Origin of the sequence: Micromonospora reichwaldensis (assembly GCF_031845925.1) — a bacterium.
GTDB lineage: Bacteria > Actinomycetota > Actinomycetes > Mycobacteriales > Micromonosporaceae > Micromonospora > Micromonospora reichwaldensis.
Map to the genome: position 1 here is coordinate 284375 of NZ_JAVRFL010000001.1, position 98059 is coordinate 382433.

Annotated in this window: 89 protein-coding genes, 2 tRNA genes, 1 pseudogene and 1 riboswitch (1 of these 93 only partly in view); of the genes and pseudogenes, 43 read left to right on the plus strand and 49 right to left on the minus strand. The window is 71.8% G+C overall.

Translation table 11 applies throughout. The features are described 5' to 3' along the window. Positions 1–392: the 3' portion of a hypothetical protein gene (locus RM555_RS01360; protein ID WP_311410018.1), read on the plus strand. It extends 16 nt beyond the left edge of the window; only the last 392 of its 408 coding nucleotides appear in the window; the start codon falls outside the window, past its left edge; its stop codon occupies positions 390–392. Here RM555_RS01360 and RM555_RS01365 read toward each other — a convergent pair. Next, positions 360–959, minus strand: coding sequence for a hypothetical protein (locus RM555_RS01365; protein WP_311410019.1), 600 nt, complete (start codon positions 957–959; stop codon positions 360–362). The genes RM555_RS01360 and RM555_RS01365 overlap by 33 nt on opposite strands. A 218-nt stretch (positions 960–1177) precedes the next feature. On the opposite strand from RM555_RS01365, the gene RM555_RS01370 reads away from it, so the two are divergent. Further along, positions 1178–3040: a S8 family peptidase gene (locus tag RM555_RS01370; protein WP_311410020.1), complete on the plus strand. Its 1863-nt coding sequence runs from the start codon at positions 1178–1180 to the stop codon at positions 3038–3040. Between the two features lie 73 nt (positions 3041–3113). Here RM555_RS01370 and RM555_RS01375 read toward each other — a convergent pair whose 3' ends face one another. The 3 genes from RM555_RS01375 to RM555_RS01385 all read right to left on the minus strand — a co-directional run bounded on the left by RM555_RS01375 (position 3114) and on the right by RM555_RS01385 (position 5185). Beyond that, complete coding sequence (locus RM555_RS01375) at positions 3114–3920, minus strand: WecB/TagA/CpsF family glycosyltransferase (RefSeq protein ID WP_311410021.1); 807 nt, start codon at positions 3918–3920, stop codon at positions 3114–3116. Next, positions 3917–5032 (minus strand): NAD-dependent epimerase/dehydratase family protein, encoded by a 1116-nt coding sequence (locus RM555_RS01380; protein WP_207914176.1) that lies wholly within the window; start codon positions 5030–5032, stop codon positions 3917–3919. The genes RM555_RS01375 and RM555_RS01380 overlap by 4 nt, the downstream gene beginning before the upstream one ends. Before the next feature lie 67 nt (positions 5033–5099). Then, positions 5100–5185: transfer RNA gene (locus tag RM555_RS01385), tRNA-Leu, on the minus strand. 226 nt (positions 5186–5411) lie between these two features. Between RM555_RS01385 and RM555_RS01390 the strand changes: the two genes are divergently transcribed. The 8 genes from RM555_RS01390 to RM555_RS01425 are packed head-to-tail and all read left to right on the plus strand — an operon-like array spanning position 5412 to position 15174. Next, complete coding sequence (locus RM555_RS01390; protein ID WP_088996759.1) at positions 5412–6200, plus strand: FhaA domain-containing protein; 789 nt, start codon at positions 5412–5414, stop codon at positions 6198–6200. A gap of 6 nt (positions 6201–6206) precedes the next feature. Further along, positions 6207–6692: an FHA domain-containing protein FhaB/FipA gene (locus RM555_RS01395; RefSeq protein WP_311410022.1), complete on the plus strand. Its 486-nt coding sequence runs from the start codon at positions 6207–6209 to the stop codon at positions 6690–6692. Beyond that, positions 6689–8131 carry a PP2C family protein-serine/threonine phosphatase gene (locus RM555_RS01400; RefSeq protein ID WP_311410023.1) on the plus strand — a complete coding sequence of 481 codons (1443 nt, stop codon included), beginning with the start codon at positions 6689–6691 and terminating at the stop codon, positions 8129–8131. The genes RM555_RS01395 and RM555_RS01400 overlap by 4 nt, the downstream gene beginning before the upstream one ends. 25 nt (positions 8132–8156) lie before the next feature. Continuing rightward, positions 8157–9650 (plus strand): FtsW/RodA/SpoVE family cell cycle protein, encoded by a 1494-nt coding sequence (locus tag RM555_RS01405; protein ID WP_151455329.1) that lies wholly within the window; start codon positions 8157–8159, stop codon positions 9648–9650. After that, a complete protein-coding gene (locus RM555_RS01410) occupies positions 9647–11152 on the plus strand; it encodes a peptidoglycan D,D-transpeptidase FtsI family protein (RefSeq protein WP_311410024.1) in 1506 nt (501 codons plus the stop codon). The genes RM555_RS01405 and RM555_RS01410 overlap by 4 nt, the downstream gene beginning before the upstream one ends. 1 nt (position 11153) lies before the next feature. Then, complete coding sequence (locus tag RM555_RS01415) at positions 11154–12572, plus strand: serine/threonine-protein kinase (RefSeq protein WP_311410025.1); 1419 nt, start codon at positions 11154–11156, stop codon at positions 12570–12572. Next, positions 12569–14374, plus strand: coding sequence for a Stk1 family PASTA domain-containing Ser/Thr kinase (gene pknB, locus RM555_RS01420; protein ID WP_311410026.1), 1806 nt, complete (start codon positions 12569–12571; stop codon positions 14372–14374). Before RM555_RS01415 ends, pknB begins: the two co-directional genes overlap by 4 nt. Positions 14375–14382: 8 nt before the next feature. After that, positions 14383–15174 carry a SanA/YdcF family protein gene (locus RM555_RS01425; RefSeq protein WP_311410027.1) on the plus strand — a complete coding sequence of 264 codons (792 nt, stop codon included), beginning with the start codon at positions 14383–14385 and terminating at the stop codon, positions 15172–15174. A 98-nt stretch (positions 15175–15272) separates the two neighbouring features. Here RM555_RS01425 and RM555_RS01430 read toward each other — a convergent pair whose 3' ends face one another. The 4 genes and pseudogenes from RM555_RS01430 to RM555_RS01445 form a co-directional block, all read right to left on the minus strand. Further along, positions 15273–15923 (minus strand): aminodeoxychorismate/anthranilate synthase component II, encoded by a 651-nt coding sequence (locus tag RM555_RS01430; RefSeq protein WP_311410028.1) that lies wholly within the window; start codon positions 15921–15923, stop codon positions 15273–15275. 7 nt (positions 15924–15930) lie between these two features. After that, a complete protein-coding gene (locus RM555_RS01435) occupies positions 15931–16218 on the minus strand; it encodes a hypothetical protein (protein ID WP_311410029.1) in 288 nt (95 codons plus the stop codon). Between the two features lie 2 nt (positions 16219–16220). After that, positions 16221–17533: pseudogene (locus RM555_RS01440) on the minus strand (class E sortase); the annotation flags it as partial. Positions 17534–18343: 810 nt separating this feature from the next. Beyond that, positions 18344–19150 (minus strand): DUF881 domain-containing protein, encoded by an 807-nt coding sequence (locus tag RM555_RS01445; protein ID WP_311410030.1) that lies wholly within the window; start codon positions 19148–19150, stop codon positions 18344–18346. A 227-nt stretch (positions 19151–19377) separates the two neighbouring features. Between RM555_RS01445 and RM555_RS01450 the strand changes: the two genes are divergently transcribed. Beyond that, positions 19378–19641 (plus strand): cell division protein CrgA, encoded by a 264-nt coding sequence (locus RM555_RS01450; protein ID WP_151454344.1) that lies wholly within the window; start codon positions 19378–19380, stop codon positions 19639–19641. Between the two features lie 382 nt (positions 19642–20023). Next, complete coding sequence (locus RM555_RS01455; RefSeq protein ID WP_311410031.1) at positions 20024–22243, plus strand: (Fe-S)-binding protein; 2220 nt, start codon at positions 20024–20026, stop codon at positions 22241–22243. Between the two features lie 61 nt (positions 22244–22304). Here the strand turns inward: RM555_RS01455 and RM555_RS01460 are convergent, their stop codons facing one another. After that, a complete protein-coding gene (locus RM555_RS01460) occupies positions 22305–22982 on the minus strand; it encodes a GOLPH3/VPS74 family protein (RefSeq protein ID WP_311410032.1) in 678 nt (225 codons plus the stop codon). Between the two features lie 123 nt (positions 22983–23105). Here RM555_RS01460 and RM555_RS01465 point away from each other — a divergent pair, with 123 nt between their 5' ends. The 3 genes from RM555_RS01465 (at position 23106) to RM555_RS01475 (ending at position 26598) form a co-directional block, all read left to right on the plus strand. Then, on the plus strand, positions 23106–24419 hold the full coding sequence (locus tag RM555_RS01465; protein ID WP_311410106.1) for a hemolysin family protein: 1314 nt from the start codon (positions 23106–23108) through the stop codon (positions 24417–24419). Next, positions 24412–25455, plus strand: coding sequence for a hemolysin family protein (locus RM555_RS01470; protein WP_311410033.1), 1044 nt, complete (start codon positions 24412–24414; stop codon positions 25453–25455). Before RM555_RS01465 ends, RM555_RS01470 begins: the two co-directional genes overlap by 8 nt. Before the next feature lie 144 nt (positions 25456–25599). Next, positions 25600–26598 carry a C40 family peptidase gene (locus RM555_RS01475; RefSeq protein ID WP_311410034.1) on the plus strand — a complete coding sequence of 333 codons (999 nt, stop codon included), beginning with the start codon at positions 25600–25602 and terminating at the stop codon, positions 26596–26598. 76 nt (positions 26599–26674) lie between these two features. On the opposite strand, the gene RM555_RS01480 is transcribed toward RM555_RS01475, so the two are convergent. Next, on the minus strand, positions 26675–28699 hold the full coding sequence (locus RM555_RS01480; RefSeq protein ID WP_311410035.1) for an N-acetylmuramoyl-L-alanine amidase: 2025 nt from the start codon (positions 28697–28699) through the stop codon (positions 26675–26677). A 239-nt stretch (positions 28700–28938) separates the two neighbouring features. Then, positions 28939–29072: riboswitch (cyclic di-AMP (ydaO/yuaA leader) on the plus strand. Positions 29073–29084: 12 nt separating this feature from the next. Here RM555_RS01480 and RM555_RS01485 point away from each other — a divergent pair. Further along, complete coding sequence (locus RM555_RS01485; RefSeq protein ID WP_311410036.1) at positions 29085–30125, plus strand: C40 family peptidase; 1041 nt, start codon at positions 29085–29087, stop codon at positions 30123–30125. Positions 30126–30196: 71 nt separating this feature from the next. Here the strand turns inward: RM555_RS01485 and dcd are convergent, their stop codons facing one another. Beyond that, positions 30197–30775 (minus strand): dCTP deaminase, encoded by a 579-nt coding sequence (gene dcd / locus RM555_RS01490; protein WP_121397319.1) that lies wholly within the window; start codon positions 30773–30775, stop codon positions 30197–30199. 78 nt (positions 30776–30853) lie between these two features. Here dcd and RM555_RS01495 point away from each other — a divergent pair, with 78 nt between their 5' ends. Beyond that, positions 30854–31405: a pyridoxamine 5'-phosphate oxidase family protein gene (locus tag RM555_RS01495; protein WP_132235313.1), complete on the plus strand. Its 552-nt coding sequence runs from the start codon at positions 30854–30856 to the stop codon at positions 31403–31405. A gap of 140 nt (positions 31406–31545) precedes the next feature. Here the strand turns inward: RM555_RS01495 and RM555_RS01500 are convergent, their stop codons facing one another. Further along, entirely contained in the window at positions 31546–32532 is a 987-nt protein-coding gene (locus RM555_RS01500; protein ID WP_311410037.1) for a zinc metalloprotease, read from the minus strand. Between the two features lie 453 nt (positions 32533–32985). On the opposite strand from RM555_RS01500, the gene RM555_RS01505 reads away from it, so the two are divergent. Further along, a tRNA-Gly gene (locus RM555_RS01505) sits at positions 32986–33059 on the plus strand. Between the two features lie 91 nt (positions 33060–33150). On the opposite strand, the gene RM555_RS01510 is transcribed toward RM555_RS01505, so the two are convergent. The 8 genes from RM555_RS01510 to RM555_RS01545 all read right to left on the minus strand — a co-directional run bounded on the left by RM555_RS01510 (position 33151) and on the right by RM555_RS01545 (position 39672). Further along, complete coding sequence (locus tag RM555_RS01510) at positions 33151–34380, minus strand: tyrosine-type recombinase/integrase (protein ID WP_311410038.1); 1230 nt, start codon at positions 34378–34380, stop codon at positions 33151–33153. Continuing rightward, entirely contained in the window at positions 34380–34550 is a 171-nt protein-coding gene (locus RM555_RS01515; protein WP_311410039.1) for a helix-turn-helix domain-containing protein, read from the minus strand. Before RM555_RS01515 ends, RM555_RS01510 begins: the two co-directional genes overlap by 1 nt. Then, complete coding sequence (locus RM555_RS01520; RefSeq protein ID WP_311410040.1) at positions 34543–36369, minus strand: replication initiator; 1827 nt, start codon at positions 36367–36369, stop codon at positions 34543–34545. Before RM555_RS01520 ends, RM555_RS01515 begins: the two co-directional genes overlap by 8 nt. Beyond that, the gene (locus RM555_RS01525) at positions 36366–36938 is read right to left on the minus strand and encodes a DUF2637 domain-containing protein (protein ID WP_311410041.1); all 573 of its coding nucleotides are present in this window, start codon (positions 36936–36938) and stop codon (positions 36366–36368) included. The genes RM555_RS01520 and RM555_RS01525 overlap by 4 nt, the downstream gene beginning before the upstream one ends. Then, positions 36935–37126, minus strand: coding sequence for a hypothetical protein (locus RM555_RS01530; protein WP_311410042.1), 192 nt, complete (start codon positions 37124–37126; stop codon positions 36935–36937). The genes RM555_RS01525 and RM555_RS01530 overlap by 4 nt, the downstream gene beginning before the upstream one ends. Before the next feature lie 5 nt (positions 37127–37131). Continuing rightward, positions 37132–37386 carry a hypothetical protein gene (locus RM555_RS01535; protein WP_151453819.1) on the minus strand — a complete coding sequence of 85 codons (255 nt, stop codon included), beginning with the start codon at positions 37384–37386 and terminating at the stop codon, positions 37132–37134. Then, positions 37383–38975: an FtsK/SpoIIIE domain-containing protein gene (locus tag RM555_RS01540; protein ID WP_311410107.1), complete on the minus strand. Its 1593-nt coding sequence runs from the start codon at positions 38973–38975 to the stop codon at positions 37383–37385. The genes RM555_RS01535 and RM555_RS01540 overlap by 4 nt, the downstream gene beginning before the upstream one ends. A 301-nt stretch (positions 38976–39276) precedes the next feature. Then, positions 39277–39672 (minus strand): transcriptional regulator, encoded by a 396-nt coding sequence (locus tag RM555_RS01545; protein ID WP_151453817.1) that lies wholly within the window; start codon positions 39670–39672, stop codon positions 39277–39279. A 1041-nt stretch (positions 39673–40713) separates the two neighbouring features. Between RM555_RS01545 and RM555_RS01550 the strand changes: the two genes are divergently transcribed. Further along, positions 40714–41163, plus strand: coding sequence for a hypothetical protein (locus tag RM555_RS01550; protein ID WP_311410043.1), 450 nt, complete (start codon positions 40714–40716; stop codon positions 41161–41163). On the opposite strand, the gene RM555_RS01555 is transcribed toward RM555_RS01550, so the two are convergent. From RM555_RS01555 to RM555_RS01570, 4 genes are all read right to left on the minus strand, one after another. Continuing rightward, complete coding sequence (locus RM555_RS01555; protein WP_311410044.1) at positions 41147–41923, minus strand: glycosyltransferase family 2 protein; 777 nt, start codon at positions 41921–41923, stop codon at positions 41147–41149. The genes RM555_RS01550 and RM555_RS01555 overlap by 17 nt on opposite strands. Then, entirely contained in the window at positions 41911–42723 is an 813-nt protein-coding gene (locus tag RM555_RS01560; protein ID WP_311410045.1) for a GntR family transcriptional regulator, read from the minus strand. The genes RM555_RS01555 and RM555_RS01560 overlap by 13 nt, the downstream gene beginning before the upstream one ends. 158 nt (positions 42724–42881) lie before the next feature. Then, complete coding sequence (locus RM555_RS01565; protein ID WP_311410046.1) at positions 42882–43223, minus strand: precorrin-4 C11-methyltransferase; 342 nt, start codon at positions 43221–43223, stop codon at positions 42882–42884. Further along, the gene (locus RM555_RS01570; RefSeq protein WP_311410047.1) at positions 43216–43548 is read right to left on the minus strand and encodes a hypothetical protein; all 333 of its coding nucleotides are present in this window, start codon (positions 43546–43548) and stop codon (positions 43216–43218) included. Before RM555_RS01570 ends, RM555_RS01565 begins: the two co-directional genes overlap by 8 nt. Positions 43549–44098: 550 nt before the next feature. On the opposite strand from RM555_RS01570, the gene RM555_RS30930 reads away from it, so the two are divergent. The 3 genes from RM555_RS30930 to RM555_RS01580 all read left to right on the plus strand — a co-directional run bounded on the left by RM555_RS30930 (position 44099) and on the right by RM555_RS01580 (position 48405). Next, positions 44099–44524: a GntR family transcriptional regulator gene (locus RM555_RS30930; protein WP_396888653.1), complete on the plus strand. Its 426-nt coding sequence runs from the start codon at positions 44099–44101 to the stop codon at positions 44522–44524. A gap of 133 nt (positions 44525–44657) precedes the next feature. Then, on the plus strand, positions 44658–47720 hold the full coding sequence (locus RM555_RS01575; protein WP_311410048.1) for an NACHT domain-containing protein: 3063 nt from the start codon (positions 44658–44660) through the stop codon (positions 47718–47720). Between the two features lie 364 nt (positions 47721–48084). Next, a complete protein-coding gene (locus RM555_RS01580) occupies positions 48085–48405 on the plus strand; it encodes a hypothetical protein (protein ID WP_311410049.1) in 321 nt (106 codons plus the stop codon). Positions 48406–48729: 324 nt separating this feature from the next. Here RM555_RS01580 and RM555_RS01585 read toward each other — a convergent pair whose 3' ends face one another. After that, the gene (locus RM555_RS01585; RefSeq protein WP_311410050.1) at positions 48730–49155 is read right to left on the minus strand and encodes an integrase; all 426 of its coding nucleotides are present in this window, start codon (positions 49153–49155) and stop codon (positions 48730–48732) included. Positions 49156–50154: 999 nt separating this feature from the next. Next, entirely contained in the window at positions 50155–50883 is a 729-nt protein-coding gene (locus RM555_RS01590) for an LPXTG cell wall anchor domain-containing protein (RefSeq protein WP_311410051.1), read from the minus strand. Positions 50884–51234: 351 nt separating this feature from the next. Between RM555_RS01590 and RM555_RS01595 the strand changes: the two genes are divergently transcribed. Both RM555_RS01595 and RM555_RS01600 read left to right on the plus strand, forming a co-directional pair. After that, on the plus strand, positions 51235–51531 hold the full coding sequence (locus RM555_RS01595; protein WP_311410052.1) for a hypothetical protein: 297 nt from the start codon (positions 51235–51237) through the stop codon (positions 51529–51531). A gap of 467 nt (positions 51532–51998) precedes the next feature. Next, on the plus strand, positions 51999–52709 hold the full coding sequence (locus tag RM555_RS01600; RefSeq protein ID WP_311410053.1) for an SAM-dependent methyltransferase: 711 nt from the start codon (positions 51999–52001) through the stop codon (positions 52707–52709). Here RM555_RS01600 and RM555_RS01605 read toward each other — a convergent pair. Beyond that, complete coding sequence (locus tag RM555_RS01605) at positions 52654–53199, minus strand: nucleotidyltransferase domain-containing protein (protein ID WP_311410054.1); 546 nt, start codon at positions 53197–53199, stop codon at positions 52654–52656. The two genes, RM555_RS01600 and RM555_RS01605, sit on opposite strands and share 56 nt — an antisense overlap. A 208-nt stretch (positions 53200–53407) precedes the next feature. On the opposite strand from RM555_RS01605, the gene RM555_RS01610 reads away from it, so the two are divergent. Then, on the plus strand, positions 53408–54187 hold the full coding sequence (locus tag RM555_RS01610) for a DUF4253 domain-containing protein (protein ID WP_311410055.1): 780 nt from the start codon (positions 53408–53410) through the stop codon (positions 54185–54187). Positions 54188–54292: 105 nt separating this feature from the next. On the opposite strand, the gene RM555_RS01615 is transcribed toward RM555_RS01610, so the two are convergent. Further along, a complete protein-coding gene (locus tag RM555_RS01615; protein ID WP_311410056.1) occupies positions 54293–55390 on the minus strand; it encodes a hypothetical protein in 1098 nt (365 codons plus the stop codon). A 45-nt stretch (positions 55391–55435) separates the two neighbouring features. Next, entirely contained in the window at positions 55436–55756 is a 321-nt protein-coding gene (locus RM555_RS01620; RefSeq protein ID WP_311410108.1) for a PadR family transcriptional regulator, read from the minus strand. A gap of 105 nt (positions 55757–55861) precedes the next feature. On the opposite strand from RM555_RS01620, the gene RM555_RS01625 reads away from it, so the two are divergent. Then, positions 55862–56743: an LLM class flavin-dependent oxidoreductase gene (locus tag RM555_RS01625; RefSeq protein WP_311410057.1), complete on the plus strand. Its 882-nt coding sequence runs from the start codon at positions 55862–55864 to the stop codon at positions 56741–56743. A 57-nt stretch (positions 56744–56800) separates the two neighbouring features. Here RM555_RS01625 and RM555_RS01630 read toward each other — a convergent pair whose 3' ends face one another. Next, positions 56801–57232 carry an ASCH domain-containing protein gene (locus RM555_RS01630; protein WP_311410058.1) on the minus strand — a complete coding sequence of 144 codons (432 nt, stop codon included), beginning with the start codon at positions 57230–57232 and terminating at the stop codon, positions 56801–56803. Positions 57233–57336: 104 nt separating this feature from the next. Here RM555_RS01630 and RM555_RS01635 point away from each other — a divergent pair, with 104 nt between their 5' ends. Next, positions 57337–57873, plus strand: coding sequence for an alpha/beta fold hydrolase (locus RM555_RS01635; protein ID WP_311410059.1), 537 nt, complete (start codon positions 57337–57339; stop codon positions 57871–57873). Here RM555_RS01635 and RM555_RS01640 read toward each other — a convergent pair. Both RM555_RS01640 and RM555_RS01645 read right to left on the minus strand, forming a co-directional pair. Continuing rightward, on the minus strand, positions 57861–59057 hold the full coding sequence (locus RM555_RS01640; protein ID WP_311410060.1) for a hypothetical protein: 1197 nt from the start codon (positions 59055–59057) through the stop codon (positions 57861–57863). The genes RM555_RS01635 and RM555_RS01640 overlap by 13 nt on opposite strands. A 33-nt stretch (positions 59058–59090) precedes the next feature. Further along, positions 59091–59642, minus strand: a complete 552-nt coding sequence (locus RM555_RS01645; protein ID WP_311410061.1) for a phosphoribosyltransferase family protein — start codon at positions 59640–59642, stop codon at positions 59091–59093. 230 nt (positions 59643–59872) lie between these two features. On the opposite strand from RM555_RS01645, the gene RM555_RS01650 reads away from it, so the two are divergent. The 4 genes from RM555_RS01650 (at position 59873) to RM555_RS01665 (ending at position 64928) form a co-directional block, all read left to right on the plus strand. Beyond that, on the plus strand, positions 59873–60514 hold the full coding sequence (locus RM555_RS01650; RefSeq protein WP_311410062.1) for a septal ring lytic transglycosylase RlpA family protein: 642 nt from the start codon (positions 59873–59875) through the stop codon (positions 60512–60514). Between the two features lie 100 nt (positions 60515–60614). After that, on the plus strand, positions 60615–61742 hold the full coding sequence (locus tag RM555_RS01655; protein ID WP_132235288.1) for a PP2C family protein-serine/threonine phosphatase: 1128 nt from the start codon (positions 60615–60617) through the stop codon (positions 61740–61742). A gap of 151 nt (positions 61743–61893) precedes the next feature. Further along, positions 61894–63750, plus strand: coding sequence for an acyl-CoA dehydrogenase (locus RM555_RS01660; RefSeq protein ID WP_311410063.1), 1857 nt, complete (start codon positions 61894–61896; stop codon positions 63748–63750). Between the two features lie 908 nt (positions 63751–64658). Continuing rightward, a complete protein-coding gene (locus tag RM555_RS01665; protein ID WP_013730795.1) occupies positions 64659–64928 on the plus strand; it encodes a DUF6458 family protein in 270 nt (89 codons plus the stop codon). 80 nt (positions 64929–65008) lie between these two features. Here RM555_RS01665 and RM555_RS01670 read toward each other — a convergent pair whose 3' ends face one another. After that, complete coding sequence (locus RM555_RS01670) at positions 65009–65548, minus strand: SixA phosphatase family protein (protein ID WP_311410064.1); 540 nt, start codon at positions 65546–65548, stop codon at positions 65009–65011. 115 nt (positions 65549–65663) lie between these two features. Between RM555_RS01670 and RM555_RS01675 the strand changes: the two genes are divergently transcribed. Beyond that, entirely contained in the window at positions 65664–65948 is a 285-nt protein-coding gene (locus RM555_RS01675; RefSeq protein WP_132235282.1) for a DUF6458 family protein, read from the plus strand. Between the two features lie 69 nt (positions 65949–66017). Here RM555_RS01675 and trhA read toward each other — a convergent pair whose 3' ends face one another. Continuing rightward, positions 66018–66695: a PAQR family membrane homeostasis protein TrhA gene (gene trhA, locus RM555_RS01680; RefSeq protein ID WP_311410065.1), complete on the minus strand. Its 678-nt coding sequence runs from the start codon at positions 66693–66695 to the stop codon at positions 66018–66020. A gap of 107 nt (positions 66696–66802) precedes the next feature. On the opposite strand from trhA, the gene RM555_RS01685 reads away from it, so the two are divergent. The 3 genes from RM555_RS01685 to RM555_RS01695 are packed head-to-tail and all read left to right on the plus strand — an operon-like array spanning position 66803 to position 69118. Next, complete coding sequence (locus tag RM555_RS01685; protein ID WP_311410066.1) at positions 66803–67531, plus strand: 5-oxoprolinase subunit B family protein; 729 nt, start codon at positions 66803–66805, stop codon at positions 67529–67531. Beyond that, positions 67528–68385, plus strand: a complete 858-nt coding sequence (locus RM555_RS01690) for a 5-oxoprolinase subunit C family protein (protein ID WP_311410067.1) — start codon at positions 67528–67530, stop codon at positions 68383–68385. Before RM555_RS01685 ends, RM555_RS01690 begins: the two co-directional genes overlap by 4 nt. After that, on the plus strand, positions 68369–69118 hold the full coding sequence (locus RM555_RS01695; protein ID WP_311410068.1) for a LamB/YcsF family protein: 750 nt from the start codon (positions 68369–68371) through the stop codon (positions 69116–69118). The genes RM555_RS01690 and RM555_RS01695 overlap by 17 nt, the downstream gene beginning before the upstream one ends. A gap of 120 nt (positions 69119–69238) precedes the next feature. Here the strand turns inward: RM555_RS01695 and RM555_RS01700 are convergent, their stop codons facing one another. The 3 genes from RM555_RS01700 to RM555_RS01710 all read right to left on the minus strand — a co-directional run bounded on the left by RM555_RS01700 (position 69239) and on the right by RM555_RS01710 (position 71740). After that, positions 69239–71080: an NHL domain-containing thioredoxin family protein gene (locus tag RM555_RS01700; RefSeq protein WP_311410069.1), complete on the minus strand. Its 1842-nt coding sequence runs from the start codon at positions 71078–71080 to the stop codon at positions 69239–69241. Between the two features lie 70 nt (positions 71081–71150). Beyond that, complete coding sequence (locus RM555_RS01705; RefSeq protein WP_311410070.1) at positions 71151–71396, minus strand: flavin reductase; 246 nt, start codon at positions 71394–71396, stop codon at positions 71151–71153. Continuing rightward, the gene (locus RM555_RS01710) at positions 71396–71740 is read right to left on the minus strand and encodes a hypothetical protein (RefSeq protein WP_311410071.1); all 345 of its coding nucleotides are present in this window, start codon (positions 71738–71740) and stop codon (positions 71396–71398) included. The genes RM555_RS01705 and RM555_RS01710 overlap by 1 nt, the downstream gene beginning before the upstream one ends. Before the next feature lie 191 nt (positions 71741–71931). Here RM555_RS01710 and RM555_RS01715 point away from each other — a divergent pair, with 191 nt between their 5' ends. Then, on the plus strand, positions 71932–72672 hold the full coding sequence (locus RM555_RS01715; RefSeq protein WP_311410072.1) for a helix-turn-helix domain-containing protein: 741 nt from the start codon (positions 71932–71934) through the stop codon (positions 72670–72672). A 164-nt stretch (positions 72673–72836) separates the two neighbouring features. On the opposite strand, the gene RM555_RS01720 is transcribed toward RM555_RS01715, so the two are convergent. From RM555_RS01720 to RM555_RS01745, 6 genes are all read right to left on the minus strand, one after another. Then, positions 72837–75698 carry an LppU/SCO3897 family protein gene (locus RM555_RS01720; protein WP_311410073.1) on the minus strand — a complete coding sequence of 954 codons (2862 nt, stop codon included), beginning with the start codon at positions 75696–75698 and terminating at the stop codon, positions 72837–72839. A 342-nt stretch (positions 75699–76040) separates the two neighbouring features. Continuing rightward, positions 76041–76178 (minus strand): hypothetical protein, encoded by a 138-nt coding sequence (locus RM555_RS01725; protein WP_165947779.1) that lies wholly within the window; start codon positions 76176–76178, stop codon positions 76041–76043. 258 nt (positions 76179–76436) lie between these two features. Then, positions 76437–77885, minus strand: a complete 1449-nt coding sequence (locus RM555_RS01730) for a dihydrolipoamide acetyltransferase family protein (RefSeq protein WP_311410109.1) — start codon at positions 77883–77885, stop codon at positions 76437–76439. Positions 77886–77890: 5 nt separating this feature from the next. Next, positions 77891–78880, minus strand: coding sequence for an alpha-ketoacid dehydrogenase subunit beta (locus tag RM555_RS01735; protein ID WP_311410074.1), 990 nt, complete (start codon positions 78878–78880; stop codon positions 77891–77893). Beyond that, complete coding sequence (gene pdhA, locus RM555_RS01740; RefSeq protein WP_132235260.1) at positions 78880–80055, minus strand: pyruvate dehydrogenase (acetyl-transferring) E1 component subunit alpha; 1176 nt, start codon at positions 80053–80055, stop codon at positions 78880–78882. Before pdhA ends, RM555_RS01735 begins: the two co-directional genes overlap by 1 nt. A 669-nt stretch (positions 80056–80724) precedes the next feature. Beyond that, the gene (locus tag RM555_RS01745) at positions 80725–81348 is read right to left on the minus strand and encodes a hypothetical protein (protein ID WP_311410075.1); all 624 of its coding nucleotides are present in this window, start codon (positions 81346–81348) and stop codon (positions 80725–80727) included. A 249-nt stretch (positions 81349–81597) separates the two neighbouring features. On the opposite strand from RM555_RS01745, the gene RM555_RS01750 reads away from it, so the two are divergent. After that, positions 81598–82149: a phosphatase PAP2 family protein gene (locus RM555_RS01750; RefSeq protein WP_311410076.1), complete on the plus strand. Its 552-nt coding sequence runs from the start codon at positions 81598–81600 to the stop codon at positions 82147–82149. Positions 82150–82360: 211 nt separating this feature from the next. Here the strand turns inward: RM555_RS01750 and RM555_RS01755 are convergent, their stop codons facing one another. From RM555_RS01755 to RM555_RS01765, 3 genes are all read right to left on the minus strand, one after another. Continuing rightward, positions 82361–83584, minus strand: coding sequence for a hypothetical protein (locus tag RM555_RS01755; protein WP_311410077.1), 1224 nt, complete (start codon positions 83582–83584; stop codon positions 82361–82363). Between the two features lie 114 nt (positions 83585–83698). Beyond that, positions 83699–85384 (minus strand): GTPase, encoded by a 1686-nt coding sequence (locus RM555_RS01760; protein ID WP_311410078.1) that lies wholly within the window; start codon positions 85382–85384, stop codon positions 83699–83701. Further along, positions 85381–87222, minus strand: a complete 1842-nt coding sequence (locus tag RM555_RS01765; protein WP_311410079.1) for an ABC transporter — start codon at positions 87220–87222, stop codon at positions 85381–85383. The genes RM555_RS01760 and RM555_RS01765 overlap by 4 nt, the downstream gene beginning before the upstream one ends. A gap of 223 nt (positions 87223–87445) precedes the next feature. On the opposite strand from RM555_RS01765, the gene dnaK reads away from it, so the two are divergent. The 5 genes from dnaK (at position 87446) to RM555_RS01790 (ending at position 92571) form a co-directional block, all read left to right on the plus strand. Next, on the plus strand, positions 87446–89326 hold the full coding sequence (gene dnaK / locus RM555_RS01770) for a molecular chaperone DnaK (RefSeq protein WP_311410080.1): 1881 nt from the start codon (positions 87446–87448) through the stop codon (positions 89324–89326). A 47-nt stretch (positions 89327–89373) separates the two neighbouring features. Further along, positions 89374–90102 carry a nucleotide exchange factor GrpE gene (gene grpE, locus RM555_RS01775; RefSeq protein WP_311410081.1) on the plus strand — a complete coding sequence of 243 codons (729 nt, stop codon included), beginning with the start codon at positions 89374–89376 and terminating at the stop codon, positions 90100–90102. Positions 90103–90186: 84 nt separating this feature from the next. Further along, a complete protein-coding gene (gene dnaJ / locus RM555_RS01780) occupies positions 90187–91383 on the plus strand; it encodes a molecular chaperone DnaJ (protein ID WP_311410082.1) in 1197 nt (398 codons plus the stop codon). A gap of 46 nt (positions 91384–91429) precedes the next feature. Next, positions 91430–91870 carry a heat shock protein transcriptional repressor HspR gene (locus RM555_RS01785; RefSeq protein ID WP_121399143.1) on the plus strand — a complete coding sequence of 147 codons (441 nt, stop codon included), beginning with the start codon at positions 91430–91432 and terminating at the stop codon, positions 91868–91870. Positions 91871–92361: 491 nt separating this feature from the next. Beyond that, on the plus strand, positions 92362–92571 hold the full coding sequence (locus RM555_RS01790) for a hypothetical protein (protein WP_311410083.1): 210 nt from the start codon (positions 92362–92364) through the stop codon (positions 92569–92571). Positions 92572–92881: 310 nt separating this feature from the next. Here the strand turns inward: RM555_RS01790 and RM555_RS01795 are convergent, their stop codons facing one another. From RM555_RS01795 to RM555_RS01805, 3 genes are all read right to left on the minus strand, one after another. Further along, positions 92882–93313 (minus strand): hypothetical protein, encoded by a 432-nt coding sequence (locus RM555_RS01795; protein ID WP_311410084.1) that lies wholly within the window; start codon positions 93311–93313, stop codon positions 92882–92884. A 178-nt stretch (positions 93314–93491) separates the two neighbouring features. After that, complete coding sequence (locus RM555_RS01800) at positions 93492–94697, minus strand: cation:proton antiporter (protein WP_311410085.1); 1206 nt, start codon at positions 94695–94697, stop codon at positions 93492–93494. 7 nt (positions 94698–94704) lie between these two features. Continuing rightward, positions 94705–95205: a cation:proton antiporter regulatory subunit gene (locus RM555_RS01805; protein WP_311410086.1), complete on the minus strand. Its 501-nt coding sequence runs from the start codon at positions 95203–95205 to the stop codon at positions 94705–94707. A 246-nt stretch (positions 95206–95451) separates the two neighbouring features. On the opposite strand from RM555_RS01805, the gene clpB reads away from it, so the two are divergent. Further along, positions 95452–98043, plus strand: coding sequence for an ATP-dependent chaperone ClpB (gene clpB, locus RM555_RS01810; RefSeq protein WP_311410087.1), 2592 nt, complete (start codon positions 95452–95454; stop codon positions 98041–98043). The last annotated feature ends 16 nt before the right edge of the window (positions 98044–98059 follow it).

A 98059-nucleotide genomic window follows, 5' to 3' on the forward strand; every position in this document is an offset into this window, starting at 1 on the left:
CGGACAACCTCACCAACGGGCCGGGCAAGCCGGAACGGTTCGGGGGCAAGTACCGGGGAGCACGGCGGGACACCGTCCTCACCGAGGTGGTGTCGACCGACACCGAGATGGGTGGCCGGGAGAGCCCGGCCGCGCCGCCGGAGCAGCCCGGTCCGCCGCTCTCCCTGCCCTCGCTGGACCCCAACCCGCTGACCGAGCCGTCGTTCCCGCCCGGCAACTGGTCGGTGGAGCCGCCCGAGTCGCTGGTCGACCATCCGCTGCTGCGCGGGCTGCTGATGGAGCTGCCGCCGAAGGGCAGCGTCCCGCCGCCCGGCTGGCTCGACCGCTGGTTCGAGGCGACCCGGGCGATCCTGGAACTGCTATACGTGCAGGGCCCCGGCCGCTCGCGGTGACGCGGGCCGCACCGGCACGGCCCGCTCCACGAGCCGGCTGTGCCGCAGGGCGTGGCGTACGCCGATGGCGGCGACGCCCAGCACGCCCAGGGTGACCGCCGGCCCGGCCACGCCGGGTCCGGACAGCAGGTCCGGGGCGCTCGCCGCAGCCACCGCGGGCAGGATCGCCAGCCCGGTGACCTGCACCGGGAGCCCGATCAGCGGGTGCGCGGCGGAGGCCCGCAGGCCGTGCGGCGCCGGGGTGCCCGGGGCCGACGAGAGCGCGCCCGCGCCCGCGCGCAGCCGGCGTACCCGGCGCACCGTGCAGGCCGCGACCACGAGCGCGGGGGCGGCGGCGAGGGTGAGGCCGGCGGCCGCCCGGTCCGCGGGGGTCGCGCCGGCGCTGGAGAGCCCCGCGCCCAGCACGGCGGCCGTCAGGCCCAGGCCGGTCAGCGTCAGGGCGAGCACCCATCCGGTACGCCGGCGCAGGGCCCGGGCGTGGTCCAGCCGGGGCAGCCCGTCCGCGAGCCAGCCGGCGAGGAGCCAGACGGCGGCCAGCGACAGCAGCACGGTCAGGTGAATCTCCATGACCGACAGCCTTGCCCGTTTTCGACGATCGTGAATCCGGGCAGGTCCCCGGTTCGTCCCGCAGCCGCCGCCCCTAGGGGGTCATCCCTCCGGTGGTATGGGGAAGTCGACATGTTTGAATTCCCGTTTGCGCCCCCCTACCCTCAGCTTGATCGGCATTCATCGATTCACTCGTCTCGAACAGTTGGACGGTCGGTGCCGGTCGGAGGGAGTAGAAGATGGGTCTTCCACGCAGGTCCGTACTCGTCGGGGTGGCCGCGCTGGCCATGGTGGCCACCGCCACGCCCGCCATGGCCGCCGAACCGGTGGGCACGATCCGCGCCGCCGGCGGCGCCACCGCCGTGGCCGACAGCTACATCGTCGTCTTCAAGGACAGCTCGGTCGCCCGCAGCAGCGTCGGTGACACCGCGCAGCGGCTGGTCGGCCGGCACGGCGGCGCGGTCGCCCGCACCTACGGCGCCGCCCTGCGCGGCTTCGAGGTCCGGGTCGACGCCAGGGCCGCCGCCCGCATTGCCGCGGACCCCGCCGTGGCGTACGTCGAGCAGAACCACACGGTCTCCATCGCCGGCACCCAGACCAACCCGCCCTCCTGGGGCCTGGACCGGATCGACCAGCGAGCCCTGCCGCTGAACAGCTCCTACACGTACCCGAACACGGCGAGCAACGTGCACGCCTACATCATCGACACCGGCATCCGGTTCAGCCACAGCGACTTCGGCGGCCGGGCGGTCTCCGGCTACGACGCCGTAGACGGTGGCTCGGCCGACGACTGCAACGGACACGGCACGCACGTCGCCGGCACCGTCGGCGGTTCGGCGTACGGCGTGGCCAAGGGCGTCCAGCTGGTCGGCGTACGCGTGCTGAACTGCCAGGGCAGCGGCACGAACGCCGGCGTCATCGGCGGCGTCGACTGGGTGACCGCCAACGCGGTCAAGCCGGCCGTGGCCAACATGAGCCTCGGCGGCGGCGCGAACGCCTCGCTCGACACCGCCGTGCGCAACTCCATCAACTCCGGCGTGAGCTACGGCCTGGCGGCCGGCAACGACTCCGGCGGCAACGCCTGCAACACCTCGCCCGCCCGGACCGCCGAGGGCATCACCGTCGGCTCCACGACCAACACCGACGCCCGGTCGTCGTTCTCCAACATCGGCACCTGCCTGGACATCTTCGCGCCCGGCTCGTCGATCACCTCGGCGTGGCACACCAACGACACCGCCACCAACACGATCAGCGGCACCTCGATGGCGACCCCGCACGTGGTCGGCGTCGCGGCCCTGGTGGCCAGCGCCAACCCGGCCTGGACGCCGCAGCAGGTCCGCGACTACCTGGTGAACAACGCCACCAGCAACGTGGTGACCAACCCGGGCACCGGCTCGCCGAACAAGCTGCTCTACGTCGTCAACGGCGACACCCCGCCGCCGACCAACGACTTCTCCGTCTCGGTCTCGCCGACGTCCGGCTCGACCGCGCCGGGCGGCTCGGTGACCGCCACGGTCGCCACCGCCACGACCAACGGCTCCGCCCAGTCGGTGAGCCTCTCGGCGAGCGGGCTGCCGTCCGGGGCGACCGCCTCGTTCAGCCCGGCCACCGTCACCTCGGGTGGATCCTCGGCGCTGACCATCAGCACCTCGGCGAGCACGCCGGCCGGCACCTACTCCGTGACCGTGACGGGCACCGCGGCCTCGGGCAGCAGGACCGCCACCTACTCGCTGACGGTCACCGGCACCGGCGGCGGCTGCTCCGGCACCAACGGCACCGACCTCGCGATCCCGGACACGAACGTCGCGGTGAGCAGCTCGATCGTGATCGCCGGCTGCGCCCGCAACGCCTCGTCGGCCTCCACCGTCGCGGTGAACATCGTGCACACCTACCGCGGTGACGTGGTCATCGACCTGGTCGCGCCGGACGGCTCGACCTACCGGCTGAAGAACAGCAGCTTCTTCGACGGCGCGGACAACATCAACGCCACCTACACGGCGAACCTGTCGAGCGAGGCGGCGAACGGCACCTGGCAGCTGCGGGTGCGCGACGTCTACTCGGGCGACACCGGCTACCTGAACACCTGGACCCTCACCCTCTGACCTGAGTGCAAGGAAGGGCCCCTTCCTATCGCGTACGCGATAGGAAGGGGCCCTTCCTAACGTCTGGGCGGCGTCAGACCGAGAAGCTGGCGGGGCGTTCCGTTGCCGGGGCGGGCGGCTTCGCCTTCCACAGCCCCGTCTTCTGTCCGGCGAGCCGGGTCAGGTAGGCCGGGTTGAGGATCACGTAGCGCTTCCAGAGCCGCTTGGGCTCCAGGCCGAGGCGCCAGAACCACTCCAGGCCCGCCCGCTGCATCCACGGCGGGGGCTGGCGCAGCAGGCCGGCGTGGTAGTCGAAGGCCGCCCCGACCGCCATCAGCGGCATGTCCAGCAGCGGCCGCATGGCGTACGTGAAGACCTCCTGGCGCGGGCAGCCCAGTCCGACCAGCACGAGCCGGGCCCCACTGGACCGGATCCGGTCTGCGATCTCCACGTCCTCGCCCGGCTGCACCGCCCGGAACTTGGACGGCTCCACCCCGGCGATCTTCAGCGCCGGGAACATCCGCTCCAGCGCCGGGATCAGCCTGGCCAGGGTCTCCTCGGTCGACCCGTAGAGGTAGACCGGCAGCCCTTCGTCGGCGAACCGGGCGAGCACGTGCAGGGTCAGGTTCGGGCCGTAGACCCGGTCGGTCAGCCCCGCGCCGTGCAGCAGGTTGAGCGCCCAGCGCACCGGCTGGCCGTCGGGCGTGACCACGTCGAAGGAGTTCAGCCGGGCGTTGTGCGCCGGGTCGAGCACCCCGGTCATCACGCCGTGCACGGCCAGTGCCGTCAGCGCCAGCGGTCGACGCTCCTGCGCCGCCGCCACCACCTGCTCGGTCGCCTCGGCGTAGTCGGTGGCGTCGACCAGGACCCCGAGGACGTTCCGCTTGCCCCTGCCGGTCATGCGCCCGGCACCCACTTGTCCACGTTGGCCTCGTAGATCTCGCGCATGATCATGGGCACGTCGTAGACCTGCTTCCACTCGGGGTAGTCGGCCTGGAAGGCCTCGTTCGAGCCGATCCACCACTTGTGGTCGCCGATCCGGTTGGCCTCGACGTACTCGGTGACCATCTCTTGGCCGGTGATCTGCTCGGCGAGCGCGAACGCCTCGCGGTTGGAGGTGTTCGAGTGCCGGCCGCCGCCGAGGTTGTAGACCGCCGCCGAGCGCGGGTTGCGGAAGAACGCCTCGAAGGCGCTGACCACGTCCGAGCTGTGGATGGCGTCGCGGACCTGCTTGCCCTGGTAGCCGAAGATCTTGTAGGTGCGGCGCTCCATGTTGGCGCGCATCACGTAGCCGAGGAAGCCGTGCAGCTCCGTCGCGGAGTGCGCCGGGCCGGTCAGCGTCCCGCCCCGGAAGCAGGCCGTCCGCATGTCGAAGTAGCGGCCGTACTCCTGCACCATGACGTCGGCCGCCACCTTGGAGGCGCCGAAGATCGAGTGCAGGCAGGCGTCGATGGACATGTCCTCGCGGATGCCCTGCTCGTACGGGTGCCCCGGCTCGATCTCCCAGCGGGTCTCCAGCTCGACCAGCGGCAGGCTGTTCGGCCGGTCGCCGTAGACCTTGTTGGTGGAGCAGTGGATGAGCGGCGCCTCGACGCAGTGCTCCCGCACGTTCTGCAGGACGTTGAGCGTGCCGGCGGCGTTCACGTCGAAGTCGGTGAACGGGTCGCGCACCGCCCAGTCGTGCGACGGCTGGGCGGCGGTGTGGATCACCACGGCGACGTCGGTGCCGTACCGCTTGAACAGCTTCGCCAGCGCGGCCCGGTCGCGGATGTCGATGCTGTGGTGCGAGTACGCGGACCCCAGCTCGTCGGTCAGTCGGCGGACGTTCCACGCGGTGGACGCCTCCGCGCCGAAGAACTCCTGCCGCATGTCGTTGTCGATGCCGACGACCTCGAGACCGAGGCCGGCGAAGTGCCGGACCGCCTCGGAGCCGATCAGACCGCCCGACCCGGTCACGAACGCGACACTCACACGCCACTCCTGGTCCATCGGAGGCAGAAACCATCGGAGCATAGCGTGACGTACGGCACGCCCCGATACGGCGCGAGGGCCCCGCATCGCTGCGGAGCCCTCGCGTAATTGGTGGGGAAGGGGGGAGTTGAACCCCCACGCCCTTTCGGGCACACGGACCTGAACCGTGCGCGTCTGCCATTCCGCCACTTCCCCGTGGCTTGACCTCGAACACTGTAGTCTGTGCCGGACCTGCTGTCTCCAGCGGGCCTCGGACATCCTAGCCGGTCCGTGGTCGTTGTGACGATCGGTTACCGTCCGAGGAGCGGTTACCGTTCGTGGCGGACGAAAGAGTAGCACGGCAGTATCGGCCCGTCCGAACGGGCCGCCGTCAGACGGCCGAGCGGCGTGTGAGCTGCGCGCGCGCCGGCCGGATACCATCATGTCCTCGGGACCCGAGGAGGAGCCGGTGAGCGTGCTGCAACGCTTCGAGAAGCGTCTGGAAGGCCTGGTCGAGGGGGCCTTCGCCAAGGTCTTCAAAGGGGTGGTCCACCCCGTGGAGATCCTCAACGCCATGCAGCGGGAGGCCGAGGCGCACAAGGCGATCCTGGCCGGTGGGCGCACGTTGGTGCCCAACCGCTACGTGATCGATCTCTCGCCCTACGACCACAGTCGTCTGGCGCCGTACGCCGCCGCGCTGGCCCAGGAGCTGGCCCAGTCGCAGGCGGAGTTCATCGGCGAGCAGGCCTGGACGGTCTACGGCGACGTGATCGTCGAGATCGAACGCGGCGAGGGGCTGGACACCGGGATGTTCCGGGTCACCGCCGAGGTCTACACCGGCGGTGAGGTCGCCCCGGTCTCGGCGCCCGGCTACGACGCGGGCCCGCCCGCCTACCCGGCCTACGACCAGGGCGGCGGCTACGGTCCTCCGCCCGGCCACGGCGGCGGCCGCAACGTGCGGCTGGTCTCCGGCGACGGGCGCACCTACCCCCTCCAGATGGGCTCGACCGTGATCGGCCGCGGCGACCAGGCAAACCTGCGCCTGCCCGACGTCGGGATCTCGCGGCGACACGCCCGGCTGGACTTCGACGGTGGTCAGGTCGTGCTGACCGACCTGGGGTCGACCAACGGCACCATGGTCAACGGCCAGCGGGTCTCCGCCGTGGCGCTCAATCCCGGCGACATGATCCAGCTCGGCACCACGACGCTGACCTTCCGCGTGGACGGCTGACCCGCCTTGCCGGAGCTCGTCATCACCGTCGCCCGGTTCGGGTTCCTCATCCTGCTGTGGATCTTCGTGTTCACGGTGGTCGGCGTGATCCGCCGGGACCTGTTCGCGGGCGCCCGGTCGGGCCGGCTGGTGGCCGCCCCCCGGGCCGTCGGCGCCTCGCTCGGGCAGGCGGCGAAACCGACGAAGTCGAAGCGGGGCAGGGCGGCCCACCAGCTCGTGGTAACCGCCGGTCAACTGGCCGGGACCCGGATCACCCTCGGCGAAGCGCAGATCACCATCGGCCGGGCGGAGGATTCCACCCTCGTCATCACCGACGACTACGCCTCGGCGCGGCACGCCCGTCTGGTGCCACGCGACGGCCAGTGGTTCGTCGAGGACCTCGGCTCGACTAACGGCACGTACCTGGATCGCGCTAAGGTCACCGGACCAACCCCCGTCCCCCTCGGCGTGCCGATCCGGATCGGCCGCACTTCTCTCGAATTACGGCCATGACTCTGACCCTGCGCTATGCGGCCCACAGCGACCGCGGTCTGATCCGAGACGGTAATCAGGATTCCGTCTACGCCGGGCCGCGGCTTCTCGCCGTCGCCGACGGCATGGGCGGCATGGCCGCCGGTGACGTCGCCAGCAACATCGTCATCGGTGCCATGGCGCCGCTCGACGAGGACGTCCCCGGTGACGCCCTCGTCGACGCGCTGCGTTCGGCCGTGGGCACCGCCAACCAGCAGCTCCGCGACACCGTGGATGCCAACCCCCAGTTGGAGGGGATGGGCACCACGCTCACCGCGACCCTCTTCTCCGGCAGCAAGCTGGGCATGGTCCACATCGGTGACTCGCGGGCCTATCTCCTGCGCAACGGTGAGTTCGCGCAGATCACCAAGGACGACACGTACGTCCAGATGCTCGTCGACGAGGGCCGGATCAGCGCCGAGGAGGCGAGCAGCCACCCCCAGCGTTCGCTGCTCACCCGGGCGCTCGACGGCCGTGACATCGACCCGGAATACAGCGTCCGTCAGGTGCTTCCCGGCGACCGCTACCTGATCTGCAGCGACGGCCTCTCGGGTGTGGTCAGCGCCGAGACCATCGGCGAGACGATGCGCGAGTACACCGACCCGCAGCAGTGCGTGGAGCGGCTGGTGCAGCTCGCCCTGCGCGGCGGCGGCCCGGACAACATCACGGTGATCATCGCCGACGCCACCGACCAGGACATCGTCGAGGCGAGCCCGATCGTCGGCGGCGCCGCCGCCCGGGACCGGGGCATGGCGACCTCCGCCGACGTGTCCACCCCGGCCGCCCGCGCGTCCGCCCTCTCCGCGCCGCGTCCGCCCGTTCCCGAGGAACCGACGGCCGGCGTCGACGACGAGTCGGAGCGCCCGAGGCGCCGGCCGGTGCGGGCCGCCGCGATCTCGGTGGCGCTGCTGGTCCTCGTCGGCGGCGCGGTCTTCGGCGGCTGGAGCTACACCCAGCGGCAGTACTACGTCGGCGCGACCGAGAACGGCCAGGTCGCGGTGTTCCGGGGCATCCAGGGCGAGATCGCCGGGATGAACCTGTCGACCGTGCACTCCAAGAGCCCGGCGGACCTGGAGGACCTGACGCTGGCCGCCCAGGAGCAGGTCAAGCAGGGCATCCCGGCCAAGAGCGAGCCCGACGCCGAGCGTCGACTGGCCGAGCTGACCAGCGACGACCCGATGAACCCGAACCTGAAGCCCGTCTGCCCGCCGAGCCCGAGTCCGAGCGCCGCGGCCGTCACCACCGTCCCGACGCCGACCTCCGTACCGGTGTCGCCCGCTCCGACCGTCAGCGCGAGTGCGAGCGCCCCGGTCAGCGGCCGGCCGAGCACGCCGGCCGCGCCGACCACCACGCCCGACGCCCCGCCCTCCGACACCGACTCGCCGGCGCTCGACCCCGCCGCGTGCCGGTCGCCGGAGTAGGCGCGGCTCGATCCGAGGACGTTCCGTGACCGCAGCGGCCATTCCGGCATCCTCGCCCGCCACCACGGGCGAGCAGCCCGGCGTACGCCTGGCCCGGTCCCGGCGCAACGCCGAGCTGTCGTTGCTGCTGGTCGCCATGGTGCTGGTGGCCGCGTACGGGGCGATGGTCGAGGCGAAGGTGCTCGACACCGTCACGGCCGACTTCTGGATGCCGGCCGCCGCGCTCACCGCCGTGTTCCTCGGCCTGCACCTGGTGATCCGGTTCCTGGCGCCCTTCGCCGACCCGGCCCTGCTGCCGGCGGTCGCCCTGCTCAACGGGATCGGGGTGGGCTTCCTGCGCCGGATCGACCTCGGCAAGGCGGCACCGACCGAGCGGGAGGACCTGGCCATCTTCGCCGGCACGGGCGGCCGGCAGCTCGCCTGGACGCTCGTCTCGGTCATCCTCGCCGCCGGGCTGCTCACCATCATGCGGGACCACCGCTCGGTGTCGCGCTACGCGTACACGCTGGGGCTGGCCGGCATCGTGCTGGTGATGATCCCGGCGGTGCTGCCCAGCCGGTTCTCCGAGATCAACGGCGCGAAGCTGTGGATCAAGTTCGGCGACAGCTTCTCCATCCAGCCGGGCGAGTTCGCGAAGCTGGCCCTGCTGGTCTTCTTCGCCTACTACCTGGTGCGCAAGCGCGAGGTGCTGTCGCTGGCGAGCCGCCGGTTCCTCGGCATCGACTTCCCGCGCGGGCGGGACCTCGGCCCGGTGGTCGCGGTCTGGCTGGTCAGCGTCCTGGTCCTCGTCTTCGAGAAGGACCTGGGCACCTCGCTGCTCTACTTCGGCATGTTCGTGGTGACGCTCTACATCGCCACGGAGCGGGTCAGTTGGCTGCTCATCGGTCTGGTGCTGTTCTTCGGCGGCGTCTACCTGGCGTACGTGCTCGGCGACGTGGTCGGCGGGCCGTTCGCCAACTTCTACCTGCGCGCCCAGATCTGGCTGGACCCGTTCGCCGACCCGTACAACGACGGCTACCAGCTCGTGCAGGGCCTGCTCGCGCTCGGCACGGGCGGCCTGTTCGGCGCGGGTCCCGGTGGTGGCCAGCCCGGCCTGCTGCCCGAGGTACAGAACGACTTCATCTTCGCGGGCATCGGCGAGGAGATCGGCCTCTTCGGGCTCTCCGCCCTGCTCGTGGTCTACCTGCTGATCGTCGAGCGGGGGCTGCGCGCGGCGCTGGCGGTCCGGGACTCGTTCGGCAAGCTGCTGGCCGGCGGCCTGGCCTTCACCCTCGGGCTCCAGGTCTTCGTGATCGTCGGCGGGATCAGCAAGCTCATCCCGTTGACCGGGCAGACCACCCCGTTCCTCTCCGCCGGCGGTTCCTCGCTGATGGCGAACTGGCTGCTCATCGCGGCCCTGCTCCGGATCTCCGACGGTGCCCGCCGCCCCGTCGCCGGCGGTGGCGGCAAGGCGGCCCGACCGTCCGGCGGCCCGCCGGAGCAGCTGCACGGTGCCCCCACGGAGGTGATCAGGCCGTGAACGCACCCCTGCGCCGCGTCGGCGTCGTCGTCATGGTTCTCTTCGGCCTGCTCTTCGCGAACCTGAACTGGATCCAGGCCTACAAGGCCGACGAGTACCGCACCAGCGACTACAACGGTCGGGTCCAGGTCGCCGAGTACGAGCGCAAGCGCGGCAACATCGAGGCCGGCGGCACCGCCTTCGCGCTCAGCAAGGAGACCGACGGCGAGCTGAAGTTCCAGCGCAGCTACCCCGGCGGGGCGAGGTACGCCCACATTCTCGGCTACAAGCCGGTCAACCTCGCCGAGACCGGCATCGAGAAGTTCGAGAACGACTTCCTGGCCGGCACCAGCGACGCGCTGATCGCCAACCGGGTCAAGGACATGTTCACCGGTGACCAGTCCGGCGGCGGCAACGTGCTGCTCACGGTCTCCAAGGGCGCCCAGAACACCGCGTTCGAGCAGTTGCGGAACAACCGGGTCGAAGCCGCCAAGGGCGCGGCGATCGCCATCGACCCGCGTACGGGGGCGGTGCAGGCGCTGGTCTCGATGCCCAGCTTCGACCCCAACCCGCTGGTCAGTCACAGCACCAACGAGGCCACGGCCGCGTACAACAAGCTGGAGCAGGACCCGGCGGGTCCGCTGAAGAACCGGGCCCTCGGCGAGGTGCTGCCCCCGGGCTCCACCTTCAAGATCGTGGTGGCCGCCGCGGCGCTGGAGAACGGCGTGGGCCAGCAGACGAGGATCCCGGCCGGGGCCAGTTGGACCCCGCCGACCTCGGGCACGCCGATCCGCAACGCGGCCCCGTCGATCTGCCCCGAGGACGAGGTCACCCTGATCAACGCGGTGACCGAGTCGTGCAACACGGGCTTCGCGCAGATGGGCGTCCGGCTCGGCGCCGACAAGATCAAGGAAAAGGCCCGGCAGTTCGGCTTCGAGCAGGAGGACCTCACCGTCGGTCACCTCAACGAGGCCGGGCACCCGGTGGCGGCGAGCCGGACCGGCAGCATGGAGAACGCCGACGGCGGGGCCGACCCGGCCGCGCTGGCCCAGTCCTCCATCGGGCAGCGCGACGTGCGGATGACCCCGCTCCAGGGCGCCCTGATCGCCGCGTCCGTCGCCAACGACGGCAGCCAGATGCGGCCGTACCTGGTCCGTCAGCTGCTCGCCCCGGACCGCACCACCAGCTACTACACCGCGAAGCCCAGGGAGTTGCGGCAGCCGGTCAGCGGTCAGGTCGCCAAAGACCTGCGGGACATGATGGTCAGCGTGGTCGAGAACGGCTCCGGCACGAACGCGCAGCTCAGGGGCTACACGGTCGGCGGCAAGACCGGCACCGCCCAGTCGGCGCCCGATCGGCCCGACCACGGCTGGTTCATCGGCTTCGCCCTGGACAAGAACGGCACGCCGGTCTCGGCGGTCTGCGTGATGCTGGAGCAGGCCGGCCCGGGCGGCAGCGCCGAGGCGGCCCGGATCGCCGGGCAGATCATGCGCGCCGCCATCGCCGACCCGGGGGGCCGCTGACATGCTGAGCCCGGGGGTGCAGCTCGGCAACCGTTACCGCCTGGACGAGCGGATCGCCAGCGGAGGCATGGGCGACGTCTGGCGCGGCACCGACCAGGTGCTCGGCCGTACGGTCGCCGTCAAGAGCCTGCTCCCCGCGCTGCTCGACGACCCCGACTTCGCCGAGCGCTTCCGGGGCGAGGCCCGCACCATGGCCACGATCAACCACCCCGGCGTGGTCGACGTCTACGACTTCGGCAACGACCAGCAGATCGCGTTCCTGGTCATGGAGTACGTCGAGGGCGACGCGCTGTCCGCCACCCTGGCCCGGGTCGGCCGGCTCACCCCGGCCCGCACGATGGCGCTCGTCGCCCAGGCCGCCGACGCGCTGCACGCGGCGCACGTGAAGGGCATCGTGCACCGGGACGTCAAGCCCGGAAACCTCCTGGTCCGGCCCAACGGCACCCTGGTGCTCACCGACTTCGGCATCGCCCGGTCGGAGCTGGTCGCCCAGCTCACGGCGGCCGGCTCGGTGCTCGGCACCGCCTCGTACATCTCCCCGGAGCAGGCCACCGGCGGGGTCGCCACGCCCGCGTCCGACGTCTACGCGCTCGGCGTGGTGGCCTACCAGTGCCTCGCCGGTCGACGCCCGTTCGAGGGCGACAATCCCCTCGACATCGCCATGCGGCACGTGCGGGAGACGCCCCGCCCGCTGCCGGCGGACATTCCGCCGCAGGTCCGGGCGGTGGTCGAGCGGGCCCTGGCGAAGGACCCGGCGGCACGCTGGCCGAGCGCCGCCACGCTGGCCGGGGTCGCCCGTCAGCTCAAGGCCCAGCTCTCCCAGCAGGCCCGGGCGGCAGGTCAGCCCATCTCCGCCGCCCCGGCGTCGCCGGCGGGCCCGCCCGGCCGCGCCCAGGTGCCGCCGCCGCGTCCGCCGGTGTCGCCGCCGCATCGGCAGCCGAACGTCGCCGCGCAGCCGCCGCGTCCGCCCATGGCGGCGCACCGGCCGCCCGTGGCGAACACCCGGCCGGCCGCCGCGCCGCACCGTCCCACCTCGGTCGCGCCCGCCGCGCCGGTCCAGCATCCGCAGATGGCGCCGACGGGCTACCCGCGCGGCGCGGCGCCAGTGCCGCAGGCCCGGCCGATGCCGTACGCGGGACACGCCGTCCCGCCGGCGCACCAGCCGGGTGGGCAGCGGTCCCGGCCCGGGATGGTGTTCCTCGCCATCCTCGTGGCCGTGCTGGTCCTCGTCTGCTCCGGCGTGATTTCCTACCAGGTGCGGGAAGGCACGAAGTCGAGCGCGGTCACCCCGCCGGCGGTGACGTCCGGCGCGCTGTGGCCCGACGGACGCGACGATCCGACCGGAACGTCGTACCGTCGACAGGAACTGCCCCGGTCGGGCAGCGACGAGACGACGAGCGAAGGACGACAGACGCGATGACAGCGCAGGCCCGCCTGCTCGGTGGCAGGTACCAGGTCGGCGAGCTGCTCGGCTACGGCGGTATGGCCGAGGTGCACCGCGGTCGCGATCTCCGGCTCGGTCGGGACGTCGCGATCAAGATGCTCCGGACCGACCTCGCCCGGGACGCCACCTTCCAGATGCGATTCCGCCGGGAGGCGCAGAACGCGGCGTCCCTCAACCACCCGGCGATCGTCGCCGTCTACGACACCGGCGAGGAGACCGCGCCCACCGGCGAGACGCTGCCGTTCATCGTGATGGAGTTCGTCAACGGACGGACCCTCAAGGAGGTGCTCGGCGTCGAGGGGCGGCTCCAGCCGCGCCGGGCGCTGGAGATCTGCGCCGACATGTGCGCGGCCCTGGAGTTCAGCCACCGGCACGGCATCATCCACCGCGACATCAAGCCCGGCAACGTGATGCTCACCCAGACCGGCCAGGTCAAGGTGATGGACTTCGGCATCGCGCGGGCGCTGGCCAGCGGCGCCACCACCATGACCCAGACGAGCGCGGTCATCGGTACGGCGCAGTACCTCTCGCCGGAGCAGGCGCGCGGCGAGGCGGTTGACGCCCGCTCCGACGTCTACGCCGGCGGCTGCGTCCTCTTCGAGCTGGTCTGCGGGCATCCCCCGTTCGTCGGCGACAGCCCGGTCAGCGTGGCGTACCAGCACGTGCGGGAGGCGCCCCCGACCCCGAGCGACATCAACCCGGACGTGAACCCCGCGGTCGACGCGATCGTGCTCAAGGCGCTGTCGAAGAACCCCCTCAACCGCTACCAGAGCGCCGGCGAGATGCGGGCCGACCTGCTCCGCGCGGCCGCCGGCCGCCCGGTGATGGCGACCCCGGTGCTGCCGCAGGAGGAGACGACGCAGCTCGCTCCGGCCGCCGCCGGCTACGCGGGCGCCCCCGGCGCCCCGCAGACCCGGCAGATGCCGGCCCGGGTCGGCGACCCGCGCCGACGCAAGGCGTCCTCCTGGCTGATCGCGACGTTCGCGGCGGTGGGCGTCCTCGCGGTGATCGCCCTCGCCGCCGCCCTGCTGAGCCAGCGCGACGGCGACGACCTGGCCACGGTCCCCACGGTGACCGGTCTGACCCAGCAGGAGGCGTTCGCCCGGATCCAGCAGGCCAACCTGGTCCCCAAGGAGGGCGACCAGGTCTTCGGCACCTGCCAGAAGGGCCAGGTCGTCAACCAGGACCCGCCCGCCAACTCATCCCTGGAGCCCAACCGCGATGTCGTCGTCCGGGTCTGCGGCGGCGTGGCCACCAAGGCCATCCCGACCGGCCTCGTGGGCTCGACCTTCGACAACGTGGAGGAGCGGCTCAAGAGCGAGGGCTTCAAGGTCAAGAAGGAACTGGATGACAGCCCACAGCAGGAGGGCATCGTCCTGAAGGTGTCTCCGGCCTCGGGCACGAGGGTGCCCGAGAACAGCCAGGTCGTCGTCACCGTCTCCAACGGCAAAGTCGGCAAGGTGCCCAACGTCGTCGGCTCCAGCAAGGACGACGCCGAGGAGGAGCTGGACGAGGCGGGCTACCGGGTCGACGTCAAGCGGGGCCGCGAGGTGCCGCCGGAGGAGGCCGGCCAGGTCACCTCGCAGACCCCGCCGGCCGGGAGCAACCTCGCCAGGGGCAAGACCGTGACGATCGTGGTCACCGTGCCGCAGGCCGAGCCGACGCCCACCGACTCGGCGAGCCCGACGCCCAGCGTCACGCCGACCACCCCCGGTGACGGCGGCGGCGGGGGCTTCCCGCTGCCGACCACCCCGCCGATCCGCCTGCCCGAGCGCTGACCCCACTCGTGAGCGCGGGGGACCCTGCTGGTCAGCGCCCTGCGGACGCCGCCGGTCAGCGGCCTTCCGATGCCGTCGGACGGCGCCCTCCGGTTGCCGGCGACGGGCGGCCGGCGAACGGTGCGGCGGCCCGGGCGAGCCGGTGGCGGCGACGCCTGACCCGCGCGGCGGTCCTGGGCCTGGCGGGGCTGCTCCTGGCCAGTCTCCCCTGGCTCTGGACCACGACCGCCGCCCGCGGCCACCTGTACGGCGAGGCCGACGCGCCCGCCGCCGACGTCGTGATCGTCCTGGGTACGGCGGTGGCGGCGGACCGCCGTCAGCCGGGTGACCGCCTTGCCGGCCGCCTGGAGACCGCCGCCGCGCTCGTGCAGAGCGGGCGGGCCCGGGTGGTCCTCGTGTCGGGCGACGGGGGCGGCACGTCCGGCGACGAGCCGGCGGCGATGACCTCCCACCTGACCGAGCGGCTCGGCGTCGATCCTCGTCGGGTCGTGGCCGACCCGTTCGGCCTGGACACCTACGACACCTGCGCCCGGGCGCGCGACGTGTACGGCGTCGAGCGGGCCCTGATCGTGACCCAGTCCTACCACCTGTCCCGCGCGGTGACGCTGTGCCGGCACCTCGGCCTCGACGTCGACGGGGTGACCGCCCGCTGTGCCGGCTGCGGACCCGTCCTGCTCGTCGGCAAGGCCGTCCGCGACTACTTCGCCAGCGGCAAGGCGGCCTGGGACGCGGTCCGGGGCAGGCCGCCCGCAGTCAGCTCACCCGCAGACCCGGCCGTCGAGGACGCGCTCAAGAGCTGACCGTGAGGTGAGCGGGCGCAAGGATCCGGCCAGTCGGCCCGGGCGCTTTGTGTGGGTGGCATCAGGGCGAGTGGATCGCCGCAGCGGCGACGGGGTGCTCAGGCGGTGGCGAAGGCCGCGCGGCGGCGTGCGTCCACCTCTGCGGCGAGCGCCGGGGCCCGCTCCAGCGCCTCCGGGTGACCGCAGGCGGCGAGCCAGTTCGCCAGCATCAGGTGACCGCCCTCGGTCAGCACCGACTCCGGGTGGAACTGGACGCCCTCGATCGGCAGCGTACGGTGCCGCATCGCCATCACCACCCCGGAACCCGTCCAGCCGGTGACCTCCAGCTCCTCGGGCAGCGTCTCGGGCAGCACGGCGAGCGAGTGGTAGCGGGTGGCGGTGAACGGGTCCGGCAGGCCGGCGAGCACCCCGACGCCGTGGTGGCGCACCTCGGAGGTCTTGCCGTGCAGCAGCTCGGGGGCGCGGGTCACCGTGGCGCCGAAGGCCTCACCGATCGCCTGGTGACCCAGGCAGACGCCGAAGATCGGCAGCTCGCCCGCGTACGCGCGGATGACGTCGAGGCAGATGCCGGCGCGGTCGGGGCTGCCGGGGCCAGGCGAGAGCAGGACGCCGGCCGCGCCGACCCTGCCCACCTCGGCGACCTCGATCTCGTCGTTGCGTCGGACGTCGCAGTCCACGCCGAGCTGACCCAGGTACTGCACGAGGTTGAAGACGAACGAGTCGTAGTTGTCGATCACCAGGACACGCATCAGGGGCTCACTCGTCCGGGGAGGCAGGCGGGGTGTTGTTCTGGTCGGTGTCGTACGGCAACTCGTGCTCGTCGCCGGGCGGGGCGTCGTCGCTCTCCCCGCCGCCCGGCACCGAGTCGCCACCGGGATCGCCGGAATCCTGGGTGACCTGCACGTCGTCGAAGGGCAGCAGGGGCTCGGCCCACGGGAACACCACGTACCAGAGCAGGGCCACCATCGCGCTGGTGATCAGCACGCTGCCGACGAGCTTGCCGGGCAGCCCGAAGGGGAGCTTGCGCCAGATCCAGCCGTACACCGTCAGGCCCCCAGTTCCGCCGGGCGCCCCGCCGACTTCGGCTGGCTGCGCGTCAGCTCGGCGTGGATGATCAGGCGTTGGTAGTTGTCGAACTTCGGGTTGCAGGTGGTCAGGGTGAGCATCGACCTGGTCGGCTTCTGCCCGGGCTTGCCGGGCACGGGCGCCACGACCTCGACCTGGGTGGGCTTGACGATCCGGCTCTGGGTCACCTTGTAGACGTGCCAGTCGGTCTTGCCCTCCACCACGATGGCGTCCCCGTCGTTCAGCTCGTCGAGCCGCCAGAAGGTGGCCCGGTTGCGGTGCCCGGCGACGGAGAAGTTGCCGACCTGGCCCGGCAGGGCGCTGGAGGGGTAGTGGCCCGGCGCGTACCGGATGTCCTTCTGGGTGACGCCCTCGACGACGACCCAGTTCTTGTCGAGCTTGGGGATGTGGAGACCGGCGATGGGCTTGCCCTGCACGGGTGGCTTCGGCTTGGCGGACGCGCTGGCCGACGGCGCCACCGTCGGGTCGCCCTCGGGGCCCCACGCCTGCGCCAGTTGCTGACTGAGGTCGTTCTGGTGGGCGTCGACGATCGCCGACTTCCCCCACACCTCGTAGCCGGCGAAGAGCAGCACCACCAGGCCGAAGGTGATCAGCAGTTCTCCGCTGACCCGGATGCCGGTGCGCAGCCGGGAGCCCAGCGACGGCCGGGTGAGTTCCGAGTAGACGCTCTTGTAGCCCTCACCGGTCTGCTCCGGGCGGAGCTGGACCACCCGCTCGCCCCGGCGTGGCCGGGGCTGCTCGGCGGGAGTGTCGGAGCCCTCCGGCTCGTCCGTCTTCGGAGGACGCGGCACCGCGCCCATCAGGGCGGTCGACTCGACGAGCGCGGCCGGGACGGCCGGCGTACGCCCGGAGACGGCCGGGATCAGGGCGGTGGCCCCGGGATCGACGTCGCGGCCCGGGTCGGCCGGGGAGACCGGGGTCGACGGGCCGTTGGCCGACGCGCCCACCTTCGGGATGAAGGCGGTCGGCGCGTCGGCGGCCGGCCGGCCTTCCCTGGCGGCGGCCCGGTCGACCGGCGGGCGGACGGAGCGCTCGCCGCCGGGACCGGCGGCCCCGGCGGCGCCCGGCAGCCGGAGATCGTCGGACGGCGACGCGGGGTGCGGTGGGGCGGCCGGCCGGACCGCACCGGCACCGGGCCACGGCGACGACTCGCCGGCACCGGGCCGGGCGGACGGGCCGGAATCGGTCGGGCTGGCATGGCGGAGGTCGGCGGGCTCCGGCCGACCGAAGCCCGCAGGGCCGGGCCGGTCGGAGTCGCCGCCACCGCGCCGGCCAAAGTCAGCGGGCCGAGAGCGGTCGAGGTCAGCGGGCCGAGAGCGATCGGCTTCGGCGGGCCCCGGCCGACCGAAGCCGGCAGGACCGGGTCGGTCGAAGTCGCCGCCTCCACGCCGGTCGGAGTCGGCGGGCCGGGAGCGGTCGAAGTCAGCGGGCCGGTCGTAGCCCGAAGGCACTGGGCGGTCGAGGTCGCCGGACCCGCGCCGGTCGAAGCCGGACCCATGCCGGTCGAAGCCGGACCCGCGCCGGTCGGAGTCGGCAGGCTGCGGGCGGCCGAAGTCCGTGGTCTCCTGGCGGCCGAAGTCGGCAGGACCAGAGCGACCGGGCTCGACAGGGCCGACGCGGCTGGGGTCGGCAGGGCCGCGCCGGTCGGAGTCGGCGGAGCCGGTCCGCCCGAAGTTGGCGGGCCAGGGGCGGCCGTGGTCCGCCGGACCGGGACGGCCGGGCTCGGTGGGCTGGGCGGGGCTGCCGGCGGAGCGGCTCTGGTCGGCGCTCGGCGGGAAATGGCCGAGGTTCGCGGGACGGCCGGGCCCCGGTGCCGGGCGGGTCGGGTCGGGCGCGGCGCGCGACCATCCGGCGGAGGGGCCGGCAGGCGCACGAGCGTCGCCGGCGGCCGGGTCGGGCCCGTGGGGCGGACGGGGAGTCGGGGAGCGGGGCGGGAGCGTGGGCTCCGGCCAGGCGCCGGCCGGGGCCGGGCGGGCCGGGGCGGGCCCGGGCCGGTCGACCTTGGGTAAAAAGGCGGTCGGCCCGTCGTCCTGGTCGCGGTGACGGCCGTCGCGGTCCTCGGGCCGGTCGTCCGGTACGCGGTTCACCTGGGCACCGTCGCCGAGCGCAGCGTGGTCGAGTCCTCGAACGCCGGCACGGTCACCGAGGAGACGGTCTCCTTGTAACCGAGCTTGTAGTCGTCGACCAGGTCCCTGAACAACCGGACTCCCTGTGAGTCGGCGAGGGCCCGCTGCAGGGCAGCCGGATCGCCGATTGCTACGATCTTGAATGGTGGGGAGTACACCCGGCCGTGCAGCAGCAGGGTGTTACCCACGCAGCGTACCGCGCTGGTCGACAGCACGCGGACGTTCATGATGGACATGGCCTCGGCGCCTCCCGCCCAGAGGGCGTTCACCACCGCCTGCACGTCCCCCTGGTGGACGACCAGGTCGTCGTTGGTGGCCCCGGCGGGCAGCGTGCCGTCGTTGCGCCGGGGCGCGTCGTCGAGTTCCACCGTCACCCCGGAGCCGGCGAGCGCGGTGAAGCCGGCGTCCGCCCGGCTGGCGGCGGCCCGGTCCTGCTGTTCCTTGATCGGGCCGTCGGAGCTCGCCAGGGCGCTGGTACGGCCCTCGACCTCGTCGCGCAGGTCGGACGCCCGCCGTTCGCTGGCCGCCACTTCCGCGCGCCGGTCCTCGATCAACTGGTTGAGCTGGGGTCGGCGGTCCTCGCGCAGGGCGGTGCCGCCTGCGGTGGTCGCCGTGGTGGTGAAGAGCAGCCCGGCCGCGGCGGCGATCAGCGGCACCCCGATCGACCAGCCCGGTCGTCGCTGCCGTGGGCGTCGAGGCAGCAGCCCGGCGACCGCCCGCCGGAGCACCTTCTGCCAGGAGGCCGCGCCGGATGTGTACTCCACCGAGCGTTCCTTCCCCGTCGTCTGGTTCAGCCCGCGGAGGCGCGAGCCGCCGCGGCGACCCGAACAGTCCCGCCTATTTCGGTCACTCCGTGCACTGGCCTCGCCCCATTCGTGGATTGGACGGGCCTTCGGGACTACGCTAGCTGTCGAACATTATTGGCCATGGACCGTCGCCCCCGCGCCCGGTTGTCAGGCCGGACGAGGTCGTAACCCCTCTGGAGAGCGTCGTGCCCAAGTCTCAGGTTCGCAAGAAGAAGGTGTACACCCCGCCGACGGATGTCCGTCCGACGGCGACGGCGGCGACGCGCAAGCCTAGCCCGGTGTGGCTCCCGGTCTCGGCGGTCGCCCTCATCGTCTTCGGCATCGGCTGGCTGGTGATCTACTACCTCTCCGAGCAGGAGTACCCGGTCATGTCGTGGGGTTACTGGAACCTCGCGGTGGGCTTCGGCGCGATGGTCGCCTCGCTGATCCTGCTATCCCGCTGGCGCTGAGCGTCCCGCTCTCCCGCCGGCGCTGAGCGCCGCACCCCGCCGCCGGACCGGCGGCGGGGTCGTCGGGGCGCGGTCAGCCCCGCCGTCGGCGCCGGCCGGCTCCGGGCCGGTGGCGTGGCAATCCACGTCACTCGGTGGAGCCCCTACCCGGCGGTTGGGGTGTCTTCGCCCTAAGGTGTGCGCAGGGCGGCGCGGCCCGGTGCGAGATGACTCACGTTACTCCTGGGTAACCTTGCGCGTAGGCTGCACTGCATGACCGAGCGGAGCGAGGTCATCGACCGGTCCGGTCGAGGGTGCGGCAGCTGTTGCTCGCCGGTCGTGCCCGGACCCGGGCACCGGTCGCCGAGCCGCTCGACAGGCAGCAGACCGGGAGGCCAACTCGATGGGCAGCGTCCAGATCGTCACCACGATCCTCGCGTTCGCCATCACCGCCGTGGCGGTGTGGCTTGCGGTACGCGCGGTCATGAAGATGGTGGCCGTCATCCGGCTGGGTCAGCCGGACCCGACCCGCTTCGGTGACACGGGCACCCGCACGAAGACGATGCTGGCCGAGACCGCCGGCCACACCCGCATGCTCCGCTGGAGCGTGGTGGGTGCGGCGCACTGGTTCGTGATGGTCGGCTTCATCGTGCTGTCGCTGCTGGTGCTGGAGGCGTACTTCGAGGTCGTCTCCCCGACCGGCGGGCTGCCGCTGGTCGGCAACTGGGCGATCTACGGGCTGGTCACCGAGTGGCTCGCGATCCTGGGCATCGTCAGCATCCTGGTGCTGATCGCGATCCGGCTCCGCAACCGTCCCACCCGGCCGGGCGGCAAGTCCCGGTTCACCGGCTCGACCATGTGGCAGGGCTACTTCGTCGAGGGCATCATCCTCGCCGTACTGATCATGGGCTTCGTCATCCGGGGCTTCAAGGTCGCCACCGACCACTTCGAGTACCCGGTCTGGGCCGCCCCGCTCAGCCACGCCGTCGGCGGCCTGCTGCCGAACTGGGCGGCCGGCGTCAGCGTCGCCGCGCTCGTCAAGATCGTCATCTCGATGACCTGGCTCATCGTGATCTCGCTGAACGTCACCATGGGCGTCGCCTGGCACCGCTTCCTGGCCTTCTTCAACATCTTCTTCAAGCGCGACCCGGGCGCCAACGTCTCCGGCCTCGGCGCGCTGCGCCCCATGACGAGCCAGGGCAAGCCGCTGGACTTCGAGGAGGCGGACCCGGAGAAGGACCAGTTCGGGGTCGCCCAGGTCGAGCAGTTCACCTGGAAGGGCCTGCTGGACTTCAGCACCTGCACCGAGTGCGGCCGCTGCCAGTCGCAGTGCCCGGCCTGGAACACCGGCAAGCCGCTGTCGCCGAAGCTGCTGGTGCTCAGCCTGCGCGACCACGCGTACGCGAAGGCGCCGTACCTGCTGGCCGGCGGCGGCAAGGACCTGACCGGCGAGGAGAAGGCCACCGCTGCCCAGCTCGCCCACATGGACGTCCTCGCGCTCGCCGAGGCCGAGAAGCCGCTGATCGGCACCGCCGAGGAAGGCGGCATCATCGACCCGGACGTGCTCTGGTCCTGCACCACCTGCGGTGCCTGCGTCGAGCAGTGCCCGGTCGACATCGAGCACGTCGACCACATCGTCGACATGCGCCGCTACCAGGTGCTCATCGAGTCGAGCTTCCCGTCGGAGGCCGGCGTGATGCTGCGCAACCTGGAGAACAAGGGCAACCCGTGGGGCGCCCCGCAGAACACCCGCGAGGACTGGACCAAGGGCCTGGACTTCGAGGTGCCGCGGGTCGGCGAGGTCGACGACTTCGAGTACCTCTTCTGGGTCGGCTGCGCCGGCGCGTTCGAGGACCGGGCCAAGAAGACCACCCGGGCGGTCGCCACGCTGCTCAACGAGGCGGGCGTGAAGTTCGCGATCCTCGGTGAGGGCGAGACCTGCTCCGGCGACCCCGCCCGCCGCATCGGCAACGAGTTCGTCTTCCAGATGCTCGCCCAGCAGAACGTCGAGACCCTCAACGAGGCGTTCGAGGGCCGGGAGAAGAGCAAGCGGAAGATCGTCGCGACCTGCCCGCACTGCTTCAACACCCTCGGCAACGAGTACGGCCAGCTCGGCGGCGAGTTCGAGGTGGTCCACCACACCCAGCTCCTGGCGCACCTGGTCGCCACCGGCAAGCTCACCCCGGTGCAGCCGGTCGACGGCGGCGTGACCTACCACGACCCCTGCTACCTGGGCCGGCACAACCGGGTCTTCGCCCCGCCGCGTGAGGTGCTCGGCAGTGCCATCGCCGGCGGGGACGGCGCGAGCGGCGACGGCGGCCTCATCGAGATGCCGCGCAACAGCGAGCGCTCCTTCTGCTGCGGCGCCGGCGGTGCCCGGATGTGGATGGAGGAGAAGATCGGCAAGCGGATCAACGTGGACCGGGTCGAGGAGGCCATGTCCACCGGGGCGAAGACGGTCGCCGTCGGCTGCCCGTTCTGCTCGACGATGCTCAACGACGGGGTGAACGGCAAGGGCGCCGGCGAGCAGGTCGAGGTCGTCGACGTGGCCAGCGTGCTGCTCCGCTCCGTCAAGCCCGAGCAGGCGCCGGGCGACACCGAGCGGGCGCCGGTGGCCGGCTGACGCGTACCCCCTGCGACGCCCGACGGCGGCGACACCTCCCCGGTGTCGCCGCCGTCGTCGTTCAGGAGGTCGTGGTGATGATCGTGGTGGTGACGGCCGTGGTGGTCGTGATCAGGATGACCGCCTGGATCTCCTCGATCGCCTTCCTCGTGGCGGCGGACGCCCAGTCCCCGGCGGCGATCTCGGTCAGCCGGCGCTTGACGTGCTCCTTCGGCAGCTCCGCGAAGAGCTTGCGGTCCAGGCCGACGGCCCGGGCGAGGCCGATGAGCGCGGCCGTCCGCCCGTCCACCGGGCCGTCCGCGGCCACGGCGGCGACCATCCGCTGCCGGGCCTGCGTCTCCACCGCCGGCTCCGCGCCGGTGGTGGACGGATAGCGGGTACGCGGGAAGACCCACAGCACCTTGTCCGAGTCGCGGCGCAGCACGCCGGCGGTGACCAGCCCGTCCAGCACCTGTTCGGGCAGGTCCTTGGCGAGCCGGCTGATCCAGTCCTTCGGCTTGTGCCGCTTCGGCTCGGTGGCGATCCGGGTCAGCGCGTCGTCGAGCTGCCGCTGCCCGACGGGGGTCGGGTCGGTCACCACGAGCCGGTCGTCGGCGACCTCGACCCGACCGGCGAGCGTCAGCTCCAGCAGCAGGGCGCCGGCCAGGCCGTAGTCGAGCGTGGGACGGCCGAGCTGGTTGACGCCCGCGTCGTCGTAGCCGAGCAGGGCGAGTTCGTGGGCGAGCGTGAGCGGGGCCATGCACCTGACGGTAGCCGGGGCCGGCGAGCCCGGCAGATCTTCCGCCCGTGACCGGGGCCGCCGCCCGTGCGAGAATCTCGCCGAGGTGAGACGACCATCGATGGCCTGCTGCTGACCACGCTGCTGCCCCTGGTCGGCTTCGTGCTGCTGACCGGCGGCAACGCGTTCTTCGTCGCGGCCGAGTTCGCCCTGGTCACGGTGGACCGCCCCGAGATCGAGCAGCGGGCGACCGCGGGCGACGGCCGGGCCGCGACCGTACGCCGGGCGCTGCGGGAGCTCTCCTTCCAGCTCTCCGGGGCGCAGCTCGGCATCACCCTCACCGCGCTGCTCACGGGCTACCTGGCCGAGCCCGCCCTGGCCCGCCTCTTCACCCCGCTGCTGCGGCCGGTCGCCGGGGACGCCGCCGGCCGGTTCACCCCGTTCCTCGCCCTGGCCCTGGCCACCCTGCTCTCCATGCTCTTCGGCGAACTGGTGCCGAAGAACCTCGCGCTGGCCCGGCCGATGCCCACCGCCCTCGCGACCGCCGGCCCGATGCGTGCCTTCTCCCGCGCCTTCGGCTGGCTGATCCGGGCGCTGAACGACTCGGCGAACCGCCTGGTCCGGCTGCTGGGCGTGGAGCCGCAGGAGGAGCTGGCCAGCGCCCGCTCGCCGGAGGAGCTGGGGCTGCTGGCGGCCATCTCGGCGCGGGCCGGGGCGCTGCCGCCGGACACCGCCATGCTGCTGCGCCGGACCATCCGGTTCGGCGACAAGCGGGCCGCCGAGGCGATGACCCCGCGGGTCGACGTGGTCGCGCTGCGGGCCACCGCCACCGTGGCGGAGCTGCTGGCGCTGTCCCGCCGGACCGGGCGGACCCGGTTCCCGGTGTACGAGGAGACCCTCGACCTGGTGACCGGCGTCGCCGGGGTGCCGGACGCGCTGGGCGTGCCGCTGGCCCTGCGCGGCTCGACCACGGTCGGGTCGGTGGCCCGCGAACCGGTGTACGTGCCGGAGAGCCTGGACCTCGACGGCGTACTGGCCGCGCTCGGCAGCGCGGGTGCCGACCTCGCCATCGTCGTCGACGAGTACGGCGGCACCGACGGCGTGGTCACCACGGAGGACCTCGTGGAGGAGCTGGTCGGGGAGATCGCCGACGAGTTCGACCCGGCCGCGGTGGACGACGTCGGCGCGGTCGGGCTGAGGGTGCCGGGCGGGGAGCGGACGGTCCTCGTCGACGGGGTGCTGCGCTCGGACGAGCTGGCGGAGCAGACCGGCTTCCGGCTGCCCGAGGGGCCGTACGAGACGCTCGCCGGGTTCCTGATGGCCCGGCTGGGCCACATCCCGCTCGCGGGCGAGACGGTCGACGAGTCGGGCTTCGAGTTCACCGTCGTGGAGGTCGAGCGGCACCGGATCGAGCAGGTCCGGGTGCTCCGTCCCGAGGAGCCGGACGGCGATGCCTGAGCTGCTGGTCACCGTCGCGCTGCTGCTCGGCAACGCGTTCTTCGTGGGCAGCGAGTTCGCGCTGATCGCGTCCCGGCGCACGGTGGTCGAGCCGTTGGCGGCCGGCTCGAAGCGGGCCCGCTGGGCGTTGTCGGCGATGAACCAGATCCCGTTGATGATCGCCGGGGCGCAGCTCGGCATCACCGTCTGCTCGCTGGGGCTGGGCGCGATCGCCGAGCCCGCCCTCGCGCACCTGCTGGAGCCGGCGTTCCGCGCGGCGCGGCTGCCGGAGGGAGTGGTCCACCCGGTGGCCTTCGTGCTCGCCCTCGGGGTGGTGGTCTTCCTGCACACCGTGGTCGGCGAGATGGTGCCGAAGAACATCACCCTGGCCGGGCCGGAGCCGTCGGCGCTCTGGCTGGGGCCGGCGATGCTGGCGTTCTGCCTGGCCACCAAGCCGCTGCTGGTGGCGATGAAGTGGGCGTCGCGCCGGGTGCTGGGACTGTGGCGGGTCGAGGCGACCGAGGCCGTGAAGACGGTCTTCACCGCCGAGGAGCTGGCCGGGCTGGTGTCGCAGGCGCGTACGGAGGGGCTGCTCGACGCGGAGGAGCACGCCCGGATCACCGGTGCGCTCGCGTTGCACAGCCGGACGGCCGCCGACGCCCTGCAACCGTGGTCCACGGTGAACACCGTGGCCGAGGACGTCTCGCCCGCCTCGCTGGAGGTGCTGGCCACCCTGACGGGCCGGTCCCGCTTCCCGGTGGTGCAGCGGCACACCCGCCGGGTGCTCGGCTTCGTGCACGTCAAGGACGTGCTCGGGTACGCGGGCGCGAGCCGGCGGGCCCCCGTGCCGGCGGACGTCTACCGGCCGTTGGCGGTGGTGCCGCCGGACCGTACGCTCGCCGACCTGTTGCTGTCGATGCGCCGGGAGCGGCGGCACATGGTGCTGGTCAGCGACGGTCGCCGCCCCCTCGGTGTGGTCACGCTCGACGACGTGTTGACCGCTATCGTTGGCAGGCGGGCCGACACCCTTGGTACGCAAGCGGTTGCGCAGGCGTGAAGTGGCCCTCGATCGCCTTGATTCCGCTGCCGGCCTTCCCTAATGTTGGGCACCGGCCGCTGTGGGTCGTCTGTCTCGCCCCTCTTCCCTCGCGCGAGGCGCCAAGCGGCCGGGTTGCAAAAGGAGTCGGTGCCGGTGGCAACCATGCCCCCTCATCGTCACGCACCGGGACGGTCTGCTCGTCCGGGTGGCCTGCGCAGGGTCGCCCACCGTCTGCTCACCCTGGTCGCCGCGGCGGCGGTCGGCGCCGGCATGCTGGCCGCGCCCGCCCACGCCGAGCCCTCGGTCGACGAGATCGAGGCCGCGATCGACCAGAAGTGGGAGCAGCTCGAGCCCACCATCGAGCAGTACAACAAGGTGCGGGCGCAGCTGAAGGTCAACCGCAAGAAGTCGGAGGACCTGCAGAAGAAGATCCAGCCGTTGGCGCTGGAGAGCGAGCTGGCGATGGACCGGGTCGGCGATCTCGCCTCCCGTTACTACATCTCCGGCCCGTCCCACGACATCGGCGCGCTGCTGGTCAGCGCCAAGCCCGACACGCTGACCGAGCAGCTGACGCTGCTGGACCGGCTGGCCGCCCAGGAGCGCAAGCAGCTCGAAGGCGTTACCCGGGTCCGCCAGAAGTACGACGCGGAGAAGCAGAAGCTCGACACGCTGATCGTGTCGCAGACGAAGCAGCAGAACGACCTGGCTGCCAAGAAGAAGCAGATCGACGCCGACATCAAGAAGCTCGAGGCGTCGCTGCCGGTCACGACCGTCAAGACGGAGAAGTGCCCGACCATCAACGGCGTGGTCAGCGACGCGGCCCGCACCGCGATCCGGACCGCCTGCGCGCAGGTCGGCGACCCGTACGTCTGGGGTGCCACCGGCCCGAACTCGTTCGACTGCTCCGGTCTCACCCAGTACGCCTACAAGGCGGCGGGGATCCACCTGACGCACTTCACGGGTGCGCAGTGGAACGAGGGCAAGGCCATCCCGCGTTCCGAGGCGCGCCCGGGTGACCTGGTCTTCTTCTTCAGCGACCTGCACCACGTCGGCCTCTACCTCGGCAACGACAAGATGGTGCACGCGCCCCGGGCCGGCAAACCGGTCAACGTCTCCAGCATCAACACGATGCCGGTGGCCGGGTTCCGCAGGCCCGGCTGAGCCCCGGTACCGCCCAGCAAGGCAACGACGAGAGCCCCCGGTCGATCCGACCGGGGGCTCTCGTCATACGGGTGGATCAGCGGGGCGCGCCCAGCGGGGAGGGCACCAGGTTCACGTCGTCCAGGTTGACGTACATGATCCGGTGACCGAACTGGACCTGCACGTACCTGTTGTCGCCCCGGACGACCGTCTGGTCGTGGGGGGCGGAGCCGTCGAACGTGGTGGCCCGGTAGTACTCGCCGGGGAGCAGGTTGCCGACGGCGTACCGCTGGCCGGCCGAGAGCGTGTACTGCAACGGCGAGATCGCCTGGTACGGCACGCCCTCGGGGTAGGCGGCCTGCTCCGGGTAGGCCCGGCCGTACACCGGGATGGTGGCCTTACCGGCCTTCGGGGTCACCACGAACCCGACGGTCCACTTCGCCGTCGGCTTGGCGGCCGGGTTGTGGAACCACCCCTTCTGGCCGAGGTACCAGATCGCGGTCCAGTCGCCCTGCACCTCGGCCAGCGCGTACGTCTGGCCGGCCGAGACCCGGGCCCCGTGGTCGGAGACGTACGTGGTGTTCGGGGTGCCGTCGGGCCGCAGCGCGATGTCGTTGACCAGCGGCGCGTCGTGGCTCGGCGCGTTGTGCAGGAACAGCGCGGAGGAGCCGCGCAGCGGGCAGGGGGCCGTCGCCGGGGGCGGGTTCGGCACGCCCGGAGGCTGCCGGTTGCAGCCGGTGAACGGCGGCTGGTTGGTGGCGAAGTCCGGGTCGATGGTGACCAGCCCGGTGCGGTGCGTGCCGGTCGACTTGAACGGCGCCTTGAGCAGGTCGAAGTAGTGCGACCAGTTCCAGTACGGCCCCGGGTCCCAGTGCATGCCGCGCACGTTCGCGGCGACGGTGCCGGGGACGTTGTCGTGCCCGATGATGTGGTTGCGGTCCAGCGGGATGTTGTACGCCCGCGCCAGGTGGCGGACCAGCTTGGCGGAGGTGCGGTACATCGCCTCGGTGTACCAGGTGCCGTGCCCGGCGAAGCCCTCGTGTTCGAGGCCGATGGACTTGGCGTTCACGTACCAGTTGCCAGCGTGCCAGCCGACGTTCTTGGTCTTGATGTGCTGGGCGATGTGCCCGTCCACCGAGCGCAGGGTGTAGTGCCAACCAACCCGCTTCGGGTCCTTGACCAGGTTGACGCTGGGGCCGAAGTAGCCCTCGGTGTCGTGGATGACGATGTACTCGATCTTCTGCTGGGTGGGACGGTTCCCCAGGTCGTGGTTGCCGTAGTCGCCCAGGGTGGGGCCGTAGTTCTCGTACGGCGCCGGGATCCACTCGCAGGAGATGTCGTCCGGGCACTCCAGCCCGTCCGGCCGGGCGAGCTTGCGCAGGCGCAGCCGGTCCAGCCAGGAGCGGTCCGGCTGGACCGCCTGGCCGGCCAGCGTGACCCGCTGCCCGTCGTCGGTCACCCGGCTGTCGCCCGTGGCGATGGTGGCGTACACCTCGTTGGCGAAGGCCGCCGCGGCGTCGGCGCTGTCCGCGCCGGAGTACCGGGCCACCGCGCCGTACCAGGCCGCCGGGTCGGTGCCGGCGCCGACCGGGGCACCGATCTCCTTCTGGTACGCGGCCAGCAGCGCCGCGCCGCCCCGGATGTTCGCCGTGACGTCCGTCCGCAGCGACTCCTCGCTGGCGCCGGTCAGCCCGGCGGCGGCGTCGACGGTCCGCAGCGCGGCCTCGGCGGGAGGTGACGCGGCAGGCGGCTCGTGGGCCTCGGCCAGGGACGGGCGGGAGTCGTCGCCGCGCGGGTCCTCGGTGCCCTCGTCGTGGTGCGTGCCGCCGGCGAGGGCGGCGACGTGCTCGGCGTCGGTGAGGTGCATCGGTCCGTAGCCGCCGCTGGTGCTCGGCGTGCCGGCGTTGGTGTCCCAGCGGGACTGCAGGTAGGAGACCCCGAGCAGGACGCTCTCCGGTACGCCGTACTCGGCGGCCGCGGCGGCGTACTGCTGCTGCCGGTCGGTCACCGGCGCTGCCGCGGCGGCGGACCCGGCGGCGGTGAGCGGCGTCGCCGCCATGGCGGCGGCCACGGCGGCGGCCAGCAGGACGCGTCTGCTCCTCGATGTCGCTGACAGGTGCATCAGACCCCCAGTTCGGACGGGCAAAGGTGGGGTCACCTTCGCCCCACCCGCCGCCTCTGGTCAATACCTTTCCGTCAGACACTTCAGAAGGAAGGAAATCTTCGTCGCCCGGGTTGCGGATCCGGCCCGACCCGGGTGGGTACGGAGTGTCACTGCCCGTAGGGTTGCGGATCGATAACGGTCGTCTCTACTCTGGTCATTCGTCGGCCGGTGACATTCCGTCCAACCAGGGCGGTGACGGTCCGACACCGCCGAGTCGCTCCCGAGCGAGCCGGGGACCCAGGTTCCCCGGGGTGAATCCGCAGTCCTGCGGTAGGGCGCCCCTTCCCGCCCGAACCCGTCAGCTAACCCGGTAGGCGGTACGGAAGAAGGAGTACGAAGCCCGGTGGCACACCATGCCCCGCGGCCACCGTCGGCCCGGTCGGCCCTCGCCGACCCGGTGACGGCTGCGCCGCGTCCACGCTGGTACCGCTGCACCACCGCCCTCGCCGCCCTGGCCGCGTTCGCCGTCGTCCTGACCGGCGGCGCCACGGCGGCCCACGCCGAACCGACGGTCGCCGAGATCGAGCGGCAGATCGACGAGGACTGGAACAAGCTCGAACCGATCATCGAACGGCACAACGCCACCAGACAGGACCTGGCTGCCAGGCGGAAGCAGGCCGACGCGCTCGCCGCGCAGATCGGGCCGCTGGAGAAGCAGGTCGACCAGGCGATGGAGAAGGTCGGCGCGCTGGCGGCCCGCGCCTACAAGGGCGAGAACGTCTCCGCCGTCAACGCCCTGCTGGGCAGCCGCTCACCGAGCGAGATGATCGGGCAGCTCGAACTGCTCGACCAGTTCGCCCAGCACCAGCAGCAGGACGTACGGCAGGTCGCCGAGCTGCGCGACCGGCTGGCCGCCAAGAAGGCGCCGCTGGACGAGATGGTCGTCCAGCTCAGCCGCACCGAGGCCCAGCTCGCGGCGAAGAAGAAGCAGATCAACGCCGAGATCGACCGGTTGCAGAAGCTGCGGCTGCGGGTCTACGGCAACGGCGGCGGCGGGCCGCTGCGTCCCGCCCCCTGCCCGGCCGGCTATCCCGGCGGCCCGGCCGGCACCGCCGTGAAGTTCGCCTGCGCGCAGATCGGCAAGCCCTACGTCTGGGGCGCCGAGGGGCCGAACTCGTACGACTGCTCCGGGCTGATGCTCGCCGCGTGGGCGAAGGCGGGGGTGTCGCTGCCGCACAACGCCGCACAGCAACGGCGGGCCACCGCGACCGTCAGCCGGGGCGAGCTGCGCCCGGGTGACCTCGTCTTCTACTACAGCGACCTGCACCACGTCGGCATGTACGTCGGCGGGGGCTGGGTGGTGCACGCCTCCCGCGCCGGGGTGCCGATCAAGATGAAGAAGGTCGACGACGGCCCGATCCACAGCTACGGCCGCCCCGGCTGAGGTGTAAGGAAGGGCACCTTCCTAACGGATTCGGTAGAGGAAGGTGCCCTTCCTAACGCACCGCCGCCGGGTCAGCGGGTGGGCCAGGTGCGCCAGTGCTGCCAGGAGCGGCTCGGGGTCGGGCCGCGCTGCCCCTGGTAGCGCGAGCCGTAGACGGCCGAGCCGTACGGGTGCTGCGCCGGCGACGAGAGCCGGAAGATGCAGAGCTGGCCGATTTTCATGCCCGGCCAGAGGGTGATCGGCAGGTTGGCGACGTTGGACAGTTCGAGGGTCACGTGACCGGAGAAGCCCGGGTCGATGAAGCCCGCCGTGGAGTGGGTGAGCAGGCCGAGTCGGCCCAGTGAGCTCTTCCCCTCCAGGCGGCCGGCGAGCTGGTCGCCGAGCGTGATCACCTCCAGCGTCGAGGCGAGCACGAACTCGCCCGGGTGCAGCACGTACGGCTCGCCCTCGGGCACCTCGACCATCGACGTGAGGTCGTCCTGCTGCTGCGCGGGGTCGATGTGGGTGTAGAGGTGGTTGTTGAAGACCCGGAAGAGCTTGTCCAGGCGTACGTCGATGCTGGACGGTTGCACCAGCGCGGGCTCGAACGGCTCCAGCGCGAGCGTTCCCGCCTCGATCTCGGAGGCCAGGTCGCGGTCGGAGAGCAGCATCCGCACACCTTAGCGACCGACACGCGTGACCTGCGTGTCGGAGTGCATCTTCGTACAATTGTTCGATAGAATGCCGGCATGGCTTCCTGGTCCGAATTCGCCGCCGACGAGCCCCGCCTCGCCGACGGGATCCGCCTCCTCATGCAGCAGTACGGGCCGGGCTTCGGCTACCTGGCCACCGTCCGCGCCGACGGCGGTCCCCGGGTGCACCCGGTCTCCCCGGTGATCACCGACGAGGGGCTCTTCTGCTTCGTCGTCGACTCGCCCAAGCGGCGCGACCTGGAGCGCGACGGCCGCTACGCGCTGCATTCGTTCCCGCCCGAGGAGAGCGACGACGAAGCCTACGTCGCCGGCCACGCCCGCCCGGTGACCGACCCGGCGCGGGTCGCCCGGCTGGCCCGCAGCCACCGGGCCGCGCCGCAGGTCGACTGGCGGGTCTTCGAGTTCACCGTCGACGTGGCGATGCTGGCCCGTCGCGAGTCCGGCGTCGCGGGCGGCGCCAGCGAGTGGCACGGCCGGCCCGCCGTCCAGGTGTGGCTCGACCCCCGCGCGGCCGCCGCCGGCACCGCGCTGGTGCCCGAGACCCGGTCGGGGCGCGTCGGCGACCACGCCGCCCGCCCCGCCGCCTGAGACGCGGTGCGGCGCCCCGGGCCGTCCCCCTCCGGGGCGCCGCACCGTGACCACCGCCCGGCCCCCGCGTGCACGGCCGCACAGACGCCGGTGCCGGCCCCGTCGAGCGAGGCCGGCACCGGTCGAGTCGTACGGCGGAACTACGCCGCGCGGTACGCGTTCCAGGCGGTCAGCATGCGGCTGGCCTGCCCGGCGGTGAACTGGTGCATGCAGGAGTCGTACGTGTAGTCCATGAAGTTGGTAATCGGGTCGGTGCCCGGGGCGGTGCAGGTGTCCCGCCCGGTCGGGCACTGGTAGGCCGGGGATGCCTCGGCCGCCGTGTCGCTGACGCTGTCACCCGAACCGGAGCAGCCGCCCTGGAAGGTGTGGTAGAGGTTCAGCCAGTGGCCGACCTCGTGGGTGCCCGTGTCGCCCTGGTTGTAGTTGGTGGCGGTGCCGCCCGGCAGCGACTCGCTCAGCACGACGACGCCGTCCATGCTGTTGAGCTTGCGGGTCGGGAAGGTCGCCCAGCCGAGCAGGCTGTCGCTCAGCTCGCCCAGGTAGATGTTGAGGGTGTTCTTGCCGCCCGTACGCAGCGAGGTCTTCATCGACCGCTCCGCCGACGAGCCCTGCACGATCGGGTACCAGGACGGGTTCGTCACCCGGTTGATCTTCTGAAGCTGGAAGCTGAACGCGGTGGACGCGCCGCCGGTCGCCCCGCTGAACGACTGGTTCAGCACGTTGATCTGGGAGTTGACCATCGAGTCGGGGATGTTGCCGCCGGCCCGGGTGCTGTTCTCCTGGATCACGTGCACCACCACCGGGATGGTGACGGCGGCGGCCATCGTGGAGGCGCCGGCGCCGGCACGGAACCGGGCCCGCTCGCGCAGCGCGGCGGCCATGTCGGCCTCGCGCTCGCGGGTCTCCGCGAGGGTCAGCTCGTTCGGCTCGTGCTCGGCACCGCTGCCCGGCTTGACGCGGGCGTCCGAGTGGACGTCGGCCGGCTCGACGCAGACCTCGGTCGGGGCGGCGGAGAAGGCCGAAGCGGCCGGTACGACACCCACGGCGGCGGTGCTGAGCAGCAGCGCGAGGGTCGTCGACGCGACGCCGGCCGTACGCCGGGTCAGCAGGTTGGGACGGAGTCCCATGGGCCCACCTCTTTCTGGCGGCGCGACAGGGGGTATGTCACGCCGTGACTGGAACGTTGGGCAGACGTTACAACCCATCGATGAATTTGAGAATGGCCATATGTTGGCGCGGTGGAATTTTCCTGGCAGCGGCTGGGCGCGCATCGACGTTGCTTGACGCGGGACGCGATTCGCGGTCCGGATCGGGACCACGGCGCGCGGATCGGGTACGTCGGGCCACGCGGCGGGCGGTGGCGTGAACGAGGGTGGCGAGGTGCGCGGTGGCGTGACTGCGGGTGGCGGATTGTCGTGAGTAGGTGGTGGCGTGGCTGGTGTGGCGGGCGGTGGCACGGCGCGATCTTGGTAAGTTCAGGCCCTTCCGAGGGCCGTTAGCTGCCAAGATCGCGGCGCCGGTGGTGTCGGAGGGGTACCTGGGTGCACCGGCGTGACGACTCAGGTACAGTGGTGCCGCCTGCGGGTGTAGTTCAATGGCAGAACATCAGCTTCCCAAGCTGACAGTGCGGGTTCGATTCCCGTCACCCGCTCCATGCACGAAGGCCCTGGTGAGGACGCGAGTCCCGAGCCAGGGCCTTCGAGGTTTCAAGGTCAACGATCATGCGCCGTGCCATTGGCGTGCCATTAGCCCTGCCCGCCGCCGGTCCCGTCCAGGTCGGTCGGCCGCTTCTTGCCCTTCTTCCCGCCGGCCTTCTTCCCGCTCTTGTCCTTGCCGCCGGTTGCCTTCCTGGCCTTCTTCCGGTCCGCGCGCACCGCCTCGTGCAGCGCCTGGGCGATGGCGCGGTCAGCTTCCGCCGTCGCGTGCTGATAGATCAACGCGGCCTGTGGCGAGTCGTGCCCCATCCGGGCCATCAGGTCCCGGGTGCTGGCCCCGGTCTGGGCGGCGAGGGTGTTCCCGGTGTGCCGGAGGTCGTGGAAGTGCAGGTTCGGCTGACCGATCCGGGAGACGTTCGCCTTCCAGGCGATGAGCTTGTTGAGGTTGCCCCGCCAGATCGGGCGCCCGCTCTCGGTGGTGAACACGAACGCGTCCGGGTTGTCGTCGACCTCAGCGGCCAGGTGGTCACGGACGACCTCGACGACCGCCGGGGGCAGGGTGATCGTGCGCCGGCCGGCCCGGGATTTCGGCGGCCCGAGCACCAGGCCGATCCCGCGCTGCTCGGTGTACGCCTGCCGTACCCGGATCGTGCCCGCCACGGTGTCGACGTCCTGCCGTTGCAGTGCGGCAACCTCCCCCCAGCGCAGACAGCCGAAGGTGGTAACGAGGACCAGGGCGCGGTACCGGGGCGGCACGATGTCCGCCAGCTTGAAGACCTGGGCGAGCGTGAGCACCGGCCGTTCCGCAGGCTTCTCCTGATCCGCGCCCGGGATGCGGCACGGGTTACGGGGCAGGATCGCGTCTTCCTTGACCGCAGTCATCAGCACCGCCCGCAGCAGCCGGTACGCCTTGGCCGCCATGCTCACCGAGACACCGTTGCCGAGCAGATCCGCCCGCCAGTCGCGGACCATTGGGGTGTCCAGCCGACCCAGCTCCACCCCACCGAGGTACGGCACCACGTGCTTGTCGAGTAGCCACCCGTACAGGTGCACGGTCCGGGGTCGCAGGTTCGGCCGTTGGTCGATCCAGCGTCGGGCGTAGGCGGCAAGCTTGACCTTTGCGCGCTCCGGGTCGGTCCACTCGTGCCGGGCAATCTGCGCCTCGACCAGCGTGAGATACCGGTCCGCGTCGGACTTCCTGGCGAACGTCTCCGGCGCGTTGCGCATCTGCCCGTCCGGGCCGAGGTACCGCGCCTGATAGCGCCCCGATGGCAGCTTGCGGACGCTGCCGAACCGGCGGTGGCCTTCCTTGTTCGCCATCACGCCACCCGCTGGAGGTCACGCCACACGCCCGAGGCGGTCAGCGGCTCGACTCGGCCGGACTCGACGTGCGCGGCTAGGTCGACGGCCTTGATGCGGACGCTGCGGCCGAGCTTGTGGAACGGAATGCGCCGCTCGGCGACCAGCCGGCGGATGTAGCGCTCACTCATGTTGATCCGGGCCGCCGCTTGCTCGGTGGTCAGAACCTCGTCCACTGTTGTCATCCTCCCCGTGGTGCTGTGCGCTGTGCTGAGTTGCCGAAAGATCTGAGGACCCCTGCGCGGCCCGGTCCTTGGCGGCGAGCAGTTCGGTCCGCCAGCGGGCGCGTTCGCTGATCGAGCGCATGAGCCGGTGGGACAGGGGTCCCACGTCGGGGTCGTCGGGGCGGGCGAGTTCCCAGGCGTGCCGGACCCGTTCGGCGGTGGCGCCCTGGTCGTCGACGAGCTGCCCGGTCTCGCCGGCCGCGCCGCTGTCGGTGGTGGCGCCGAGCAGGGCACGCACCCAGGCCCGCGCGTCGTGTTTGTGGTCGGCGAGGGTCTTGCCGGACCATTCGCGGGAGATGAGGATGCGCCGGCCGCCAATGCCGAGGGTGTCCCGCTGGTGGACCTTGCCCTTGCACCGGCCCGGCTTGAGCCTCGCGTGCACCTTCTTCGGCTGGACGCCGTACAGCAGCCAGTTCGCACAACGGTCCGTGCACGGGGTCAGCTGGAGTTGCTGCCAGAGCCGGTCGAGGTGCTTGCGCTGACGGTCGGTGGTCGCCTTGTGGCAGTCGCCGGTGTGCTTGGTGATGTACTTCGTGACGTACCGGATGGTCCGCTCAGCGTCGGCGGTGCCGGGCATGACGCCGCGGGCGTCGACCTGGGAGCCGAAGCGGACCACGTGCACAGGTTCGGCGTCCGGGTCGTCGTCGATGGCGTCGAGTGCTTCCGTCCACGTGGTCAGCGGCTCGTGCGTGTCGGGGTCGACCCATGCCGTCGCCTGCTCGTCCCAGACCGGCAGCCGGTCGAGGGTGTACCGCTGGACGTCGACCGAGGGCCACCACACCTGGTGGTACGTCGCTGCCGCCACCGTGCGCAGGACGTCGCGGGGGATGGTGCCGCGGATGGCGAAGTGGGCGTGTGGGGCGAGTCGGCGTTGGGGCTCGACGCAGCCGGCGTACTGGACGTTCCAGCCCTCACAGCGGCGGAGGTTCTGCCAGAACCGGTCAAGCAGCCGGGGGAAGTGCACGGCGTCCCAGGCGGCGCGACGGTAGTCGTACCGGTCGGGGTTGACCGGGGTGCCGTCGGGGCGGACCGGCCCATAGGAGTCGAGGGTGAGCGTGAGCCACATGGACGGTCTAAAGGTCGAGCCGTCGGGGGCGGTGTAGATCTTGCCGACGGTGCGCCGCTCGACCTTGCGCCGGGGCAAGTCGGGGGCATCCTGGCGCCGCCGGGTGGAGCGCTTGCGCCGACGGCCCGGCTCGTCGTCGGAGTCCTCGTCGGCGCTGCCGTGGGGAGGCCCGACACGCCCGCGCAGCCCTTCCGCCGCGATGGCTTCCTCTACCTCGCGGATGGCCTCGTCGAGGTCGGCGACCTGGTCGTACTGGCTGGCCCGGCAGGCTTCGTCCCGGGCGAACTCGAAGTGTGCCCGGAGCAGGATCAGCGCCTTCTGTTCCTCGGTCGCGGGTTCCGGGCCGGGTAGCGGCTCGTCGTCGCGGTGCCAGCCCTCCCGGATCTGGGCCTGCCGCAGCCGGCGGTTCTTCTTCGCGCACGGCCCGCACTTGTCTTCGCGGGTCGCCCCGCAGGGCAGGTCGATGACCTCGGTCAGGCCGGTGTCGAGGTCGGTGCGGCGCATGGCCAGGGGGCGAACGCAGACGCCGTACTCGGCGGCGATCTCTTTGAGGACGTCGACCGAGCGGGGTAGTGCCATGCGGGCCGCCCGCGACCCCGGCCGAGGAGCAGCAGCCGGGGTCGGGGCAGGTTCGAGGCCGGGCAGGGTTGGAGCGGTCATCGGATGATCCCGACAACCTGGGGCCGGTTGGGCTGGACGACGCCGAGCGGAGGCCGGACCGCGGCTGATGCCGGCGGCATCATCGGAGTAGTCGGCATTACTGATGCCGGCGGCATCACCGGGGCCGGCGGCGGTTCGACGGGCTGTGGCTCGTCGTACCAGTCGGTCTGGGGTTGGTCCGGTTCAGGAGCGGGCGGGGTGGCCGGGGCGTTGGAGAGGACGACCTTGACCAGGGCGAGGAAGGCCAGGGACGGCACGGCCGCCACGATCCAGCCCCACACGGAGGGTTCCGCTTCGGCGACCTGGGCGGCGAGGGACAGCAGCGCGAACGCGACGAGCAGCGAGGCGACCAGGCCGACCGGGCGGCGGGCACGGCGGCGGGCGCGGAGTTCGAGGCCGAGGTAGATCGCCATCAGTTCGACGGCTACGGCGTTGGCCCAGCCGATCCAGTGTGGTTGGCCGTGGGCCACGGACAGGTCGTGGACGTGGGTGAAGGCGGCGGCGCCGGCCATCGTGCCGATGGCGAGCAGGATCACCAGGCGTACGGCGGATTCGGTGCGCTCGGTCATCGCCACTCCTCCAACGGCTTTTCGCGGATGGTGACGTCGATGCGGATGCGCCGGTCGTTCATGTCGCGGCGGCGGTTGACCATCTGCGCCAGGCCGTGCAGGGCGGCGGCGGTCTGGTCGGCGGGGCCGACGAGTTGGATGCGCAGCGGACGCCGGAACCGGTTGATGAGGCGGGTGAGGGTGTTCATGGCGGTTACCTCCTGGCCGGTCGGATGTCGGTGCGGATGTAGTCGGGAGGGGTGCCGAGCGTGGCGACCGCTTCGGAGAGGCAGCGCCACAGCGCCCACGCCTCGTCGGGGGTCAGGGACATCCGTCGCCGGCCCGCACCGACCGCCAGATAGACCGGGTACGGGTCGGGCCGTTCGGGGTCGACCCGGACGGAGACGGCGGTAGTCGGTTCGGGGGTGCGGAGCCGGTAGAAGCGGCGGCCGTTCGGGGTGGCGGTCACCGCGGCTCACCTCCGCTGTCCCGGTCGAGCAGGTTGCGCAGCGCATCGGGCAGCAGCGGCCCGGACGGTTTGCGGGGCAGCGGAGGGCGCACCGGTTCCGGGGCCGACTCGCGGCCGACCTGGGCGAGGATGTCCGCCGCGTCGACCGGCGCCGGGTACTGCCGCGCCATGTCGCGGATGTCGTCGTCGCTGATGTACGAGAAGCGGACGCGCATCGGTTCGGGGGTGCCGTCGAGGATCACGTACCCGACGCCCTTGGCCCAGCGGGGCATCTGGTCGGCCAGCGCGCCCCGGTTACGGGCACCCTCGCCCAACACGAGGTCGACCTGTGCCGCCTCAGTGAGTCCGAGCACGATGCGGGTCGGAAACAGGTCCCGGAACGGCAGCACCTCCTTGCGCGGGTCCTGCAACGCGGCCACGACCAGGACGCCGACCCCGGCACCCTGGGACAGGAGCAACCCGAGCGAGCCGGCGATGCGCTTGCGCAGGTCGGCGTCTTGCAGGTACGCGGTGAGCGCGGCCATCTCGTCGACGACGACCACGACCAGGGGGTCAGCTTCGGTCGGGGTGTGCACCCGGACCGTGCCGGCGAGCCGGGTCTGACGTTCCCGCATCACCGTCACGGCCTCGTCGAGCAGGTCCGCCATGGCCTCGAACGACTTGCAGGCGAACCGGGCGAACATCGGCCGACCCATGGCGAACTCCATCCCGCCCTTGGGGTCGATCACCCAGAGCCGCACCAGGCCGGAGGTGATGCCGCCAGCCAGCGAGCGGACCAGCGACCACAGCACCGAGCCCTTGCCGGACCGGGTGGCCCCGCCGATGAGGACGTGCGTGGCGAGCAGGTGCAGGGTCCAGGTGCCCAGGTCTTCCCGCCGAGCCAGCGGCAGCGCGGTGAAGTCCGGGACGGCCGGAGCATCGAACGGTGCCACCACCGGCCGCAGGGCATCGGTGCGGACGATCACCAGGTAGACCACGGTCGGCCGGTCCCGGAACCGCACCCGGTCCACCCACCCCAGCACCAGCGACCAATAGCCGGTCCGGGTCGGCGGGTTGTCGGGCCGCTCGGAGTAGACCCGGGCGTGCCGCCGGCCGAAGGCGTACGCGAGGTTCGCCGTGACCTTCTGAAAGTCGGCCGGGGTTTGCCCGCGGACCATGCGGATGGTCAGCACGTCGAGAGCCTGATCCGAGCGCACGCGCAGCAGCTCGGGAAAGACGGCCTGATGGTCGTACGTCTCGGCGAGGCCGCACAGGGTCATGGCCTCACCCCACGCGCGTCGGTACACGAAGACCTGACGGAACCGGCCGAGCAGCGGCCCGGCGCACCACCGCCACCAGGACGCCTCATCGCGCCACCGCCACACGGCCGACACCGCCGACGCCAGGACCAGCGGCACGACCAGACCCGCCCAGCCGTACTCGATGTAGAGGAAGACGGCGAGCACGGCCAGGCCCACGGTGACCGGGTGACGCAGGCACCACCAGCAGCCCTGGGCGAGCCAGCGCAGCACCAGGCCGATAACGACGGCCCACATCGGCAGCTTGAACCGCTTCGGCCGGACCACCATCAGATCCCCGGCGGTCACCATCACTACCCCGCCACGGGGCCGGCGCATCATCGCGCACCCCGCAGCGACACGAATCGACCCGCCGCATCGCGGACCGCAGGAAGGGGAAGAACGAGCTGCCCGGCGCAGAGCGGGCAGCGGTCAGCCGCGCCGCCGGTCGGGTCGAACCGGGACTGACAGACGCCGCACCGAGGCCGGGCCGGGGCAGGCGAACGCCTACGCTTGGACATGTCACTACCTCTCTCGACAGAGCAGGGGGAAGAGACAGAGGGCGGGGCTGCCGTCCGCCAAGACCTGACAGCCCCGCCCCCACCAGATGCGGCTACGCCGCCGCCTTGCCGGCCACGCCCGCCGGGGCACGCATCCCGGTCGCCCGCAGCGAGTACGCCATCCGACCGTTGTTCGACACGTACGGCGTGACCGTCATGCCCTCGAACTCCACCGCCTCGAACGGCGCCCCCGTCGGCGGAACCGGCTGGTAGTCCGCCGAGATCTTCACCGTCGTCTCCCGCGACCGCTTGCCAAGCTCCGGGTCCAGGTCCATCACCCGGACCTGCCACACCCGCTGGCCGGTCAGCTTGTCCTTCGCCGGGCTACGCCGGCCGGTCTTCTCGTCGTAGTCCTCGACCTCGCCCAGAGACTCGGGCACCAGGGCGCATCCCGCCGGGAACACGTCCTCACAACGCACGGCGAACCTCGTACCGCCACGCAGAGCCATCGCTCAACCTCCAGGTTGTTGGCATGTCTGCCAAGTTGAGACTCCAAGGTAGATGGCACTTGGCAGACAAGTCAACAACCTTTGCAGGCGTGCCCATAGCGCGTGAGCGATCGTCTGCGCAGACCCTTTGGTAGCTACCCTCAGCTACGCCCCGAGTGACGGCGGAGCTTGCAAGGAGGCGGGCTTGCTAGCAAGCTTGCCTGCAAGCAGAGTTGCTGGCGGCATCACGGATTGCGTGTACGGAAGCTGGGATGCGAATCCAGCGACTCGGTTGCGCGATCAGACTGATGATCGGAAAGCTGCAACAGGGCCAGTAACTCAGTAGATCAGTAGATACTGCAAGTGTGGCGTGCTAAGAAAGCCATGTGTGACGTGTGTAGAGTGAACTTCCATAAGCTGAGGTTTGGAAGTTGAGGTGCGTTGAACGTTCAACGCATGAGGCTTCCACCGAAGATGTGGTGGCCTGTCGTGACGAGCGAGAGGTTTCCATGCAGGAACGGGCCCCCGCCGTGCCGTAGGAAGCGAAAGGCGGGAGCCCGTTGGAGGTCGGCCTACCTAACTACTAGGTAGGCCGGCCCCCATCCCCATCCCTGAACGATTCCATGATCAGCGACGCCAGTATGGGCGCGCTGATCTTGAAAAACCAGCTAAGCGCGCCCAGCACGCGGCGACGCCAGCAGGCATCGTTCCTGCGGACCCGACTCCGCATCTTGCGGGCTCGGGGCCTCTTGGGGGACCTAGTCATACTCCACCTCCTCGCGGCGACATGAACGGATCGCCCCCATTTTGAGGAGGCGACCGGACTGGTTGCGCGTCGCGGGTCGGTCGAATCTGACTCGGAAAGAATCATAGACATGCGGGTGGTAATAACTGCAAGCGACACCCCTCTAATTGACGCAGAATTTCTGATCTTGGGACGGTGTGCTTTGGTGCGCCGCGTGGCTCCTTGACCGCGACTGAAATCTCCTGTAGCTGCACCTTTCGCGTAATGCACTCCTGAACCCACGCTTTGAGCTCTCACGGCTGGGTATAGGCATCACCATGGCGGATACGCAGGGGAGCCAGGCTGTCGATGAAGGCCACTCGCGGCCGGTGGGTGTGGATGACACAACTGTCGAAGCCCTGGGCGAGCTGAGCAAGGCGCTGGAGACGATCCACCGGGTGCGGGGCCATCTGTACTCGGCACACCAGCTCGTCGGCGGCGCGGACCTCACCCTTGACCGAGTGGTGAAGCTGCTCCGCGAGGCCGGGCACGACGAGGTGGCCGACCGGGTCGAGCACGAGCTGTTGGGGCGCAACGTGCTACCCGGGCGGTGGACGTTCCAGATCATGGAAGAGTTCGACGACGGCTACTACGCCACGTTCCAGGAAGTCGAGCGCGAAGCGCGGGAGAAGCTAGCCGGCGGACGGCGGCACATCTACGAGGCGGAGATGAAGGAGCGGCGGCGCACCCACGGGATACCGGGGCACGAGGCTACGCCGGAGGCGTGAGCGGCAACCCGTGAGGCAGCATCGAGGCCAGGGCGTTGGCTCTGGCCTCGATGATCTTCATCCGTCCCTGGTACTCAGCAGGTTCCCGGTGCGCAGGCTGGCTGGTGACCTGGCCGGGCCACTTGCGGTAGAGCAGGCCGTATTCGCGGGTGAAGTAGCCCGGGCTGACGGCGTTGGCGGCGAGTAGGAGGCCGGTGTCCTCGGAGGCGGGCAGAGCCATCCAGCCGCCTAGGGCGAAGACGAGATCCCGCCGCAGACACAGCGTCGCCGGATGCACCGACGCCCGATAGCCGTTCGCCTGCCAAAAGGACAGGACAGCACCGCGGTCGACGACCCCACCGGCCGGATCCTTGTCCCACCCGGCCGTCGACCCGTCGGGCAGCAGATCGAGCACCCGCGAGGTAGCCCAACCGATCTGCGGGTGCGCGGCGAACGCGGCGATGTCCCGGGCGAGCGCGCCGGGGGTTAACTGGTCGTCAGCGTCCAAGACCTTGATGAGCTGCCCGGAGACGCGGGAAAGCGCGAGGGTGCGGGCAACACCAGGCCCGCCGGGACGGCCGGTGCCGTGACTAATCCGAGGATCCTCAGGCAGCGCGTTGACCAAGGCGCCGGTCTGCCCGTCCTCTTGGACGAGCCATTGCCAGTCCCAGCCGGCGGGCATCTCCTGCTTGGCCAACGACTCGTAGGCGCCAGCCAGGTACTCGATGCTGGGCGCGTGGACCGGGGTGATGACCGAGACGAGCTGCGTCAAGTTTTCCACCGCTGGAGTTTGTGGGAGTAGACAAGCTCGGTGCGGTCACCCGGCATCACCACGTCGGCGACCTCGACGACCCGGCCGGAGGTGTCGACCGAGGTCTTGCGCACGGTGAGCACGGAGACGCCCGGGTCGATGTCCAGCAGCTCGGCCTCATCGGGCGACGGCGGACGCGCGCGGATCTCGTCGTCGATCCGGTCCAGCTCGATGCCGAGGGTGTAGAGCTGATGCTGCGTGCCGCCCGGCCACGGTTCCTTGCCCTCGTCGAGCAGGTCCGGGTTCTCAGCCACCAGGTCGTACGGCAGGTAGGAGTACGACACCGTCAGCGGCGCGTTCTCGTGCCGGGAGGACGTCCAGTAGACCCGGCGCAGCAGCGGCGTACCCAGGTCGACGCGCAGAGCCGCTGCCATCTCCTCGTCGGCGTTTACCTGGGAGTATTCGGCGTGGAATTTGAGGTCGTCGACGGTTAGGCCGGTGTCGTGCTCGGTGGCGCCGGTCTTCAGCCGCTCGGCCTCGTCGAGCAGGACCCGGTCCTTCTCCCACTGGTATCGCTCGGTGTTGCGACGGCGTACGCGTTGGCGGGGTGCTCGCACGTAGGTGCCGCGCCCCTGCTCCGCCCGGACGAGGCCCCATTCCCGGAGCTGCCGGATGGCGTTGCGGACGCTGGTGCGGGAGAGGCCGGACGAGTCGGCCAGCTCGGTTTCGCTCGGCATCAGAATGCCCGGTGGCAGCTCACCGCTCATGATCTTCGCCCGCAACTCCTCAGCGAGTTGCAGGTAACGAGGGCGCCAGTCCCGGCTTTGCACACCGGCTACCGTACCTCCTAGACGTTGCAACGTCTGCCAGGTGGTTCCGCCAGCGGGCCGCTCGGGAACCGGAGAGACCGGTACCGCCACTCGCGGTGACTGCGTGCGGCGAGGGCCGGGAGTACGAGGAGCCGCTACGCCCCGCCGGCTGTTGGAGTTCACCGTGTCTCCCCTGCCCGTTCGTGTCGGCCAATCGGTGCCAGCATCTCCAGGCGGGCTCGCGTCAGCTCGTCAATGAGCCGGTCCACCTGTGCCGGCGACATGAGCACGGTCTGCGTTGCGCCGTGGCGGGTCGCGTCGAGCTTCACGGCCAGGTCCCGGCGCGCGAACCGGTCGACGAGCAGCTGAACGGTGACCCAGCCGGTCCGCTCCCGCCCGATGGTGGACGGCAAGCCCCGGTGCATCGGGTCGTTTGGTCCGCAGCCCCGGCACCACATCGGGCATACGACCGGCTCGATCAACGACGGCTGACGTTCCGTCATGGGTTCGTCGTCACTCATCGTCGGCCCCCTGCTGGCCGCCAGCTTGCTTCAGGAGCCTGCGGAGATGCTCGACCAGTTGGGCAACCTGCGGCAACGGCAACTCCGCCCAGCCCATCCCGGCCCGGCACGTCGCGTGAACCGCGATCAGGGGCGCCGTGGCGTCTGCACCGATGAGGTACGTGACGATGTGGCCGCTCGCTCGGGTGTCGCCGACCCGGTACATCGGGCCGCGGTGACGCCGGGCCATGTGCGCCATCAGCGGTGGCACCAGATGCCCGCAGCGATCCGGGGCACACCAGTCCGGGTGGCGTGTGACGTCGACCGGCTTGCTCGTGCGGCTCACCGCGGCCACCGCCCACCGTTGCCCCGGTAGAGCTGCGCCCGCGTCATCGGTGGCGCGTACCGCAGCGCGGGCAGTTCCCGCGTCGCTCCCGAGGGCCACCGATGCGAGGGCGAGACAGAAGCCGGGCGTGAACTCGACAAGGCGATGGAGCCGGCCGCCCGGGTCCGCGGGCGTCTCCAGGACCACCAGAACGAGAACCAGCGGCGCCGACGATGGGAGCCGGACATCGCACCTCCACAGGTAGGCGGGGACCGGTGGCCAGCCGCGGGGGAATGCAGCCGGCCACCGGCCCGGATGAGGGCACGGCGCACCGTCCGACGCTGGACGGGTCGGGTATCGCCGAGCCAACTTGTACGCGCGGCTACCGCAACCGGTCCGACAGGACGCCGCGCATTAGGTGCGACCAGGCCCGGCGCTAGACCACCCCTGACACGAGCCGTCACCCTGGCCGCACAATCGGAAACGTACCTACAAGTGGACGAGTTGTCTACATGCCGAACGGACCTCTTGGTCGTCACTTGGTAAGACAAGTGCCAGGTACGGTGTCTGAGTGTCGAAGCCTCTCGTCGGAAAGCCCAGGTATCGGGCGATAGCCGATGACATCAGGGCGCGGATTGGAAGCGGATCCTTCACACCCGGTAGCCTGCTCCCCGCTGAACAGGTCCTTTGTAGTGAGTACAGGGCCAGCAGGGGCACGATCCGAAAGGCAGTCTCCATCCTGCGGGAGGAGGGTGTTGTGGCTACAGAGCATGGCCGTGGCACGTCCGTCTTGATCGCGAGCGAGTTGACTTCGAACCCGGGACTCCATCCCGGTGGCGGCGAGCAGCGAACTATCGGTGCGACAGAGGAACTAGCGCGACTGTTCGACGTTCCAGTTGGAACCAGACTGCTAGAGGTCCGTCTGATTGAGTTCGAAGACACGAAGGTGCGATCTGTTACCAGTACTTTTACTGTGCTTGACAGTTGGCCTAGCTGACCGATCGCAAGCAGGCGTGGAGGACCCGAGGGCTGCATGACCTAGGCGATCTATCAGGGGTCTTCCCACTGTTCGGCCACCTACAGTACCATCTGTGGACTTGCCATTACTCTGAGTTGTAAAGGCGGTCCGAGTGCCGAAGCTGCCTGCCGGGTTTGAATACGCGACCATCGGTCTAGCCGCACTAGCGATATTGATTTGGGGCGCGAAGGTTTTCTTTTCAGAAGGCTTGAAGCATGCCGGACAACGGTTTTGGCCGTTCGCGTTGAGGAGTCGGCGAAAGGGAATGCGGCGGCGCGAACTGAGGCGCTACCGTGATTCGGTATCATCGCACTATGACCTCACGCCATTGGGATTTCTGCAGAACTCCTCTGTCCGCATAAGCGATATTTACGTTCCTTTGCAGTACGAGGAAAGTGGCGCGCGAGCTGATATCTATGAAGATATTCGCAGTCGACCACGGACGGTCATTTTAGGTGCCGCTGGTGCTGGCAAGTCAATGCTCTTGAAGAATTCAATGGTGAAATGGTCAATCGACCCAACGGATCATGATCGAATTCCTGTTCTCGTGGAACTCTTTCGCCGTAACAATGGTCGAGAATCGTTACTCGACCTGGTAACCGCAACCTTGCGGCGCAATGGCGTCGTAAAGCCCGAGCGTTTCCTCCCTCAGGCACTCGAAGAGGGCACCCTCAGCTTGTTCTTCGATGGGCTTGACGAGGTACTGACCGAGAAGCGCTCCGAGGTGGTAGATGAGATTGAGAGTCTCGCAGAGAGTTATCCGGAGTGTCAGTTTATTGTTACGTGCCGGGATGCCGTGTATGACGGTGATCTTCGACCCGTATTCGCTCACGAAGTCAGAGTGGCCGGATTCGACGATGCTGCGATTCGGCGGTTTCTCAGGCTTTGGATGCTGCACAAGTCAGAAGCTGCGGATATTCGCCACGAAGTAGAACAGTTGATGGCCTCCCTTCGAGCAAGCCCTTCACTTCTGATCCTGGCGAGAAGCCCGCTGTTGTTAACGATGATAGCGTCGCTGCAAGACGCCGACCGAGGAATAGGGCCAGTCCTGACTAGCTCGCGAAGTGAATTCTATGAGATGGCGGTATGGCATCTACTTAGACGCGACAGGGACCTGGGGCGACATGGGGAGATTGCGGCATATAAGGCCGGGCACAAGTTGGCTGCACTTAAAGTTATCGCCTTTTCTGCCCAAGGCGCAATGGCGCCTGGAGTCGATAAGCGGGCGATCTTTGAACAAGAGCTAATAACTCAAATTACCCTTGTGCTTTCCCGGTTCAATCTAGAGGCCGAACATGCGCCAAAGATGCTGTCTGAGATCGAAGCTAGAAGTGGATTGCTTGTCAAGGTAGACGAAGGTAATTTGCTCTACGAGTTCCCGCACCTGACTCTACAAGAGTACCTAGCTGCTATGGAATTAGTGGACGACGCCGATCAGCTACTCAAGCTCTACGTTGGCAATCCCAATCGATGGCGAGAGACGGTTAAGCTCTGGTGTGGCGGCGTTCATCGTGATGTAACCGGACTGCTTCGCAGCATCTTCGAAATTGATGATGTGCTTGCGCTTGAATGCCTCGCAGAGGCGCGTCAGGTGGACGACGCATTAGCTCAGGAAATCCTAGATCATTTCGAGGGTAAACTCTTCGACATTAATGACAAGAGTCACCTGGTGGTGGCAGCGCTAGGAGCCGTGGCGGCAGATCCAGGCCCTAGGGGGAGCCGACTCTTCCAGCGCTTGGAGGACGCGACCAAGTCCAAGGTGCCTGGCCTTCGTATCAGCGCCCTTCACGCTTTGGCCGCAACAAGATCGCGACGAGCAATAGAGATTATTAGCGACCAATCTTCCACATCAAGATCAGCGCGCTCTGCTCTTCGGTCAATGGGCGAGCAAGCGGTGCCGATTCTTACTGAGCGGGCAATGGCGGGGTCGCTCGACGCGGTTGACGATATTGCCGCAGTCGGAACGCCGTCGGCGGCTGCCGCTCTAGCAGAGATCGTGTGGCAAGAAGGTCCCGAAGCCAAGCGTGCCGCTTGGCGATTGGCGGAACTGACAGACATCCCGGATGTAGAAGAGGAGTTAGCATCCGCCGATTCGAAGGGGCGAGCGAGTGCTGAGATATACGACTGGGTTTGGGCGCCGTTCGTCAAGGAGGGGACTGGTAGGCAATCGCTTGCAGCCATCATGGGTCGGACAGCTCTGCTAATTGACCGTTCTGACCCTGAGGATATTCCGAAGCGCCGCCACTCTCCCGTGGACCCGCGTGTATCGCTGCCATTGGCAATTCGTGGGATATATTCGAGTAAGGTCAGCATGGCTGAATTCGAATCCATCACTGCGGAGGTCAATAAGCTGCTGCCGTCCCCGCGCGACGGATCCCAAATGTTTCGTTATCGACGCCACCCAGAAGAGCGGCTGCGTGAACTCCAGCAGGAAAATCCGGATGCTGCAAGGAGTATTAGTGATAAATTCTTCGCTGCCCATAACGTCGGCCAGGTCCATCGACAGCTGCTAGAAGGGCTGCCCGTTCAAGTTGTAGTGGAGGCAGTGTGTGGACTCTTGATCGACCCCCAGCGAGCCACCGAGAAGGAATGGCGAGAGGTTAGGAAGCCGGTAAGTGCGCCTGTAGCCCTTGAGAAAATCAATGCAGTCCTGACCTTTGCGCTTGTGGCTGCGGTTTTTCTGGTGGGCTTCGCGATGGTTGGCGGGTCTGCTCTAGGTTTATCAACTTTTTGGCCGCGCTGGGTCTGCCTCTCGTTGATTGGCTGCCTTATTCTTTTGATAGTAAGTGTATGGCTGTTGGTTGAAGGTGACAGCAAAGGAAAGCTGTCCACTTTTATGAATGGGCGATTCAGTAAGTTGCCCGAGTATGGGCTGGTGCCAGTTTCCGTATTCTGTGTCTTGACTATTCTCGTCGGGATCCCTATTGCGTTCATTTATGCGCTGTCGCAGGGGCCGTATCCGCTGATCACGCTATCCTCCAGCGCTGTCGCGCTACTGCTCATAGTCGTAATGAATAGAGTTATTTCCCGGCGAGAGCGAATGCTGTCAAACCCGTTTAGGCGACTGCTGGCCATGGACGAGCGAGTTCTTCGAACCCGAACCTCGGTGATCGCACCCTGCAGAGTGGGGCCACCAAGGCAGAGGTCAAAGCCGGGGACTTTAGTCCCCAAGTGAACTCAATCAGGTACTGATCGGGGCGTGGATCGGCACGGATCGGTTTTCTTGCCGAATTCCGCTCTCTTGAATCAAGGCACCGCGCTGCGCGCGGTGCGGGCGCGGTGGTCCCGTCCGGCGGCAATCCGCCCCGGCCGTCTACGACGCCGGGGCGGGAAGCCGCCGACAGCCGACGGGCTGCCGCGCCCGCATCGGCTAGAGAGCGACGATCGGGACCAGGCCGTGACGATCGCCAGGGTGGCTGGCCGCCGTCGAGCTTCTGGCGATCGGCTGCCGCGCCGGCTGCGCCGGCTTGCCCTCGGTCCTCCTGAGTCACCCACACCGCACCGGATCTGACCCCACCAGTGCCGCCTACGCTGTCGCGGTGGACGCGGGCAGGGTGTGGCGGCTGTACCACCGGGGCGAGCTGGTCGGCGAGATCGACGAGCAGAGCCATGACTTCCCGTGGACGTACGGCCGATTCCGCCCGCTGCCGGGGTTCGAGCCACTGCGTCCCCTCTTCGCCGCCTGGAACGCGGCCGTCGACGGAGAGGACGATGCGGCGATGGACCGGGCCTACGACGCCGTACGGGCCGCCGTCACGATGACCCAACCGGATGGTCGCCAGGTGGCCGAGTTCCTGTTGAGCATTGAGGATGACGAGGCCGGCTTCCGGTGGCATGACGAGCCGTTCGAGGACGGGTAGCCCGTGCCATTAGCGTGCCATTGGGCCAGGACAACCGGGGTCAACCCAGGCCACCAGGGACCGCCGTGACCAGGCCGCCGGCCCCGCTACCTGCCGCCCATCGGCAATTCCCAAGCTGACAGTGCGGGTTCGATTCCCGTCACCCGCTCCAACGTGAGGCCCCAGCTCAGGACAGGTTTCTTGGCTGGGGCCTCATTCGTTGCTCTCGCTTCTTGCGCACGCCTCGACCTGAGCCGCGATGATCTACCAGCCACACCGCCCGCGAGCGTGACGAGCACATCGCCGACGCGCTCAGCTCGAAGATCAGGCAGAGTCAGAAGACAGTCATGCTTCCTGACGAAGCTCGTAGGCGCGGATCACTCGGGCCGTGGGATCGGCGCTCTCGGGCGTCCGTAGTCGGTCGGTCAGAAGGAAATCGGGCAAGCTGAACACGGATCCGTGCTCGTGCTCGGTCAGCACGAACGTTCCGCCTTGCCTCTCGGGCTGCCACCCGTGCTCCAAGGCATATCTGATGACGGCTCGTACGTCGGCCGGCGTCGGATAGGTGCCGTCGGTGGTGCATGCCCCCCACGGCGCGGGCCAGGCGACCGAGAGCAGATCCGCCTGGAGTGCCTGGCTCGTCTTTCCAGCGCCCCACACCCGCAGCCGGATGCACCGGTGACAATCACGGCTGCCCAGCACGTGCCGGATCTCCGCGCGCCACACGAAGATTCGTGCGCCGATTCGCATCTGCCGCAGTCGCGTCCGCACCTGGTCACCTCACGGTCGATCTTCCCCGCTCCGCCGTTGCCCGCCAAGGTATTTCCTGCGGCACCTGGCGCCGGTCGAGTCGCCTGACGCGCACGCTCATGCGCGATGCGCGCCCCTATCGCGGCCGTGAGGGCCTCCGCGACGCCTCTCAACGATCGTGTCGGGCATCAGGTGCGCTGCGCGTCGGCACGCCGATGGCCTACGGCCACCCTTGGCCCCGACCGGCGACGCAGTCTTTGGCACCTGTCCGGGACTTGGGGGCAGACTGGCGGCCACCTTCGCCCGGGAGGCTGGCCGGTCTGCCGGCTGCCTGGCAAGGAGATCCACAGCGACCGCCGTTTCCGCTAACTAGCTGATGGTGGGGACAACGGCAGCGCTACGCGCCGGCCCATCCCAAACTCCCTCTGCTTCGTCGTCTGTGACCATCGCAAAGGCACCAACAGGCACCCGGTCGAGGGCTGCCACCTCAGAGGCAACCCGAAGCAGGGCGCTCTCACTGCTGCCAGTGATGAAGAAGATGTAGACATCCCCGTCCATGGGCCAGTACCCAACGGGCCGGCGGTCACGGGCGGGCACGAGCCGCAACCGGGCCGGCTTCCTTTCGCCAGCAGGCATCTCGGCATCACGACCGCTTGAGCACGCTCTTCCATACTGCCGGTCCGGGGGATCAGGGCTCCCGCGTCGAGGAAGCGGCGGCTGTGGCGAGCGCTTCCGCGACGCACTCATGGCCCTTGACCAGCCGGCCGACCAAGCGCGGTTCGGCCTCGGATGCCGGGATCAACCCACGGACCAGGCCGCGAATCCTGCCCTCGTGCGTTGGGTGACGGTTACGAGGGTGTGGCCCGATGGAAGCTCTGCCAACGGCGTAGTTCGACGTCGACGAGCCGCTCACGGCCACTGGGGGAGGGCAGTGATCCCACAGGTTTCCAGGGGATGCCGTCTGGCACCATCCCTGCGCGCCCAGCCCGACCAGGCATCGAGCTGGGCGCGTCGAGCGAGCTATGCCGCGAAGCGGGAACGGCGTCGGCGTCCGATCAGGTAGCCAGCGCCGCCGAGGAGCAGGAGCGCACCGCCAATGCCGGCCAGGGTCGCGGTGTCGGCACCGGTCACGGGCAGCCCACCGCCCTCGCCGCCAGGGGCGCCCGGGCTGGAGGAGGAAGCAGGGGGCGGTGCAACGGTCGTCGTGGCGCTGGGCGTGACGCTCGGTGCAGGTGTGGGCTGAGCCGTTGCTGTCGGCGTGGGCTGAGACGCGCAGTCAAGCGCACGTGCGGCGTACAGGCCGTTGTTCAGGTAAGCCAGGTAGACATCGACGGTCCCGTCGTCGAGCGCCCTCTGCGCGGCCGCCTTCACGTTGGCGCCAGCGCCCGTCAACGTCCGGACCACCGTGATCCGCAGAGCCGTTGACCAGGCTTTCTGCACGTCCGCCTTGAGGAATGCCCGCAGATCGTCCGCAGTGCCGTCCAGCCGCTCCTGCATTACACGAGGCAGAACGGGCAACGAATCGGCTTTCGCTGCGGCCAGGATCTGGTTGGCCAAAACCCGCACCTCTACATCGGTGGCGGTATCCAGGTCGATGGTGACAAGCTCGCGGATATCCTTGTACACCTTGCGCTCGACCGTTTGGCAGGCCTCGTTCAGCCCGGTCGATTCGGTTTGGGCCACCGCCGGTGCCGCCGGAATCAGAAAGACCAGCGCCATTAGGACGCCAGCCCGTATCTTCCATCGCATGTGCGTCTTCCTCCCCCGTTTCAGGCCAAAACATGGAGATACTACCGTCGGTGGGCGGAAAAGCAAGATGGGATTGATGTCGTCGAGGGTGCCCAGGGCTTCCGACCAGATGAGGCCTCGCCCGAGGATGGTTGACGTACTGGACTGCGCAATGAGCGCCTGTACGACGAGCGGTCACTGCTCAAGGGCGAAGGCCCCCGGCCTTCGGCGTTCCAAGGCAGACAATCTCGTCGCGTGCGATCAGCCCCGGGCATCGCTGGCCGGCGACCTCCGGTCGGCATCGGACGGTCCACGACTGCGCGGCGAGGAGATCCGCTAGCTCCCACCGCCAGGGTCCTCGATACTCACAGCGTGATCGACAAAGACTCTCACGCCCCATGGTTGCCTCGCGTTCCTCACCCGGCTGACAGCCCGGCGCTGCCTATCTACATGGTCATCTTCTTTTTTCTGGGTCTCGCCGGATTTGCCGCACACGGACTGTCTGACGGCAGGGAGGCACTCGTCATTGCGAGCATCGTCTCGGGGGTGTTCTTCACGTGCTTCCTGATCCTGTTCGCGATCTACTGGACCGGTTACCTGCTGAAGGGACACGCCAACTGGCAGGCCGAGCGCCAGGCTGATTTTGATGGGCCATCCACGGGCCAGTAGCCAGAGGATTGGTCGGTCGCGTGGGCACGAACGCAACCAAACGGCCACCGGCCACCGGCGTTCGCGCTTCACGGCCGGTGGTGCGGCTCCTTAACACGGACGGCGCGGTCACCGCCCACCGCCGGGCGAAGAGGGGAACCCGCCGGGTGCGATGGAGCTGGAGCAGCGCGCCGCCGAGGAACAGGAGTCCCAACCCCACGTCGGCCGCCGCGGTGTCAGAGCCGCTTGAACGTCTGCGACGGGCTTGGCTACTTCCGGCGTGTGGGCCACGCTGCCCAAGCCGCAGCGACGGCACAGAGCATCAGGCAGACGAGGAGGCAACTCAGCGCGCCGCAGAGCACCGCGCCGAGGGCTCCCAGACTCTCCACGGGCATGATCGTTCCACGCCGAGACCCCGACCAGGACGGGAGCCCCGACCGTCGATCTCGACGCCCTCGGGCCCGGGTCCACTGTCGTACCGTGTGCCGGTGAACAGCCAGGACCGAAGTACGTACCTGGCCGCCGCCGCGGCCAACCTGACCTACAACGCGCCGCTCGGCGAGGAACGGGTGGCGGACCTGGTCCGGCGACTGGCCCCCACCGGGCCGGGCTGGCGGGCCCTGGACCTGGGCTGCGGCGACGGCGAGCTGCTCCTGCGGCTGTGCGAGGCCCACGGCATCGCCGGCGACGGGGTGGAACGCCTCGCCGTCGACTCTGAACGGGCCCGGCTGCGCGCGACGGAACGGGGAGCCGCCGAGCGGGTCATGTTCCACGGCACGGACGCGGCCACCTGGGACCGGCCCGCCCACCTCGTCGTCAACGTCGGGGCCGGCCAGATCTGGGGCGACGCCGCGCGAGCCCTCGCCGCGCTGCACCGGCTCACCCTGCCCGGCGGCAGACTGCTGTTCGCTGACGGCTTCTACCAGGCCAGCCCCGGCGCACAGGTCCGCGAGATCTTCGGCGACATGCCCGACCTGGCCGGCCTGACCCAGCTCGCCGTGGACGCCGGGTTCCGACCGTTGCACGTCGCCGTGTCCACCCTCGCCGAGTGGGACGACTTCGAGTCCGACTGGCGCGCGGGCATCGAGCGCCTCGGCACGCCGGAGGCGCGCGCGTTCGCCGACGAGCGGCGCGTCGAATACCTCACCGGCTACCGCGACGTCGTCGGCTTCGGCTGGCTGATCCTGACACCGGCCTGACCGCTTCGCCGGCGAGGCGGTGCAGCCAGGCAAGGTCGGCGCGGTCCACGTCGCGCGGTTCGTAGCCGCTGTGGAACAGCAGTTGCTGGGTGACCGAGATGCAGTCGACCCGGCGACCGGCGATGGTGCCGGTGGTGAAGCAGCCCTTCGGCCAGCGGAAGGTGCCGCCGTCGAGGCCGGCCTGGTGGCCGTCGCCGGCCTCGTCGAACGTCAGCGGATGCAGGTCGACCCGCCCCCGTCCGTCGGCGACGACCTCGACGCGGACCGGCCGCCAGTCGGTCTCGACGACGTAGCCGAGCCGGCCGAGAGCTCCCAACGCCGCGGCCTCCTGCTCCGCGGCGATGGCCAGGTCCAGGTCGCGGTGCGCACGGGTCTGGTGTCCGACGAGCGCATCGACGCCCCAGCCGCCGCCGATCCAGGCCCGGCACCCGGCGGCGGTGAGAGCGGCCAGGACGGCGTGGACCTCGTGGGCGTCCGTGTCGGCGGTCACGACCACCGTTCTAGCCTCTGCGGGCAGGGCTCAGCCACCGAATTCCACCGCCGGCCGGCCGGACGGCGGCGAGACCGCCGCGTTCCCGCCGAGCATCGACGGCGACCAGGCGCGTTGCCGCAGCACGACGAGCGGTTCGAGGCCCCGTAGGCCCGGGGCCGTCGCGAAGGGGCCAGGATTGGTCGTACGGGCCGCCTACGCTCTCGCCGTGATTTCGGACCTGACCCGGTTGCTGAGTTCGCTACCGCCCGCGACGCTGCCGCCCGGCCGCACCGTCGAGCCGGAGGACGGTGGACCGCCGCCGTACTGGCTGAGCGACGCTTCGGCCGATCCGGGACTGTGGGCGCGAATGCGGTCGCGGCATCCGGAGTCCGGGCTGTGGCCGCTGCTGCTGAGCGGGTTGTCGAGCGACGAGAGGCGCCCGTGGGTCGCCGGCGAGGTGTCTCCGGCAGACATGTCGTCGCCGGAGCGCCACGACGTGGCGGAGTTGCTGGCCCGATGGTGGGCCGGCTGTACGACGGCCGACGAGGACGAGACGTCGGCCGCCAGGGCCCCGTTCGGCCGCAACTGGCCCGGTCTCGCCAGGCCCGGTGACCTGGCGGAGCCACCCGACGTGCTCGCCGACGAGTGCGTGGAGTTCCTCGTGGACGGGCGGACGCGTCTCGGGCTCGTGCCGGCAGCCCGCAGCGCGGACACCCTGGCCGTGGTGGGCTGGTCCAGCCCGACGAACCACACGGGCGACGCCGGGGAGATCTCGGCGGTGCTGCGCAGCTGGGAGGACCGGTTCGGCGTACGGGTGGTCGGCGTCGGGTTCGCCACCCTGAACCTCAGCGTCGCCGCGCCACCGACGTCCACCGGGCACGCCCTGGCAGTCGCGGCCGAGCACTTCGCCTTCTGCCCGGACAACGTCTGGCAGGGCGCCGGATCCCTGACCGCCTACGCCGACCAACTCCTCGGCATGCACTCCTGGTCGTTCTGGTGGGACTGACGACGGCGCAGAGCCGGTAGGACTGGCGCCGGAGAGCTTTCGTCGGACACGGCCGCCGCCCGACGCCGCCACCTCCGACGTCGCCCCGCCGCCCGATGCCCGGCGTCAGCCGACGGCGGCCGTCGGCTGCGGGCTGCGCCGGGGTACGGCGGCCAGCGCCAGCCCCAGCAGCGCGCTCGCCGCGCCCACCACGAACAGCAGCGAGCCCGTTGGCTGACCCAGCCACTCCCACAGCGGGTGCCACGTCGGGTGCGGCTCGGTGCGGTGATGCTGGAACAGGCTCGGAACGGTCAGCAGTACGGGCGTCCACCAGAGGAACAGGGTGATCGCGAGCAGGACGCTGACCGCTCCCCGGGCGGGATGCCCCGCCTCGGTGCGCCGGCTGGCCCAGCCGAAGACCAGCCAGCCGAGGGCCGCTCCCAGCAGGCCCCCGGCGACGCCGGCCGGCAGCACGGCCGGCGGGGCCGTCCGGCTCAGCGCCAGCGACAGGTTGCTGCCGTCGGGCGAGGGCGGGGCGGCCACCTGGAGCTGGAGGACCGTGTCGCCGCGCCGGGCGAGCAGGGTGGTGTCGGTGATCGTGACGACCTGGACGCACGTCTTGTCGACACAGCCCGGGTTGCTGCGGACCTCCGGCTCGTACACCTGCCAGCCGGTCTCGCGCAGGCGCCGCTGCGCCAGGGCGAGCGTCTCGTCGGCGGGCATCGGGGGTGTGCCGGCCGCGCCGGCCACGACGGCGCTCTGCTGGTATTCGCCGCCGTCCCCGAGCAGCAGGTTGTCCAGCGCGCGGACGGTGAGCGGCTGGCTGTAGAAGGTGAAGAACGCCGGCGCCAGGTCGACGTCGCCGAGCTCGTGACCGGGCAGCACGGCGGCGAAGACGGCGGCCGTCTCGGTCCGGTCGGGCTGCGGCGCGGAGGTCTCCCAGGCGGCCCGGGTGGCGAGGGCTGCGGAGAACAGGCCGTAGATGACGGCGGTGAGGGTGGCCCAGACGCCGACCGTGCGGCTGGCCGGTCGTCCCAGCCGGCAGCGCAGGCCGTGCCGGATCAGGTTGGCGGCCTCGCGCGGCGTCGGCCGGGTGCGGTCCGGCGGCGCCGCGTCCAGCAGGACCCCGACCATCTCGTCGGCCCGGGCCTGCCGGTAGGCGCGGGGGTGGCAGAAGAGCAGCCGCCGGTAGCGGCGGGCGAGCGGGTCGCCGGTCGTCGGCATGACTGTCCTTCCGATCGGTACGCACCGACGGGTCGGTGCGGGCGGTCAGGCGGTGCCGGGGCGGAGCGCGCGCAGCCGGCTCTCGGCGGCGGTGGCGAGCTGGCGCAGCCGGGCGGTCTCGACGTCCAGGGCGCGGATCCCGTCGGGGGTGAGGCGGTAGTAGCGGCGGAGCCGGCCGTCGACGGTCTCCTCGCGGTCGGGCGCGATGAGCCCCTGGGCGTGCAGCCGGTCGAGCGCGGCGTAGAGGGTGCCCGGCAGCAGGGTGACGCGCTGTGCGGACAGGGCGGTGACCTCGCGGATGATGCCGTAGCCGTGCCGGGGGCCACCGGCGAGCGCGGTGAGGATCAGGAAGGTCGGCTCTCGCATCGCGGTCACGGGCGACACCATATTCAGATCATCGATATATGGTCAAGGCTCGCCCGACCGCGACGGCCTGGCCCGCCCTTCGCCACGAGGCCTAGGCTGGCGATCATGCGGATTGGCATCGTGATCCTTCCCGACCAGCGTTGGTCCGACTCGCGTCGCCGCTGGTCCCAGGCGGACGAGTGGGGCTTCGACCACGCCTGGACGTACGACCACCTGGGCTGGCGGGACCTGGTCGACGGGCCCTGGTTCGACTCCGTGACCACGCTGACCGCCGCCGCGACGGTGACCTCCCGGGTCCGGCTCGGCACGCTGGTCGCCTCGCCGAACTTCCGTCACCCGGCGGCGTTCGCCCGGCAGGTCACCGCACTTGACGACGTCTCCGGCGGGCGGCTGCTGCTCGGCCTCGGCGCCGGCGGCATCGGCTTCGACTCGGCCGTGCTGGGCGGGGAGACGCTGCCGCCGCGCCAGCGGGTGGACCGGCTCGCCGAGTTCACCGAGCTGCTCGACCTCATCCTGCGCGAGGACGGCACGACCTGGCACGGGGAGTGGTTCACCGCCGTGGACGCGCGGAACAACCCGGGCTGCGTACAGACGCCCCGGGTGCCGTTCGTGATGGCCGCCAACGGGCCCCGGTCGATGCGGCTGGTGGCGCGCTTCGGTCAGGGCTGGGTCACCACCGGCCCCGACGAGGACGACCTGGAGGGCTGGTGGAGCGGGGTGGCCGAGGCCGCCGCCCGGATGGACGCGACGCTTGCCACCGCCGGCCGCGACCCGGGCACCCTGGACCGCTATCTCTCGCTCGACTCCGCGCCGGTCTTCTCGCTGCGCAGCGCCGAGTTCTTCGCCGACCAGGTCGGCCGGGCCGCCGCCCTCGGCTTCACCGACGTGGTCACCCACTGGCCCCGGGCCAGCAGCTGGTACGCCGGCGACGATGCCGTCCTGGCGGACGTCGCCACCCGCCTGCTGCCCGAGCTGCGTCGCGCCTGACCGGGCGCCGTCGCCGGAGGCGTCAGCCCGGCCGGTGGACGCGTCGAACCGGCACGCTCAGGTGCCGAGGTCTCCGGTGGTGATGCCGCCGTCGCCGCCGGAGACCAGCCGGAACCGGATGCAGACGACCTCGCTGTCGTCGGTGACGGGGGTGCCCACGCGCGCCCAGTAGGCGGCGTGACCGGCGCGCCACTCCTCGATGGAGCGATCCCCCTCCCCTTCGGAGCGGGCGAAGTCCCACGGCACGTCCGCGAAGCGGACCACCTCGACGCCGGTGACCTCCACGACGCCGACCAGCGCGTCCCCGTCGTCGACGAGGACCAGCCGCTCGCCGGCGTGCTCCAGCTCCTCACCCTCCTCGGCGTACTCGGTGGTCAGCCCGGCGGTCGCCGTCTTCACCCCGGCGAGCACCAGGGCGTTGAGCCGCGTACGCAGTTCACCGGGGGTGCCGAGGGCGAGGGTGCGCAGTCCACCGATCCGAGGCCACATCCTGCCGACCGTACCGTCGCCGTCGATCACCCGTCGTGGCATTTCCGCCCCCACCGTCGGTGCGGCGGGCGCTACGGTGGGTGGGGCGACGATCGGGAGGCGGCATGGCGGACAGGCGCGCGGTGCTCATCCCCGGCCGGGGCTACGACACCCGGTTCCCGCTCTTCGTCTACGCCGGCGAGGCGCTGCGCCGCGTCGGCTACGCCCTGCACGCCCTCTCGTGGGAGGTGCCGGAGCAGTTCGCCCCCGACCGCGACGGGCCGGGGCCGGCCATCGAATGGGTGGTCGGGCAGGTCGCCCCGACCCTCGCCGAGCCGACGCACCTGCTGGTCGGCAAGTCGCTCGGATCGATGGCCACGCCGCTCGCGGCCGACCGCGGGCTGCCGGCCGTCTGGCTCACCCCGCTGCTGCACGTGCCCGCCGTGGTCGACGGGCTGCGCCGCGCCACCGCGCCGTTCCTGCTGGTGGGCGGCACGGCGGACCCGTCCTGGGACGGCCCGCTCGCCCGTCGGCTCACCCCGCACGTGGTGGAGATCGAGCAGGCCGACCACGCGCTGATGGTGCCGGGCCCGTTGGCCCGCTCGGCGGAGGCGCTCGGCAGGGTCTGCACGGCCGTCGAGGACTTCGTTCAGATCAGGTGACCGGCATAGCCGGCGGCGGCGAGCACCCGCTCGTCGCCGCTCGCCGCGTGCGCGTCCAGCACCGCGTCGGCCAGCTTCACCACGTGCGCGTCGCCGTGCCGGGCGGCCCGGGCGAAGACCTCCGCCGGGGCGCCGGCAGCCACCGCCGCTGGCGTGGCCGGGTGCGTCGGGGCGTACACCGAGGTCACGGCCGCCGTCGCGGACCAGGCCGCAGCGACGCTCGCCGCCCACAGCGCCGGATCGAGAGCCGGCAGCGTACGCAGCACCGCGGTCGGGGCGGTCACCGCGTGCACCAGCATCACGGGCTCGGCGTGCCCGAAGCGCAGGTAGTCGAGGCTGGCGCCGTGCACCAGCGCGACCAGGTCCCGCTCGGCCCCGGCCGGTGTCCCCGCCGGCCGCAGCGCCGCCACTGCGGCCGGCCACCGCGGTACGGCCGGCAGCCGGCCCAGTCGTTCCCGGATGCCCCCGGTCCGGTCGGCGATGCGGGGCAACCCGGCCAGCGCGGCGGCGACGTGCGGCTCCACATCGCTGGCGACCGGGGTGCCCGGGGTCGGCAGGTCTCGTCCGGCCGGGCCGCCCGCGGTCGACGGGTGCCGTGCGTCCGGCCGGGCGTGGCCGTCGCCGGGGACAGCGCCTTCCCCGGCCGACGCGGCGTGACCCGGGTCGACCGACCCCGCACCGCTGGGTCGGGCGGCGCCGGGGACCGGCTGCCACCGGGCGGCCCAGTAGGCGAGGGCCTGGCCCAGCTCGGCGAGCCGCTCGGGGCGCTCCGCCGCCCCGCCCGTGGACGAGGTGGGTGCCCCCAGGGCGCGGACGGCGTGACCGACCCGGATGACGCCGTGGGTGGCGCCGGCGGCGATGCCCGGCAGCAGCCGGGGCCACCAGGTGCCGAGCACCTCCCGCCAGGGCCGTCCCCGCAGCTCCCGGTCGAAGTGGGTGAGCCAGTCCCCGGCCCGCTTCGGGTCGCCGAGCGCCTCGCGCCAGTCCCCGATCGGCCGCAGGCCGCGCGGCAGCTCGTCCAACCGCCCCAGGTACGCGTCCAGCCAGCGGTGCACCACCCCGTCGTGGCCGTGCCGGACCAGCGCCTCCACGGCCATCGGCCCGTGGTTCGAGAGCCAGCCCTCGTACTCGGGGCCGGTGCGGTGCAGCCGTCGGTACGCCTCGTCCAGGATCTCCTCACCCATGCGGCGATCCTCCGACCTCAACCGAGGTTCAGGTCAAGCCGTGAGGTCCGCCCCGTCCACGAGCCCCCGCACGCGCAGCTCGGTGGCGATCGCCGGAGGGCAGTCCAGCACGACCGCGGCGGTGCCGACCGGTTCCGCGCCCCGCGCGGCGCAGATCTCGTAGAGCGCGCGCACCTGTGCCCCGGTGGCCACCCAGTCGTCCACCACCAGCACCCGGTCACCCCTTTGCAGGCCGTGGTCCCGCACGGCCAGGTCGACCCGTCGGCCCCGGAAGTCCGGTGGGCTCTGCGCCCAGGTGAGCGCCCCGGCGGGCAGCCGGCCGTCGCCCGGCTTGTGCGCCGGCACGAAGCCGACGCCGAGCGCCGTCGCGGCGAGCGGACCGAGCAGGTATCCGGTGACCGCCGGCGAGACGACCACCGTCGGCCGGGCGGCCCGGAACGGCTCCACGAGGGCCGGTCCCAGCCGGGCGAGGACCTCCGGGTCCCGCCACCAGCCGGAGACGTCGCTGACCAGATGGGTGGCGCCGGGGCCGGGATCGATCCACCTGACCAGCGCGGCGAGGCGTCCGCTCAGCTCGGAGGGCATGGCCCATCCTGCGCCACGCGGTCTGGCTGGCCGTCGAGTGGGTGACCCCGACGGGGACCGGGCCGGGCGGTCCGCCCCGCACCCGGGCCGCCCGGCCCACGTCGGGTCGGATGATCGGGTACACGTATCACTGCAATTACGGTCATACCACCATGATCACGTTGACTTCGGATGTGCTTCTCTCGTTACGGTCCGACCCGGTTTGTTCAGATGACGAAAGGACCGGGCCGGTGGCTGGCAGGCACTCCCGTACCCGCATGTTCTCCTCGCCGGCCGGCCTCGCGGCCACCGCAGCGGTCGGGGTCGCCCTCGCCGTCGGCGGCACCGTCGGCGCCGTCCAGCTGACCTCAGGCGCGGAGCCCGCCCGGCCGGCCGCGGTCGACCTCGCGCCCAGCGACCTGCCGACCCCGGCGGCCCCCACCTCGCCGGCAGCCCCGCCGGCCGTTACGCCGAGCGCCAGCGCGTCGCCGAGCGCGACCGCCAGCCCCAGGGCCAGCCGGTCCGCCCAGGCCCCCTCCCGGAGCAAGCCACGCACCGCCGCGCCGAAGCCCACCGCGACGAAGAAGAGCAGCACCGCCCGCCCGGTCGTCGACAGCGGCTCGTGCGGCGCGTCGTTCTATTCCGAGGGGCAGCTCACCGCCAACGGCGAGAACTTCGATCCGTCCGCGCTGACCGCCGCCCACAAGACCCTGCCGTTCAACACGAAGGTCCGGGTCACCAACCCGGCGAACGGCAAGTCCGTGACGGTGCGCGTCAACGACCGTGGCCCGTTCATCGCGGGGCGTTGCCTCGACCTGTCCCGGGCCGCGTTCGCCCAGATCGCCTCGCTCGACGCCGGCCACGTGGACGTCCGCTACGAGGTGCTCGGCTGAGCGTCGGCCGGGTGGCGATCGGTCCGGCGACACGGTCCGGGTGGGCAGAACATGCTCGGACGACGGGCCAGGTTCATTCACCCGCTCACGTCCATCAGGCATGCTGTCCCTCGTACGCACGCGACCCTTCCAGTCGGGCCCCGGCCCACTGAGCCCCGGATCCCGCGCCGGCCTCGGCGCGGCCTTCGTCCTGCTCGCGATCGTCTCGGCCGTGGAACTGGCCGACGGCCGCCCGGCGAACTACATCGCGCTCATGGTGGCCGCGCCGTTCCTGACCGCCGCGCTGGCGTCGTGGCGGATCGTGCTCGGCGTGGGCCTGGCCGCCACCGCCCTCGGGGCCGGCTTCGCGCTCTGGGAGGAGACCGTGGCGCTTCCCACCACGGTCGCCGTCGCGGGCATCGCGCTGGGCACCGCCATCGCGGTGGCCACGGCGGCCGTACGGCAGCGGCAGGCCGAACGGATCGCCGAGCTGTCCCGGCTGGCCTCGGTCGCCCAGCAGGCAGTGCTGCGCCCGCTCGGGCCACAGGTCGGCACGCTCTCGGTGGCCGCCAGGTACATCTCGTCCACCGCCACCGCCGAGATCGGCGGCGACCTGTACGAGGCGGTCGACACGCCGTACGGGGTGCGGATGATCATCGGTGACGTGCGGGGCAAGGGCCTCGACGCGGTCCGGCTCGCCAGCATCGTGCTGGGTTCGTACCGGCACGTGGCGTACGAGCGGGCGGACCTGCGGGCCGTCGTGACCGACCTGGACCGGGCGGTGGCCCGGAGCGTGGGCGACGAGGACTTCGTCACCGCCGCGCTGGTCGAGGAGCGGGGCGGGACGCTCACCATCGTCAACTGCGGCCACCCGCCGCCGCTGCTGCTGCGCCGGGGCGCCGTCATCCCGCTCGAACCGCCGGCCCCCGCCCCGCCGCTGGGCTTCATGCCGGTGGTACGCCCCCGGGTCGAGCGGCTGGAGCCCGGCGACCGGCTGCTGCTCTTCACCGACGGGCTCGGCGAGGCCCGCCGGGACGGGGAGTTCTTCCCGACCGCCGACCGGGCCTGGCGGCTGCTCGGCCACGGCACCGTCGGCGACGGGCTCGCCTCGCTGGAGACCGCCCTGGTCGAGTGGGTGCACGGCCGGCTCGACGACGACATCGCCCTGGTCCTGATGGAGTACACGGGCTCGCGCGGCGCCGCCACGGTGGCCGTCCCCAGCTGGGAAGTCGGCGCGGCCGAGAGCTGAGCCGGGGCCGCTCGGCGCCCGCTTCCGCAACCCGAACGGCAAGTGTGTAATCGCCGTCACTTCGGTGATCGGCTTGTCGCTGCCTACCCATCGGTAATACAGTCTGGAGTTACTGATCGGTAACACCTGTCCGGAAGCGGGGCCAGCGAGCATGACCCACTACAAGAGCAACCTTCGGGACCTCGAGTTCAACCTCTTCGAGGTCTTCGGGGCGGACCAGGCGTTCAGCCAGGAGCCGTACACGGACCTGGACGTCGACACCGCACGCGACATCCTCGCCGAGGTCGACCGCCTCGCCCGTGAGGATCTGGCCGCCAGCTACACGGACAGCGACCGCAACCCGCCGGTCTTCGACCCGGCCACGCACACCGCGCCGCTGCCGGAGTCGTTCAAGAAGTCGTACCGGGCGTTCATGAACTCCGAGTTCTGGCGGCTGGAGCTCCCGACGGAGCTGGACGGCAGCAACGCGCCCCGGGCGCTCGTGTGGTCCCTCGCCGAGCTGATCCTCGGCGCCAACGCCGCCGTGTGGATGTACTCCTCCGGCCCGTCCTTCGCGCACGTGCTGCACGTCGAGGGCACCGAGCAGCAGAAGCGGTGGGCGAAGCTCTTCGCCGACAAGCAGTGGGGCTCCACGATGGTGCTCACCGAGCCGGACGCCGGCTCGGACGTGGGTGCCGGCCGGGCCCGCGCCATCCAGCAGCCCGACGGCTCCTGGCACATCGAGGGCGTGAAGCGCTTCATCACGTCCGCCGAGCACGACCTGAGCGACAACATCATCCACTACGTGCTGGCCCGCCCGGTCGGCGTCGAGGGTGTCGGTGGCCCGGGCACCAAGGGCCTCTCCCTCTTCGTGGTGCCGAAGTACCACTTCGACGAGAACACCGGCGAGCTGGGCGAGCGCAACGGCGTCTTCGCCACCAACGTCGAGCACAAGATGGGCCTGAAGGTCTCCAACACCTGCGAGGTGACCTTCGGCGAGCACGGCGTACCGGCCAAGGGCTGGCTGCTGGGCGAGAAGCACGAGGGCATCCGGCAGATGTTCATGATCATCGAGAACGCCCGGATGATGGTCGGCACCAAGGCCATCGCCACCCTCTCGACCGGCTACCTGAACGCCCTGGAGTACGCCAAGAGCCGGGTGCAGGGCGCCGACCTGACCCACATGGCGGACAAGACCGCACCGCGCGTCACGATCACCCACCACCCGGACGTGCGCCGCTCGCTGCTGCTGCAGAAGGCGTACGCCGAGGGCCTGCGCGCCCTGGTCTGCTACACCGCCACCTGGCAGGACAAGGTCGCCATCGCCGAGGCGGCGGGCGACGAGAAGGCGACCAAGCTCGCCAAGCGGGTCAACGACCTGCTCCTCCCGCTGGTCAAGGGCGTCGGCTCGGAGCGGGCGTACGAGCTGCTCGGGCACGAGTCGCTGCAGACCTTCGGTGGCTCCGGCTTCCTCCAGGACTACCCCCTGGAGCAGTACGTCCGGGACGCGAAGATCGATACCCTCTACGAGGGCACGACCGCGATCCAGAGCCTCGACCTGATCTTCCGCAAGATCGTCCGGGACAACGGCAAGGCCCTGATGGCGGTCGCCGGCGAGATCCAGGAGTTCATCGCCACCGAGGCCGGCAACGGTCAGCTCAAGGAGGAGCGGCTGGCGCTGGGCAAGGCGCTCGCCGAGATCCAGACCATGCTGGGCGTCATGACCGGCTGGCTGGGCGAGGCGCAGGGCGGCGACACCCGGGCGCTCTACAAGGTCGGCCTGAGCAGCCGCCGCTTCCTGCTGGCGATCGGCGACCTGGTCGTCGGTTGGCTGCTGCAGAAGCAGGCCGACGTGGCCCTGAAGGCCCTGGCCGGCGAGGTCTCCGCCGCCAACAAGGCGTTCTACACCGGCAAGGTGGCCGCCGCCCGGTTCTTCGCCCGCGAGGTGCTGCCCCGCATCGGCGCCGACCGGCGGATCGTCGAGAGCACCGACCTGGACGTCATGGACCTCCCGGAGGAAGCCTTCTGAGATACGCCGTAGCGCCCCACGGCGCGACGGCGGGGTCGGGAACGACCCGGACATGATCGGCCCGACGGCCGGCGGGCAACAGCTCGCCGGCCGCCGTCGTCCACCCCCCCTTCCCCGAAACCGCCCCGAGCCTGGTCTCGCTGCCTCCGACCGTCGCGAGCCTGGTTCCGCTGCCTTTCGTCGGCGGCCCGCACCCTGCGCCAGGAGGCACGTCAGGCCGCCGCCCGGCGCTGTCCGCACCGCCCCACCCCACCCGGCGCCGCGCCGCGCCGCGCCGCACAGGTTGATCATGAAGTTATTGCCTACGGAAAGCGCATTCCAAGGCAACAACCTCATGATCAACACTGAAAAGGGTGCGGAAGCGCGGGCAGGGGCGGGGCCGGACCTGGGCGGGGCTGGGTCCAGGTCGGGGCTGGGCGGGGCCGGGTCTAGGCGGGGCTGGGCGGAGTGGGTCTGGGGTCAAGCCGATCACGCAGCGTCATCAATCGGCCGCCTCTCCGACTTGCTCCTCGCCGTCCTTTGCTCTGCATCCGCGGAGGCGCCACCAACTCTGGGTGTCTGTTGCGTCCATGGATGCAGAGCAAAGCGTTCGGGGAAGGGGTGCCGGTGAGGGCTTCAGGTCGTACCTACTGGTTAACAATTAGGCATTGATGCCCGTTTTGCGGGTGGTGCTGCCTAGTGGCCGTAGTTACGGGGAGTAGCGGCACGGATTTAAGGGGCTGCGGTCGCCGTGTGTAGTCGTGGCGGCGCAATCGGGTCGGGTGGGAAGAGCGGTGGCTGGCCCGATGGTGCGGGTTCCGCTGGCTATTCGGGGACGCCATCCGGGTAGCCGGGCGGTGTGGCGGGTAACCGTCGCGAGGCCACGTCAGAGAACGCCCAGAGCCACCGCACGGGGGAGTGCAGCGCACATGGGCATTGGTAGCGGAATCTTCCTGATCGCCATCGGCGCGATCCTGACCTTCGCCATCAGAGCCAACGTCTGGTGGGTCGACCTGCGCGCGGTCGGCTGGGTGTTCATCCTGGCCGGGCTGGGCGTCCTGCTCACCACGCTCTGGTTCTGGCAGGACCGGCGCAAGCGGGCGCGGACCCTGATCGTCGAGGAGAACCGGCTCTCGCACCCGACCGCGATGATGCCACCGCCGCCCGATCCGCCGCCGCCGACGGCGCCACCGTCCTGAGTCACCGCCACCGCCACGGCGCCGCCACCGCCACCAGCGGTGCCTGCGGTTGAGCCACCCGCCACGTACCGGCGGGTGGCTCAGCCACGTGCGGTGTGCCGGTCGGTGATCGGAGCCCTGCTCGGGCGCAGCTCCGGCCAGTCGACGTCGGGCCGGTGCACCACCACGTCGCTGGTGCGCATTCCATCCTGGTCCGCCCGCTCCGGGTCGAGCAGCGCCGAGAGGAGCGAGATGCCCGGGTTGTGTGCGATCAGCAGCACCGTACGGGCGGTCGGGTCGACGTCCCGGACCAGTGTCAGCAGGTCCTCTGGGTGCGCCTCGTACGCGTCGGCCTCGTAGCGCACGACGGGAGCGGGGCCGGCCGAGCCGCCCTCCGGTGGGGAGCCGGTCATGCCCATCGCCACGCTGTGCCACGTCTCCCGGGTGCGCCGGGCGGTCGAGCAGATGACCACGTCCGGCAGTAGGTCGTGCTTGGCCAGCCAGGCGCCGGCCGCGGCCGCGTCGGCCTGACCCCGTACCGCCAGGGGACGCTGCACGTCCGGCACCACCTCCCCGGGCGGCTCGGCCTTGGCGTGCCGGAGCAACACCAGCCTGCGTCCCCGGGCGGAAGCGTCCGTCATGCCCTCAGCTTGCCCGATTGGCGATCAGAGCGCCTGGGTAAGTCGATGGATGCCGCAACCTCACCGATGGCCGCGGCGGAAGGAAACGCCAGGGGACAGCCGAGGAGGCGACGAGATGGGCTTTGGTGGCAGTATCTTCCTGATCGCGTTGGGTGCGATCTTCGCGTTCGCCGTGGAGGCGGATCTCGGCTGGCTCAACCTGGCCGTGGTCGGCTGGGTGCTGATGCTGGCCGGCGTGGCCGGCCTGCTGCTCACCCTCCACTTCTGGAACTCGCGCCGTCGGGCCGTGGTCGCCCCGGTGCGCGGTGAGCGTGTGGTCGCCGAGCAGGTCGTGCCGGTGCGGGACGACCGGGTCGTGGAGGAGTACCGCGAGGTGCGTCAGCCGCGCCGCACCGTCTGACGTCAGGACGGGACAGCTTCTTTTCCGGGGGCTCCGCCACGCGGCGGGGCCCCCGGATGTGTCCGTCCGTCAGGCGAAGAGGGCGAAGTAGATGGCGATGTGGTGGCAGAGCGCGGCCACGAGCGTGCAGGCGTGGAAGAACTCGTGGTGGCCGAAGACGGTGGGCCAGGGGTTGGGCCGGCGGAGCGCGTAGAAGACCGCGCCGACGCTGTAGATCGCGCCGCCCACGATGAGCAGCACCAGGGCGGTGACGCCACCCTGGTGCAGGATGTCGGGCAGCATCGCGACCGAGACCCAGCCGAGCGCCAGGTAGAGCGGCGCGGAGACCCAGCGCGGGGCGTGCGGCCAGACGAGCTTGAGCGCCACGCCAGCCAGTGCGCCGCCCCAGACCAGCGCCAGCATGATCGTGGCCGGCCGGGGTTCCAGCAGCAGTACGCAGAACGGCGTGTAGGTGCCGGCGATGAACACGAAGATCATCGAATGGTCCATCCGGCGCATGATCTGGTAGCCGCGCTCGGACCACACCCGCCGGTGGTAGAGGGCGCTCGTGCCGAAGAGCCCGCAGACCGTCAGGCTGTAGATGAGGCAGCTGACCAGCGGGGCCCAGCCGGGTCGGGTGGAGGCGACCGTGCTGAGCACGATGCCGCAGAGTCCGGCGACGAAAAACGCGTACGTGTGGAGCCAGCCGCGCATCCGGGGCTTACCGATGTCGACCGGCTTCAGTCGAAGCGGGGCGGGGGTGGTCACGCCATTAGGCTACGACACCGTAGGTTACTTTCAAGTAGTGCGTCCGGTCACGTGGGACGGCGGGCGACCGCCCCTGGTGTCGTGCACCGGTCGGGGAGTATGGCGGCATGCGGATCCGACCCGTCGGCGCCCACGCCCTGCTGATCGACTGTGCCGACGCCGACCAGGTGGAGGCGTGGCGGGCCGAGCTGTGGCGGCGGCGCGAACGCGGTGAGCTGACCGCCGTCGAGATCGTGCCGGCGGCCACCACCGTCCTGCTCGACGGGGTGCCGGACCCGGCCACGGCGGCTGCGCGGATCGCCGCCTGGCCGCCCCGACCAGGCGCGCCGACCACCACCGCCGCGCCGAGGACCACCGCCGCGCCGAGGACCGCCGGCACACCGGGGACCGCCGGCACACCGGGGACCGCCGGCACACCGGGGACAGCCGACGCCGGGGAGGCTTTCGAGGCCGCCGCTGAACTGGTCGAGGTGCCGGTGACGTACGACGGGGAGGATCTGCCTCTCGTCGCCGAGCACTGGGGCGTGGACGTGCCGACAGTGGCCGACCGGTTGGGGCGTACCCCGTTCCGGGTGGCCTTCTGCGGCTTCGCCCCCGGGTTCGCCTACCTCACCGGGCTTCCCGCCGAACTGGCGGTGCCCCGGCTGCCCACCCCGCGCTCCCGGGTGCCGGCCGGCTCGGTCGCCCTGGCCGGCCCGTACGCGGGAATCTATCCGGCGGCCTCGCCCGGCGGCTGGCTGCTGGTCGGTCGTACCGCGATGGCCCTCTTCGACGTGCACGCAGACCCGCCCGCCCGGCTCACCCCGGGCACCCGGGTACGCCTGGTGGCCGCGTGACCCGGGTGGTCGAGGTGCTCCGCGCCGGGGCGCTGACCACCGTCCAGGACCTCGGTCGGGCCGGCTGGGCGCACCTCGGCGTACCCCGGTCGGGCGCGCTCGACCCGGCGGCGCTGCGGCTGGCCAACCGGCTCGTCGGCAACCCGGAGTCCGCCGCCGGCCTGGAGATCACGATGACCGGCTGCGAGCTGCGGTTCCTCCGCGCGACGGCGGTCGCGGTGACCGGTGCCGATGCCGCCGTACGGGTCGACGACCGACCCGGTGACGTGGGTCGGCCGCTGGCGGTGCCGGCGGGCGCCGTGCTGCGGATCGGCCCGCCCCGCGACGGCCTGCGCAACTGGCTCGCGGTCGGCGGCGGGTTCGCCGTCGAGCCGGTGCTCGGCAGCCGCGCCACCGACACCCTCTCCGGGCTCGGCCCGCCGCCACTGCGCGACGGCGACCGGCTGCCCCTGGGCACACCGGCCGGACCGCCCGCCCCGGTGGACGTCACCCTCGCGGCGCCCACCCCGACCGAGCTGCGGCTCACCCTGCGCCTCGGCCCACGCGACGACTGGTTCACCGCCACCGCGCTGGACCGGCTGTTCGGCAGCGCGTACACGGTGAGCCCGGTCAGCAACCGGGTCGGCGCGCGACTCACCGGCGCGGCGCTGCCCCGCGCGGTGGCCGGGGAACTGCCCAGCGAGGGCATCGTGCTCGGGGCGGTGCAGGTGCCGGCGGACGGCCAACCGTTGATCTTCCTCGCCGACCATCCGACCACGGGCGGGTACCCCGTCGTCGGGGTGGTGGACGACGTGACCCCGCTCGCGCAGGCCCGGCCAGGGACTACGGTCAGGTTCCATGGACCTCAACGCTGACCTCGGCGAGGGATTCGGCATCTGGCGACTCGGCGACGACGCCGCGCTGCTGGACCTCGTCACCTCCGCCAACGTCGCCTGCGGCTTCCACGCCGGCGACGCGTCCACCATGCGCCGGGTGTGCGAGGGCGCCGCCGAGCGCGGGGTGGCCGTCGGCGCGCAGGTCGGCTACCGGGACCTCGCCGGCTTCGGCCGGCGGCACATCGCGTACGCCTTCGCGGAGCTGCGCGACGAGGTCACCTACCAGCTCGGCGCCCTGGACGCGTTCTGCCGGCTGTTCCGCACCCGGGTCCGCTACCTGAAGCCGCACGGGGCGCTCTACCACGCCGCCGCCCGCGACGAGACCCAGGCGGCGGCGCTGGTCGCGGCGGTCGGCGACTACGACGACCAGCTGCCGGTGCTCTGCCTGCCCGGCTCGGTCCTCGCCCAGCTCGCCGCCGGCGCCGGGCTGCGGGTGGTCGCCGAGGGCTTCGCCGACCGGGGCTACCTGCCCAACGGCTCGCTGGTGCCGCGCACCGCACCCGGGGCGCTGGTCACCGACCCGGAGGAGGTGGCCGTCCGGGCGGTGCGGATGGCCACCGAGCGGACCATGGTCGCGGTCGACGGCAGCGTCGTCCCGTGCCCGGTCGAGTCGATCTGCCTGCACGGCGACACCCCCGGCGCGGTCCGCTGCGCCGAACTGGTGCGCGCCGCCCTGATCGACGCGGGGGTCGCGCTCACTCCGTTCGCGTGAAAGGAAGGGCACCTTCCTATCGTTTTTTGTATAGGAAGGTGCCCTTCCTAACACCTGCGGCGCCGCACCGCACGCCCGCGGCGCCGCACCGCACGCGGTGCGCATCGCCTCGTGCGGCGTTCAGGCGTCGTCCAGGCCCCTGAGCACCAGCGGGAGCCGGGCGGCGGCACCCTCGACCACCCGGACCGGGACGCCCCAGTCCTGCCGGGTCAGGTGGCAGGCCGCGTGCTCGACGTCCGCGTCGCAGGTCGCCGCCTGCGCGGTCACCTGGAGCACACCCCCGGCCACCGTGCCGTCGACCACCAGCCGGCGGGACAGCTCCGTGCCGGTCCCCGCCCCCTCCAGCAGCAGCTCCGGCGGCGACGCCGACACCACCAGTCGCGTCGACGGGCCGTACGTCTCGTCGAGCTTCTGCCCCGGCGCGGGCGTGAAGATCACGTCCAGGGTCACCTCGCCGGCCGCCACGTCGGTGGGCTTGCGTTCGGTGCGGTGTCGGGGACCGTCGACGGTGCTCGCGCCGGCCGCCGAGAGCGCGCCGGGCGCCAGCCGGGTCAGCCGGTGCGCGGCGGACTCCACCACGAGCACCTCGCCGGCCGGGGTGAGCACCAGGTCGCTCGGCTCGGCGAGCCCCTCGGCGACCGTCGAGACCCGGTTGCTCTCCGGGTCGAAGCGGCGGACCGCCCCGTTGTACGTGTCCGCGATCAGCACCGAGCCGTCCGGCAGCGCGCACACCCCCAGGGGGTGCTGGAGCAGCGCCTCCGCCGCCGGCCCGTCGACGTGCCCGAAGTCGAAGAGCCCCTGCCCGACGACGGTGCCCATGACGTCGTTCTCGACGTACCGGATCGCGCTGGTCTCGCTGTCGGCGACCCAGAGCCGGGCGCCGTCGGTGGAGACGGAGAGGCCGGACGGCTGCGCCATCCAGGCCTCGGCCAGCGGGCCGTCGCGCAGGGCCTCGACGGTGGTGCCCGCGTACATGCCGGCGGTGCGCTTCACCGGGTCGAACCACCAGAGCTGGTGGATGCCGGCCATCGCGATGACGACCTTGTCGTCGTACCAGGCCAGGTCCCAGGGGGAGGAGAGGTCGACCGAGAGCGCGTCGTGCGAGTGGTCGTCGACCGTGGAACGCCACTGCCGGCCGGTGCCGGCGATGGTCACCACCTCGCCGTCGGCCAGCCGTACGCCGCGCAGCAGGTGGTTGACGGTGTCGGCGACGACGAGGTCGTAGCCGGCCACCTCGGCGGTGTGCGCCGGCAGCAGGCACAGCCCCTGCGGCTCGGAGAAGGTGGCCGCCCCGGCGGGACCGTCGACCCGGCCCCGGCTGCCCGTGCCGATCCGCCGTACCAGCGTCTCGCCGTCGGGGGCCAGTTCCGCCAGCGAGTGCCGGGCCGAGTCGGACACCAGCAGGTTGCCGCTCTCCAGCAGCACGGCCTTGCCCGGGAAGCGCAGCGTGGTCTGCGGCTCGGCGGGCGGGACGTACGGGCCGTCGCCCCGGTGCAGGGTGCCCTTGGCCTCGTGGGTGGCGATCAGGTCGTCGACGAGGCGGGCGAGCCCTTCGGCGTGACCCTCGCCGGCCATCGTCGCCACCACGTAGCCCTCGGGGTCGATCACCGACAGGGTGGGCCAGGCGCGGGCCGCGTACTGCTGCCACATGTCCAGCTCGGGGTCGTCGAGCACGGGGTGGTGGACGCCGTACCGCTCCACGGCGGCGGCCAGCGCGTCCGGGTCCTTCTCGTGCTCGAACTTCGGCGAGTGCACGCCGATCACGACGAGCACGTCGCCGTACTTCTCCTCCAGCGGGCGCAGCTCGTCGAGCACATGCAGGCAGTTGATGCAGCAGAAGGTCCAAAAATCAGCGATCACGATCTTGCCCCGCAGATCGGACAGCTTCAGCTCTCGCCCACCCGTGTTGAGCCACTGCCGGCCCCGCAGTTCGGGGGCACGTACGCGCGGTGTCGTTCCCATGCCCGTCAGCCTGCCACGTCGGGCTCGCGTCAAGTCGGACCCGTGACCCGGACGACAGCGGCGAGCCGGGCTAGCGGGCGCGGGCCCAGCCGGTGAAGCGCACGGTCAGGTCCGCCGGCGGGCTGCCGTGGTCCAACTCGGCGAGTTGCGCGGCGGCCTCCTCGCACAGCTCGGCGAGGTGGAGCATCAGCGCGTCGCGGTTCTCGCGGTACTTCGCGAGCAGGAGGAGCTTCGCCGTCGAGCAGGGCCACGCCACCCCGCAGGCGCCACAGCGCCAGGTGGGCCGGCTGGGGACGTGCGCGCGGACGTGCACCATCAGCCCACCGCCGTGCGGGGTCGGGCCGGCGGCCGTCGTGCGGGGGCGGGCCGCGCCGGGGGCGGCGCGGTGACGACCCACTCAAGACCCTCGCGTAGGACGAACAGCTCGCGCTTCGCCACCGCGCGGCCCTTGGCGTCGAGCTGGTAACCCTCGAACCAGAGCCAGCCGTACGGCGGGAAGCGGTCGACGAGTTCGCGGATCACGCGGACGCGCATCGGGGTCACGAACTGCGGCGACGCCGCCCGGGTCAGGTGGAGGATCTCGCCGGCCCGCAGCATCCGTACGGGAGGTGGCGCTTTGCTCCTCGGCGTAAGTGTCGGTGTCGGCCTCTCCCCGAGCATCGCTCCTCCTCGTGCGGCGGATGGTGGGAGGGGCTGCCCGGTCGCTCGCCAGGGCGGCCCCGCAGCGCGACCGGCGGGCGTCCATCGCCCCACCGGCTCATGACGTGCACTGCGAAACGCTTCCAGTCAGTTACGGACGGTTGAACCGCTGCCGTGAGACCATCGAGGGACGTCTAGGAAAGGTCCCTGCTGTGCCCAGGAACGAAGCCCTCCGTGAGGCCCTGACCGTGGCGGGACTGACGGTCACCGACCTTGCTGCGAAGTGCGATGTGGACGCGAAGACAGTCGAGCGGTGGATCAGCCGCGGTCGACTTCCCCACCCTCGATCGCGAGTGCGTGTTGCCTCGGCGCTGGGTAAAGATGTAGATGTGCTGTGGCCTGATGTTGTTCGCCGCGCGGTCAAGCTAGGGGCAGACCGCGAGATCGTGGGCGTCTACCCGCGCCGGTCCGAGCTTCCGCGCCCCCTGTTCGGTGAACTGATCGGGCAGGCCCGTAAGCGGCTGTGGTTCGGCGGATACACCAGCTACTTCGTCTGGTTGGAGGTGCCGAACGCGGCTGTCACGCTCGGCACCAAGGTGCGCGAGGGCGCCGACGTTCGTTTTCTGTTGGGTGACCCGGCCAGTTCGGTCACCACCGGTCGGGAGCGGATCGAAGGCACGCCGCTCACTCTCGCCACCCGTATCGCCACGACGCAGGCGGAGATCGCGAAGTCGCCGGAGGACTTGCCGACCCGACTGACCGACCGGCATGTCGCGATGTCGGTCTGGATCTTCGACAACGAGGCGATCGTGGCGACGCATATCGGTGCCGGCCTGGGGCAGGATTCGGTGACCCTGCACCTGCGCCGCCGTGGTGCCGGTGGCGCGTTCGACCGCTACGTGGAGCACTTCGAGGCTTTGTGGACGGACGCCCAGGTCGCCGATCGGCCCTGAACCACCAGGTTTCCGAAAGCGCCCGTCCCTGATTCCCGGGGCGGGCGCTTTCCGTTTCCGTACCACGGGCACTGTCGTTCTTCGCAGCCGTTCTGCGGCGCTGCCGGCCGGAGAGACGACGGCGGGGCCACGGTCTACCGTGGCCCCGCCGTCGTCTTCGTCTGCTACTGGCCCGCCGGCTTGAGGCAGAGCACGCGGTTCGCCCCGCCGCCCTTGAGCACCACGTGCGGCTGGGTCGGGTCGGCGCACTTGTCCTTCGCGTCCACCTTGGAGACCACGGTGAAGGCACCCGCCTCGCCGCACTCCGCCGCCGCCGCCGTCTCGCCCGACTTCTTCACGCAGCTGCCGACCGCCGGGTCGAACGCCGGGGCCGGGTCGTCGCCGCCGACCTTCCCGAGCAGCATGAGCAGCCCCAGCGGCACCGCCAGGATGAGCACCGCCGCGACGAGCACCGCGGCGAGCACCCGGCCGTTGCGGACCTTGGGCGTGGGGGCCGGCTCGGCCTTCGGCTCCGCGATCGGCTTGAACGAGTCGAAGCGGTTCTGCTCCTGCTCCGGGCCGCCCTGGTCCCAGGGACCAGGCTGCTGCGGGGGCGGTGGGAACGCCGACGGGAACGCGCCGCCCGACGTGGGCGCGGCGGTCGGGGCGGGCCCGTAGCCGGGTGCCGCGCCGGCGGCGTTCGGCGTACCGAAGGGGTCGGCGGGCCGGTCGGCGCTGTCGTGCGGCCGGACCCCGTTGACCGGCCGGTCGCTGGCCGGCGGGTCGACGAAGGACGGTACGCCCGGCGGGAAGGCCGGGGGCGCGGCCGGCGAGGCGGGCGCCATCGGGGCGACCGCGCCGAAGACGGCGGTTCCGCTCGGTGCCCGGTCCCGGTCGTCGAAGCGGCCCTCGTGGCCCTGGTCGAACCGGTTGTCCGGGCCCTGGTCGAACCGGCCCTCGGTGCCCTGGTCGAACTGGTTGTCCTGACCCTGGTCGAAGCGCGGATCCGGCCCTTGCTCGAAGCGCGGGTCCGGCCCTTGGCCGAAGCGCGGATCCGGGCCCTGCTCGAAGCGCGGGTCCGGCCCCTGGTCGAAGCTGGGTGCCGGCCGGTGTCCGCGCGGGTCCTCCTGCTCCGGCTCGTCCGCCGGCTCAGGGCGGGCCGGTCGGCCGTACACCCGGGGCTGCGGCGCGGGCGCACCGCCCGGTCGCAGGGCCTGGTCGGTCGGCGGCAGCACCCGGCTGGCCAGCGGCACCGAGGCGCTCGCCGAGACGCTGCCGGCGGCCGGTTCGGCGCCTTCCGGCGACGGTACGGCCGCCCGCCCGCCCACCTCGGGCGAGGTGCGCGGTGCGGGGACCACCGGACCGGCGGGCGACTGCGGCTCGTCGTGCCGGGAGCCGGCCTGGGCCCAACCCGGCTGCTCCTGCTCGTACGCCGGCAGGCCGCCGTCCCGGCCGGGCTGCTCGGGGGCGAACTGGGCCGGCGGCGCGTAGTCGACCGGCGGGGCGGAGGCCAGGCTGGCGCCGGGCACCCGCTGCTCCTGCGGCGGCAGCGGCACGGCGTTGGCCGGCGAGATGCCGGGCCCCGGTGCGGGCTGGTAGATCGGAGGCTCCTCGGCCCGCTCCGGCTCCCAACCGTTGCCGGTCCGGCCCGGGGCAGGCTCGCTCGCCTCCGCGCGACCCCACACCTCGTCCGCCGACCACGGCTCGACATCCGGTACGGCTGGGCGCTCGGCAGCGTTGCCGGCCCACTGCGGCGGGTTCTCCGCGGCGGCGGGACCCCACGGCTTCGGCCCGCCGTCGCCGGGTACGGGGACGGCGGCGCGGCCGGGCGGGGTGGAGGTCGGCTGCGGGGCGCCCCAGCCGTTCGCGTCCCGGTCGTCGGACTGCGAGGGCACGGACGCGGCACCCCGTGCGGAGCGCTCGTCCCGGGCCGGCCACTCGCCGCCCTGGGGCTGGTCGTCCCGGGGCGCGTCGTCGCGGGAGGCGGCCCAGGCGCCACCCGGAGGCTGCTCCGCGCCGGCGTCCCAGCCGGGCTGCTCGCCCTGCTGCTGCTCGGTGCCGGACCAGCCGCCGGAGCGGTTGGGGTCGTCCTGCTGCTGTCCGGGGTTCCAGCCGTTGGCGGGGTCCTGAGGGGACTCGGCGTTCCAGCCGCCGGAGCGGGAGGGATCGTCCTGGGCGGGCCAGGGCTGGGGGGTGGGCGCGGGTGCGGGCTGCGGGACCCGGGCGGCGCCGCGGGCGGCGGGCTCGGGCTGCGCCCACGCGGGGGACGCCTGCTCGCCGGATCCCCAGGCGGGCTGCTCGTCCTGCTGCTGGCCGCCGGCCCAGCCGCCGGAGCGGTTGGGGTCGTCCTGCTGCCAGCCGCCGGAGCGGTTCGGGTCGTCCTGCTGCTGGCCGCCGCCGGGGCGGTCGGCGTCGTTCTGCGCGGCCCAGTCGCCCTGGGCGGGCCGGTCGTCCGGGGTGGCACCGCCGGCCCAGCCGTCGGGCCGGGCCTGCTCGTCCTGCTGCTGCTGGCCGCCCGCCCAACCGCCGGAGCGGTTGGGGTCGTCCTGGGCGGGCCAGGGCTGGGGTGCGGGCTGCGGGACCCGGGCGGCGCCGCGGGCGGCGGGCTCGGGCTGCGCCCACGCGGGGGACGCCTGCTCCCCGGATCCCCAGGCGGGCTGCTCCGGGGCGGCGTGTGGCGGCTGCGGGGCGGCGGGGGCCCAGGCCGGGCCGGCCTGCTCCTGCGCGCCCGGCCACGGCGGCTGCGGCGGCTGCGGCGGCTGCGGCGACGCGCCGGACGGTCCCCACTGGCCGGACTGGGCCGGGTCGGTCTGCTGCGGCGCCTGGGCGGCCCACGCGGGGGCCGGCTGCTGCTCACCCTGCGCGCCCCAGGCGGGCGGGTTCGGTCGCTCCGACGGGGGCGGGGGTGCCCAGCCCAGATCGGGGGCGCCGGCGCCGTATCCATTGTCCTGCTGTGCCGGGCGGTCGCCGTACGGCGCCGGTCCGCCGGCGCCCGGCGACACCTCGTCCGGCTGCTGGCCGGGGTGGTGCGTGCCCTCGGACGTCATGCGTGCGCCTCCTCCATCACCTGTCGGCCGCCACTGCCGATCGGTCTTTTCGGCAGGGTGGCCGGCGTCGCCGGTGTACCGGCCGTGCCGGCTCCCCGCACCGTATCCGGTGACCGCCCGAGGGCGACCGGGGAGCACGATCGTCACTCCCCGTGGCCGGATGGTGTCGAGCGGCTTCTATCGACTCGACTGCTCCGGGTCGGCGGGCGACGACCGAAGCCCACCGTACCGGGCGCTGAGGCGAGGTGGAATCCCGGTGTCAGCCGCTGCGAAACGCCGATGACCCGCCCGGGCGGACCGGGCGGGTCATCGATCTGGAGGAGGTGAGAAAGGTTCCGGGCGTCAGCTCATGTGACGCTGGGCGATGGCGAGGATCTCTTCGCGGACCGCGGGCGAGTTGGCGGAGCGCAGCGCGTGCTCGATGGCACGGGCGCGGCGGTTGGCGTCGCGGCGGTTGCGGATTCGCTCGATCATGCTCATGGGTCTCTCCTCCTGGCTATTCGGTTGTCAGCCCCTTGATGTCTTCCATTGAACACCAAGACGGGCGCAACTTCCATCGATTGTTAGGTGAGCTGGGACACGGGCCGAACAATCGAAGGTGAGAGGGGCCTGTGACCCACGCAATCCTCTGTCTCTGGAAGCGGCCGATGCCGGGCGTGCGCGCGCCACAAAAGGACACGGCCGGTGTGCCGGGCGTCAACCCGTCGCACACCGGCCGTTCGGCTGGCGTCAGGACCGTCAGGTCCAGGCGAGCAGCGCCGCCTCCGGGTCGGCCAGGAACTCCCCGATGTCGCGCAGGAACTTCGAGCCCAGCTCACCGTCGATGATCCGGTGGTCGAAGGAGAGGCCCAGCGTGGTGACCTGACGCGGCCGGACCTTGCCCTTGTGGACCCAGGGCATCTCGCGGACCGCGCCGAAGGCCAGGATCGCCGACTCGCCCGGGGGCAGGATCGGCGTACCGGTGTCCACCCCGAACACGCCGACGTTGGTGATCGTCAGCGTGCCGCCGGACATGTCGGCCGGCGAGGTCTTCCCGGCCTTGGCCGTCTGCACCAGGCCGGTCATCGCGTCCGCCAGTTCGCGCAGCGAGAGCCGGCCGGCGTCCTTGATGTTCGGCACGATCAGCCCGCGCTCGGTGGCCGCCGCGATGCCCAGGTTGACGTAGTCCTTGACGACGATCTCGTCGCCGGCCCAGGTCGAGTTGACCATCGGGTGGCGCTTGACGGCCAGCAGCACCGCCTTGGCCACCAGCAGCAGCGGCGAGACCCGCACGTCGCGCCACTCCCGCCGGCTGCGGAGCCGGTCCAGGGCCTTCATCGCCCGGGTCACGTCGACGGTGAGGAACTCCGTCACGTGCGGCGCGGTGAACGCCGAGCGGGACATGTTCTCGGCGGTGAGCTTGCGTACCCCCTTGACGGGGATGCGCTGCTCGCGGTCCGCGCCGAAGCTCGCGGCCGCCGTGGCCGGGGCCGACACCGCGAGCGGCTCGGCCGCCGCCGTGGCCCCGCTCGCCGCCCGCTGTACGTCCTCCCGGGTGATCGAGCCCAGCGGCCCCGACCCGGTCAGCGCGGACAGGTCGACGCCGAGATCCTTGGCGAGCTTCCGCACCGGCGGCTTGGCCAGCACGGGCCCGCCGGCCGGTCCGTGACCGTTCGACGGCGCAGTGGCCACCGGGGCCGGCTGCGTCGGTGCGACCGGCTGCGCGGCCTGGGCCGGCACCGGTGTGTCGCCCCTGCGCGGGCGGCGCTTGGCCGCCGTGGTGCGCGGGCCGTAGCCGACCAGCACGGCGGTACGGCCGCCCGGGGCGGGACCACCGATCAGGCCCGGCTCGACCGCGCCCTCGGCCGGCGCCACCTCGACCGCGGCCAGCGACGCCGCCGACGGGGTGGGCAGGGCGGCGTCCGGGGCGCCGGTCGTCGACGCCTCGATCGGCCCGGCGCCCGGGTCGGTGTCGATCGCGATGATCGGCGTGCCGACCTCGACCGTGCTCCCCTCCGGGTGGAAGATCGCCTGCACCTGGCCGGCCCACTTCGCCGGGATCTCGACGGCCGCCTTGGCCGTCTCCACCTCGACGATCGGCTGGTTCAGCTCGATGACGTCACCGACCTTGACGAGCCAGGCGAGGATCTCCCCCTCGGTCAGGCCCTCGCCCAGGTCGGGCAGGTTGAACTCCTTGATCCGCGACATGCCGCTCACCAGCCGAAGGTGCGGTCGACGGCGTCGAGCACCCGGTCGAGGTCGGGCAGGTACTCCTCCTCCACCCGGGCGGCCGGGTAGGGGGTGTCGAAGCCGGTCACCCGCAGCACCGGGGACTCCAGGGAGTAGAAGCACTCCTCGGTGATCCGGGCGGCGATCTCCGAGCCCAGGCCCAGGTTGCCCGGGGCCTCGTGCACGACCACGCAGCGGCCGGTGCGCTTCACCGACTCGTAGGCGGCGGTCAGGTCCAGCGGGGAGAGCGAGCGCAGGTCGATGACCTCCAGCTCCCGGCCGTCCTCAGCGGCGGCGGTCGCCGCGTCCAGGCAGGTCCGCACCATCGGCCCGTACGCCAGCACCGTGGCGTCCGTGCCGGGCCGGACGACCCGGGACGAGTGCAGCGGGTACGCACCGGACAGCGGGGCGTCCAGCTCGACGGGGCCCTTCTCCCAGTAGCGCCGCTTCGGCTCCAGGAAGACGATCGGGTCGTCCGAGGCGACGGCCTGCTGGATCATCGTGTACGCGTCCTGCGGGTTGGCGCAGGACACCACCTTCAGGCCGGCGGTGTGGGCGAAGTACGCCTCCGGCGACTCCGAGTGGTGCTCGACCGCGCCGATGCCGCCGCCGAACGGGATCCGGATGACCATCGGGATCCGCACCTTGCCCTGCGAGCGGTAGTGCATCTTCGCCACCTGCGACACGATCTGGTCGTACGCCGGGTAGACGAAGCCGTCGAACTGGATCTCGCAGACCGGCCGGAAGCCGCGGATGGCCAGGCCGACCGCGGTGCCGATGATGCCGGACTCGGCGAGCGGCGTGTCGATCACCCGCTGGTCGCCGAAGTCCTTCTGGAGGCCGTCGGTGATCCGGAAGACGCCGCCGAGCTTGCCGACGTCCTCGCCCATGATGACGACCTTCGGGTCGTTCTCCAGGGCCCTGCGCAGACCGGTGTTGAGGGCCTTGCCGAGGGTGAGCGTCTCCGTGGCCATCAGTGGGCGCTCCCCTCGAACGACTCCATGTACTTCGTGAACTGCGCCCGCTGCTCGTCGAGCTCGGGGGACCCGTTGGGGTAGACGTGGTCGAACATCGTCACCGGCTCGGGGTTGGGCATGGCGAGCACCCGCTCGCGCAGGTGCACCGACTCGGTGCGGGCCTGCTCGTCGACGGCCGCGAAGAAGTCCGCGTCGGCGATCTGCTGCTTCTCCAGGAACGCCTTCATCCGGGCGATCGGGTCCTTCGCCTGCCAGGCCTCGACCTCGCTGGCGATCCGGTAACGGGTCGGGTCGTCGGAGGTGGTGTGCGCGCCCATCCGGTAGGTGTAGGCCTCGATCAGGCTGGGGCCCTGGCCGAGCCGGGCGTTGTCCAGCGCGTGCCGGGTCACCGCGTACGACGCGAGCACGTCGTTGCCGTCCACCCGGACACCGGGGAAGCCGAAGCCGCCGGCCCGCTGGTAGAGCGGCACGCGGGTCTGGCGCTCCAGCGGCTCGGAGATGGCGTACTGGTTGTTCTGGCAGAAGAACACCAGCGGGGCGTTGAAGACGCTGGCCCAGACGAACGCCTCGTTGACGTCGCCCTGGCTGGTGGCGCCGTCGCCGAAGTAGGCGATCACCGCCTCGCCGTCCTCGGTGCCGGTCTTGCCGTCCATGTGGACGCCCATGGCGTAGCCGGTCGCGTGCAGGGTCTGCGCCCCGATCACGATCGTGTACATGTTGAACTTGAACTCGTTCGGGTCCCAGCCGCCCTGGTCGACGCCCCGGAACAGGCCGAGCGGCATGATCGGGTCGATGCCCCGGCAGTAGAGGACGCCGTGCTCCCGGTAGGTCGGGAAGGCCATGTCCTGCGTACGCAGCGCGCGTCCCGAGCCCACCTGCGCGGCCTCCTGGCCCAGCAGGCTGGCCCACAGGCCCAGCTCGCCCTGGCGCTGCAACGCGGTGGCCTCGGCGTCGAGCTTGCGGACCAGCACGAGGTCGCGGTAGAGCCCGCGGTACTCCTCGTCGGTGAAGTCGACGCGGTACTCGGTCCCGTCCGGGCCGGTCGCGCTCTCGATCCGCTCACCCTCCGGGGTGAGCAGCTGCACCAGCTGCGGGTCGCCGGTCGCACCCTTCTTGGACCGGGGTGCGGCCCGTCGGCCGCGGCTGGAGACCCCGGGGTCGCCCTTTGCCATCCGTCTCTCCCTGTCTGTCTGCGTCGGCACCGGGGGGTCACCCGGCCGCGCAACTCGTGCGCCTGCCCGGCTGGTGCCGGACGGGTTCCTGGCGGCCGCGCCTAGCCCCGGTGGGGGTTGCCGCGCGGCGTGAGCCGGATTCTGGCCGAACCCGGATCGGGAGCGCCGGCGCCCAGCCGCGCCTGCCGCGAGGGTGCGCGGAGGTCGTGGCTGCGTTGCCGTCGTGGTCCATATTCGCATCACACGTGAGCGCGCCCACAGTGCGCCTGTCCCGGGCGCTCGCGGTGGCCCGCTTCGTCGCACGGCGCGCCCGGTGTCCGTTGCATCGACGCGCGGCCGATCCGGCGGTGGTTCGTCACCGTTCGGCCAGATACGCGTGTCGACACGCTGTACAGGGTTGGCCGACCGACCGTCACTGGTCCAGGCTGATTAGCGCGGGATCGTCCGCGTCGGGACGGTTTGCCGCTTCCTCGTGTCCGGGTGGTGCCCCGGGCGCTCGGGCCGGTTGCCGTACCGGCCCGTCCACCGTCGGAGTCGACGAAAGGGGTGTGTGGTGTCCGAGCCAGGCCCAGATCCCACCGTTCCCCTCCTCGGCCGGCACCGGGCCGGCGGCTACCGCCGGCTGGTCGGCGCGCACCGGGCTCCCGGCTCGGGCGGGCCGTCCCGGGGCTACCTGTTCACGGTGGCACTGCTCGCCGGCACCGCGTCGATGCCGGTCCTCGCCGCGATCAGCACCGGCTCCGCCACCGTCGGCAGCACGGCCCTGCCGGACGGCAGCACCCCGTTCCTCCCGACGCCCTCGGTCGGCCCCGTGGTGATCCCGGTGCCGGCGACGGGTCGGCCGCCGGCAGTCCCGTCGACCCCGTCCCCCGCCGTCGTCGACCCGGGCGACTGGCGGACCGTCGTGCCCTTCCCGGGTACGCCGATCGTCGCGGCGCCCGCCCCGCCACCGCCGCTCGGCCCGGCGGCGCGTCCGAAGCCCCCGTCCCGGCCCGGCGGCCGACCGGTACCGCCGCCCTCGTCCCCGAAGCCCTCGGCGCCCCCGAGCCCGAAGCCCTCGGCGTCCCCGAGCCCGTCGCCGAAGCCCTCGCCGAGCCCCAGCCCGAGCCCGGCACCCACGCCGACCGGCGAGCCGACGTCGGCGGAGCCGACGAGCACCCTCTCGATACCGCCGCCCGAGCCCAGCGCGTCCCCGGCGCCCAGCGCGTCCCCGGCACCGGACGGCCCGACCGCCAGCGCGACCGTCGACCCCGGCCCGACCGCCAGCGCGACCGTCGACCCCGGCCCGACCACCGGCGATCCCGGCGGGACCGGGCACCGGGACGGCCGGCCGCGGGTACGGTGACGGTCGACGGCAGGTGATCCACGGCGGGGCCCGGCCCCGCCGGAGCGCCGGGGTACGGACGGGAACGGTTCCGGGCGGCGACCCGGGGTGGACGCAGAGGCGGGGCGCTGAGCGGGACGGGCGGTTCGGACGCGGAACCCCACAGCCGTCCGGCCGCCGCGCCACCACCCGGCCGGACCCTCCGGCTCGCCCGGTTCGTGACCGAGCTGACCGCGCCCGCGGTGCTGGTCTCGGCGCTGACGCTGGCGGTCGGCTGGCACAGCGCCCAGGGCGCGCACGGGCTGGCCTGGGGACTGCTGGCCACGCTCTTCGTCAGCGGGATCCCGTTCGCGTACATCCTCGGCGGGGTGCGTCGCGGCCGGCTGACCGACCATCACGTGGGGATCCGCGAGCAGCGCCGCGTCCCGCTGCTGTTCGGGCTCTGCTCGGTCGCCGCCGGGCTGGCCCTGCTCGCCGTGCTCGGCGCGCCGCGACCGGTGCTGGCCCTGGCCGCCGCCGGGCTCGTCGGTCTGGTGGTCGCCGTGACGGTGAGCCACTGGTGGAAGATGTCGATCCACTCGGCGGTGGCCGCCGGCACGGTGGTCGTGCTGGTGCTCACGTTCGGGGCCGGGTCGCTGGCGACGGCGCCACTGCTCGTGCTGGTCGGTTGGTCCCGGGTCCGCCTGCGCGACCACACCGTGCCCCAGGTGGTCGCGGGACTGGCCCTGGGCGCCCTGGTATCCGCCCTCGTCTTCGCCCCCCTCCGCTAACCCACCCCACCCCACCCCACCCCTCCCGCCCCCTCCGTCGCCGCGCGGGCGGACGACGCCCCGGCGCTCACGTGCGCCCCCCGGCCAAGGCCGTCGATCATGCAGTTGTGGCGCCCCGCAAAAGCCGCGTAATGCAGCTTTTCGCCCACCACAACTGCATGATCGACGCGCGCGGGGGAGGGAGGGAGGGGTGGGGTGGGTGCGGGTGGCGTTAGGCGGGGTCGTCCGTGAGGCGGTGGCGGTTGGCCTCGATCCAGGCGTCGAGGGCGGCCGGGTCGTCGGGGTCGACGCCGTCGGCCATCAGCTGTGCGACGGCGGCTGTGGCGGGGCTGCGGCGCTCGCCCGTGCTGTAGAGGCGGGCGAACTCCGGCACCATCTCCTCGACGGCCGTGTCGATCTGCGTCGCCGCCTGCTCGGGCAGCCCGCGCTTACGGGCGGCGTAGCCGGCCCAGGCGCGCAGCACCCGGGGCAGCAGCGCGGCGTCGTCCATGTCCAGCACCGCGCGCCGGTGCACCCAGTCGAGCAGGAACAGCCCGGCGACGGTGGGGCTCCACCGCAGCGGGTCGGCGTCCGGGAAGCTGGCCGCGTGGTCCAGCAGCAGGCTGAGGCAGAAGTGCAGCGAGGCCAGCTCCGCCCCGTCGATGGTGTCCAGGCCGAAGCGGGCCGCCTCGGGCGAGGCGAGGAACCGGCGGACCAGGTCCGTACGCTCGGCGGCGGAGAGCGGTTCGGGGGCGGGTGCGGGGGCCGCCCCGGCCGCCTGTGGCAGCCGTGCCAGCCGGGCGCCGAGCAGGGCGCGGTCGGTGGCGAGCGAGCCCTCCCCGGGCAACTCGGTCAGGCCGTCGGTGATCGCGAGGTGACGGGTCACCTCGGCGCGCATCCGGGCCGGCTCCTCGTCGCGGAACCAGGTCAGCTCGTCCCCGGCACACATCTGCCGGACCTGGTCGAGGATGCGGTCGGGCGGCCCGCCGACGAAGACGTCCTTGGTGATGCCGATGTTGTGGTCGAGCAGCGTCACCACGGCGTGCGCCGAACCGCCGGCCGGGTCGTCGTAGGCGAAGGTCGCCAGGTAGGAGGTCTGGTCGCCGTACACGTCGCCGTAGGACCAGCAGCCGGTCAGGTGCACACGGCCGAGCTGGCTGGCCCAGGCGGGGGTGGCGGCACCCGGACGGACCCGGTCGGTGCCCTCGGCGTCGGGCACCAGCGCGGCGAACACGGAACGGATGGTCGTCGCCGCGGCCGAGCGGCGGCGGGAGGTGGCGGCCAGGAAGCCGGCCACGAAGTCCCGGACGGCGGCGTCACGTTCGGTCTCCGCGACCGAGTAGACGCTGCCGAGCAGGGCCGCGCCGAGCATCTCCGCGTCGAGGGCGTTGTCCAGCTTGGCCACGTCGCGGGCGGCGTGCAGCACCGCGTCGTACGGGGTCTGAGGCGTTCCCATCCACCGACCCTACGCCGCCGCCCGCCCCGGGACGGTACGAGCGACCCGAGCGTCCGGCCCGCGTCGCGCCGCCACGCCGCCGACCTGCGGTTGTCGTGGGACGGGATTTTCGGCTCAGCGGCCGGCGGCCTCCCCGAGGGCCGTACGGGCCTCGGCGTAGGAGGCGAGCACCGTCCGCACGGGGGCCAGCACGTGCTCCTCACCGACCGTCGCCACCGCGTCCGTGAGGTGCCGCTCGGCCCGGCGACGGGCGCGGCGGGCCGCCCAGCGGACGATCGGCCTGGTCAGGGCGGCCACCAGCAGCCCGGCGAGCAGGCCGCCGAGGAGCAGCAGGGTGGGCAGCGGCACCTCGCCGACCATCGGGTGCTCCAGCGCCGGCAGGCCCAGTGCGCGCAGTGCGTAGCCGAGCGCCAGCCAGCCCAACCCGGCCAGCGCCGCCAGGGTCACCAGCCACTGGAGGCCGCCGACGAACCGCCACCAGAGCGGTCGCCGGTCCATGCCCAGGTCCGTGTTGGCCACCGCGCGGTCCAGCGCGTCCGGCAGGTCGGCGAGGCGGGAGCGGGCGGCGGCGGTCACCGCGGCCGGCCAGGCGGCGGGCAGGTCCGCCCCGGTCCGGTCGGCCACCGACCGGATCGCCAGCCCGAGCGCCGCGCGCTGCGCTGCGGTGGGGTCGGGCACCGAGGTCGCGGCGACGAGGCTCTCCGCCGGTTCGTCGCGCCCGGCGGCCGGGCCGGGCAGGTGCAGCCGGCGCAGCGGGTCGGGCCGCAGCCGCCGCCAGCCCCGGACCAGCGGCCAGCCGGTGGTGGCGGCACCCCGGTGCCGGTACGCCTGCTCGACCGCCTCGGCGACCGCCGGCACCCCGGCGGCGCCGGCGAGCGCCCGGTGCAGCGCGCTGACGGCGGCGTCGTCGGGTCCACCGGCCGGCGAGGCGCCGCCGACCAGCTCTTCGAGCCCGGCCACCACCGCGTCCACGTCGCCCTGGAGCCGCCGCAGCGCGGCCTGCCGCTCGGCCACCGTGCGTTCGAGCGCCTCCCGCAGCCCGACCATGCCCGCCGGGTCGACGGCGGTGGTCGCCAGCAGCGGTACGCCCTCCAGGCCGTCGGAGTCGAGCAGCCGGCGCAGGTCGGCCAGCACCCGGGGCAGCTCGGCCGGTGGCAGCCGGTCGGCCTGGTTGAGCACGACCAGGGTGACGTCCCGGTGCCGGTGGAACTCGCGCAGGTAGTTGGTGTGGATGACGCGGTCGGCGTACTTCTGCGGGTCGACCACCCACACCACGAGGTCGACCAGGCCGAGCAGCCGGTCCACCTCCAGCCGGTGCGACCGCTGCACCGAGTCGAAGTCGGGCAGGTCGAGCAGGATCAGCCCGTGCAGGGCGGACTCGTCATCGCCGTCCAGCACGCTCTCCCGGACGAACCGGTGCCGGGGCAGCACGCCCACCCAGTCGAGCAGGCGGTTGCCGCCGTCGAGCGGCCCCCAGACGCAGGCGTGCGCGACGCCGGTGGTGGGGCGGCGCACCCCGACCGTGGAGAGTTCCATCCGGGCGAGCGCGTTGAACAGGCTGGACTTGCCGCTGCCGGTCGCGCCGGCGAGGGCCACCACGGTGTGGTCGCGGGAGAGCGCCAGCCGGGTGCCGGCCCGCTCGACGAGGGTGTGCGCCGACACGAGCCGCGCGTCCGGCAGGTGGCCGTCGACGACCGTGAGGAACCGGCGTACGGCGTCGAGGCGGGCGACGAGCGCGTCGGCGTCCACCCGCTGGTCACCGCGGAACGCCTCGCGCATCCGCCCGACGATGTTGGTCATGACCCTCCGTCCCCGGTGCCGGGCGGGCCCGCGACGGCCGCGCCGGAGAGGTCGCTGCGGTTGCGGGCGATCTCCACCCGGTTGGCGGCGCCGCGCAGGGCCTCCGCGGTGTCCGCGGCGGGCCGCGCCTGCGCCGTCCGGTCCAGGTAGCGGGCGGCCTCGTCGTCGAGCAGGGCCCGCACCCGGTCCAGCAGGTCGGCCCGGGCCTTGGCGGCCAGCGTACGCACGGCCTGGTCGCCGAAGATCGCCTGGAGCACGGTCTGCGCGGCGACGGTCGTGCCGGCCCCGGTGGCCACCTCCAGCCCGGTGGGGATGAACGCCGTCGAGGCGAACACCGCGATCATGACGGCGAGCCCGGTGGCGTTCACCGCGTACGCGGCCGTCCGGGCCACGAAGCGGCGGTCGCCGCCCTCGGCGCGGACCAGCTCCAGCACGCCCCGCTGCCACTCCCGGACCAGCCGCTCGGCCCGTTCGGGCAGGTCGGCGGAGGGGTGGGCCAGCTCCGGTTCGAGCAGCGCCGCCCCGGCGGGATGGGCCTTCCACCCGGTGTACGCGTTCTCGGCCGCCTCGGCGGCGACGCCCCGCAGCAGGGTCACCAGCTGGGACTCGATCGCGTCCCGCAGCTCGGACGCGGGCGCGGGCCGGCCGGTGACCGCCGCCACCACCCGGTCGCGGAGCCGCCCGATGCGGGCCTCCATGGTGCGGAAGAACTCGCCGGTGCCGACGAACTCCTGCCAGCGGGCCAGCACCTCGCCGCGGAGCAGCCGGCCGTCCTTCAGCCCCTGCCCGACGGTCCGGTACGCCCCCCGGTACGCGGCCAGCACCCGCTCGTCGAGCGCGTCGGCGGTGGTGATCTGCTCCTCGGCGGCGTCGGCGAGCCCCTCGACCGCCGGGTGCAGCGCGGCGAGCGCGCCGTCCAGGGTCTGCCGGACCACGGCGGCGCGGGCGTCGGCGTCGGCGGCCAGCCGGGCGAACCAGGCGGCGAGCGGCGCGGTGACCCGCTCGGGCAGCAGGCCCTGCCCGTCGACCCAGGTCTCCGGCAGCACGAAGAGCGGGGCCGCCCCCAGCTCCTGCGCGGCGAGCATCTCCGACAGGTGGGCGGCGATCTCGTCGGCCGCCTCCGGAGGCACCCGGTCCAGCACCATGGCGATGACCGCGCCCCGGGCCCGGGCGCTGCGCAGCAGCTCCCAGGGGACGGCGTCGGCGTAGCGGGCGGCGGTGGTGACGAAGAGCCAGAGGTCGGCGGCGGCCAGGAGCTGACCGGCCAGGGCCCGGTTGGCGTCGACGACCGAGTCGATGTCGGGGGCGTCGAGGAAGGCCAGCCCGGCGGGCAGGGCCGGGGCGGTCACCAGTTGCAGGGTGCGCGGGTCCTCGCTGGGCTCGGTGGTGCGGGTGAGGCCGGGCAGCAGCTCGCCCTGGCGGAACCAGCCCGAGTCGGCCGGGTTGCAGACCAGCACCGGGGAGCGGGTGGTCGGGCGGAGCACCCCGGCGGCGCTCACCCGCGCCTGCACGAGGCTGTTGACCAGCGTGGACTTGCCCGCGCCGGTGGACCCGCCGACCACCACGAGCAGCGGCGCGTCGAGCCGGCGCAGCCGGGGCAGCAGGTAGTCGTCGAGCTGGTCGGTGAGGCTCCCACCGGCGCGCCGGGCAGGCTCGGCGGAGGGCAGCGCGAGCGGGAACCGGGCCGCCCCGATCGCGGCGCGCAGGCCGGCCAGTGTGGCGGGCAGGCTGTCGTCCCCGGTGGTGGCGGGCCGGTCCTCCCCGGCGTCCGTGGGGCCGGTGCGGGCTGCGACGGTGGGCGTGCCGGCCGGGGTGGCGGGATCGCCGTGCGTCGTCACCGCTAAAGCGTGCCCGACCGACGCAAGGGAAGACAACCGATCGGTACGAACCTGGGGTTGCGTCGGGTCGACTCAACCCCGACTTGACGATTTCGCGGGGCGTGGCACTATTGAGTCAAGTTCACTCAACTTGTGGTGGGGTCGCTGCGGGCGACGCCCGCCGGGCAGCTTGACGGGCGTCGCCCGTCACCTGCCCACAACGTGATGAAGCGAGGAAGCGAAGATGGCACGTGCGGTCGGTATCGACCTGGGCACGACGAACTCCTGCGTCAGCGTTCTGGAGGGCGGTGAGCCCACCGTCATCGCCAACGCTGAAGGCTCGCGGACGACCCCGTCGATCGTCGCGTTCGCCCGCAACGGCGAGGTGCTCGTCGGTGAGGTCGCCAAGCGCCAGGCGGTGACGAACCCGGACCGGACCATCCGCTCGGTCAAGCGGGAGATCGGCACCAACTGGTCCGTCGACATCGACGGCAAGAAGTACACCCCGCAGGAGATCTCGGCCCGCACGCTGATGAAGCTCAAGCGGGACGCCGAGGCGTACCTGGGCGAGCAGATCACCGACGCGGTGATCACCGTCCCGGCCTACTTCAACGACGGCCAGCGCCAGTCCACCAAGGAGGCCGGCGAGATCGCCGGCTTCAACGTGCTGCGGATCGTGAACGAGCCGACCGCGGCGGCCCTGGCGTACGGGCTGGACAAGGGCTCCAAGGAGCAGACCGTCCTGGTCTTCGACCTCGGCGGCGGCACCTTCGACGTGTCGCTGCTCGAGCTGGCCGAGGGCGTCGTCGAGGTCAAGTCGACCAGCGGTGACAACAACCTCGGTGGCGACGACTGGGACCAGCGGATCATCGACCACCTGGTGAAGACCTTCCGGGGCGAGCACGGCATCGACCTGGGCCAGGACAAGATGGCCCTCCAGCGGCTCCGCGAGGCGGCTGAGAAGGCCAAGATCGAGCTGTCCGCCGCCACCACCACCAACATCAACCTGCCGTACATCACGGCCGGCGCGGCGGGCCCGCTGCACCTGGACGTGACCCTCAGCCGGGCCGAGTTCCAGCGGATGACGCAGGACCTGCTGGACCGCTGCAAGGGCCCGTTCGAGCAGGCCGTGAAGGACGCCGGCATCAAGGTCTCCGACGTCGAGCACGTCATCATGGTCGGCGGCTCGACCCGGATGCCGGCCGTGACCGACCTGGTCAAGCAGCTCACGGGCAAGGAGCCCAACAAGGGCGTCAACCCGGACGAGGTCGTCGCCGTCGGCGCCGCCCTTCAGGCCGGCGTGCTCAAGGGCGAGGTCAAGGACGTCCTGCTGCTCGACGTGACCCCGCTGAGCCTGGGCATCGAGACCAAGGGCGGCATCTTCACCAAGCTGATCGAGCGCAACACCACCATCCCGACCAAGCGCTCCGAGGTCTTCACCACGGCGGACGACAACCAGCCGTCGGTGCTGATCCAGGTGTTCCAGGGTGAGCGGGAGATCGCGGCCTACAACAAGAAGCTCGGCACCTTCGAGCTGACCGGCCTCCCGCCGGCGCCGCGCGGCGTGCCGCAGATCGAGGTCACCTTCGACATCGACGCCAACGGCATCGTCAACGTCCACGCCAAGGACCTCGGCACCGGCAAGGAACAGAAGATGACGATCACCGGCGGCTCCTCGCTGCCGAAGGACGACATCGAGCGCATGCGCCGCGACGCCGAGGAGCACGCCGAGGACGACAAGCGTCGCCGCGAGGAGGCCGAGACCCGCAACCTGGCCGAGGCGCTCCAGTGGCAGACCGAGAAGTTCCTGGCCGAGAGCGGCGACAAGCTGCCGGCGGAGTCCCGTGACAAGATCAACGAGGCGCTCGGCGACCTGCGCGGCGCGCTCGGCGGCCAGGACATCGAGAAGATCAAGTCGGCCCACGAGCGGCTGGCGCAGGTCTCCCAGGAGGCCGGCTCGCTGCTCTACGCCCAGCAGGGCGAGCAGCCGGGCGAGGCCGGTCCGGGCGCGGCGGGTGCCGCGGGCGCCGGGGCGACCGGCGGTACGCAGGCCGGCGGGCCCGCCGGCGGCGCGGACGACGTGGTCGACGCGGAGATCGTGGACGAGGACAAGGACAAGAAGTGACGGTTCGTCCCGGACACGGAACCACGGCAGAGGGATGAGGTAGCCCCATGACGGAGAAGCCACGAGCCGCCGACCCGGGTGCGACCGGGTCGACGCCGGGTGGCTCCGCGCCCGCCGAGCAGGCCGGCGACGGGCCGCGGGTCGTCATCCGTGACAACCGCAAGATCAGCGAGACGTCCGAGCCGGCCGCCGCCGACGCCGGTTCGGACGCCCCCGCCGAGGGCCTGGTCGAGGAGTCCGAGGTCGTCGTCGACGAGATCGAGGTCGAGGCGGCCGAGGTGACCGGCCCGCCCGTGGTGGACGCCCCGGCGCAGCCGGTCGACGGCGGCCCGACCGCGCTCGGCGCCGAACTCGAGGCGCTGCGCAAGGACCTCGACGAGCGGACCCGGGACCTCCAGCGGGTGACGGCGGAGTACGCCAACTACCGCAAGCGGGTGGACCGGGACAAGGGCCTGGTCACCGAGCAGGCGACCGGCGCGGTGCTCGCCGCGCTGCTGCCGATCCTCGACGACCTGGACCGGGCCCGCGAGCACGGCGACCTGGTCGGGCCGTTCGGCACCGTCGCCGAACAGCTCACCACGGCGCTCGGCAAGTTCGGGCTCACCCCGTTCGGCGAGCAGGGCGACCCGTTCGACCCGACCCGGCACGAGGCGGTCGCCCACCAGACCTCGGCCGACGTCACCGAGCCCACCTGCGTACAGGTGATGCGTCGGGGCTACCAGGTCGGTGAGCGGCTGTTGCGGCCCGCGATGGTCGCGGTCGCCGACCCGGAGTAGTGCGGAACGACGACCGGACCGTCCCGCCCGCCCGCAGAGGGCCGGCGGGACGGTCGGTCCCCAGCTAGGGAAGGGGGTGGACCGGTGAGTTCCAAGGACTGGATCGAGAAGGACTTCTACGCCGTGCTGGGCGTGGACAAGGCCGCCACCGCCGACGACGTCAAGAAGGCGTACCGGAAACTGGCCCGGGATTCGCACCCGGACCACAACCCCGGCGACCCGAAGGCCGAGGAGCGTTTCAAGGCCGCCTCCGAGGCGTACGCCGTCCTCGGCGACGACGCCAAGCGGCGGGAGTACGACGAACTGCGGTCGCTGTTCGGCTCGGGGGCGTTCCGGCGCGGGGCCCGTGGGGCCGGCCAGCCCGGCGGCGTGCCGTTCGACGTCTCCGACCTGTTCGGGGGCGCCGCGGCCGGGGGCGGTGACCGCCGCTTCGGCGGGGCCGGCTTCCAGGACCTGTTCAGCTCGATCTTCTCGGGCGGCGGTGCCGGCGGTCCCGCCGGCGGGGCGGCGGCCCGTGGCCCGGCCCGGGGGCGGGACGTCGAGGCCGAGGTGGCCCTCGACTTCGACGACGCCGTACGCGGGGTGACGCTCCCGCTGACGCTGCGCGCCCCCGGGGTGTGCGACACCTGCCACGGCAACGGGGCCAAGCCCGGCACCCAGCCGCGCACCTGCCCGGTGTGCCACGGGGCCGGGGTGAGCAACCGCAACCAGGGGTCGTTCAGCTTCTCCGAGCCGTGCCGCAACTGCCAGGGCGTGGGCACGGTCGTGGACGAGAAGTGCCCCGAGTGCCAGGGCACCGGCGGGGTCACCAAGACCCGCACGCTGAACGTCCGCTTCCCGGCGGGCGTGGCCGACGGCCAGAAGATCCGGCTGGCCGGGCGGGGCGAGCCCGGCGCGCGAGGTGGCCCGGCGGGCGACCTCTTCGTACACGTGAAGGTGCGGCCGGACGAACTGTTCGGGCGTACCGGCGACGACCTCACGCTGACGGTGCCGGTCACGTTCGCGGAGGCCGTGCTCGGCACGGACCTGCGGGTGCCCACCCTCGACGGCACGGTGACCCTGCGGGTGCCACCGGGCACGCCGAGCGGCCGGATCCTGCGGGCGCGTGGCAAGGGGGTGGTCCGCCGTGACGGTCAGGCGGGCGACCTGCTGGTGACCCTGGACGTGGTGGTACCCGCGAAGGTGTCCGACGAGGCGCGAGCGGCGTTGGAGGACTTCGCCGCGCAGACCCCGCCGGCCGCCCGGGAACATCTCGAGGCGCGGGTACGTCGATTCAGTTGACCCGGTGTTCAGTCGGCTCGGTGGAGTGCACGCGGAGGTGAGCGGGATGTCGGACGAGTTCGTCGGCTCGGGTGACCCTGCCTACGAGGCCAAGGTGCTGATGATCTCGGTGGCGGCGCGGATGGCGGGGATGCACCCGCAGACCCTGCGCCAGTACGACCGGTTGGGCCTGGTCCAGCCGGGACGTGCCGCCGGCGGTGGGCGCCGCTACAGCGTCCGCGACGTGGTGCTGCTGCGCGAGGTGCAGCGGCTCAGCCAGGACGACGGGATCAACCTGGCCGGGGTCAAGCGGATCATCGGGCTGGAGCGGCTGCTGGAGCAGGCGCAGCAGCGGGTGGCCCGGCTGGAGGCGGAGCTGGACGCCGCGTACCGGCGGATCGCCGAACTGGAGGCGCTGGCCCGCTTCCCGGGCAGCGATCTCGTGCCGACCAACCGCACCTCCACCGCGCTGGTGGTCTGGCGTCCCCGCCGGGGCCCCGAGCGCTGACGACACCTCCCGCGCCCGGCCGCTCTCCTGCGGCCGGGCGCGGTCGTCTTTCCGCTCCCCGGCCGGTGGCCCTCGGCGGGCCAGGTGCGGTCGTCCTTCCGTTCGCGCTCGACTGCCCGGCGGCGGGCGTGGTCGCCACTGCCGGTCCTGCCGGTCCGCCGCGCCCGAACGTGGCTACCCTTCCGGCCCCGGCCCCGGGTGTGCCGCCGTCGGTCGCTGCCGCTGCCGCTGCCGCTGCCGCTGTCGCCGGTCGCCGCACCGCCTGCGTCGCTGGCGGGCAGGCCTTTCCGGCGCGTCGCGTCCGGCATACCGCCGAACACCGCTCCGCCTGAGCCACGGGTGGAACACCAGGGGTGTCTCCGCCTCCGGATGACACCCGTGGCGTTCCACCCGTCGCGGTTGCCGGTTTGCCGGCGGGGGAGGCACCGGATCCGCTAACCTGCGAATCAGGTCCAACCCGCTCAATCCGGACTCCAATGGCAGGGGGAGCCATGACGGAAGCCGCGAGGAAGGTTGCCCAGCAGGCGGAGGAACGGCTCGAGAAGGTGGCGAAGAACGTCCGGGAGAGTTTCGACCGGGTCACCGAGGGCAGCTTCACCGACAAGGTCAAGAACGGCGCGTTCGCCGACCGGGCCGACCACGGCACCGAGCAGGGACGCGACGAGGCGAGACGCCGCGAAAAGGGCGGATCGGAGCACTGACGTTCCGCCGACGTGCGGGCCGGGACCCACGGGGGGTCCCGGCCCGCACGTTGTCGGGGGTGCGGGCCGGGACGCCCGTGGGCTCCGTGCGGGGGTCGCGGCCCGCAGGTCGTCGGGGGGTGCGGGCCGGGACGCCCGTGGGCTCCGTGCGGGGGTCCCGGCCCGCACGTTGTCGGGGGTGCGGGCCGGGACGCCCGTGGGCTCCGTGCGGGGGTCGCGGCCCGCAGGTCGTCGGGGGTGCGGGCCGGGACGCCCGTGGGCTCCGTGCGGGGGTCGCGGCCCGTTCGTCGCCGGAGAGTGCCTGCGTCGCTCAGGCGATGCGGCGGTTCTCCCGGACCAGGCCGCCCTCGCACCAGTCCCGGTAGACGAAGAGTTCCGGGCGGGCCACCAGCACCCGGCTGTTGTACGCCCAGGTGCGCATCAGGTCGTCGCCGTCGCGCTCAGCCTGCTCCACGAGCTTGCGGAAGCGCCGCTTCGGGTGGGCGCGGAAGTTCGTCCGGATGCCGTCGGCGGCGTAGATGTAGAGGCAGTGCAGCGCGAACCGGCGCGCCGGGCAGGCCGGGTCCATCGCCAGGCCGAAGAGCACCGCCACCAGCCGGTCGCCGGAGACCAGCAGGTCCCAGTCCGGCGGCATCGAGGTCAGCGGTACGGAGTCCGGCTGGTAGGCCCACGCCCGCAACTCGGCGGGGGTCGGGTCGACGGGGTTGGCGAAGCCGTGGAACGTCGACTCCTGCACGCTCACCGGCCAACCTTCCGCTCTGAGCCCGCGCGGACGTCGGCCACCCGCGAGCTCTGGCTGCTGGGGCGAAACGGTAACCCGGAGCGCTGATCGGCGGTAGACCCCGCGCGGAGCAATTCGACATCCGTTGGCCGAGGGCCGACCCGACCGTACGGTCGATGCGGCCCTCGGCCGACGTCGATCAGTCCGCCACAGGTGCCGGCTGGGCCCGCTGCGCGGCGCCGCGCTGCCGCAGCCAGCGCTTGAACCACGCGAAGTCGGGCAGCCGCGCCAGCATCGGCCCGGTCACCACGGTGATCAGCACGTACGCCGTCGCGAGCGCCGCCAGTTTCGGTTCGACGCTGCCGGCTGCCACCGCGAGGCCCGCGATGACGATGGAGAACTCGCCCCGTGGCACGAGGGCCAGGCCGGCGCGCCATCGACCGGGTTCGGCGATGCCGACCCGGCGGGCCGCCAGGTAGCCGGTGAGGGTCTTCGTCGCCATGGTGACGATGGCCAGCGCGAGCGCGGGCAGCAGCACCGGCGGGATGTCCCGGGGATCGGTGACCAGGCCGAAGAAGACGAAGAAGACCGCCGCGAAGAGGTCACGCAGCGGCGTGAGCAGCTCCGTGGCGTTGTGTGCCACGGGCCCGGAGAGCGCGATGCCGACCAGGAACGCCCCGACCGCCGCCGACACCTGGAGCTTCGCCGCGATGCCGGCCACCAGCAGGGTCATCCCGAGTACGCCGAGCAGCAGCGCCTCCGGGTCCTTCGCCGACATGGCGGTGGAGATCAGGTTGCCGTACCGGATGGCGACCACCAGCACCAGGAGCACGGTGCCGACCGCGACGCCGAGCGCGATGCCGCCGCCGAGCAGGCCGGTGCCCGCCAGCACGGCCGTCAGCAGGGGCAGGTAGAGCGCCATGGCCAGGTCCTCGATCACCAGGACCGAGAGGATCACCGGCGTCTCCCGGTTACCGAGGCGACCGAGGTCGGCGAGCACCTTGGCGATGACACCCGACGAGGAGACCCAGGTGATGCCGGCGAGCACCAGGGCGGCGACCCAGTCCCAGCCGAGCAGCAGTGCGAACGCCGCCCCGGGCAGCGCGTTGAGCAGCCCGTCGATCAGCCCGGCGGGGGCCGCGGCGCGCAGGTTGCCGACGAGCTCGTTGGCCGAGTATTCGAGGCCGAGCATCACCAGCAGCAGGATCACGCCGATTTCGGCGCCGACCGCGAAGAACTCCTCGCTGGCGGCGAGGGGGAGCAGGCCGCCATGCCCGAAGGCGAGCCCGGCGAGCAGGTAGAGAGGGATGGGCGAGAGGCCGATCCGGCGGCTCAGCCGGCCCAGCAGGCCGAGCAGGAACAGCAGCGCACCGACTTCGATGAGCAGTGTTGTCGTGTGGTGCATCCGCGCCTCAGCCGTCCGGGTCGCTGTCGGCGAGGATGGCTGTCACGCCGTCGAGGCCCTGGCGGGTCCCGACGACGACCACCACGTCACCGGCCGCGAAGCGGAAGGACGGGTCCGGCGAGGCGATCACCTCGCCGTGGCGCAGCACCGCGACGATCGAGGCGCTCGTACGGGAGCGTGCCTGCGTGTCGCCGAGCTTCCGGTTGACGTACTTCGACCCGGCCGGAATGGCGATCTGCTCGGTGAGCAGCCCGGCGGCCTGGTCGCGCAGCCCGGAGAGCTGGCCCAGCATCAGGGACGCCCCGAGGATGTCTGCGAGCGCCTCCGCCTCGTCGTCGGTCAGCGGTATGTCGTGCTGACATGAGTCGGGATCGTCCGGGTCGTACAGGACGAGGTCACGGCGGCCATTGCGGTGGGAGACGACGCCGAGGCGGCGGCCGGATTCCGTCAGCAGATCGTGACGGACCCCGATGCCAGGCAGGGCGGTCTGTTCGACACGTACGCGCACGCGGTCAGGCTACTCCCCGCCGTCACCTGCGGATCCAGTCAGGACGCCGCCTGTCGCTGAGTGATCTGTCAGCGCTTCTCCGCCACGGATGCGGACGGCTCGCCTCGCCGAGGGCCGGACCCGGGGCCGGGGAGGTCGGCCCCTGCGCGGGACAGGTGTGAGCCAGCTCACGTGGCCAGGGTTGAGCGGAATAGGCTCAACTCTGGTTGTGTCCTTCCCAGTGGACACGCCGATCCGGGGGAGCCCATGAACACGGAACGTCTCACCACCAAGAGCCGCGAGGCCATCACCGGTGCCGTCGCGCTGGCGAACCAGCGCGGCCACGCCACCGTGGAGCCCTGGCACCTGCTGCTGTCACTGCTGGACACCGACGGTTCGACCGCCGCCGGCCTGCTGCGCGCCGTCGGGGCCGACCCCGGCGAGCTGCGCCGGGCGGCCCAGCGCTCGGTCGACAACCTGCCCGCCGCGCGGGGCTCCAGCATCGCCGAGCCGACCCTGGCCCGGGAGTTCGTCAACGCCATCGGGGCCGCCGAGCAGATCGCCCGGCCGCTCGGCGACGAGTACACCTCCACCGAGCACCTGCTCGCCGGCCTGGCCCGGGTGGGCGGCGCGGTGTCGAACGCGCTGAAGTCGGCCGGTGCCACCGAGGAGACGCTCGTCGCCGCCTTCCCGTCCGTACGCGGCGGGGACCGGCGGGTCACCAGCGCCGACCCCGAGCAGACCTACCAGGCCCTGGCCAAGTACGGCGTGGACCTCACCGCCAGCGCCCGCGACGGCAAGATCGACCCGGTCATCGGCCGGGACTCGGAGATCCGCCGGGTGATCCAGGTGCTGTCGCGGCGTACCAAGAACAACCCGGTGCTCATCGGCGAGCCGGGCGTCGGCAAGACCGCCATCGTGGAGGGCCTGGCCCAGCGGATCGTCGCCGGCGACGTGCCCGAGTCGCTGCGGGACAAGAAGCTCGTCTCGCTCGATCTGGGCGCGATGGTCGCCGGCGCGCAGTACCGCGGCCAGTTCGAGGAGCGGCTGAAGTCCGTCCTGGAGGAGATCAAGAACTCCGACGGGAAGGTCATCACCTTCCTCGACGAGTTGCACACCGTCGTCGGCGCCGGCAAGGGCGAGGGCTCGATGGACGCCGGCAACATGCTCAAGCCGATGCTGGCCCGCGGTGAGCTGCGCATGGTCGGCGCGACCACGCTGGACGAGTACCGCGAGCACATCGAGAAGGACCCGGCCCTCGAGCGCCGCTTCCAGCCGGTGCTGGTGGGCGAGCCGACGATCGAGGACACCATCGGCATCCTGCGCGGGCTGAAGGAGCGCTACGAGGTGCACCACGGCGTACGGATCACCGACGCCGCCCTGGTCGCCGCCGCCTCCCTGTCGGACCGCTACATCACCGACCGGTTCCTGCCGGACAAGGCGATCGACCTGGTCGACGAGTCCGCGTCCCGGCTCCGGATGGAGATCGACTCCCGGCCCGTCGAGGTGGACGAGATCGAGCGGGCGGTACGCCGGCTCGAGATCGAGGAGATGGCGCTGGCCAAGGAGCCGGACGCCGCCTCCGCCGAGCGGCTGGCGCGGCTGCGCAAGGAGCTGGCCGACAAGCGCGAGCAGCTCACCGTCCTGTCGGAGCGCTGGCAGCTGGAGAAGAGCCACATCACCAAGCTCTCCACGGCCAAGGAGGAGCTGGAGCGGCTCGGCGGCGAGGCCGAGCGGGCCGAGCGCGACGGCGAGCTGGAGCGGGCCGCCGAGCTGCGCTACGGCCGGATTCCCGCCCTCAAGGCCGAGCTGAAGCAGGCCGAGGAGGAGCTGTCCCGGCTCCAGGCCGAGGGCGCGATGCTCAAGGAGGAGGTCGGCGCCGACGACATCGCCGCCGTGGTCGCCTCCTGGACCGGCATCCCCGCCGGCCGGCTGCTGGAGGGCGAGACCGCCAAGCTGCTGCGGATGGAGGAGTCGCTCGGCACCCGCGTGGTCGGTCAGGCCGAGGCCGTCGGCTCCGTCTCGGACGCAGTGCGCCGCGCCCGGGCCGGCGTCGCCGACCCCGACCGCCCGACCGGCAGCTTCCTCTTCCTCGGCCCGACCGGCGTCGGCAAGACCGAGCTGGCCAAGGCGCTCGCCGAGTTCCTCTTCGACGACGAGCGGGCCATGGTCCGCATCGACATGAGCGAGTACGGCGAGAAGCACTCCGTCGCCCGGCTCGTCGGCGCCCCGCCCGGCTACGTCGGCTACGAGGAGGGCGGCCAGCTCACCGAGGCGGTGCGCCGCCGGCCGTACTCGGTGATCCTGCTCGACGAGGTCGAGAAGGCCCACCCGGACGTCTTCGACATCCTGCTCCAGGTGCTCGACGACGGCCGGCTCACCGACGGGCAGGGCCGTACGGTGGACTTCCGCAACGCGATCCTGATCCTCACCTCCAACCTGGGCTCGTCGGTGATCGGCGACCTGACGCTGGCCGAGGAGCAGCGCCGGGAGGGCGTCCTGGCGGTCGTCCGCGCGCACTTCAAGCCGGAGTTCCTCAACCGCCTCGACGACATCGTGGTCTTCGCCGCGCTGCTCGGGGACGACCTGCGGGCGATCGTCGACATCCAGCTCGACCGGATGCGCAAGCGTCTCGCCGACCGCCGCCTCGGCCTGGAGATCACCGAGCCGGCGCGGGTCTGGCTCGCCGAGCACGGGTACGACCCGATCTACGGCGCCCGCCCGCTGCGCCGCCTGGTCCAGACGGCCATCGGCGACCAACTCGCCAAGGCGCTCCTGTCGGGCCAGATCCGCGACGGCGACACGGTCAGAGTCGACCTGGCGGACACCAAGGACGCCCTAACGATCACCCGGGCCTAACCCCCCACCCACCCCC

Excerpts from the sequence above, each read along its gene's own strand:
- RM555_RS01500 (WP_311410037.1), bottom strand. The coding sequence starts at position 32,532 with ATGGGACTCCGTCCCAACCTGCTGACCCGGCGTACGGCCGGCGTCGCG.
- RM555_RS01530 (WP_311410042.1), bottom strand. The coding sequence starts at position 37,126 with ATGAACACCCTCACCCGCCTCATCAACCGGTTCCGGCGTCCGCTGCGC.
- RM555_RS01375 (WP_311410021.1), bottom strand. The coding sequence starts at position 3,920 with ATGACCGGCAGGGGCAAGCGGAACGTCCTCGGGGTCCTGGTCGACGCC.
- RM555_RS01625 (WP_311410057.1), top strand. The coding sequence starts at position 55,862 with ATGCGGATTGGCATCGTGATCCTTCCCGACCAGCGTTGGTCCGACTCG.
- RM555_RS01540 (WP_311410107.1), bottom strand. The coding sequence starts at position 38,975 with ATGGTGACCGCCGGGGATCTGATGGTGGTCCGGCCGAAGCGGTTCAAG.
- RM555_RS01790 (WP_311410083.1), top strand. The coding sequence starts at position 92,362 with ATGACGGAAGCCGCGAGGAAGGTTGCCCAGCAGGCGGAGGAACGGCTC.
- RM555_RS01685 (WP_311410066.1), top strand. The coding sequence starts at position 66,803 with ATGCGGATCCGACCCGTCGGCGCCCACGCCCTGCTGATCGACTGTGCC.
- pdhA (WP_132235260.1), bottom strand. The coding sequence starts at position 80,055 with ATGGCAAAGGGCGACCCCGGGGTCTCCAGCCGCGGCCGACGGGCCGCA.
- RM555_RS01380 (WP_207914176.1), bottom strand. The coding sequence starts at position 5,032 with ATGCTCCGATGGTTTCTGCCTCCGATGGACCAGGAGTGGCGTGTGAGT.
- RM555_RS01520 (WP_311410040.1), bottom strand. The coding sequence starts at position 36,369 with ATGACCGCTCCAACCCTGCCCGGCCTCGAACCTGCCCCGACCCCGGCT.
- RM555_RS01525 (WP_311410041.1), bottom strand. The coding sequence starts at position 36,938 with ATGACCGAGCGCACCGAATCCGCCGTACGCCTGGTGATCCTGCTCGCC.
- RM555_RS01565 (WP_311410046.1), bottom strand. The coding sequence starts at position 43,223 with ATGAGTGACGACGAACCCATGACGGAACGTCAGCCGTCGTTGATCGAG.
- pknB (WP_311410026.1), top strand. The coding sequence starts at position 12,569 with ATGACAGCGCAGGCCCGCCTGCTCGGTGGCAGGTACCAGGTCGGCGAG.
- RM555_RS01705 (WP_311410070.1), bottom strand. The coding sequence starts at position 71,396 with ATGGTGCACGTCCGCGCGCACGTCCCCAGCCGGCCCACCTGGCGCTGT.
- RM555_RS01760 (WP_311410078.1), bottom strand. The coding sequence starts at position 85,384 with ATGACCAACATCGTCGGGCGGATGCGCGAGGCGTTCCGCGGTGACCAG.
- RM555_RS01730 (WP_311410109.1), bottom strand. The coding sequence starts at position 77,885 with ATGTCGCGGATCAAGGAGTTCAACCTGCCCGACCTGGGCGAGGGCCTG.
- RM555_RS01515 (WP_311410039.1), bottom strand. The coding sequence starts at position 34,550 with ATGAGTGAGCGCTACATCCGCCGGCTGGTCGCCGAGCGGCGCATTCCG.
- RM555_RS01720 (WP_311410073.1), bottom strand. The coding sequence starts at position 75,698 with ATGACGTCCGAGGGCACGCACCACCCCGGCCAGCAGCCGGACGAGGTG.
- clpB (WP_311410087.1), top strand. The coding sequence starts at position 95,452 with ATGAACACGGAACGTCTCACCACCAAGAGCCGCGAGGCCATCACCGGT.
- RM555_RS01630 (WP_311410058.1), bottom strand. The coding sequence starts at position 57,232 with ATGTGGCCTCGGATCGGTGGACTGCGCACCCTCGCCCTCGGCACCCCC.
- RM555_RS01670 (WP_311410064.1), bottom strand. The coding sequence starts at position 65,548 with ATGACGGACGCTTCCGCCCGGGGACGCAGGCTGGTGTTGCTCCGGCAC.
- RM555_RS01700 (WP_311410069.1), bottom strand. The coding sequence starts at position 71,080 with ATGGGAACGACACCGCGCGTACGTGCCCCCGAACTGCGGGGCCGGCAG.
- RM555_RS01785 (WP_121399143.1), top strand. The coding sequence starts at position 91,430 with ATGTCGGACGAGTTCGTCGGCTCGGGTGACCCTGCCTACGAGGCCAAG.
- RM555_RS01660 (WP_311410063.1), top strand. The coding sequence starts at position 61,894 with ATGACCCACTACAAGAGCAACCTTCGGGACCTCGAGTTCAACCTCTTC.
- RM555_RS01755 (WP_311410077.1), bottom strand. The coding sequence starts at position 83,584 with ATGGGAACGCCTCAGACCCCGTACGACGCGGTGCTGCACGCCGCCCGC.
- dcd (WP_121397319.1), bottom strand. The coding sequence starts at position 30,775 with ATGCTGCTCTCCGACCGCGACCTGGCCTCCGAGATCGAGGCGGGAACG.
- RM555_RS01620 (WP_311410108.1), bottom strand. The coding sequence starts at position 55,756 with ATGCGAGAGCCGACCTTCCTGATCCTCACCGCGCTCGCCGGTGGCCCC.
- RM555_RS01545 (WP_151453817.1), bottom strand. The coding sequence starts at position 39,672 with ATGGCTCTGCGTGGCGGTACGAGGTTCGCCGTGCGTTGTGAGGACGTG.
- RM555_RS01655 (WP_132235288.1), top strand. The coding sequence starts at position 60,615 with ATGCTGTCCCTCGTACGCACGCGACCCTTCCAGTCGGGCCCCGGCCCA.
- grpE (WP_311410081.1), top strand. The coding sequence starts at position 89,374 with ATGACGGAGAAGCCACGAGCCGCCGACCCGGGTGCGACCGGGTCGACG.
- RM555_RS01370 (WP_311410020.1), top strand. The coding sequence starts at position 1,178 with ATGGGTCTTCCACGCAGGTCCGTACTCGTCGGGGTGGCCGCGCTGGCC.
- RM555_RS01480 (WP_311410035.1), bottom strand. The coding sequence starts at position 28,699 with ATGCACCTGTCAGCGACATCGAGGAGCAGACGCGTCCTGCTGGCCGCC.
- RM555_RS01390 (WP_088996759.1), top strand. The coding sequence starts at position 5,412 with ATGTCCTCGGGACCCGAGGAGGAGCCGGTGAGCGTGCTGCAACGCTTC.
- RM555_RS01460 (WP_311410032.1), bottom strand. The coding sequence starts at position 22,982 with ATGGCCCCGCTCACGCTCGCCCACGAACTCGCCCTGCTCGGCTACGAC.
- RM555_RS01415 (WP_311410025.1), top strand. The coding sequence starts at position 11,154 with ATGCTGAGCCCGGGGGTGCAGCTCGGCAACCGTTACCGCCTGGACGAG.
- RM555_RS01400 (WP_311410023.1), top strand. The coding sequence starts at position 6,689 with ATGACTCTGACCCTGCGCTATGCGGCCCACAGCGACCGCGGTCTGATC.
- RM555_RS01615 (WP_311410056.1), bottom strand. The coding sequence starts at position 55,390 with ATGCCGACGACCGGCGACCCGCTCGCCCGCCGCTACCGGCGGCTGCTC.
- RM555_RS01725 (WP_165947779.1), bottom strand. The coding sequence starts at position 76,178 with ATGAGCATGATCGAGCGAATCCGCAACCGCCGCGACGCCAACCGCCGC.
- RM555_RS01800 (WP_311410085.1), bottom strand. The coding sequence starts at position 94,697 with ATGCACCACACGACAACACTGCTCATCGAAGTCGGTGCGCTGCTGTTC.
- RM555_RS01640 (WP_311410060.1), bottom strand. The coding sequence starts at position 59,057 with ATGGGTGAGGAGATCCTGGACGAGGCGTACCGACGGCTGCACCGCACC.
- RM555_RS01635 (WP_311410059.1), top strand. The coding sequence starts at position 57,337 with ATGGCGGACAGGCGCGCGGTGCTCATCCCCGGCCGGGGCTACGACACC.
- RM555_RS01695 (WP_311410068.1), top strand. The coding sequence starts at position 68,369 with ATGGACCTCAACGCTGACCTCGGCGAGGGATTCGGCATCTGGCGACTC.
- RM555_RS01365 (WP_311410019.1), bottom strand. The coding sequence starts at position 959 with ATGGAGATTCACCTGACCGTGCTGCTGTCGCTGGCCGCCGTCTGGCTC.
- RM555_RS01590 (WP_311410051.1), bottom strand. The coding sequence starts at position 50,883 with ATGCGATGGAAGATACGGGCTGGCGTCCTAATGGCGCTGGTCTTTCTG.
- RM555_RS01735 (WP_311410074.1), bottom strand. The coding sequence starts at position 78,880 with ATGGCCACGGAGACGCTCACCCTCGGCAAGGCCCTCAACACCGGTCTG.
- RM555_RS01710 (WP_311410071.1), bottom strand. The coding sequence starts at position 71,740 with ATGCTCGGGGAGAGGCCGACACCGACACTTACGCCGAGGAGCAAAGCG.
- RM555_RS01645 (WP_311410061.1), bottom strand. The coding sequence starts at position 59,642 with ATGCCCTCCGAGCTGAGCGGACGCCTCGCCGCGCTGGTCAGGTGGATC.
- RM555_RS01470 (WP_311410033.1), top strand. The coding sequence starts at position 24,412 with ATGCCTGAGCTGCTGGTCACCGTCGCGCTGCTGCTCGGCAACGCGTTC.
- dnaK (WP_311410080.1), top strand. The coding sequence starts at position 87,446 with ATGGCACGTGCGGTCGGTATCGACCTGGGCACGACGAACTCCTGCGTC.
- RM555_RS01550 (WP_311410043.1), top strand. The coding sequence starts at position 40,714 with ATGGCGGATACGCAGGGGAGCCAGGCTGTCGATGAAGGCCACTCGCGG.
- RM555_RS01495 (WP_132235313.1), top strand. The coding sequence starts at position 30,854 with ATGGCTTCCTGGTCCGAATTCGCCGCCGACGAGCCCCGCCTCGCCGAC.
- RM555_RS01475 (WP_311410034.1), top strand. The coding sequence starts at position 25,600 with ATGCCCCCTCATCGTCACGCACCGGGACGGTCTGCTCGTCCGGGTGGC.
- RM555_RS01675 (WP_132235282.1), top strand. The coding sequence starts at position 65,664 with ATGGGCTTTGGTGGCAGTATCTTCCTGATCGCGTTGGGTGCGATCTTC.
- RM555_RS01430 (WP_311410028.1), bottom strand. The coding sequence starts at position 15,923 with ATGCGTGTCCTGGTGATCGACAACTACGACTCGTTCGTCTTCAACCTC.
- RM555_RS01510 (WP_311410038.1), bottom strand. The coding sequence starts at position 34,380 with ATGGCGAACAAGGAAGGCCACCGCCGGTTCGGCAGCGTCCGCAAGCTG.
- RM555_RS01455 (WP_311410031.1), top strand. The coding sequence starts at position 20,024 with ATGGGCAGCGTCCAGATCGTCACCACGATCCTCGCGTTCGCCATCACC.
- RM555_RS01665 (WP_013730795.1), top strand. The coding sequence starts at position 64,659 with ATGGGCATTGGTAGCGGAATCTTCCTGATCGCCATCGGCGCGATCCTG.